Annotated in this window: 119 protein-coding genes, 3 tRNA genes and 4 pseudogenes (1 of these 126 running past the window's edge); 17 read left to right on the top strand and 109 right to left on the bottom strand. The window is 46.4% G+C overall.

Translation table 11 applies throughout. The features are described from left to right. The 9 genes and pseudogenes from DHU66_RS12635 to DHU66_RS05750 form a co-directional block, all read right to left on the bottom strand. Positions 1-127 (bottom strand): annotated as a pseudogene (locus DHU66_RS12635) (pyruvate,phosphate dikinase); the annotation flags it as partial. A 12-nt stretch (positions 128-139) separates the two neighbouring features. Then, positions 140-1,573 carry an FGGY family carbohydrate kinase gene (locus DHU66_RS05715; RefSeq protein WP_108774946.1) on the bottom strand — a complete coding sequence of 478 codons (1,434 nt, stop codon included), beginning with the start codon at positions 1,571-1,573 and terminating at the stop codon, positions 140-142. A 1-nt stretch (position 1,574) separates the two neighbouring features. Continuing rightward, entirely contained in the window at positions 1,575-2,555 is a 981-nt protein-coding gene (locus DHU66_RS05720; protein WP_108774947.1) for a 2-hydroxyacid dehydrogenase, read from the bottom strand. Between the two features lie 118 nt (positions 2,556-2,673). Further along, a complete protein-coding gene (locus tag DHU66_RS05725; protein WP_108774948.1) occupies positions 2,674-3,840 on the bottom strand; it encodes an iron-containing alcohol dehydrogenase in 1,167 nt (388 codons plus the stop codon). 20 nt (positions 3,841-3,860) lie between these two features. After that, positions 3,861-4,517: an L-fuculose-phosphate aldolase gene (locus tag DHU66_RS05730; RefSeq protein WP_108774949.1), complete on the bottom strand. Its 657-nt coding sequence runs from the start codon at positions 4,515-4,517 to the stop codon at positions 3,861-3,863. 30 nt (positions 4,518-4,547) lie between these two features. Then, the gene (locus DHU66_RS05735; protein WP_108774950.1) at positions 4,548-4,985 is read right to left on the bottom strand and encodes an RbsD/FucU family protein; all 438 of its coding nucleotides are present in this window, start codon (positions 4,983-4,985) and stop codon (positions 4,548-4,550) included. Between the two features lie 2 nt (positions 4,986-4,987). Then, complete coding sequence (locus tag DHU66_RS05740; protein ID WP_108774951.1) at positions 4,988-6,049, bottom strand: S-methyl-5-thioribose-1-phosphate isomerase; 1,062 nt, start codon at positions 6,047-6,049, stop codon at positions 4,988-4,990. Continuing rightward, entirely contained in the window at positions 6,046-7,260 is a 1,215-nt protein-coding gene (gene mtnK / locus DHU66_RS05745; protein WP_108774952.1) for an S-methyl-5-thioribose kinase, read from the bottom strand. The genes DHU66_RS05740 and mtnK overlap by 4 nt, the downstream gene beginning before the upstream one ends. A 96-nt stretch (positions 7,261-7,356) precedes the next feature. Continuing rightward, on the bottom strand, positions 7,357-8,700 hold the full coding sequence (locus DHU66_RS05750) for a Na+/H+ antiporter NhaC family protein (RefSeq protein WP_108774953.1): 1,344 nt from the start codon (positions 8,698-8,700) through the stop codon (positions 7,357-7,359). Positions 8,701-9,078: 378 nt separating this feature from the next. Between DHU66_RS05750 and DHU66_RS05755 the strand changes: the two genes are divergently transcribed. Then, the gene (locus DHU66_RS05755) at positions 9,079-9,846 is read left to right on the top strand and encodes a DeoR/GlpR family DNA-binding transcription regulator (protein ID WP_108774954.1); all 768 of its coding nucleotides are present in this window, start codon (positions 9,079-9,081) and stop codon (positions 9,844-9,846) included. 414 nt (positions 9,847-10,260) lie between these two features. Then, a pseudogene (locus DHU66_RS12640) lies at positions 10,261-10,455 on the top strand (transposase); the annotation flags it as partial. A 328-nt stretch (positions 10,456-10,783) separates the two neighbouring features. Here the strand turns inward: DHU66_RS12640 and DHU66_RS05765 are convergent. From DHU66_RS05765 to DHU66_RS05865, 22 genes are all read right to left on the bottom strand, one after another. Further along, positions 10,784-11,257 (bottom strand): hypothetical protein, encoded by a 474-nt coding sequence (locus tag DHU66_RS05765; RefSeq protein WP_108774955.1) that lies wholly within the window; start codon positions 11,255-11,257, stop codon positions 10,784-10,786. A 70-nt stretch (positions 11,258-11,327) separates the two neighbouring features. Continuing rightward, on the bottom strand, positions 11,328-11,453 hold the full coding sequence (locus tag DHU66_RS12520; protein ID WP_280952622.1) for a hypothetical protein: 126 nt from the start codon (positions 11,451-11,453) through the stop codon (positions 11,328-11,330). Between the two features lie 220 nt (positions 11,454-11,673). Beyond that, positions 11,674-12,525 (bottom strand): nucleotidyl transferase AbiEii/AbiGii toxin family protein, encoded by an 852-nt coding sequence (locus DHU66_RS05770; RefSeq protein ID WP_108774956.1) that lies wholly within the window; start codon positions 12,523-12,525, stop codon positions 11,674-11,676. After that, entirely contained in the window at positions 12,525-13,106 is a 582-nt protein-coding gene (locus tag DHU66_RS05775; RefSeq protein ID WP_245309415.1) for a type IV toxin-antitoxin system AbiEi family antitoxin domain-containing protein, read from the bottom strand. Before DHU66_RS05775 ends, DHU66_RS05770 begins: the two co-directional genes overlap by 1 nt. A 309-nt stretch (positions 13,107-13,415) precedes the next feature. Next, entirely contained in the window at positions 13,416-13,568 is a 153-nt protein-coding gene (locus DHU66_RS12155) for a hypothetical protein (protein WP_167836285.1), read from the bottom strand. Positions 13,569-13,582: 14 nt separating this feature from the next. After that, positions 13,583-13,705 (bottom strand): hypothetical protein, encoded by a 123-nt coding sequence (locus DHU66_RS12525; RefSeq protein ID WP_280952623.1) that lies wholly within the window; start codon positions 13,703-13,705, stop codon positions 13,583-13,585. A 15-nt stretch (positions 13,706-13,720) separates the two neighbouring features. After that, positions 13,721-14,668, bottom strand: a complete 948-nt coding sequence (locus tag DHU66_RS05780) for an ArdC-like ssDNA-binding domain-containing protein (protein ID WP_108774957.1) — start codon at positions 14,666-14,668, stop codon at positions 13,721-13,723. Continuing rightward, positions 14,607-15,020, bottom strand: a complete 414-nt coding sequence (locus tag DHU66_RS05785; protein ID WP_167836286.1) for a JAB domain-containing protein — start codon at positions 15,018-15,020, stop codon at positions 14,607-14,609. The genes DHU66_RS05780 and DHU66_RS05785 overlap by 62 nt, the downstream gene beginning before the upstream one ends. Beyond that, positions 15,007-15,144 carry a hypothetical protein gene (locus DHU66_RS12160; RefSeq protein ID WP_167836287.1) on the bottom strand — a complete coding sequence of 46 codons (138 nt, stop codon included), beginning with the start codon at positions 15,142-15,144 and terminating at the stop codon, positions 15,007-15,009. Before DHU66_RS12160 ends, DHU66_RS05785 begins: the two co-directional genes overlap by 14 nt. A gap of 84 nt (positions 15,145-15,228) precedes the next feature. Continuing rightward, positions 15,229-16,125, bottom strand: a complete 897-nt coding sequence (locus DHU66_RS05790) for a nucleotidyl transferase AbiEii/AbiGii toxin family protein (RefSeq protein ID WP_108774959.1) — start codon at positions 16,123-16,125, stop codon at positions 15,229-15,231. Next, on the bottom strand, positions 16,122-16,691 hold the full coding sequence (locus tag DHU66_RS05795) for a type IV toxin-antitoxin system AbiEi family antitoxin domain-containing protein (RefSeq protein ID WP_209451753.1): 570 nt from the start codon (positions 16,689-16,691) through the stop codon (positions 16,122-16,124). The genes DHU66_RS05790 and DHU66_RS05795 overlap by 4 nt, the downstream gene beginning before the upstream one ends. A 115-nt stretch (positions 16,692-16,806) precedes the next feature. Further along, complete coding sequence (locus DHU66_RS05800) at positions 16,807-17,631, bottom strand: CD1107 family mobile element protein (protein WP_108774961.1); 825 nt, start codon at positions 17,629-17,631, stop codon at positions 16,807-16,809. 1,095 nt (positions 17,632-18,726) lie between these two features. Next, a complete protein-coding gene (locus DHU66_RS05815; RefSeq protein WP_167836288.1) occupies positions 18,727-19,500 on the bottom strand; it encodes an EFR1 family ferrodoxin in 774 nt (257 codons plus the stop codon). 14 nt (positions 19,501-19,514) lie between these two features. Next, positions 19,515-20,672: an iron-containing alcohol dehydrogenase gene (locus DHU66_RS05820; protein WP_108774965.1), complete on the bottom strand. Its 1,158-nt coding sequence runs from the start codon at positions 20,670-20,672 to the stop codon at positions 19,515-19,517. Between the two features lie 268 nt (positions 20,673-20,940). Further along, positions 20,941-21,849 (bottom strand): spore germination YkwD domain-containing protein, encoded by a 909-nt coding sequence (locus tag DHU66_RS05825; protein ID WP_135358315.1) that lies wholly within the window; start codon positions 21,847-21,849, stop codon positions 20,941-20,943. 57 nt (positions 21,850-21,906) lie between these two features. Continuing rightward, entirely contained in the window at positions 21,907-22,398 is a 492-nt protein-coding gene (locus DHU66_RS05830; protein ID WP_108774967.1) for a DUF6935 domain-containing protein, read from the bottom strand. Between the two features lie 62 nt (positions 22,399-22,460). Next, entirely contained in the window at positions 22,461-22,709 is a 249-nt protein-coding gene (locus tag DHU66_RS05835; protein WP_108774968.1) for a hypothetical protein, read from the bottom strand. A 338-nt stretch (positions 22,710-23,047) separates the two neighbouring features. After that, positions 23,048-23,482 (bottom strand): helix-turn-helix domain-containing protein, encoded by a 435-nt coding sequence (locus tag DHU66_RS05845; protein WP_205839854.1) that lies wholly within the window; start codon positions 23,480-23,482, stop codon positions 23,048-23,050. Between the two features lie 13 nt (positions 23,483-23,495). Continuing rightward, a complete protein-coding gene (locus tag DHU66_RS05850; protein WP_108774970.1) occupies positions 23,496-24,149 on the bottom strand; it encodes an ABC-2 transporter permease in 654 nt (217 codons plus the stop codon). Beyond that, on the bottom strand, positions 24,146-24,865 hold the full coding sequence (locus DHU66_RS05855; protein ID WP_108774971.1) for an ABC transporter ATP-binding protein: 720 nt from the start codon (positions 24,863-24,865) through the stop codon (positions 24,146-24,148). The genes DHU66_RS05850 and DHU66_RS05855 overlap by 4 nt, the downstream gene beginning before the upstream one ends. Before the next feature lie 161 nt (positions 24,866-25,026). Beyond that, positions 25,027-25,854 (bottom strand): YhfC family glutamic-type intramembrane protease, encoded by an 828-nt coding sequence (locus DHU66_RS05860; protein WP_108774972.1) that lies wholly within the window; start codon positions 25,852-25,854, stop codon positions 25,027-25,029. Further along, positions 25,851-26,576, bottom strand: a complete 726-nt coding sequence (locus DHU66_RS05865; RefSeq protein WP_108774973.1) for a MerR family transcriptional regulator — start codon at positions 26,574-26,576, stop codon at positions 25,851-25,853. The genes DHU66_RS05860 and DHU66_RS05865 overlap by 4 nt, the downstream gene beginning before the upstream one ends. A gap of 873 nt (positions 26,577-27,449) precedes the next feature. Between DHU66_RS05865 and DHU66_RS05875 the strand changes: the two genes are divergently transcribed. The 4 genes from DHU66_RS05875 to DHU66_RS05890 all read left to right on the top strand — a co-directional run bounded on the left by DHU66_RS05875 (position 27,450) and on the right by DHU66_RS05890 (position 29,172). Further along, entirely contained in the window at positions 27,450-27,722 is a 273-nt protein-coding gene (locus DHU66_RS05875) for a type II toxin-antitoxin system RelB/DinJ family antitoxin (protein WP_108774975.1), read from the top strand. Between the two features lie 115 nt (positions 27,723-27,837). Then, on the top strand, positions 27,838-27,999 hold the full coding sequence (locus tag DHU66_RS12440; protein WP_245309463.1) for a type II toxin-antitoxin system YafQ family toxin: 162 nt from the start codon (positions 27,838-27,840) through the stop codon (positions 27,997-27,999). A 27-nt stretch (positions 28,000-28,026) separates the two neighbouring features. After that, positions 28,027-28,593, top strand: a complete 567-nt coding sequence (locus tag DHU66_RS05885) for an RpiB/LacA/LacB family sugar-phosphate isomerase (RefSeq protein ID WP_108774976.1) — start codon at positions 28,027-28,029, stop codon at positions 28,591-28,593. A 129-nt stretch (positions 28,594-28,722) separates the two neighbouring features. Further along, positions 28,723-29,172, top strand: a complete 450-nt coding sequence (locus tag DHU66_RS05890) for a GNAT family N-acetyltransferase (protein WP_245309416.1) — start codon at positions 28,723-28,725, stop codon at positions 29,170-29,172. Positions 29,173-29,367: 195 nt separating this feature from the next. Here DHU66_RS05890 and mobQ read toward each other — a convergent pair whose 3' ends face one another. The 10 genes and pseudogenes from mobQ to DHU66_RS05935 form a co-directional block, all read right to left on the bottom strand. Further along, the gene (gene mobQ, locus DHU66_RS05895; protein ID WP_108774977.1) at positions 29,368-30,093 is read right to left on the bottom strand and encodes a MobQ family relaxase; all 726 of its coding nucleotides are present in this window, start codon (positions 30,091-30,093) and stop codon (positions 29,368-29,370) included. A gap of 147 nt (positions 30,094-30,240) precedes the next feature. Next, positions 30,241-30,717: a hypothetical protein gene (locus tag DHU66_RS05900; RefSeq protein ID WP_108774978.1), complete on the bottom strand. Its 477-nt coding sequence runs from the start codon at positions 30,715-30,717 to the stop codon at positions 30,241-30,243. 254 nt (positions 30,718-30,971) lie between these two features. After that, positions 30,972-31,325, bottom strand: coding sequence for a hypothetical protein (locus DHU66_RS05905; protein WP_108774979.1), 354 nt, complete (start codon positions 31,323-31,325; stop codon positions 30,972-30,974). Between the two features lie 297 nt (positions 31,326-31,622). After that, positions 31,623-31,763 (bottom strand): hypothetical protein, encoded by a 141-nt coding sequence (locus DHU66_RS12165; RefSeq protein WP_167836289.1) that lies wholly within the window; start codon positions 31,761-31,763, stop codon positions 31,623-31,625. Positions 31,764-31,847: 84 nt separating this feature from the next. Then, the gene (locus tag DHU66_RS05910) at positions 31,848-32,744 is read right to left on the bottom strand and encodes a nucleotidyl transferase AbiEii/AbiGii toxin family protein (RefSeq protein WP_108774980.1); all 897 of its coding nucleotides are present in this window, start codon (positions 32,742-32,744) and stop codon (positions 31,848-31,850) included. Then, the gene (locus DHU66_RS05915; RefSeq protein ID WP_209451754.1) at positions 32,741-33,310 is read right to left on the bottom strand and encodes a type IV toxin-antitoxin system AbiEi family antitoxin domain-containing protein; all 570 of its coding nucleotides are present in this window, start codon (positions 33,308-33,310) and stop codon (positions 32,741-32,743) included. The genes DHU66_RS05910 and DHU66_RS05915 overlap by 4 nt, the downstream gene beginning before the upstream one ends. Before the next feature lie 236 nt (positions 33,311-33,546). After that, on the bottom strand, positions 33,547-34,122 hold the full coding sequence (locus tag DHU66_RS05920; protein WP_245309418.1) for a DUF4366 domain-containing protein: 576 nt from the start codon (positions 34,120-34,122) through the stop codon (positions 33,547-33,549). Beyond that, positions 34,109-34,267 (bottom strand): annotated as a pseudogene (locus DHU66_RS12645) (hypothetical protein); the annotation flags it as partial. The pseudogene DHU66_RS12645 and the gene DHU66_RS05920, both read right to left, overlap by 14 nt. Continuing rightward, positions 34,234-34,371: pseudogene (locus DHU66_RS12650) on the bottom strand (Maff2 family mobile element protein); the annotation flags it as partial. The pseudogenes DHU66_RS12645 and DHU66_RS12650, both read right to left, overlap by 34 nt. Positions 34,372-34,470: 99 nt before the next feature. Next, the gene (locus DHU66_RS05935) at positions 34,471-36,087 is read right to left on the bottom strand and encodes a recombinase family protein (RefSeq protein ID WP_002596236.1); all 1,617 of its coding nucleotides are present in this window, start codon (positions 36,085-36,087) and stop codon (positions 34,471-34,473) included. A 225-nt stretch (positions 36,088-36,312) separates the two neighbouring features. On the opposite strand from DHU66_RS05935, the gene DHU66_RS05940 reads away from it, so the two are divergent. Continuing rightward, a complete protein-coding gene (locus DHU66_RS05940) occupies positions 36,313-36,513 on the top strand; it encodes a hypothetical protein (protein ID WP_002596235.1) in 201 nt (66 codons plus the stop codon). Positions 36,514-36,577: 64 nt separating this feature from the next. On the opposite strand, the gene DHU66_RS05945 is transcribed toward DHU66_RS05940, so the two are convergent. From DHU66_RS05945 to DHU66_RS06045, 19 genes are all read right to left on the bottom strand, one after another. After that, the gene (locus DHU66_RS05945; protein WP_002596234.1) at positions 36,578-36,772 is read right to left on the bottom strand and encodes a transposon-encoded TnpW family protein; all 195 of its coding nucleotides are present in this window, start codon (positions 36,770-36,772) and stop codon (positions 36,578-36,580) included. Positions 36,773-36,786: 14 nt separating this feature from the next. Beyond that, positions 36,787-37,629, bottom strand: coding sequence for an ATP-binding protein (locus DHU66_RS05950; protein WP_002596233.1), 843 nt, complete (start codon positions 37,627-37,629; stop codon positions 36,787-36,789). Beyond that, entirely contained in the window at positions 37,626-38,420 is a 795-nt protein-coding gene (locus DHU66_RS05955) for a replication initiator protein A (RefSeq protein WP_006356266.1), read from the bottom strand. Before DHU66_RS05955 ends, DHU66_RS05950 begins: the two co-directional genes overlap by 4 nt. A 72-nt stretch (positions 38,421-38,492) precedes the next feature. After that, the gene (locus DHU66_RS05960; protein ID WP_002596231.1) at positions 38,493-38,879 is read right to left on the bottom strand and encodes a cysteine-rich VLP domain-containing protein; all 387 of its coding nucleotides are present in this window, start codon (positions 38,877-38,879) and stop codon (positions 38,493-38,495) included. After that, positions 38,869-40,494 (bottom strand): relaxase/mobilization nuclease domain-containing protein, encoded by a 1,626-nt coding sequence (locus DHU66_RS05965; RefSeq protein ID WP_002596230.1) that lies wholly within the window; start codon positions 40,492-40,494, stop codon positions 38,869-38,871. The genes DHU66_RS05960 and DHU66_RS05965 overlap by 11 nt, the downstream gene beginning before the upstream one ends. After that, a complete protein-coding gene (locus DHU66_RS05970) occupies positions 40,466-40,864 on the bottom strand; it encodes a plasmid mobilization protein (protein WP_002596229.1) in 399 nt (132 codons plus the stop codon). Before DHU66_RS05970 ends, DHU66_RS05965 begins: the two co-directional genes overlap by 29 nt. Before the next feature lie 497 nt (positions 40,865-41,361). Then, a complete protein-coding gene (locus tag DHU66_RS05980; RefSeq protein ID WP_002586615.1) occupies positions 41,362-41,574 on the bottom strand; it encodes a helix-turn-helix domain-containing protein in 213 nt (70 codons plus the stop codon). Continuing rightward, positions 41,567-41,989: a sigma-70 RNA polymerase sigma factor region 4 domain-containing protein gene (locus DHU66_RS05985; protein WP_002586616.1), complete on the bottom strand. Its 423-nt coding sequence runs from the start codon at positions 41,987-41,989 to the stop codon at positions 41,567-41,569. Before DHU66_RS05985 ends, DHU66_RS05980 begins: the two co-directional genes overlap by 8 nt. A gap of 171 nt (positions 41,990-42,160) precedes the next feature. Then, entirely contained in the window at positions 42,161-42,928 is a 768-nt protein-coding gene (locus DHU66_RS05995; protein ID WP_002586626.1) for a class I SAM-dependent methyltransferase, read from the bottom strand. A gap of 50 nt (positions 42,929-42,978) precedes the next feature. Then, the gene (gene tet(W) / locus DHU66_RS06000) at positions 42,979-44,898 is read right to left on the bottom strand and encodes a tetracycline resistance ribosomal protection protein Tet(W) (protein WP_108774983.1); all 1,920 of its coding nucleotides are present in this window, start codon (positions 44,896-44,898) and stop codon (positions 42,979-42,981) included. Between the two features lie 640 nt (positions 44,899-45,538). Then, entirely contained in the window at positions 45,539-45,679 is a 141-nt protein-coding gene (locus DHU66_RS06005) for a Maff2 family mobile element protein (RefSeq protein ID WP_102343534.1), read from the bottom strand. A gap of 310 nt (positions 45,680-45,989) precedes the next feature. Then, the gene (locus tag DHU66_RS06010; RefSeq protein WP_167836291.1) at positions 45,990-46,844 is read right to left on the bottom strand and encodes a MerR family transcriptional regulator; all 855 of its coding nucleotides are present in this window, start codon (positions 46,842-46,844) and stop codon (positions 45,990-45,992) included. A gap of 354 nt (positions 46,845-47,198) precedes the next feature. Then, a complete protein-coding gene (locus tag DHU66_RS06015) occupies positions 47,199-48,653 on the bottom strand; it encodes a hypothetical protein (protein ID WP_108774985.1) in 1,455 nt (484 codons plus the stop codon). A gap of 10 nt (positions 48,654-48,663) precedes the next feature. Further along, positions 48,664-49,851, bottom strand: a complete 1,188-nt coding sequence (locus DHU66_RS06020; protein WP_108774986.1) for a hypothetical protein — start codon at positions 49,849-49,851, stop codon at positions 48,664-48,666. A 682-nt stretch (positions 49,852-50,533) separates the two neighbouring features. Next, positions 50,534-51,442, bottom strand: coding sequence for a radical SAM mobile pair protein B (locus tag DHU66_RS06025; protein ID WP_108774987.1), 909 nt, complete (start codon positions 51,440-51,442; stop codon positions 50,534-50,536). After that, a complete protein-coding gene (locus DHU66_RS06030) occupies positions 51,430-52,119 on the bottom strand; it encodes a radical SAM mobile pair protein A (protein ID WP_108774988.1) in 690 nt (229 codons plus the stop codon). Before DHU66_RS06030 ends, DHU66_RS06025 begins: the two co-directional genes overlap by 13 nt. Beyond that, entirely contained in the window at positions 52,116-52,553 is a 438-nt protein-coding gene (locus DHU66_RS06035; protein ID WP_108774989.1) for a radical SAM mobile pair system MarR family transcriptional regulator, read from the bottom strand. The genes DHU66_RS06030 and DHU66_RS06035 overlap by 4 nt, the downstream gene beginning before the upstream one ends. 367 nt (positions 52,554-52,920) lie before the next feature. Beyond that, positions 52,921-53,613 carry a hypothetical protein gene (locus tag DHU66_RS06040; RefSeq protein ID WP_209451755.1) on the bottom strand — a complete coding sequence of 231 codons (693 nt, stop codon included), beginning with the start codon at positions 53,611-53,613 and terminating at the stop codon, positions 52,921-52,923. 16 nt (positions 53,614-53,629) lie between these two features. Beyond that, positions 53,630-54,613, bottom strand: a complete 984-nt coding sequence (locus DHU66_RS06045; RefSeq protein WP_209451756.1) for an SIR2 family NAD-dependent protein deacylase — start codon at positions 54,611-54,613, stop codon at positions 53,630-53,632. Positions 54,614-54,819: 206 nt separating this feature from the next. On the opposite strand from DHU66_RS06045, the gene DHU66_RS06050 reads away from it, so the two are divergent. Then, positions 54,820-55,425, top strand: a complete 606-nt coding sequence (locus tag DHU66_RS06050) for a TetR/AcrR family transcriptional regulator (RefSeq protein ID WP_209451757.1) — start codon at positions 54,820-54,822, stop codon at positions 55,423-55,425. A 383-nt stretch (positions 55,426-55,808) separates the two neighbouring features. Here DHU66_RS06050 and DHU66_RS06055 read toward each other — a convergent pair whose 3' ends face one another. The 6 genes from DHU66_RS06055 to DHU66_RS06080 form a co-directional block, all read right to left on the bottom strand. Beyond that, positions 55,809-56,246 carry a hypothetical protein gene (locus DHU66_RS06055; RefSeq protein ID WP_209451758.1) on the bottom strand — a complete coding sequence of 146 codons (438 nt, stop codon included), beginning with the start codon at positions 56,244-56,246 and terminating at the stop codon, positions 55,809-55,811. A gap of 116 nt (positions 56,247-56,362) precedes the next feature. Next, on the bottom strand, positions 56,363-56,899 hold the full coding sequence (locus tag DHU66_RS06060) for a hypothetical protein (RefSeq protein WP_108774992.1): 537 nt from the start codon (positions 56,897-56,899) through the stop codon (positions 56,363-56,365). Between the two features lie 221 nt (positions 56,900-57,120). Next, positions 57,121-57,939, bottom strand: coding sequence for an ATP-binding protein (locus DHU66_RS06065; protein ID WP_167836257.1), 819 nt, complete (start codon positions 57,937-57,939; stop codon positions 57,121-57,123). After that, positions 57,914-59,500, bottom strand: a complete 1,587-nt coding sequence (gene istA / locus DHU66_RS06070; RefSeq protein WP_167836256.1) for an IS21 family transposase — start codon at positions 59,498-59,500, stop codon at positions 57,914-57,916. Before istA ends, DHU66_RS06065 begins: the two co-directional genes overlap by 26 nt. 88 nt (positions 59,501-59,588) lie before the next feature. Then, a complete protein-coding gene (locus DHU66_RS06075; protein ID WP_108774993.1) occupies positions 59,589-60,203 on the bottom strand; it encodes a hypothetical protein in 615 nt (204 codons plus the stop codon). After that, positions 60,178-60,762 (bottom strand): DUF5677 domain-containing protein, encoded by a 585-nt coding sequence (locus DHU66_RS06080; protein ID WP_280952625.1) that lies wholly within the window; start codon positions 60,760-60,762, stop codon positions 60,178-60,180. The genes DHU66_RS06075 and DHU66_RS06080 overlap by 26 nt, the downstream gene beginning before the upstream one ends. 140 nt (positions 60,763-60,902) lie before the next feature. On the opposite strand from DHU66_RS06080, the gene DHU66_RS06085 reads away from it, so the two are divergent. Continuing rightward, positions 60,903-62,030, top strand: a complete 1,128-nt coding sequence (locus DHU66_RS06085) for an IS110 family RNA-guided transposase (RefSeq protein ID WP_108774994.1) — start codon at positions 60,903-60,905, stop codon at positions 62,028-62,030. A 354-nt stretch (positions 62,031-62,384) separates the two neighbouring features. On the opposite strand, the gene DHU66_RS06090 is transcribed toward DHU66_RS06085, so the two are convergent. From DHU66_RS06090 to DHU66_RS06140, 12 genes are all read right to left on the bottom strand, one after another. Beyond that, the gene (locus DHU66_RS06090; RefSeq protein ID WP_209451760.1) at positions 62,385-63,293 is read right to left on the bottom strand and encodes a hypothetical protein; all 909 of its coding nucleotides are present in this window, start codon (positions 63,291-63,293) and stop codon (positions 62,385-62,387) included. 6 nt (positions 63,294-63,299) lie between these two features. Beyond that, positions 63,300-63,620: a DNA/RNA nuclease SfsA gene (locus tag DHU66_RS06095; protein ID WP_135358316.1), complete on the bottom strand. Its 321-nt coding sequence runs from the start codon at positions 63,618-63,620 to the stop codon at positions 63,300-63,302. A 70-nt stretch (positions 63,621-63,690) separates the two neighbouring features. Further along, the gene (locus DHU66_RS06100) at positions 63,691-64,122 is read right to left on the bottom strand and encodes a helix-turn-helix domain-containing protein (RefSeq protein WP_108774996.1); all 432 of its coding nucleotides are present in this window, start codon (positions 64,120-64,122) and stop codon (positions 63,691-63,693) included. Beyond that, entirely contained in the window at positions 64,112-65,200 is a 1,089-nt protein-coding gene (locus DHU66_RS06105) for an acyltransferase family protein (protein ID WP_108774997.1), read from the bottom strand. Before DHU66_RS06105 ends, DHU66_RS06100 begins: the two co-directional genes overlap by 11 nt. Positions 65,201-65,427: 227 nt before the next feature. Beyond that, positions 65,428-65,589: a hypothetical protein gene (locus DHU66_RS12170; protein ID WP_167836292.1), complete on the bottom strand. Its 162-nt coding sequence runs from the start codon at positions 65,587-65,589 to the stop codon at positions 65,428-65,430. 84 nt (positions 65,590-65,673) lie between these two features. After that, the gene (gene rlmD / locus DHU66_RS06110; RefSeq protein WP_108774998.1) at positions 65,674-66,999 is read right to left on the bottom strand and encodes a 23S rRNA (uracil(1939)-C(5))-methyltransferase RlmD; all 1,326 of its coding nucleotides are present in this window, start codon (positions 66,997-66,999) and stop codon (positions 65,674-65,676) included. A gap of 34 nt (positions 67,000-67,033) precedes the next feature. Next, positions 67,034-67,726 (bottom strand): hypothetical protein, encoded by a 693-nt coding sequence (locus DHU66_RS06115; protein WP_108774999.1) that lies wholly within the window; start codon positions 67,724-67,726, stop codon positions 67,034-67,036. Positions 67,727-67,776: 50 nt separating this feature from the next. Further along, the gene (gene gatB, locus DHU66_RS06120; RefSeq protein ID WP_108775000.1) at positions 67,777-69,204 is read right to left on the bottom strand and encodes an Asp-tRNA(Asn)/Glu-tRNA(Gln) amidotransferase subunit GatB; all 1,428 of its coding nucleotides are present in this window, start codon (positions 69,202-69,204) and stop codon (positions 67,777-67,779) included. Next, positions 69,204-70,619 carry an amidase family protein gene (locus tag DHU66_RS06125; RefSeq protein WP_108775001.1) on the bottom strand — a complete coding sequence of 472 codons (1,416 nt, stop codon included), beginning with the start codon at positions 70,617-70,619 and terminating at the stop codon, positions 69,204-69,206. Before DHU66_RS06125 ends, gatB begins: the two co-directional genes overlap by 1 nt. Beyond that, a complete protein-coding gene (gatC, locus tag DHU66_RS06130) occupies positions 70,619-70,915 on the bottom strand; it encodes an Asp-tRNA(Asn)/Glu-tRNA(Gln) amidotransferase subunit GatC (protein ID WP_108775002.1) in 297 nt (98 codons plus the stop codon). The genes DHU66_RS06125 and gatC overlap by 1 nt, the downstream gene beginning before the upstream one ends. 57 nt (positions 70,916-70,972) lie before the next feature. Then, a complete protein-coding gene (gene ligA / locus DHU66_RS06135) occupies positions 70,973-72,964 on the bottom strand; it encodes an NAD-dependent DNA ligase LigA (RefSeq protein ID WP_108775003.1) in 1,992 nt (663 codons plus the stop codon). Positions 72,965-72,968: 4 nt separating this feature from the next. Then, positions 72,969-75,146 carry an ATP-dependent helicase gene (locus DHU66_RS06140; RefSeq protein WP_108775004.1) on the bottom strand — a complete coding sequence of 726 codons (2,178 nt, stop codon included), beginning with the start codon at positions 75,144-75,146 and terminating at the stop codon, positions 72,969-72,971. A gap of 109 nt (positions 75,147-75,255) precedes the next feature. On the opposite strand from DHU66_RS06140, the gene DHU66_RS06145 reads away from it, so the two are divergent. The 5 genes from DHU66_RS06145 (at position 75,256) to DHU66_RS06165 (ending at position 79,335) form a co-directional block, all read left to right on the top strand. Then, positions 75,256-76,137, top strand: a complete 882-nt coding sequence (locus DHU66_RS06145; RefSeq protein ID WP_108775005.1) for a class I SAM-dependent methyltransferase — start codon at positions 75,256-75,258, stop codon at positions 76,135-76,137. Further along, on the top strand, positions 76,134-76,790 hold the full coding sequence (locus tag DHU66_RS06150) for an RluA family pseudouridine synthase (protein ID WP_209451761.1): 657 nt from the start codon (positions 76,134-76,136) through the stop codon (positions 76,788-76,790). Before DHU66_RS06145 ends, DHU66_RS06150 begins: the two co-directional genes overlap by 4 nt. Continuing rightward, positions 76,787-78,067: a M15 family metallopeptidase gene (locus DHU66_RS06155; RefSeq protein WP_108775007.1), complete on the top strand. Its 1,281-nt coding sequence runs from the start codon at positions 76,787-76,789 to the stop codon at positions 78,065-78,067. Before DHU66_RS06150 ends, DHU66_RS06155 begins: the two co-directional genes overlap by 4 nt. A gap of 66 nt (positions 78,068-78,133) precedes the next feature. Continuing rightward, positions 78,134-79,120, top strand: coding sequence for an SPFH domain-containing protein (locus DHU66_RS06160; protein ID WP_108775008.1), 987 nt, complete (start codon positions 78,134-78,136; stop codon positions 79,118-79,120). Then, positions 79,120-79,335 (top strand): type II toxin-antitoxin system antitoxin, encoded by a 216-nt coding sequence (locus tag DHU66_RS06165; protein ID WP_108775009.1) that lies wholly within the window; start codon positions 79,120-79,122, stop codon positions 79,333-79,335. Before DHU66_RS06160 ends, DHU66_RS06165 begins: the two co-directional genes overlap by 1 nt. Before the next feature lie 19 nt (positions 79,336-79,354). Here DHU66_RS06165 and pepF read toward each other — a convergent pair whose 3' ends face one another. From pepF to DHU66_RS06185, 4 genes are read right to left on the bottom strand one after another with little or no spacing between them, the layout of a single operon-like run. Next, positions 79,355-81,166 carry an oligoendopeptidase F gene (pepF, locus tag DHU66_RS06170; protein WP_108775010.1) on the bottom strand — a complete coding sequence of 604 codons (1,812 nt, stop codon included), beginning with the start codon at positions 81,164-81,166 and terminating at the stop codon, positions 79,355-79,357. Further along, on the bottom strand, positions 81,159-82,028 hold the full coding sequence (locus DHU66_RS06175) for a patatin-like phospholipase family protein (protein ID WP_108775011.1): 870 nt from the start codon (positions 82,026-82,028) through the stop codon (positions 81,159-81,161). Before DHU66_RS06175 ends, pepF begins: the two co-directional genes overlap by 8 nt. Before the next feature lie 15 nt (positions 82,029-82,043). Next, positions 82,044-83,573, bottom strand: a complete 1,530-nt coding sequence (gene cls, locus DHU66_RS06180) for a cardiolipin synthase (protein WP_108775012.1) — start codon at positions 83,571-83,573, stop codon at positions 82,044-82,046. Between the two features lie 18 nt (positions 83,574-83,591). Further along, positions 83,592-84,062, bottom strand: coding sequence for a GNAT family N-acetyltransferase (locus DHU66_RS06185; RefSeq protein ID WP_108775013.1), 471 nt, complete (start codon positions 84,060-84,062; stop codon positions 83,592-83,594). 47 nt (positions 84,063-84,109) lie between these two features. On the opposite strand from DHU66_RS06185, the gene DHU66_RS06190 reads away from it, so the two are divergent. Beyond that, the gene (locus DHU66_RS06190) at positions 84,110-85,594 is read left to right on the top strand and encodes a family 1 glycosylhydrolase (RefSeq protein ID WP_108775014.1); all 1,485 of its coding nucleotides are present in this window, start codon (positions 84,110-84,112) and stop codon (positions 85,592-85,594) included. Between the two features lie 43 nt (positions 85,595-85,637). Here the strand turns inward: DHU66_RS06190 and DHU66_RS06195 are convergent, their stop codons facing one another. From DHU66_RS06195 to DHU66_RS12530, 9 genes are all read right to left on the bottom strand, one after another. Then, entirely contained in the window at positions 85,638-86,261 is a 624-nt protein-coding gene (locus DHU66_RS06195) for a hypothetical protein (protein WP_108775015.1), read from the bottom strand. 19 nt (positions 86,262-86,280) lie between these two features. Next, the gene (locus DHU66_RS06200) at positions 86,281-87,207 is read right to left on the bottom strand and encodes a 1-phosphofructokinase family hexose kinase (protein WP_108775016.1); all 927 of its coding nucleotides are present in this window, start codon (positions 87,205-87,207) and stop codon (positions 86,281-86,283) included. Then, positions 87,204-88,427, bottom strand: coding sequence for a peptidase T (gene pepT / locus DHU66_RS06205; protein ID WP_108775017.1), 1,224 nt, complete (start codon positions 88,425-88,427; stop codon positions 87,204-87,206). The genes DHU66_RS06200 and pepT overlap by 4 nt, the downstream gene beginning before the upstream one ends. Positions 88,428-88,431: 4 nt before the next feature. Beyond that, complete coding sequence (locus DHU66_RS06210; RefSeq protein ID WP_108775018.1) at positions 88,432-88,992, bottom strand: DUF1349 domain-containing protein; 561 nt, start codon at positions 88,990-88,992, stop codon at positions 88,432-88,434. A 13-nt stretch (positions 88,993-89,005) separates the two neighbouring features. Then, positions 89,006-90,478 carry a monomeric [FeFe] hydrogenase gene (locus DHU66_RS06215; protein ID WP_245309420.1) on the bottom strand — a complete coding sequence of 491 codons (1,473 nt, stop codon included), beginning with the start codon at positions 90,476-90,478 and terminating at the stop codon, positions 89,006-89,008. Positions 90,479-90,529: 51 nt separating this feature from the next. Further along, complete coding sequence (locus DHU66_RS06220) at positions 90,530-91,078, bottom strand: DJ-1 family glyoxalase III (RefSeq protein WP_108775019.1); 549 nt, start codon at positions 91,076-91,078, stop codon at positions 90,530-90,532. Positions 91,079-91,740: 662 nt separating this feature from the next. Further along, positions 91,741-92,643 (bottom strand): ROK family protein, encoded by a 903-nt coding sequence (locus DHU66_RS06225; protein WP_108775020.1) that lies wholly within the window; start codon positions 92,641-92,643, stop codon positions 91,741-91,743. A gap of 123 nt (positions 92,644-92,766) precedes the next feature. Next, entirely contained in the window at positions 92,767-94,614 is a 1,848-nt protein-coding gene (typA, locus tag DHU66_RS06230) for a translational GTPase TypA (RefSeq protein WP_108775021.1), read from the bottom strand. A 121-nt stretch (positions 94,615-94,735) separates the two neighbouring features. Next, positions 94,736-97,321, bottom strand: a complete 2,586-nt coding sequence (locus tag DHU66_RS12530) for an FAD-dependent oxidoreductase (RefSeq protein WP_108775022.1) — start codon at positions 97,319-97,321, stop codon at positions 94,736-94,738. A gap of 117 nt (positions 97,322-97,438) precedes the next feature. Here DHU66_RS12530 and DHU66_RS06240 point away from each other — a divergent pair, with 117 nt between their 5' ends. Beyond that, positions 97,439-98,263, top strand: coding sequence for a MerR family transcriptional regulator (locus DHU66_RS06240; protein WP_108775023.1), 825 nt, complete (start codon positions 97,439-97,441; stop codon positions 98,261-98,263). On the opposite strand, the gene DHU66_RS06245 is transcribed toward DHU66_RS06240, so the two are convergent. The 4 genes from DHU66_RS06245 to DHU66_RS06260 form a co-directional block, all read right to left on the bottom strand. Next, on the bottom strand, positions 98,254-98,880 hold the full coding sequence (locus tag DHU66_RS06245; RefSeq protein ID WP_135358317.1) for a YczE/YyaS/YitT family protein: 627 nt from the start codon (positions 98,878-98,880) through the stop codon (positions 98,254-98,256). The genes DHU66_RS06240 and DHU66_RS06245 overlap by 10 nt on opposite strands. Before the next feature lie 86 nt (positions 98,881-98,966). Beyond that, positions 98,967-99,040, bottom strand: a tRNA-Gly gene (locus DHU66_RS06250). A 10-nt stretch (positions 99,041-99,050) separates the two neighbouring features. After that, positions 99,051-99,124: transfer RNA gene (locus tag DHU66_RS06255), tRNA-Asp, on the bottom strand. 4 nt (positions 99,125-99,128) lie between these two features. Beyond that, positions 99,129-99,219 (bottom strand) — tRNA-Ser (locus DHU66_RS06260). Positions 99,220-99,439: 220 nt separating this feature from the next. Here DHU66_RS06260 and DHU66_RS12175 point away from each other — a divergent pair. After that, positions 99,440-99,577, top strand: a complete 138-nt coding sequence (locus tag DHU66_RS12175) for a hypothetical protein (RefSeq protein ID WP_167836293.1) — start codon at positions 99,440-99,442, stop codon at positions 99,575-99,577. A gap of 21 nt (positions 99,578-99,598) precedes the next feature. Here the strand turns inward: DHU66_RS12175 and DHU66_RS06265 are convergent, their stop codons facing one another. The 14 genes from DHU66_RS06265 to glgB form a co-directional block, all read right to left on the bottom strand. Further along, complete coding sequence (locus DHU66_RS06265) at positions 99,599-100,555, bottom strand: alpha/beta fold hydrolase (RefSeq protein WP_108775025.1); 957 nt, start codon at positions 100,553-100,555, stop codon at positions 99,599-99,601. Next, the gene (locus tag DHU66_RS06270) at positions 100,552-101,283 is read right to left on the bottom strand and encodes a glycerophosphodiester phosphodiesterase (RefSeq protein WP_108775026.1); all 732 of its coding nucleotides are present in this window, start codon (positions 101,281-101,283) and stop codon (positions 100,552-100,554) included. Before DHU66_RS06270 ends, DHU66_RS06265 begins: the two co-directional genes overlap by 4 nt. A 34-nt stretch (positions 101,284-101,317) precedes the next feature. After that, positions 101,318-102,205 (bottom strand): isoaspartyl peptidase/L-asparaginase, encoded by an 888-nt coding sequence (locus tag DHU66_RS06275; RefSeq protein ID WP_108775027.1) that lies wholly within the window; start codon positions 102,203-102,205, stop codon positions 101,318-101,320. A 6-nt stretch (positions 102,206-102,211) separates the two neighbouring features. Continuing rightward, a complete protein-coding gene (locus DHU66_RS06280) occupies positions 102,212-103,786 on the bottom strand; it encodes a UDP-N-acetylmuramoyl-tripeptide--D-alanyl-D-alanine ligase (RefSeq protein WP_108775028.1) in 1,575 nt (524 codons plus the stop codon). After that, positions 103,783-104,553 (bottom strand): alpha/beta fold hydrolase, encoded by a 771-nt coding sequence (locus DHU66_RS06285; RefSeq protein WP_108775029.1) that lies wholly within the window; start codon positions 104,551-104,553, stop codon positions 103,783-103,785. Before DHU66_RS06285 ends, DHU66_RS06280 begins: the two co-directional genes overlap by 4 nt. After that, a complete protein-coding gene (locus tag DHU66_RS06290) occupies positions 104,550-105,953 on the bottom strand; it encodes a HAMP domain-containing sensor histidine kinase (protein WP_108775030.1) in 1,404 nt (467 codons plus the stop codon). The genes DHU66_RS06285 and DHU66_RS06290 overlap by 4 nt, the downstream gene beginning before the upstream one ends. Next, a complete protein-coding gene (locus DHU66_RS06295; protein ID WP_108775307.1) occupies positions 105,950-106,609 on the bottom strand; it encodes a response regulator transcription factor in 660 nt (219 codons plus the stop codon). The genes DHU66_RS06290 and DHU66_RS06295 overlap by 4 nt, the downstream gene beginning before the upstream one ends. A 69-nt stretch (positions 106,610-106,678) precedes the next feature. Further along, on the bottom strand, positions 106,679-108,016 hold the full coding sequence (glmM, locus tag DHU66_RS06300; RefSeq protein WP_108775031.1) for a phosphoglucosamine mutase: 1,338 nt from the start codon (positions 108,014-108,016) through the stop codon (positions 106,679-106,681). Beyond that, entirely contained in the window at positions 108,009-109,415 is a 1,407-nt protein-coding gene (locus tag DHU66_RS06305) for a CdaR family protein (protein ID WP_167836294.1), read from the bottom strand. Before DHU66_RS06305 ends, glmM begins: the two co-directional genes overlap by 8 nt. Further along, a complete protein-coding gene (gene cdaA, locus DHU66_RS06310) occupies positions 109,408-110,568 on the bottom strand; it encodes a diadenylate cyclase CdaA (RefSeq protein WP_108775033.1) in 1,161 nt (386 codons plus the stop codon). Before cdaA ends, DHU66_RS06305 begins: the two co-directional genes overlap by 8 nt. A gap of 147 nt (positions 110,569-110,715) precedes the next feature. Further along, positions 110,716-111,135, bottom strand: a complete 420-nt coding sequence (locus tag DHU66_RS06315) for a hypothetical protein (RefSeq protein WP_108775034.1) — start codon at positions 111,133-111,135, stop codon at positions 110,716-110,718. Between the two features lie 178 nt (positions 111,136-111,313). Continuing rightward, entirely contained in the window at positions 111,314-111,907 is a 594-nt protein-coding gene (locus DHU66_RS06320; protein WP_108775035.1) for a histidine phosphatase family protein, read from the bottom strand. A 10-nt stretch (positions 111,908-111,917) separates the two neighbouring features. Beyond that, positions 111,918-113,756 (bottom strand): glycoside hydrolase family 13 protein, encoded by a 1,839-nt coding sequence (locus DHU66_RS06325; protein WP_108775036.1) that lies wholly within the window; start codon positions 113,754-113,756, stop codon positions 111,918-111,920. A gap of 288 nt (positions 113,757-114,044) precedes the next feature. Further along, a protein-coding gene (glgB, locus tag DHU66_RS06330; protein WP_108775037.1) for a 1,4-alpha-glucan branching protein GlgB crosses the window boundary here: on the bottom strand, positions 114,045-115,343 show its 3' portion. Its footprint extends 702 nt past the window's final position; 1,299 of the gene's 2,001 nt are visible here — the last part of the coding sequence; the start codon falls outside the window, past its right edge; it ends in the stop codon at positions 114,045-114,047.

Below are 115,343 nucleotides of genomic sequence, written 5' to 3' on the forward strand. Positions count from 1 at the left end.
TGTAGCCCTCCGGCACCGGAAGGTGCAGTGACTTCATTTCAGCAAGGTTTGCGCCCTTGCCGCCAAGAAGCTCACGCATGTTTGCATTTCCTTCAGCAAACTTATAGACATATTTCTTTTCTGTCATTAATTTCTCCTATTATCCTTGTATAATCCTTTTTCTGTTTTCCAACCATTTCTTGTAATAACTATGAATTAGATTATTGGGATCAGGTTCATATTCAACTATCTCAGGGTTATTACCTGATTCTTCACAGAGTGTACTGTTTGCAACGTTCACAAGTCCCAAAACTGTTGCCTGGTTATAGCCATGTTTCAAAACAAGTTTCTTATTCGCCAGGCTTGCAATCATATTACATAATGTTTTTGACTGGAATCCGCCTCCGCATCCATAGATACGCTCAGTATCATTACCTGTGATTTTGATGTTGCGCCATAACTCCTCATAAATTCCACAGGCGATATCACCAAGTACCGCATACATCATTTCCTGACGATTAACATTTAGCTGCAATGGTGATCTCATAAAGAAGCCACCATATTTCAATCCGTGTTTTTCATAAAAAAGCAAACTGTTAAATGAAGCAGTACAGGCAAAGTCTCTCATGCCATCGTAGTAATTTTCAAGCTGATCATAGGAAATATCTGGGCAAAAAGCATCTTTCATCCGTTGATAATTCATCCCTGTTACACCGGGATTCATTTCCATCAAGAATCCATTCCCTCCGAGATCTGCATCCATCCATAACCGCTCGTCAGGATCATTGATATAATTATCAGTCAAGCTGACAATAGGTGATGTTGTTCCTGACACGATAGCAATATCCCCTTTAGATACATCTGTCTGACGGATTGCTGTCTGAGTATCAGCTCCACCAACGATAAATACAGCATTATCACTCAGATTTAAAGCCGATTGATACTTCTTATGAATTTTTCCAAGAATTGTTCCTCCAGCTTTCAGTTCAGGAACAATCTTTATATCAAATCCATAATAACCGCACAGTTTCTCCGACCAATCTTTTTTCTGAATATCATACAGCTGACTTTCAGATGCATGGGAATATTCCATGCAAATATATCCAGTAAACAAATATCCAATCCATTCACTTAAACTGGTAATCTTTGCAATGCGAGCATACTGATCAGGGTAAACTTTTCTAAACCCAAGCAACTTTCCAGCTCCAAAATCTTCCGTAATCCACTTTCCAGAAATTGAATATATATCTGGATGCTGTTTTAATGGTTTCATGTACGCTCTGCCACGATTATCAATGTTTGGGAGTCCAATAAAAGCATTGCCATCACGATCAATCAGGACAAAACTTTGTCTAGCTCCAGCAGCAGAAATACCATCAATACGTATATCACGAAACTGTCGGCAGAGGTCTATGCAACCACCCATCAACTTTTCAGCCCACTCATCCGGAATAAAATATTGCCCATCTTCATAGTTATTATCACGATAATAGGTATTAGAAAAATTGCGTAAGCCAAGAATCTTTCCGTCTGATGAGACCAGAGATACTCGGCTGTTGCCTGTCCCCATATCAAACATCAGATAATATTTCATATTACAGCACTTCCTTGTTAAACACGACCTTATCTAAGTCTTTTTTGCTCATCAATTTTTCAATTCGATCATTCAAAATTTCAGATTGATGATCCGTCACTTCATATGTCGCCCCACAGATATGTGGTGTAAGCAAAACATTTGGACATTTTAAGATTTCCAAATCTTTCTTTTCTGGCGGTTCTTGATCAAGAACATCCAGAATTGCACCGCCAATTCTTTTTTCATTTAAAACCTTCATTAATGCATCACTATCGACTAATGCAGATCTTGCTGCATTTACAAAGAGAGCATTAGGCTTCATTAAGGAGAGCAGATATTCATTTACCATTCCTTTTGTATCATCTGTCACTGCTGCGTGAAGAGTAACAACATCACTGGTGCTGAAAATGTTTTCCAACGTTACGTTATGATAATGTCCCTGATCACCTTTAATAAAAGGATCATAGAAAGAAATATCACATTCAAAAGCATCCAAAAGCTTTGCGACTGCACGACCGACAGCTCCAAAGCCTACAATTCCAACCTTTTTATGTTGCAGTTCATGCCCCATCCAAAGATAATAAGGAGTTGTTCCTTTTACCCATCCACCATCTTTTATCCATTGAGTAGATGGGATTGTATTCCTCCAGAAGGTCAGAATAAGGCCGACCACCATTTCAGCAACTGCCTGGCGGTTTCTTCCAGGTGTGCAAAGTACGGGAACTTTATGTCTGGTGCACGCTTCAACATCAATATTTGCAGGATTGCCACGGCAATCACCAATAAACTTCAGATCAGGATATCCAGTCAACACTTTCTCCGTTACTCTGTCAAGCTCTGTAATAAGTGCATCCGGCTTAACATCCTTCAGATGTTCAAGCATTTCATCCTCATAATAACGCTCACCATTTGTTGTCCAAGGCTCATAAACTATTTCAAAATGTTCTTTCAATTCTTCCAAGCATTCTTTCTTGTATGGTGCTCTGACATAAATTTTCATATTATTTTTTCTCCAATTTATATAATATTTTCCAATTGAATAAAGGCTCTTACATGAATATGATGCAGCTGCCTGCTATTCACATAAGAGCCTGATAGAAAGGGGCTATTTTTATGATTTACAAGGCAAGCTTCAAGACTTCAATAAACCTGTCTTTATCCAGAGGGTAATAATGTCCTACTGGTTGTGTATTATTGTTAGTTGCGTTATTTGCCATGAGTTCAAATTTGGAATCATCAATTCCCAGCTCAGTTAAAGTAGTCTTCAATCCAAGCATCCTGTAGAACTCCTCCAGTTTTTCAACAAGCTTCAATGTCATTTCTGTTTCAGTATAATTGGCATAATCAACATTAAATACACGGTTGGCAAACTGTGCAGTCTTATGAGGATGATGTACCGCAACATATTTCAAATATGCAAGCATTACCACAGCCATTCCTTCACCATGAGTAATACCATACTCTGCGGACAGTTCATGTTCTACACGATGCGAAGCCCAGTCATCCTGACGACCAGTGTTCAACAAATTGTTATGAGAAATAGAAGCCAACCATTGAACCTCTGCTCTTGCCTGGTAATCATCTTGGTTCTTCATGATTCTTTCACCATTCAGCATTAAAGCCTTGGCAGCACCTTCCAATAAATAATCTGTTGTATCAACATGCTCTGTATTAGTCCAATATCTTTCCATCTGATGAGAAAGGATGTCAGAAATGCCACACGCCCACTGATATCTAGGAAGTTTTGCAGTATAATCAGGATCCATTACTGCAAAACGAGGAATCAGCATTTCATTTTCATAGCCGATTTTATGGTCACCATTTGTAATAATTGCCGCATTTGACGTTTCTGATCCACTCGCAGCAATTGTTGAAATTGCTCCAATAGGCAAACATGTTTCAGGGACTGCCTTTCCTTCAAAGAAATCCCAAACATCACCATCATATGGAATACCTAAGGCAATGGTTTTAGCGGTATCAACAGATGAACCTCCACCAACTGCCATCACGAAATCAGTATTATTTGCTTTGCCAACTTTAATCATTTCACGGCATAATTCAATTTTCGGATTAGGAACAACATTGCCATTTGTAATAAACTTGATTCCAAGATCCTTACAAATATTGCCAAGAGTATCATAAATCCCCAGTGTTTTTACAAATTCTCCACTGTAAACCATGATCATTGACTTTACGTCAAGCTTCTTTAAGACATTTTTTACTGGTTCAGCCCACTGCTGCCCAAAGATAATTCTGGCTGGATTAATATATTCAAAATCAATCATAGACCATTTTTAACTCCAACTTATTTCTTCTCCTTAACTTGGCCATATGTTCCAAATCTCTTCATGACGACTTTCATCTGGCCATCTGTGAGAATATTAGGCTGACCAACGCACAGGCATCTCCACTGAATTTCAGCAATAAATTCACATTCTCTTGCAAGAGAGAATGCTGAGTCGAGATTTTTACCCACAGTAATCAGTCCATGGTTCTCCAGCAGACATGCGTTGCAATCACCAATTGTTTCAGCTACAACACTAGCCAATTCCGGAGTACCAAATGTCGCGTATGGAGCAACAGGAACTTCACTTGCTCCTGTATCTGCCAAAATATAGTTTACAGACTTGATTGGCATATTCAGTGTGGCAAGTACTGTAGCAAACATTGAATGTGTATGTACACACGCTCTTGCCTCAGGCTTCTTTAAATACAAAGCCCTATGCATTCCATTTTCACTGGATGGCTTACGGTTTCCTTCAACAATTGTGCCATCAAGTTTCATAATCACAACATCTTCAGGCTTTGTCTTAAAATAGTCGATTCCGGAAGGACTAATTGCCATATTTCCTGTTTCAGGATCATAGATGGAAATATTTCCACCAGTACCTGTGGTCAGGTGCTCATTAATCATTTTCTTACCATACTCAACAACAAGTTCACGTTCTTTTTCCATTAACATAGTTTTTATCTCCTTTTCTCTTTTGAAGATTCAATTTTTATCAAACCACGGACCCTTTCGAAGAATGATACATCCAAAGTATTGCTGTTCAGAAGTCTGAACAGAGACAAACGCATCTTTTGCTTTTGAATAGAATCCGAAGCGACCAGTATGATCAAATGTTGCCTTTGGTTCGTACTTCAATACAATATTGCGGAATTCTTTCCAAACGGTCGGAATCATATCTGGATGATCGGTTGAGCCCATTAATATCACAGGTGCGCCAGGCTCATCTACATCAAGAGGAAGTAACTGTAAAATAGCATCCAGCAGATCTGTTGCCCTCACACCGTCAGCTCTGACAAATCGTTTTCCTGTAGAAACTGCAGGATAATTACAATCACCTAAAACAATTGTGTCACCATGACCCATTTCAGCTAAATCTTTCAATAGTTCTGGTGAAATTAATGGTGATATTCCCTTCAGCATAATTATTCTCCATCTAAATATTTATGTACATCTTCCGGTGCATAAATACCTTTATCTGTAACAATACCTGTAACCAATTCAGGCGGGGTTACATCAAATGCTGGATAATATCCTTTTACACCATTCATTGTAATCTTTTGGCCAAGAGACTCTGTTACCAGTTCTGGATCTCTTTCTTCAATAACTACATTTGACATTGTAGGATGCTTTGGATCTGGTGTTCCAGTACAATAGTATGGTATTCCCTGAAAACGTGCAGCAAGAGCAATCTGAAAGGTTCCAATCTTATTGACAACATGACCGTCCATTGTAATTACATCAGAAGCTGATGTAAATAAATCAATATGTTTTTTCTTCATTACATATCCTGGCATATTATCAGTGATTACTGTTACATCAAATCCCATATCACATGCAACACTTGCCGTTAATCGTGCTCCTTGATAATAAGGACGAGTTTCAGCACAGAATACTTTTACATCCTTCCCCATTCTGCGGCATTCTCTTAACATTGTGCCAACTACTGTTCCAGCAAAACATTGAGTGAGAATGGTTCCATTGTCAGGAATTTTCTCAGCGATATTGTGTCCAATGATGGTATATCTTCTATAATTATTATTCTCATAATTATAGGCATACTCAAACATTGCATCAACAAGATCCTGACCAGTGATTCCTTTGTCCACAATTTCTTTGGCAACTGCCACTGCTCCGTTTACAATACCTTCCATCTGAGCAGCCGTTGTAGGTCTTGCGTGAGATAATTCATAAGCAGCCTTAGAAAGATAATCAATTATCTTTTTAGGATCATGCTCATCTTTAATTTCATAGGCTGATAAAGCCATCCCCATCGCTGCTGCAGTATACGGTCCTTCAGACTGCGTAATCATATCTTTAATCGCTTTTGCAACTTCTTGATGTGTATGGCAAGTTACAAATTCAGTGCGGATAGGATAAATAGTACGATTCAAAATTCTTACAGTTCCGTTTTCATACCACGCCACATTTTCAAATCTAAGCATGAACGCAAGATCGGCATCTTGTCTGTCTTTGAGTTCAATCATTTGATCAGTTCCTCTTCAAATACTTTTGTGATATCGGAGCCATTGCGAAACTCTCCACGGTTTTCAATAAATATCATGCCCGTTTTAATCAAAGTTTCATCAACTTTAACACGCTGATCATGATCAGTTACACTTGTCACCTCAGCAACCTTTGAATCACCTACAGTCCTCCGTATCATTTCAGTGCCTGCGTATCCCATAGAATCAGCCATAACAGAGGCAAGATAATTCTTCTTGAATTCAGTATTATACAGAGGGAATTTCACCTGTTCGTCATACTTCTTACTGAGCTTTTCATATGTCAGATCATACATTTCTTCAATCTGTTCCTTTACCCATGTAAGGAACTGAGAATTGTCTGAATCTGTAACTGCTTTATTAGCCCAGGCGAAGAACATATTGCCAATTACATTGCCGATGTCATATCCCATAGGCCCATAGAATGCAAATTCAGGGTCAAGCACTTTAATGCCACTGTTATTTACGAAAATGGAACCACTGTGAAGATCACCATGAAGAAGTGCCTGCGCATTATTCATAAAGTTATTTCTTAGATAACCAACTTCTGCATGAAGATGTTCATTATCATAAAGGTTTTCTTTTACAAAATCTTCTTCACCCTTAGTAATTGTGTTCTGATTTTTATAATTATAATATGGTTCAGTTAAGACAAGATCTTCCGTAATATCGCAACATTCAATATTTGTGAATAACTGGACCTTCTTTTTCTTCTCATGTCTGTCCAAGATAAGATCGGTGGTTGGCAGCAGTGTATCAGCCATAAATGTCGTAATATCATCCGCAAGTTTTTCAAATGTCTTTCCAGTCATCATTTCCTTACGAAGATTTTTATATTCAGATACATCCTCCATTGTTAAAGCACACATTGCCTCATTATAATTATAAATTTCTGGAACATAGCCAGGAGCAAGTCGACCTTCCGTTGCCAGGATTTCATATTCGATCTTGTTATGATGTGTATCAAATGGTCTACCTGAAGAGCGAAGATAAATATCTGCCTGTTTAACAACTAATGACTTTCCATTTTTCTTATCTACAACTTTGAACACATAATTGATATTTCCATCACCAATTTCAGAAGCTTCAAGATCAGCATCTTCTGCGAAGAAATCAGGAAGATTATCTTTCACAAAATCAATTACCGATTTGGTATCCATCAGAAAATGCTTAGAATACTTTGTTTCAGTCATTTTACACCTCCAAAAATTCAATAAATATTAAGAAGCTGCAGTTAATAATATATTTCCAGCTCTCTGCAGCTTCTTTAAGAAATAGCTATTTATTACTCAGGCAGCTGTTTTATCTTTAGTCTTTATCTTGCCGTTAACAACGCCCTTAGGGAATCCAATGAGAATGAAGATGATTCCAAATGCAAACATCAGCCAAGAATAGAACACATATGGCATAATTGTTACTGGCGGAATGCTTGCCAATCCACCAGCCACAAGCAATTGTCCTGCATAAGGAGTAATGCCATTACCAGCAGAGCTGAACAAGTCGAGAATCGATGCTGTCCGGGCAGGTGCAATGCCAAACTTTTCAGAAATATCCTTTGCAATCGGTCCACAAGCAATAATAGAAAGTGTATTGTTTGTTGTAGCAATATCTACCAATGTGACAAGCAGAGCAATAGAAAGTTCTGCACCAACTCTTCCCTTTGTATGCTTACCGATTGTATTTAATAGCCAATCAATACCTCCAAGGTATTTCATGAATGCAATTACACCACCAACGAAGATTGTAATCACAGCCATGTCCTCCATTCCAGTCATTCCGTCATGAATAACATTGAAGCACTGAATGAAGGTGAAATCACCATGAGCAATACCAATAATAACTCCTGCAACAATTGACAGTCCCATTGCCGGCACAACGTTTAGTCCAGCAAGAGATAATGCAATGATCATGATATATGGAATCAGATTCACAAAACTCCAAGCACCACCCATGTTGATGGATTCAGCGTTAATAGGCCAGAATGCCAGAATAATGCAATTGATAATAACTGCTGGAAGAACCATGAGAAAGTTAGCCTTAAACTTATCTTTCATTCCAACACCCTGAGTTGTAGTAGCAGCGATTGTTGTGTCTGAAATGAATGAAAGGTTATCGCCAAACATTGCTCCACCTACAACAATTCCACAAATCAACGGAATACTAGCACCAGTCGCTTTTCCGATTTCAATACCAATTGGAAGAAGTGCTGTAACAGTTCCCATTGAGGTGCCCATTGCAAACGACAGTACACAGCCGATCAGGAATAATCCTGGAAGGATTGCTCTTGCTGGAAGAATGCTCAGCATCAAGTTTGTTACACTCGTTGTTGCATGCATTGCGCCAGCTACACCATAGAATCCTCCTGCGAGCATGTAGATGATAACAACGAGAATCAGCGTTTTATCGCCGCCTCCCTCGCAGAACATGTCAACCTTTTGTCCGAATGTTAATTTTTCGCCAGGTTTTTTTATCATGAATGACACAACCATGGCGACAAACATACCGATCATGAGAGGGAAATTATCGAAGCTGCCGGATCCTACTCCCATTAAAAAGTAAATGGCAAGGAAAACCAGTAATGGAACGAGACCCATAAAACTTCCCTTTTTCTGTTCATTATTTTTGGTACTCATATTTTCTCCTTTTTGTTGCACTTTGATTTTTGTTGGTATGCTTAGCTAAGTTCCACGTATATATTTGCTCTTAATTCAACATTTGTCAACAGAAACCGCTTACAAAATCATTTTATTTTTTGAAATGCTTTGATTTATGATAACAGCCAACAGATTCCAACATGTATAAGATCTGCCAATACAAGATAAACAAGAAGCAGTCGGAAAGAGCCTGATATTATCCGGACGCAAAAAATCATAAATTACAATTTTCAAAGCAATTCAACATTTGTATAATTTTATTATGTATTAATCAAGATAAATATATTGACGTTTATTCTTTGAATACATTGAATATTCTAGAGCCTTTTGAGACTTAACATTAGGAAGGAATTTATCATGCTAAAAATCGATAGACAAAACGCAATAATGAAAATGCTTAATGAGCAAGGAAGTATTCTTGTTGCAGATGCATGTGAAAAGCTGAATTGCTCAGATCAAACCATTAGACGGGACCTATCAGAACTTGAAAAAGAGGGAAAGCTGATAAAAGCTTTTGGTGGGGCATATCTCCCTTCAGACGAAGATAAGGGAATTCCAATCCAATTAAGGTCCAAAATGATTCCGGAAGAAAAGCAGCATATTGGATATACAGCTGCACAGCAATTCATTCAACCTAACGATTATATTTCGATTGACTCTAGTACTACATGCCTCACTCTTGCTCACTATGTTCTGGATCATAAAATGCAGGTTACCATTTTAACGAATTCTTTGAATATTATTACTCTTTTTAGTGAGCCGCAGCCCAACACAAAGTTAATTTGTGTTGGAGGAAAATATAACAGTCGTTCCGGTTCATTTGTAGGTGAAAATGCCATTAATACCTATTCGCAATACCTTACTAACAGCACATTTATCAGTTGTAACGCTTTAGATAAACAGTTTGGTATGTTAGATAACTATGAAAAGCAAAAATATATTCGTCAGGAAATGCTAAAACATGCACGTCATAAATATCTGTTAGTTGATCATACAAAATTCGATGATGAAGGTGCCTTTCTAATTAGCTCGATTTCAGTTTTAGACGCAATTATTACAGATCAACAGCCAAACAAAACTTGGATGGATTATTTTCAAGAGAATGAAATCAAGGTGATATGGTAAATTGAAAATTTCATATTAAGCGTACATTTGCAGATCACATTAGGTCGGCCACCCCTTGATCTGCTGTTTTGAAAATGTACCATCACAGACATATGAATGTATACAAGATAAAAATAACCTGTCAGCTTCAAAGAATGGAACTTTAAAATACCGTCGGGTTAGGGTGCCCCTATAAAATCACGTAGTGCCGAATTTTCGGCCTTTTTTTGTTGCGTAGGGGGCTCTTCTAAAATTGCGTAGGGATGGGTATTGATACAAAAAAGCCTCCAGTGTTAATACAGGCTTACCACAGACCATATTTAACAAGGAGGTGCGTCACACTGTGACCAATAACGATTTTATCATATCAGCTTTGAACATAAAGCCTGAGCGGATTAAGAGCCTGGAAACCAAGAAAGCAGATGGCAGGCTTCAGATCTTCATTGCTATGATGAATTCATCGCTCTGTTAAAACACTGGAAGCCAGTAATCATCAATAGTTTTGAGAGATCTTGTGATGGTTACCGCCAAAGCAATGCCCTTGCTGAAAGCATCAATCATAAGCTTCGCATGTTAATCAATGTCTCGAATGGATTTGCCAATTTTGAGCGTTTCCGCGCAAGAGCCTAATACTGCCTGAATAATAACCTATTCTGTGGGCCGACCAGTCACTTAAAGTCTCAATAGCGTGAAGGCAAGACAAGAGGCAGCTATACTGTTAACAAGCCACTTATATAAAACGGCAATAAGCCCTATGACTCAGACGGCCCAGATGAAGATGATGAATAAATCCATCACCTGATCCGTAAACATTGTTAAAAAACTACAGATGGTCTATGAGAAAAAGATTCTAAGGTCGAGGAGATTGTGTCCTCCTATACCTCAGAACCTTTCGATTTTTGACTATCTAAAACCCTATAGGACTTTAAAGCTCATTTTTCCAAAACCCTACAGGATTTCAAATTGTCTTTTCTTCTAAGGGGATAATCTCGTAAACGGCAATCACGCCATTACTAATATCACTATCTTCTTTCAAATAGCAAACTTTGATTGTATCTCCGATTTGCGCTCTTTTTACATACTCAACTGTATTACATTCTCCTAAATCCTCTGTGTCAATGGCAATACTTTCCGTTAGCTCACGCTCTGGTGTTCCCTCTATTGGCTCTACTATCAAAGCGCCGTTCTGAACTTCCAACACTTTAGCTTCAAATGCCATTTTAGTTGCAATAACATTTGTGGTCGTATCGTCTTGTACGGAATTTAGGATATGCGAAACACCAATCGCTGCAGCCACAAGGCACAAACCAGCTGCAACAGCTCCCCACTTTCCCCAATTGGGCTTTTTAGATTTCTTCTTGTAATTGAGAGCTTTATCAACATATTTTGTATCAAGTTCGCTCATAGCGTCAGAAAGCTTTTTTGAGTTCATATGAATACCTCTCTTTCAGTCAAGATAGTCACATATTTCATAATAAGCATTTTCCTGTTCTTGGGTCTCGTTAGGATCCAATAAGAATTCCCGAAAATGAAGAGACAGATACTTTCCCCGGAATTCCGGATCCGGCAATAATACCGATTGCCTTTTTCGTTGTTCCAAATAATTTTGCAGCTTCATTAATATACATAAGTATCACCTCCAGCCTAACCATAAGTTACCCCCAAAGGTTGCGGTCAAGAGGCTTTTTGAAAACGCAATATTGCTTGAAAATTGCACTGGCAAATTTAATCCCCACTCTTACTCGTAATAGATGTTTGCCGGAGTTAGTTTGATGTAATTTCTGTTTTTCTCTCTTTTGAGGTCACAATCTGTGACCTCATCGCAATCCCGATTTACCGCCAATACAATTACTCATCGTCACCAGCAAGCATATGCACCAGCTGTTTGATACTCTTTACTGTCTCCTCAAATGTAATGTCTGCCGAATAGGAATATTTTTTTCGATATGATTCCCATAGTTTCCTGAGAGCAATGCTGCCTTCAACATTCTCAAGGATCTTATCTGCATCCGCATACAGCAGTTCTGTTTCCCTCTTTCGACAGGTCGCTGTAAATGCCGCTATTAAAGTCTCACGATCAATTCTATTTCCATAAAGCTGGAGCAGCGTCCTGACGTCATAAAAATCTCTCATTCTGGTGTTCAAAACACCTCGAGCAAGAATCGTCTGTAGCTTCTCAGCAAGAATCGTCTCCAGATTGTAACTCCAAAGAGAAATGCTGCGATTTTCCAGCATCAGACAATAGGTGAATTCCATCGCGTGCGGAGTAATCACGTCTCCCGTAGAGATATCGATTTTGAGAGGAATCATCATTTTCTCCATTTGCGAATCCAACAGAACTCTGATCCCGGGATATTCCATTTCATCCATGATATTTTCAACAGCTTTGATTGAAAATGTCATCTCATCGCCAAGGTCAATATCTATGATTTCAGATATGATCTTTCTGGCATCCTCTGCAGACAGGTTTTCGTTCCTGATTGATGTGTCAATATCCATTGTAGAGCGCTGAGAAATACCAACCATAGCCGTCACAAGAATTCCGCCCTTAATGACAAAATTGTCATGATACTTCGATGCGGAAAGCCTTTCCAAAAATCGTTCCATTGCGTAAATTCTCAAAAGATTTCTGGCATCCGCGTTATTCTTGGATGCCAGGCTTTTGATTCTGCCTTTTAATTGTGCTGACGTAAGTGGCATTACAGCAGTACCTCCATATATTGCATGATTATCTTGTCCACATGGAATAATTGTGCATAAGACATCAGCTTATTTAAATCCTTATCTTTTCTTTGAACATACGCCTTTAATGCTGTATTGAACTCCTGAATCTCAATATTCCTGCGGCTTCGCACAATATCGCAGACCGTCCGCTCCACATCATAAACCGGAATGTCATTTCCATAATTATTCTTTACAATGACCTTTCCTACATCCAGCAGATCTTTTTTCACCGTATACACTTTGCATCCGCTATCAACCAGTCGTTTTGTGTTATACCCCGTATAAATGGTCAGTGTATGCCGTATTGGTTCGCGGTCTGTAAGATTGTGATAATACAGTGCTTCTTCATGCGAAAAAACTGCTGCGGGGCAGCGCTTATGAAGAACAAAAAGGTCATCGGGCCACGCATCTTCCCTGATGTAGATTCCATGACCAATCCGTTCCAGATTATTCTCTTTTACATATTGATAAAAAGCATCTTTTTCAAAGCCGTTCTTTGCTGCATCTGATGCCGTAATGATCCCCGTTTCAGTAAAAAGGTCTTCAATTGCGTTCACAAGTATCACCACCTTTGTGCTAATATCTATTATGATATTAGCACGTTAGATATGATTATTCAATTACTCATTTCCAAAGGAATAATCTCATGCCAACACCGCTGAATTCGTTGGCAACGAAAACCGTCCTCATGCATTTTGTATCGCTGTCTTAAGTTCCACTTTCTTCTGGCTTGCCGCGTCCTCCATCGAGGAAATCCAGAGGCGATCAAATGGCTTCCGGCATCCACTCTGCAGGTAGACGACCCGGAAGATCTGCAATGCTCTGGGCAACAGATGACATTTCCGCTATAACCAGTTGGAATCCCATCACAGCACCTCTTCCCGATTCCTCGGCATCGGCTTCTTTGCCGGTACCTTCAGCTCTGCGCAGATAGACTTTTTCGGATGATCTGCATTTACACCGACATTTAGACCGACATTTCTTCCGACATTTGTACCGACATCCGTCCGCATTTTCATTTCTCCCGGCGCTTCTATGACGGATCCCTGACCCTGGTTTTCTCCTTTCGAAGATCGAGCAGATGCCCGTCAATCTTTTCGATCAGGCCGCTTGCTGCAGAGCGGATCATCTCAAGCGATACCTTCAGCTCTGCCATTTCACGTCCTGTGGATCAGCCGGCGATATACCCGAAGGAGTAATCAGAGGTTTCAATGCCGTAATGCTGGCAGACGGTATAGGCGACACTCTTTGCCTGTACCTCTTTCGTCCTGGCATCCACACCTTCCTTATCATTCCCGGTATGGAGCGTTGTATGGGCGATCTCGTGAATCAGTATCTTCACGGTCTGGATTTCGCTCATGCCGTTCTGAATGGCAATCCGATTGTCTGTCGTATGGAAATACCCTTTGGTCCCTCCCCGGATCTCTTCAAAGCCAACCGAAACCAGCGATGTCTTCTCCAGCGCGGTGAGCAGAATGCTGTCCCCATCGACGGATCCGATCAGTTCTTCAGTGCCCAGCGTCGGCAGCTCTTTGCCTTCGGTCTGGCTGACATCAAAGACGGTAGCGATCCGGAACAATGGACGTTCTATCTCAACGGTTTCCTTCTTCGGCTTGCCGTCTGTATCCAGCACCGGCTGCCTTGTTTTTGGATCAATTACATCCTGTTCTGTCTTGATCTTATACAGTGCCGGTGCAATAATCCTGATTCCCTTTTCGCCGCGTTTCACCTGCCTGCCATGATTCTTTTTCCATGATTGGTATCCGGCAACAAGCGTGGCGTCCGGTTTCTGCATGCTGATGAGGATCGTATTGTTCAGAGAGTAGTTATAGAACTTCGCCATGGTGGAGAGATATTCCCGGTATCGCTCGCTGTTAAACAGTTCATGAACGCCTTGCTCCAGCTTGTCCGTGATCTCCGCGATGGTCTGTTGCGGCTTCTTCGCTGCAGGTTCCGATACCGTCTCTGCGCCAATATGAAGATCCGACACATCTCTGGCATATTCCAGAGAAGGAACCTTTAAGATCTTGTTTTCCTGAAATGAGTAGTAATGATCGTCATTGCCGATGATGATATGGTCCACAATCGGTGTTCCAAGCAGTTCGCAGATTTTTGCCAAGCGGGCACTTCAGGAAAATATCATCCGGAGACGGCGTAAGGTTTCCACTCGGGTGGTTATGAAACAGCACGACCGATCCCGCGTTAGAGAGAATGATGCTCTTTAGGATCTCCCGCGGATGCGCAAGTGACTGGTTCAGTGTCCCGATGGAGACAATATTCATGTTGATTGGCTTCAGATCATTCCGGAGATTCACAACCGCCAGCACTTCGCGGTCATATCCCTTCAGTGTCTGTGACATCAGCCGGACGGCCGCCTGTGGAGAGTTGACAGGTTCCGCGCTATAGAGCGGTGGTTCCTTGACTATCCGGATTCCTACCTGATCCAGCTTATAGGGTTTACTGGAACTCATCTGCATCACCTCCGATCGGGATCACGAGGATCACATTCGTTTCTACCAGCTCTTGCATCTGGTCACGGATTTTCCCAGTTGTAGAGAAAATCTCTTCCTCCCGTTTCTTTTTCTCTTCGCTCATAGCGGCCTCCTTTCCGTTCTATCGGGCATAAAGAAAGACCGTCTGCGATAAGACAGGCGGTCTGCATAGCTTGTTATGATTTGTTCATTCCCATTCTCTGGAAATGTGATTCCAATGTTTAAAAAATGGTTTGTCATCCCGGATTGCAGTGATTACCGGAAGAATAAAGTGTTTCACTTCATTCATGGTTTCTTCAAATGATAGCGGCGAAGCAACCCTTTTGTTTTTTAAGAAGCCTTTCCATCGCTGCTGATGGCTGTGATCTTCGATAAAATCATCTTCAAATGCAGCAATATCGTCAAATGTGGTGTGTCGATTATCGAATGTTTCAATCAAAGACTCCTGTAATATGCTGCCATCGAAATCCTCCCGTTCGGAAATGGTCATGAGATCGTAGAAATCTTTATATCGACTGTTCACCACGCCAAGGGAAACGATTGCCTCCATTTTTTCAGAAACGATCGTATAAACAGAATATGCATACAGTTCTACTGGATCATCATCCAGCAGTGTTGGATAATTCATTTTCTGCCGTTTCGGATAAACGACATCACCGAATCCGATATCAATGCCAACGTGAATTCTTGTCCGGTCAAGATAAGCAGTTACTGAAATCCTTGCACCATGATACTTTTTAAATTCCGTAATATTGACTGCCTCAAGGGTATTCATATCAAAGCGGATTGGGTCATCTGCCTCTGTATTCAGTATTTCTCCAAAAACTGCCTTCAATGTCTCAAGATCATTTGAAATGTGTTGTCCAAGCAGGTCGATGTCCGTTGTAGCCCTCGTAAAGTCATCTGTATACAAACCATAGAGAAGGATGCCGCCTTTCAGCGTAAAATCATCTGCGTATCTGGAAACAGAAATCCGGTAGAGAACTCGTTCGAGAATATAAACAGTTAATGCATCCTGAACGGTTCTTCCGCTCTTTTTCGCATAGTTCTTCAGCCTGTCTTTCACTGAGGAAGCATTTCTCATACAAGCACCTCCAGAAACTGCCGCATGGCAGTCTCCACGCGCAGTTTTTCCGCATATTTCATCAGACGATTGATATCCCTGTCGCTACGGTTCAGATATTTTTTTACGATCTTAACAGCGGGCTCAAACCCGATCTTATTTCGATAGAATACAATGTCGCATACTGTCTTTTCCATGTCGTAGATGCGATACAGATTCCCGTCTTCATTCACCGTTCTGATCCCTGTTTCATATCGTTCCTCAGAAAAAAGGAAAAATTTCATGGCAGGCCAGTCCGGCTGTGAAGGCATTCTGGTACCTCTGGGAAGTGCGGCCTCCACTGCCGACGGCCTTTCTTCAGACAGGTCGTAATATACCGCTGCGCTGATCAGGCAGACCACAGCCTTATCTGAGACAGCGGAAACAGCATAAAAGTCATTTGGCTCACCGCTGAAATCAAGATTCTCATAATACTTTTTATTCACTCTGGCAAGCCTGCCGGAATCTTCCAGCTTGTTGATATCGTAGTAAGAATATCCTTCCCTCTTCAGTTCCTGCATGGAAATGAATTGCTGTGTTGGCTTCATATACATCATTCACCTCCTGCAGATATTTTAACAAATGTTTGCAGTTTATTCAATCTGCTTACATTCATTTAATTCTCGTATTCAACAGTCTCAAACAGAAACTGCCTGCACAGTTTTATTCGTCTTCAGATTCAGGGTCTTCTCCTGAATCCTCCTCTTCGGGAAAATCGTAGCCATCCTCATACTCACGGTAATCCGCATCCGGATCTGGGCGTTCTATAGATTCAGCCTGGCTTTTTTTGTTCTTCAGGTAGAAGAACGATCCACCCGCACCGCATGCACCGATCAGAATGATTAGCCCGATTGCATAAGGCAGCTTTGACGGTTTCTGCTCCGCTTCCTGTTCTGCCAATTCTGTCGGCTGAGGTTCCGTCTCCTCTGTCTTTGCCTTCTCCGCGGCCTCCGCTGCAGCTTTTGCAGCTTCTTCCGCTGCGATCTGCTCCTTCATGGCTCCCGCTTGATCCTCATCCATCAGTGCAAAGAGATCTGTTTCATCCACCCGATTCAGGAAATGCGCATTATCGATGCCCTTCTCATCACGATCGATGATCAGATAAAAGTAGTTGCCTGCCTTCGTCACCAATGTTACGAACTGTTTTCCTGTCCCGATGATGCTTCCGAAATCATCTACCAGAGTCAGATTCCCGTCCGGCGTCAGGGGAGTGGTTCCAAATCCCTGCCCCAACATCTGCAGGAATGACTGCAGGTTCTCCTCAGTAGGTTCAAATGTCTCTGATCCGGAAGTCGCTTCCGTATGGATGTTGAGACAGTTCTTATGGACATAGCCTGTCAGCTCCGGAATGATAACCTTTACCCAGTCGCCTTCAACGCCAAGCACCTTCACGGTATCTCCGGGACGAAGCCGGTCGATCACCTGATAATCCATTCCGCCGCCGCATCTGACATTCAGTCTGGATCCGTTGGCCTGGATAGTGCCCACCTGGTTAGTGGATTCCTCTCCATCCTTTGAAATCGTGATCCGGAGGCCGGTTCCTTAGCCTTCTTCCGGTTCTCCTGTATCAGGACCGGTGTGTTTACAGAAGCCGGTATTCCCATCAACTGTCTTGATCTGAAGAAGCAGGTGAGAAGAGTCCCCTTCAAAAAGAGGCAGTTTAAGCCTCGCAAAGACCTTTCCTATACGAAAGGCCGGACCAGCAAGGAATCCGACGAATACATGTACGCAAATCCGTATGCCCGGGTTGGATACCGTATATAACGATCCAACCAATGGTCCATGCACTCAAACCTTCAAGTTTCTCCGTTACAATCTGCCGCTCTGCCTGCATCATGAAACGAAAACATCGCTCAATATGCTTGCAGGTATTAATCTTCTTGATGAAATCCTTGGACATGATTTGTTCAACAAGGAAGCTGAAGTTCTTAAGACAGACCGAGGCACAGAATTTACATGCGCGAACCAGGCTGAAATCAGATCCGACAGAATCCGAAGGGCAAGGATGTTCTTCTGCGACCCGATGGCTTCATGGCAGAAAGGTTCTCTTGAGAACGTGCACCTGCTTCTTTGGAAAATCTGTCCCAAGGAATGCGATCTGAAAGCAATTAGTGTTGTCGATCAGTATGCATGCAATATCATTTCATCAAATATCGATTCTTACCCAAAAGAAAAGCTGAATGGAAAATCATCCTTTCAGCTCTTTGAATTTCTTAGCCCCGACACGGCAAAGAAATTCTATGAATTCGTTCAAATCCAGATGAAGTGATTCTGAAGCCATACGTTCTAAAGATACGATAATTGAACCAAAGCCGTCGATCTGCCAGTGGATATTACGCTTTCACGACAATGAACTGCTAAAAGTTCACTGGTTTTCAATGCGTCTCTTTAGATCTATTTACACTTATATCCTGGGGTCAAATCTGCTGTTGACATGACATGTCTGCTAAAAACAGTGGAGGAAATCAAAGTCAATATGAAGCCGAAACTATAATATTCCGCTATTGTCTTCACTTTGGTGAAGAGCTGGACCAATATTGCAAAAGAGACAAATGATATTGTCAGGCGAAGAGCTTTTTAAGTTCAGTTCTGATGATTTGAGCTGATAATTTCGCTCAGTTGAATATCCGGATGGCGATAGCGTGAATTGGGATTTTTTTCGTTCAGTGCCGCATAGCCGATTGCTTTGCGGGGGCAGGCATGTATACATGACATACAGCCGAAGCATCTGCTGTAATCATATACAGGTCTTCCATCCTCTATGCGGATACATCCTTTCGGACAGACTCTGGTACAGATCCCGCATCCGATGCACTGGTCTGATACTTTGTACAGGGGATTTTCATTGGAAGGACTGTATTCAATCGCATGTGCCTTATAGCCTTCATAAAAGTCAGTTTCTTCCTTTGAAGCAGGCTGTATATGGTGCTTTTTCGCTTGAAGATCCGCTTTGATCGCATCGAGATGTTCATCCACCTTTTTCTCTGGATTGATGCGTCTCTGTTCATCCATGTCGAAGACCGGCAGCGCATTATCATGCATTTTGACCGTATTGAAGTAATCGATATGCCTGCCTGATTCTTCAAAGACTTCCGCATTGCGTGCGGCACAGCCGCCATGGTGCATGCCGTATGTCATGACAATGTAGAAATACTCCGTTTCAAATTCTGAATTCATTATGAAGTCCCTGACAATCACCGGCAGATCAAATTCGAACAGAGGACAGACGATCCCAATCTGTTCTGCTTTGTAGATTCTTTTTTCCTTTTTCATTTCCTGTGGAATGCTGTGAAGATCGTTGTCAAACTTCTTCGCTGCATAAAGGCTGTTGCCGGTTGATGTAAAGTAGAAAATCATAGTGCTTCCTTCCCCTATCTGCAGGCAAGGATAATCTCTTTGATTTCCTTCCTGGTCAGCTGACGCACATTTGTATTGGAAACATTGCATGTATCCGCGACAGCAGAAGCAGTCTCTTCACTGACTTCGATTCCTGCTTCGCTGAATGTTTCCGGAAGTTTCAGACAGCGGATGAATTCACGCAGCTGCGCGATTCCTTCCCTGGCCGTTTCAATGTCTGTTTTCCCGGCGTGATCAACACCCATGACATTTACTGCGAACCGGGCGAATACTTCAGCGCCGTCTTCGACAATATGGTCATAGTAGACCGGCTGCAGGATGGCCAGCTGCACGCCATGGGTCGCGTGTGTATATGCCGCCAGCATATTTTCTATGCCATGTGCCTGGAAATCTCCCGGACATCCGGTATAAAAGCTGAAAGACTGGATCAGGGAGGAATCCCACATCAGATTGGAGCGGATCTCCATACTGTCCGGGTTTTCCATCAAAGCCCTGCCGTTGCGGATGATGTTTCTCATCAGGCTCTCATTGATTTCATCCCATACATTGGTTCCCCTGCCGAAATATGTTTCCATGCAGTGGCTCAGAGAATCATATACACCGGGTGTGAAAACATGCAGAGGAACAGTCATCAGATAGGACGGATCCTCAATGACAAAATCTGCGTAAGGTCCCATGAGTGTTTTCTTTTCATGTGTCAGTTCATTGGTGCAGGCTCCAAGATTGTCCATCTCGGCACCGGCACCGGAAATTGTGAGAACAACTGCATATTTGCCCATCTTCTGCGGAACATGCTGATTGACAACTTCCTCTTCCCAGATGTCTTCCTCAATCTCAGCGCCGGCTGCGATGATCTTTGTGCTGTCAACAACAGACCCGCCGCCAAGAGCAATCATCAGATCGATCTTCTCTTTTTTATACAGTGCAATGCCTTCCTGGATTTTTGCGTAGGACGGGCTTGAAGTGACACCTCCGAATTCAATGACTTTTTTGCCGCATTCTTCGAGCGTGCTTTTCACTTCATCCAGAATACCGTTTCTTCTGACGGAACCGCCGCCGTAGACGATCATGATGTTCCTGCCGTAATGATTCATTTCCTGGGGGAAGTATTTTCTGACGCCGCCCTGTTCAAAGTAGACTTTCACAGGCATGTGATAAATAAAGTTCTGCATCGCTGTTCACCTCTTTACAGATACAGTATGCAGAACTTTATTTGAATTGTAAAATACCTATATAAAATCATTTGTTATTCATATTCTGTATTGCAAGAAATGTCAGGAATTCCTGCATGATCCAATCAGGGCATTTACCACAGGCGTTTTCGTCTTTTTGTGCCAGAAGATTAAAAGCCCTGCCGGCATCAAAATACAAAACAGCCCGACAATGACAAGCGTCACAATTACATTGACAGGTACCATACTTTCACTCTTTCTTAGACACTCACTTCACGATTTCAAATTCACAGGCAAGATTCTCCACTCGTAACTCGTAATGTCCAGGTTCCAACCAGCTTTCCGGCGTCACATAGCCTTCTCCAATATTCTCCCCGGCACAGGCTCCACCATATCCGTAACGTGGAGACAGAAGCGGCAGTTCCTCCTGACTTTGCAAATCGATGATCTTCACCTCAGAAACATTCGCATTCAAGCCATTCTCGCCAATTCCTGGAAACGCCTCTTTACGCCCGTTTCGAATCACAAAATGTAATTCATTCTGCTCGTAAGATTCAAGATAAAGCCCTAAATATCCATCCGTCGGATAAATTTCCGCTGACGGGCTCACCTGATCCTCTGACTCACCCACTGGAAGCTTCAGTGCAGGAAGCTGTTCTGCCTCCTTCTTTCTTGATTCAATCACCTCATGAATCTTAGCCAGTTTTTCACTGTATTTTTTTGGGTAATACTGCGAAGAAAAGTACACATCAGTATCTGTAAAAGAAAAGCGATAACTCTCAGACGCTCCATCTGCTACAAAAATACCCCTCAGGTCCTTTTCGCTCCATTTCTGCATTTTATTTTCGCGGAAAATGTCCTCGATTTCCCCAAGCAGATCCTCTTCCGTCCGGTATTCGTGCACAACCTTCCTTGCAGCATAATACTCCTTATCAGTCTCCGAAATCAGGCAGGAGTTCTCATCCGCAACACTGACGGTGACAGTGCTCGATTCTCCGCGCATTCCACCGCCAACCGAATATTCAAATTTTGTCATCTTGCTCTCCTTAACTTTTTTGCTGTTGTCTATTCGTTCTTTTAAACTACTGTTCTGATAGACTGTTACACCAATCACAACTGCAAAAAGGGCAAGAATTACACCACCGACGCGTAAAACAATTTTTAATATATTACCCATACGCGACCCACAATCTTCCCCCGTCACCTCCGTAGAAACTTACTTGTCAGCTTCCCGTTACCTCCACGGATCCTTACTTGCCGGCTCCCTGATTCCTGCAAGCAACAGCTGTTCCCATAAAAACCACTCCCCTGTAGATGGTTTATTTCTGAACTTAATCGGGCGAGGGGAATCCGCTCCTCCACTTCTTAAGTAGCGCGTCTCATATCCGTCCTCTTCTGGCAGCTCCTGATCAATCACTTCCAGTTCATATGGAAGATCCGGCGTGTAGTCATTGTCCGGAGTTGCGCCCTTAAAATAAGAGCGCGGCACATAGTCCTTATCCATAAATCGATCCCGGATGAATTGCTTCTCCGCGATACTTAACGGTCTCGGACCTCTTAAATAATCGAGCATCGCAAGCGACTCATCACGATTTTCCGGATACAGGCAGAGTGCTGCAATGGTAAGAATCGCTGTTCCTTCCGGTGAGTGCATCTTCTCTGCTTCACTTTTCAGCTCCAGCACGCTCTTTGGCAGTTTGTCCATGGTTACCGTTACTCTTTTCATAACAACTCCTTCCCGAAATCAGCTTCAAAAAGCCGACTTCATAAGCAACCAACATGAAACCTCTACTTAATTATCACACAAAATCCAATCGTTTTTAAAAGCCCGTTCACACAGATATATATAATTACAACCGCAGCAAGCATCACAAATCCAGTCATAACATCTGCTCCTGTACCGTCGCTTTCAAAGCAGTCAATCATCAGAAACAGTGCAATAATCTTTTCAGAAATCATAAGCCGAACCGCATTTTTGTCTGAAAGAGCCGGTATTGCTAAGATTATTCCCGTCACGAGCAATATTTCCAAAGCCAAAAACTGTTTTCCTCTTTTTCACGACTGTGCACACAACTCATACACATACTATATATATGTTTTATCTTACTCCTGTTTTTTACAATAAACAAATGAGGATATGTCATATGTTCAATGTTCCAAAGGAGATTAGTTTCGGTATTTATGCGTGTAGTGCTGAGGATTCATCTTTTTTGGCAACCTTTACAAATATGGAAATCACAGACTGTGCATGGAAGGCTCATGACGGTCAGCAACCAGATTAGAAGTATTACCGTATAAATAACTTCAAGTTTGTGCATGTAGAAACACTTTTGTAAAAAGTGAGTTCATTTTTTAATGATTCGTATCAACCTTCCTTAATCCTGCTTTTCAAGACTCCGCTCCATTGCGTTTCTCATATTCGACATGAACACTTCCTCCGGAATCAGGGCAATTCCATTTTCGTCACTGAGAACGACCATGCGCTGTCCTCCCGTCAGTCCAAACAGATCTCTTGCCCCTTTCGGAATGACGATCTGACCTCTTTCGCCTACGGCAACAGAACCCCAGATATTTTTTCCTCTGGGAGCGGGTGGAATGATCCCCAGTCCTTCCACGGATTCCGTCCTGATCAGGCTGTCAATGGTCGTCCCGTATACTTCTGCCAGTGATAAACACTTTTCAATATCGGGGACCGTCGCACCGGTTTCCCACTTAGCATACGCCTGTCTGGAGATCCCTATTTTTTCAGCGATCGCTTCCTGTGAAAACCCATGGAGATTTCGAAGCATCACCAGATTGTCTTTCAGCATGCGTTCCTCCTTACTACAGATCGATCTTCTCAAAATCCGCGCAGGCCTTTTGATACGACAGATATGTTATTCCCGCATAAAACAGGACTCCGCCAAGAAGCAATGATATTTGTAAAATGATATGGTCAAAGCCGAAAGCATTGACAGCCGCAAGTCCCGGGAAATGATGCAGCGCTTCAAAGACTGTGATCATCAGAAATGCGGCAATGATATATATGACAAAGGGCTTCCCAAGCTTATGGGCTGTCCTGAAAAAACCGCCCACAAAGATTGCATTGAATAATCCGAAAACAAACAGGGCTGCGCCCAGGTAAAACAGATTCGCATTCATCAGCGCATTCTGCCTGTAAATAGATGCATCCTTAAGGACCGTCATTCGCAGCAGGGTAAGAACAGTTATCAGAGCGAACCCGCAGAGCTCGACCGTCATAACAAACTGATATTTTCCCTTGACTACATCATTCTTTGCCACCGGCAATAGTGACGAATACAGAATATCGTTTGCTTCCCTGGCACTCTGGAAGCTTTGATAAATCCCCAGCGTGATGAAAAATACGCTGCAGAGGATCGGATAGCCCGGGATCAGTGTCATGACGCCAAAGCTGATGAACAGCCAGGTCAGCGGCAACGAGGAGAGCCGTATTTCCTTCCGCAATAAAGCACTCATGACCTCGCCTCCCTCTCCAGCCTCAGAATACTCTCTTCCAGGGTCTCCTCATGCCGCCCATTCCTCTGCATGAACTCCATCATGGAGCAGTCCGCTTTTATCTCACCATTGCTGATATAAATGATATGATCTGCACACCGTTCCAGATCTGAGATGATATGTGTTGAAAAGAAGATCGTCACCCCATGTTCTTTCAATATCTGAAACACTTCCATGAGCTCATCCCGGGAAAATGGGTCCAGCCCGCTGGTCGGCTCATCTAAAATCAGCACCTTTGCCCGATGGGAAAGTGCCAGAAGAAGATTGAACTTCACCTTCATTCCCTCTGAAAGCTCCATGGGCTTCTTTCCTTCATCCAGACCAAACATCGCCATATAGTGGTGATAAGCATCCTCATCCCAGTTTGAATAAAAGGATTTAGTAGTGCTGACGATTTCTTTTATCGTCTTTCTCGGAAACCAGCTGACTGCTCCGGTGGAATACCCGATCCGCTGCTTGATCTTTGCTTCATTTCCGGCAAACGGCATTCCAAAGTAAAAGATCTTACCGCTGTCAATATGGATCAGATTCAGCATGGCTTTGATCGTGGTGCTTTTCCCGGCACCGTTTCGCCCGATGAATCCGGTGATCCTGCTTTCTTCCAGCGAAAAAGACACGTCTTTCATCTGAAAAGACTGATAGGTCTTACAGATATTTTTTACTTCTACAATATCCATGTGGTCCTCCGGAAATATGACTTTCATGAATATTGTAAAGTCTGATTGCGTCGGGTTCCACTAACCGTACATGACAATTTATCACGTATTTTGTTTCATCTGGTTGCATTACCCGTCTGCAATCCCCCCTGTTTCCCTGCCTGCATGAAGTGTTTGAATTGCTAATGAACAATTTCCGACATTCTTTTGTATAGCTTAGCCGCAATAAGCATCATCATCAGTGTCCAGAAGGCAATCCATATTTCAACTGCCCACAGAGGCAGAATGCCTCTCTGATACAGCGCCGGAAAGGTATCTGCCAGCATATGCAGCAGAATGGCCGCGGGCAGGCAGAGCTTCTTTGCATTGACAACACCGTAATATACGATGACCGTAAGTCCGATCTGTATGAACATCGCCAGCAGCCGCTCCATGACATTCATGGCCATCATGGCGTAGTCAAACGCAGCAGCTGCCTGTACGGAAGGAAGCGCTGCGGCTGCGGTCTCTTCCGTAATATTCAGGGTCTTAAGCGCGGTCTCCGTATCTCCCTGAGAAAACATTACTGCGATGGCAAGATAGAGGATCATAGCAGGCAGAAAGACGGTCAGGATCTCGGCCCCACCGTGGCCGATTCCGTATATCACCGCATTTTCACGGGTACGGTCCTTTTTCAGAATGTATTTCAGAATGATATGCCGTCCGCATTCTTCGAAAATTCCTGCCATCGTGATCCCATAAAGGACGAAGGCGGCTGTGTTTCCGTTAATGAAGCGCGAAACAGGATTGTCTGCCACGATGCAGAAATAGTGTACGCCCACTTCCAGCATCCGGGCAGAAATGACAAAACCCGCAGCACCGGCAATGAGCCAGCTAATCTTTGTCTGTTCTTGATGCTTCCTGCGCCAGCAGATGAAGAAGCATACAGCGATCGCGATCATCAGAATAACGGTGATGGTCAGAGACGGAACGGCACTTTTACCGATAACAATATTCTCAAATACGCTCATTCGCCATCACCTCCCCAGACTTCCACACAGAAGCCTTTGTGACCGCAGGAAGTGCAGGTAAGTTTTCGGGCTGTGGGGGTATGATTTGCCCAGAAGGCTTCCTTCAGTGTGGGTTTAAATACCTCATGGCATTCCGGACAGATGTATTTCACATGTGCGAAATAGTATCGGCTGATCAGGATCCCCCAGGGGATCGCCGCCAGGAGCCAGATCATGAACGGCCACCAGGTACCTTTGACGATCCAGAAGATGATGGAAAAACACTGCAGCGCCGTGACCGGGAGCCCGGTCAGGAGCATCATCAGATGCAGTTTCTTCAGTTTTTTCTTACCTTCCATAATGACGGCTATGTCACCGATCGTTTCAAGGGAGAATTCTGTTTTGCCTTTCAGTCCGTTTTTCAGCTCACGAAGCTTCAGAAGCTTTTCCTCTTTGTCAGTGATTTCATCTGAAAGAGCCTTCTCCTGCTGTTCGATCAGCAGGGAGATCACCTTTTCAGGATGCTCTTCCTTCAGGATCTGAGCAATCGCGCCGATAGGAAGATCCAGTTCACGCAGAAAGCAGATAATCTTCATGCGCTTCAGATCGTCTTCCGAGTAGAGACGTCTCCCGCCTTCGGAAAGTTCACTGGGAATCAGGATCCCTCTTGTATCATAGTACTGGACTGTCCGGACAGTGACGCTACAGAGTTTTGCAACCTCTCCTGTCGAGTATTTTGACATAGCCTTTGCCTCCTTTCGCCATGTATTATGCAACATGACGCTGCGTAACAAGCAACACCTTACACAGGGGGATTTTTCAAGAAAAGACAGAGAACCATCAGATCATTTGAAAATGCCTGAATGCCTCTATGATCGCGTCTTCCTTTTCCTTCGGCGTCTCCGGCGACCGACTGTCCTCACTCTCCGCCGCCACATCCACCTCGTCCATATCGACCTTCAATCCGATGTGATTCTTTGTCTCAGATAGTTTGGACAAAAGACATACCGTCTCGACAGTTAAAAATTCATCTAAATAGCCCTCCCACAGTCACGTCAGAACAACTTTCACATTTTTTCTAAAAGAAAACGCGGCAGCAGCCTCTCTTCTCAGAAAGACGGATGCCACAGAAATGGCTTAAACACGGGCTTTTTCGGTCCTCTTTCAATTTGTTCTTTTTAGCAGAGCCACGGTCTCAACATGCGTTGAGACGTCTGAACTGCTCTCTTTTTTACCTCATCGGTTTGCGGAAACTTATCAATAGTTACCGCCTCTGCTCTGCATCAACAAACTACGATTTGCTCTGTGCCTTAATGATACTGCAAATCATAGCTTTCCTATATAGAAAAAGATCGTTCGACAATTAATGCGATAGTCGGTAAAAAGTAGCCGCCATAATTTATGTATCTCCATCCGAGACCTTGACCTTCTCACGATTGGTATGGTGAATGACATGTACGCAGATAGCAGCAATGATGAGTACAAAGGCCATGCGCAGATCGCTATAAAGAGGGATTTTGATATATTTTAGCAAAATTTATGTATCTTATATAATGACAATGTGTTGATATTAGACGCATATTTAAGTTTACTATACTTGAATGGAGGTGTTCTGTATGGCAACAACTAATTCAAATATTCGTACAGACAAGGCAATCAAGAACCAGGCGGAGGAGATCTTCAATGTGCTTGGTCTGAATATGACAACTGCTGTAAATATGTTCCTGAGAGCCGCTATCCGTGAGCATGGTATTCCTTTTGAATTAAAACTGGAAGTACCGAATGATACGACAGCCGCTGCCATTGAGGATGGCAGAAAAATGATGAAGGATCCTTCTGCTCCGCGTTATTCCAGTATGGATGCGCTCAAGGCAGCACTCGACGTATGAAATACGATATTCAGTTTACTAATTAGTTTAAAAAGGATTTGAAGCTTGCCAAAAAGCAAAATAAAATCTTGATAAGCTGTTTGAGGTAATCGATATTCTGGCGAATGGCGGTACGCTGGATGCAAAATACAGGGATCATGACCTTACAGGAAACTATAAAGGCACGCGTGAGTGTCACATCGAACCGGATTGGCTGCTAATTTATGAGATTTGTAGAGATGTTCTTGTTTTGATGCTTTATCGCCTTGGTTCATATTCTGAGCTGTTTAAGAAATAAGTACAAATCGAGATTTGTGGGGGAAGAATGAGAATCGGAATTATTCAGGCAAGTTCACAAGCAACTAAAAATAAAATGCTTTTTAATGCAGTAACAAAATTTGCACCAAAAGATTCTGAAGTAATCAATTTTGGTTGCACGTTGGAAGAAAAAGAAAATTACTCTTATATAGAAATTTCTATTCTTGTAGGTGTGTTATTAGCGAATAGGACGGTGGACTTTATAGTTACGGGTTGTTCTTCTGGACAGGGAATGATGTTGGCTTGTAACAGTATGCCAGGCGTCATTTGTGGGTATGCACCGACACCGAAGGATGCTTATTTATTTGCACAGATAAATAATGGAAACGCGATATCTTTACCCCTAGGTGAAGAATATACTTGGTCTGGTATTGATAATCTAGAACGAACAGTTGAAGCTCTATTCTCAGAGCCTTTTGGGCAAGGATATCCTAAAAGTGAAGCTGATAGAAAAATAAAGGATTCTGAACAACTTAAGGAAATAAGAAAGTCTGGCCAAATTTCGATGCAGGAGCTTCTAAACAAATTAGATGCATCTCTGGTAAATAAGTTGAAGAATAAGATGGATTTTTAGGATAAATTCCAGTTTGTCGGGATGACGCACAATCGGGAGTTAAAGGTGTGATTAATAAAAATTGTTGAAGTTAAAGAGAATAAAAAACAATATCTGGATTTGCTCCTATTAGCAGATGAGCAGGAAGATATGGTTGACCGTTATCTTGATAAAGGCAAGATGTATGTACTTGATGACATTGGGGCAAAGTGCGAGTGTGTCATAACCGATGAAGGAAATGGCATACTTGAAATCAAGAATATTGCTACAGTTCCAGAATATCAAGGCAAAGGCTATGCAAGAGCCTTAATTGAGTTTGTTATTAATAATTACAGGGAAAATACTCAATTCTGCAAGTGGGAACATGAGATAGTCCGCTTTCAATCCGGTTTTATGAAAAGTGTGGTTTTGTTCGCTCACACAGCATGCGCAATTTTTTTACAGATAATTACGACCACCCAATCTATGAAAGTGGAATACAGTTGGTGGATTGGTGTATTTGCTAAGACCTTTATAATCCAACTTCCAGTTTACCGGGAAGTCGCCAAATCGGCATTCATCAGCATCTCTATCTTGCTTTTCAGTTCCATGCGGTTATAGCCTTTTCACAGTCACAACCTCCGAAAATAGCAAAGCTACAGTCTCGCCAGTTAAAAATTCATCCAAATAGCCCTCCCACAGCCACGCCAGACCAACTTTCACATTTTTCTATAAGAATAAAGCGGCACCCGCCTCTCTTCTCAGAAAGACGGATGCCGCAGAAATGGCTTAAACACGGGCTTTTTCGGTCCTCTTTTAATTTGTTCTTGTTAGCAGAGACACGGTCTCAACATGGGTGATGGCTTCACCCATGTGGACGGTGGGGGCGAAGTCAGAGCCTTGCCGCTCAAAGGAGCGCAGGTCAACCCGTTCCTCCCGTTCGGCGGATTCCAGATAGCGGTTTTGCAGCAGCTCCCATTCGTGCCGACAGACCTCACAATACTTCTGGTCATTCCAGTCAACTGTGTTGACCTTCCTGCATTTCCAGCGACCGTTTTTCTGATGAATGCGCTGTCCATTTTCGTCCAGTTCAAACTCGGATTTGCTCTTGGGGAGCCATTTTCCTTGCTCATCCAGACCACGCATGGTGAGCAGCACATGGGCGTGCGGATTGCTGTCCCCTTCATCGTGGACAGCGAAATCACAGCACATTCCTTTGCTCACAAACTGCTCCCGGCAATACTGGCGAACCAGAGCGATGTTGTCCTCGTGAGACAACTCTTTGGGGAGGGCGATAATGATTCGCCGGGCAAGCTGGCTGTCATAGCGCTTTTCTGCGTTCTCCACACTGTTCCAGAGCGCAGCTCTGTCGGCAAATACAGGCGGCGCACGTTCCGGAAGCAGCACTTCTGAGTGAATGACACCCAGCTTGTGGGAGTAGTCCCGGAATCGGTGGTCGTACTCGCAGTAGAGCCGTGTGCCGCTGAGGTAGGCAGAGGCGGCAACAGCAGAGCGTCCTTCGCTGCGCTTGATGATGGCTATGTTGAAGTGGGGACAGGGGTTTTTGCATCACCTCCGTTTAGGGTAGAATAATCCTGCCTGCTTTGCAGCGGGCGGGATAGTATGAGTGTACGACTGTTCTAAGAATGCAAGAGACATAATTCTTTTCTATTTTGTTCAAACTGAATGCTATTTGTTCTTAGGTTGCTTGAGACATAAAACTATAGCCCAAAATAAGAATGTTAGCCACGCCAAATTACGTGATGTTATAGATAATTCCGTTCTTACAGCACTCGTTATCTTTCCGTTATTAATCTTTAACCCAACAACAATGCTGTCCCCGACATTTTCATAACAATTAATAGTTACACTATCTACTCTTGCTTTTTCTCCCTCAAACTCTACTGAAATACTTCCACGGCTAAGAATATCTTTCCTTGTATGATGCTTTTGGGTAATTATCGCTTGTGCTGGAATGTAATCTGATTTATTTGGAAGATATTCAAACAAGTAACCAAAATTTGAAATAAGAAAACTAATTAATACAAGGATTGCAATCAAGAGAATATCTCTGACTGGCTTCTTAATGTGTGTGACCTTAATAAAAAGGAAAATACAAGGTATTGAAAATAACAGAATTTGCAATAACACTTTTTCTCCTCCCATTGTGCATATATCTCTGCCTATTTATCCGAACCATCATCGTAAAATGATGGCCTTTTTAATCTGAACACAGCGAGACAAATCCTGATTTATATCTTGAAATACGTATCTTGTCTTCTTCCAAGTGGCTTTGAAATCAGTGGCAATTATATTCATTTCTCGTTAGCACAATTTCGTTACTTAGTATATCATGTTTGGAATTCGTGAAAAACAGAAAAGCCGTCTCGATAGTCCGAGACGGCAAAATACTGTCAACATTAAATTATGATGTTTTCATGTGCACCGCCTATCACCGTGATGGTAAGCTTATCGGGAAAGATCTTGATCTCCTTGATAACGTTTCGGACCAGCAGCTCATCATAAGCGAGCACCTTATCCTTTGATTTCTCGATGGATTCACGGAGGTTATTGATTCGTTCTTTATTCCGTATCTCTGCTGTCCGCCCAGCTTCGATCTCTGTCTTTCTGCTTCTTAGCTCCTGCAACCTTTCAGCAAGCTCTGTGACATCCCAATGAGCTTTCACTCCGGCAAGAATATCCTTCTGCAGGTCAGCGATCTCTTGGTTGATATCCTCTAATTCAGTAGCTGGATTTTCTCCGAGCAGATTCATCACTTCATTGCTGATAGCCCTCCCACAGTCACGCCAGACCAACTTTCACATTTTTTCTAAAAGAAAATGCGGCATCCGCCTCTCTTCTCAGAAAGACGGATGCCGCAGAAACGGCTTAAACACGGACTTTTTCGGCCCTCTTTTAATTTGTTCTTGTTAGCAGAGCCACTGTCTCAACATGCCCCGTCATCATTAAGTTGCACCTTTTCGGAGGCCTCGTTGTCAGTTTCTTGCGATAATTTTCCGGGCTTCGGTCCGCCGATGTGCCGACGCGAATGCTTGAAGTCCCTGCCGTCCTTATCGTCCGTAAAACCAGTCTTGTAGACAAATCAGGATCACGCGGATCACATTCGTTTCTACCAGCTCTTGCATCTGGTCACGGATTGTCCCGGTTGTAGAGAAAATCTCTTCCTCCCGTTTCTTTTTCTCTTCGCTCATAGCGGCCTTCTTTCCGTTCTATCGGGCATAAAGAAAGACCGTCTGCGATAAGACAGGCGGTCTGCATAGCTTGTTATGATTTGTTCATTCCCATTCTCTGGAAATGTGATTCCAATGTTCGAAAAATGGTTTGTCATCCCGGATTGCAGTGATTACCGGAAGAATAAAGTGTTTCACTTCATTCATGGTTTCTTCAAATGATAGCGGCGAAGCAACCCTTTTGTTTTTTAAGAAGCCTTTCCATCGCTGCTGATGGCTGTGATCTTCGATAAAATCATCTTCAAATGCAGCAATATCGTCAAATGTGGTGTGTCGATTATCGAATGTTTCAATCAAAGACTCCTGTAATATGCTGCCATCGAAATCCTCCCGTTCGGAAATGGTCATGAGATCGTAGAAATCTTTATATCGACTGTTCACCACGCCAAGGGAAACGATTGCCTCCATTTTTTCAGAAACGATCGTATAAACAGAATATGCATACAGTTCTACTGGATCATCATCCAGCAGTGTTGGATAATTCATTTTCTGCCGTTTCGGATAAACGACATCACCGAATCCGATATCAATGCCAACGTGAATTCTTGTCCGGTCAAGATAAGCAGTTACTGAAATCCTTGCACCATGATACTTTTTAAATTCCGTAATATTGACTGCCTCAAGGGTATTCATATCAAAGCGGATTGGGTCATCTGCCTCTGTATTCAGTATTTCTCCAAAAACTGCCTTCAATGTCTCAAGATCATTTGAAATGTGTTGTCCAAGCAGGTCGATGTCCGTTGTAGCCCTCGTAAAGTCATCTGTATACAAACCATAGAGAAGGATGCCGCCTTTCAGCGTAAAATCATCTGCGAATCTGGAAACAGAAATCCGGTAGAGAACTCGTTCGAGAATATAAACAGTTAATGCATCCTGAACGGTTCTTCCGCTCTTTATCGCATAGTTCTTCAGCCTGTCTTTCACTGAGGAAGCATTTCTCATACAAGCACCTCCAGAAACTGCCGCATGGCAGTCTCCACGCGCAGTTTTTCCGCATATTTCATCAGACGATTGATATCCCTGTCGCTACGGTTCAGATATTTTTTTACGATCTTAACAGCGGGCTCAAACCCGATCTTATTTCGATAGAATACAATGTCGCATACTGTCTTTTCCATGTCGTAGATGCGATACAGATTCCCGTCTTCATTCACCGTTCTGATCCCTGTTTCATATCGTTTCTCAGAAAAAAGGAAGAATTTCATGGCAGGCCAGTCCGGCTGCGAAGGCATTCTGGTGCCTCTGGGAAGTGCGGCCTCCACTGCCGACGGCCTTTCTTCAGACAGGTCGTAATATACCGCTGCGCTGATCAGGCAGACCACAGCCTTATCTGAGACAGCGGAAACAGCATAAAAGTCATTTGGTTCACCGCTGAAATCAAGATTCTCATAATACTTTTTATTCACTCTGGCAAGCCTGCCGGAATCTTCCAGCTTGTTGATATCGTAGTAAGAATATCCTTCCCTCTTCAGTTCCTGCATGGAAATGAATTGCTGTGTTGGCTTCATATACATCATTCACCTCCTGCAGAAATTTTAATAAATGTTTGCAGTTTATTCAATCTGCTTACATTCATTTAATTTTCGTATTCAGCCAGTCTCAAACAAAAACTGCTTGTACGGTTTTATTCGTCTTCAGATTCAGGGTCTTCTCCTGAATCCTCCTCTTCGGGAAAATCGTAGCCATCCTCATACTCACAGTAATCCGCATCCGGATCCGGCTGGTTCGCCGGCTTCTTTTTCTTCTAGACCCAGATCCCTGTGCCGCCAATGACAATGATCAGCACTCCGGCCGCCGCAAACAGACTCCCGGTCTGCTTCTTTTTCGAAGCCTCCACTTCTTGATCTGCAGCCTCTTTCTCCGGTTCCTTCTCCGGTTTTACCGTCTCTTCTGCCTGTGTCGTCTGCACTTTCTGCTCATTCATGGCTTCCTGAATCGCCTGGGCATCCTCCTCGTCCATCAGATGGAAAAGATCTTCCTCATCAACCTGATTCAGGAAATGAACGGTCTGATTGCCGTCGTCATCGCGGTTGATGATGAGATAGAAATAGTTGTTATTCCTGGTGACCACGGTGATAAACTGCTTTCCGCTCTCTGTCGAGATATCATCCACCAACGTCAAATTTCCTTCTAGTGTAAGCGGTGGAAGCTCTTCCGGCTCCTCTGCCTCTTCCTTGGTAACCAGTTCTTCTGCCGGCGCTGCTTCCGCAGATGCAGCAGCTGCTTCCGGTTCATTTGTCTGCGCAAATGCAGTTGTACAACAGAGTCCGCAGCAGAGCATCGCTGCCAGCAGTGCTGCAAGTAAATTAAGCTTCCCCATAATCTGCCTCCTGTTCCGTCGCTGTGCTTTTCTCTGATGGTTCCGGCTCCGAAAGTTTTGCCGGAGCATTGCTCCTGCGGCTCTGCAGAAATTCCCGCAGTTCCTCCGGCGTCAGGTTGAAGGAGCGCACGACCTCATGGATCTCTGTGGTCTCCTCCCTCCTGTTTCAGTCAAACAGCCGATAAGAAGCGGGACAAGAATCGTTCCGATCAGAGCGACACCGCCGCCGGCCATCAGCTGTTTCATGCCCTGAGACTTTGCTTATGTGTGATAAAGAAGCAATAGAAGTGCAAAAAATTTTGCCGTTCCTATCCGACACTTGGCCATTGTGTCGGATAGGTCGGGCGGTTATTCGGGCAAGTCAATCTTGCCGACAAAGCTGTAATAAATCTCAATGTCCTGCCTGCGGGTGCCGTTCTCATCATAGCTGCACTCATGCACCACAATTTTCTCGATCATTTCCCGCAAGAGAGTGGGGGTCAGTTCTTCAAAGGCAAGGTGCTTGCGGACAATGCCCATAAATTTCTCGGCGTTGACGGTAGCTGCCTGTGACTTGTCCAGTTCGGCTTGCAGGGCGGCGGCTCTCTTTTTCAGCTCCGCTTGCTCGGCTTCGTAGTCAGCCGACAGTTCCATGAAACGCTCATCGCTGATTTTGCCGTTTACATTGTCCTCATACAGCCGCTTGATAATGCGGCTGATTTCAGAAATGCGTTCCTGCGCCTGTTCAAGCTGCTTGATGGCTGCGGCGGTCTTTCGCTTGCCGCCGATCTCGTTCTGCTGGACAAGTAGTTTCACAAACCGGCTCTCATGCTTGGCTGCGTATTCGGTCACTTGCCGGAGATTTGCCAGGACACCAGCGGTCAACAGATCGGTGCGGATAAAGTGCGCCGTACAGTTGCGGGTGCGCTTCTTGTAGCTGCCGCAGATGTAGCAGTCCTGTTTGCGGTCTTTGTTCTGATACCGCTGCTGATACAGCACATGGCCGCAGTCGGCGCAGAACAAAATCCCGGAGAACAGCCCCACTTCATCGTAGCGGTTCGGGCGTTTGCGCTGTTTGCGTAACTCCTGCACCCGTTCCCATGTTTCCTTGTCGATGATCGGCTCATGGTGGTTCTCGAAAATGGCCTGCTTCTCGACGGGGTTCTCTATGCTGTGCTTGACCTTATAAGAAGGCTTTTCCGTTTTGAAGTTCACCAGACATCCGGTGTACTCTCGGTTTTCGAGGATATGAACGACGGTGTTGGTCGCCCATTTGCACTCATAGCCTGGGTGATAACGGCGGGTGCTGCCTGTCCGCTGATATTCCAGCGTCCCCGGCGTGGGGATTTGCTGCTCCGTCAGCATACGGGCAATCTTGGTCGGGCCGTTCCCGGCAAGGCAAAGCTGGTAAATCTGCTGCACCACCGGGGCGGCTTCCTCGTCTATAATAAAATTCTCGTCCTCGTCCATCACATAGCCGTAAACCGGCTTGCTGGTAACAGGCTTGCCGCTCATGCCTTTTGACTTTTTCACTGCCTTGATTTTCTTGCTCGTATCTCTCACCAGCCATTCATTGAACAGATTTCGCAGCGGGGTAAAATCGTTGTCCATGCCCTCGCTGGCACTGTCCACATTATCGTTGACAGCGATAAAACGCACACCCTTTTGAGGGAACAGCATTTCCGTGTAAAACCCTACCTGCAAGTAGTTTCGCCCTAACCGGCTCATGTCCTTGACGATGACCGTACCCACTTTCCCGGCTTCAATGTCCGCAAGCATGGCTTGAAATCCGGGCCGCTGGAAGTTCGCGCCGGAAAAACCGTCGTCGGTGTACCAGCGCAGATTGGTAAAGCCGTTCTGTTTTGCGTAGGTTTCGAGTATCCTTTTTTGGTTCGATATGGAATTACTCTCGCCTTGCAATTCATCCTCGTGGGACAATCTCGGATAAAGGGCGGTAATGAGGTTTTGGGTGGCTTGTCTTAACATAAAATCCTCCGTTTCCGACAGCCAGCCCCACTATTCCGTGGTTTCATTGTACCACGGAACGGCGGGGGCTGTACAGCGGCAAAAGCGTTAAATTTGCTTCTTTACAGCTTTTCAATTTTCCGATTTTTATGGTATGGGTTGTCGTCCCATATTTGCAGTAGAAAAGTTCATAACTCCGTGGTATACTCTGATTTAACAAAAAAATCAGAAGTTAAAGGAGAAAACATGAAGTATACAATAGATGAATTAACCGCGGCCAAAAGGCAAATTGATTCAACTCTGCACAAGCTAAGAGAAACAGTAAAAACATTTGAATCAAAGGATAATTCCGAGCGTTATAAATCACAAATCACATTGGCAAAGAGAAGAATAAAAGCCTTTGAAATTGCAAATTATTTTATAGAGAATGAGATTAAGAATTGCTAAAGCACTTCCGATTTTCGTTCCAGCGGTCATGCTCCCTGGCATGGCCGCTTTTCCATGCCCCGGTTCACGCCGGATAAGTCGGCTCCTGTGTAGCAGCGGCTTCCGCTTCCAGTACCCGCGCCATTTTGTCGGCGGCTGTGGTTGTGGTGTCTTTCTTGAAATAGCCGGACACGACAAGGACGGAATTGCCCATGCGGATTTCCGTCACACAGTCAGGGCGGCGGGTGGTGCGGGTGTCGTGCTGCTTGTTATCTGCCATAGGCAATACTCCTTTCAGTCGGTAATCAGTTTCTTCATGCTCTCCATTTTCCGCTTGGCGGTTTCCTGCCGGAAGTTGTCGCCGGTAAAGCGTACCGGGACGCACATGGAAAGCAGGCGGTCATAAATCCGGGAATGGGCGGTGTCCTCCGGGTTGTGCAGGTCGTCCAGCGTAAGGTTGGTCGTGACGATCAGCGGCTTGCCGCTGCGGTAACGGCTGTCAATCACATTGAACACCTGTTCCAGCCCGTATTCCGTCCCGCGTTCCATGCCGAAGTCGTCAAGGATCAGCAGCGGATAACGACAAAGGCGGGAAATGTACTCGTTGCGCCCCTCAAAGCTGGCGGCAAGGTCATTGAGGATAAGAGCAAAGTTCGTCATGCGGACGGGGATTTCTTTCTCCATGAGGGCGTTTGCGATACAGCCTGCAAGGTAGCTTTTGCCGGTGCCTACGCCGCCCCAGAACAGGCAGCCGATATTGTCTGTCCGCATATCTTCCCAATGCTCCACATACCGGCGGGCAAGCCCGGTCTGCGGGTTCCTGCCGTTGTCGTTCTCGAAAGTCCAGTCCCGCATGGTGGGGTCGGTAAAGCCCCGGCGTTTCAGTTCTTCCACGGTGTCAAGGTGTCTGCGCCGCTTTTCGGCGGCTTCCCGTTCCTCGCGGGCGGTTCTCTGGCAGTCGCACTCTGCCGGGTGGCGGTCGCGCCCGAAGATAGCGGCCTTATCCGGCGCAAAATAGGCTTCTTTCGGCTTGCGGCACTTGCCGCAGTACAGTAAACCGTCCTCGCCGGTGTAGTCCTCCGGCTCCGGGATGGTGGTCGTCATATTCTCCAAAACCGCGTTGATTTCATTCTTCATAAACTCTCGCCCTCCTTGCATGAGTAGTCTGGTATGCCCTTTTTAGGGGCTTCCTTTTTGTCGTTCCCCGCCCATATCCGCAGGGCGGCGGCATAGTTCTGGTAGCTTTTCCCGTTGGCGGCAAGGTAGCGGCTCATTTCCTCGATGAACCGTTCCAGCCTGTCAGGGTACTCTGCCTGCAACTCGTCGTATTCGGTCTGTGACAGAAAAATATTTCCATATCGGCCATAGGGCGCGGACGGCCCCCCACTCACTCCCTTTGTTTGGCTCTCTGTAAGGTTGTTTATAGTAGTTTGGTTAGGGGACGGTTTTCCGACCATCATAAGGTCGGTTTTCTGACCATCAGTAGGACGGTTTTCCGGCTCTATGAGGGGCGGACTTCCGGCCATCAGTTGGTCTGAAAACTGTACCTGTGGCACTGGCGGTACTTTGACATAAAGCCGGTTCGGTGCGGAGAAGCCGCCCCGTTCCCGTTCCAACAGCCCCGCCGTGTCCAGTTCATTAAGCGCCCCCTTGATGGTGGTGCTGCCTTTATCCAGTATTTCTGCTATCTCCGCGATGGGATAGATAATATAAATCCTGCCCTCGTCGTCCAGCCACTTGTTTTTCTGGGAGAGGGTGGAACGGTCTAACAGCAGCGAATACAGCAGCTTGGCGGTCTGTGAAATCTCCATTTTCAGCAGGAAACGGGGATACGGCAGATAGGCGGGCAGCCGCGTGTCTGCCCTGATATAATCAGCGATAGGATCACCTCCCTGTGTTCGGGTTGATTTTGGCGTATTGTCACGCATTAAAACGCCGTTTCCGGGGGAAAAGGATAAATGTATCGCGTACCCTTTGACACCCACGAAAAAAGCCTTGATTTATGCGGGTTTGAAAGGCTCTAAAGCGTGACATCTCTGCCTTTGTTTCCGCTTTCTCTCGGCGGCTTTGATTTTCTTCATGCGCCCGGCGCAGTCGGGGCAGTATTTTCCCCGGTTGGATTTGGGGACAAAGGCCGCCCCGCAGACGGCACACCGTTTCCGGCTTCCCCGGCACAAGAGGGCTGCGGCCAGCTCCCCGTCAAGGGGCAGGACAGCCACACGGAACCAGTGGCACATGAGGGAAAAGGAAATGCTCTGGACGCACACGCAAGGCTCCCCGTCGTCCAATAGCAGGCAGTTCCCCTCATCGTAGTTACAGCACTCATGTACCAGCCGCCGCGCCCGCCGGTGCTGGCGGTAGTCCATGTGGGGCAGGTTATCGCTCATGGCTCTGCTCCTTTCTGCGGTGCGGCTCGTCCCGGCGCAAAATCTGGTCGATGTTCCGCTTGACGGTCTGCAACTCCTTGAACCGCTGTTTCTGTTCGTGATAGGTGTTATACAGGCCGTCTTTCTCGGAGATAAGCTGCTCGATCTCGGCCTGCAACGCTTTCCGGGCGGGCAGCTTGGTAATGCCATGCGCCTTGAAATACCGGGCTGCTGCGTCGGCTATGATAAAATCGCTCTCATGGGCCTGCCGGTATGCGGCGCGGGCTTTCTCGGATTTCTGTGCCCGCAGCCCGTCGCGGGCGGCCTTGGTCTGGGCGTAGGCCAACACCTGCCGCTGCAACTTCTTTTTCCCTTGCAGCTTCGTTTCCAGTGCTTTCAGTTCGCCGCTGGTCTGGCGCATTTTCTGATAGGCGGTGTCAACGGCGGCTTCTAACTGCTCCGGGGAAGTAAAGCCGTATTGCTGGTAGACGGACAGCGTTTTGGCGGCCTGCTTCAGATTGTGTATCTTCGCCCAGCGTTCATAGCCCCGGCCTTTGCCCTCGGCCATTTTCTGCTCAATGTCCACAAGCCGCTGCACTCCGTCCTGTTTCGGGGCGGCTATCTCGGCTCTGGCAACCTGCAAGCGGTCTTTTATGGTGCGTGGGGGATCGGGGGATCTGGCTGGCGCTTCGGCTGCTCTGGCGGCGTTTTGCTCTAAAACGGCAAAGACAGCGGCGCGGTCAAAATCGTCGCCCAGCTTCCGGGCGGTAATTGGCTTTGTCCTGTCCGGCGTGAGGTAGGAAAGCCGCCCCCGGCTCTCCTTGACGGTCACACCCTCCTGCAGCAACAGAGAGGAAAACTCGTCAAAGCTGGCGGCGGTGGCAAGGGCTTTCCGTAGGGTCTGCCGCAGCTTCTCCTTGTTCGTTTCAAACTTGGTCTGCCGGGGCGTGATACTATCGGCAATCATGGGGGCGTTCTGCTTGTCCAGCGCGGCCTGTCCCTTTTTCTGCGCCCAATACTCCCGGTCGGTGACGCGGTTCTTGCTGCCGTTCAAGAGGTCGATTTGATAAAGCCCCTCCCGGTGGCACATCTCCATGACTTCGGATTTGAAGTAGCGCAGGGCAGCGTCGGTACATCGGTGCTTGCAGCCGACTTTCGTATCGGCCGGCCTGTCCATGTAGGGCAGGAACGGCACTTCCTCAATCCGCAGGCTGTTTATGACGATATGCACATGAATGTTGCCGCTGTGGTTATGCCCGTCCGGGTGGGTGCAGACAAGGGCCTGGTGGCCGGGAAAATGCTCTTTACAGAATTGTTCCCCCAACGCCTGCGCCCGGTCTACGGTCAGGCCGTTGTCCGGCCCGTCCCGCGGGTCAAAGCTGATGATGTAGTGGTGGCTTTTCACATCTTCCCGCCGCTGGTTTTTCTGATAGCGGAGATTGGCCCGCATACACGCAACGGCAAAATCCTCCCCGTCGCAGTTCAGCGTGGACAGCCGGTAGTCCTCGCGGGGGATAAGCCTGCCGGTTTCATCAAGGACGGGCTTCATGGTAAACTCGTCATGCTCAAAGAGAAGATATTGCTCGGCGGCTCCGTAGTCGGCGTTTTTAGAGTTGATATGCTTGAGTGTTGCCAACCGCGTCACCTACTTTCTTGAGGACTTCATACTTGAGGACGGCAAGGTCGGATATGGCGGCGCGTACCTCGCCGGAAAGGGTGTTGTAGGGTACGCCGTATTCGTTCAGATACCGGGCAATCTGATTGAGGTTGCCGCCGATCCTGCCGTACTCGGCTGTCAGCTTCCCGACAGCGGAAAGCAACTCGTCATTGACCGACGACACATGGACAACCGGGCGTATGGTCGCCCGCCGTATCGCCTGCCGGAGAAATTCGGACTGGCTGATACCATAGGGCGCAAGCCGCGCTGTGAAGTCGGCATACTCATCTTCGGACAGCCGGGTTTTCACAACGCGGCTGCGGTGGGGCGTGTTGTATTTCTTTCGCATGGTGTGACCTCCTTTCTCGCCCGTAAGGGCGCATGAGCAGGGTTTGGGGAAGGCACTCCCCAACAAGTTTCCCGCGAGGGGCAAAACTGCAGAATTGCGGATTTTGGCACCGTGGTAGAAACTTGCTCTCCGTGACTGCAAACTTTCTCTCACTTCCGTCCGCCACTTTTTTGGAAAACTGCAACCACAAAAGTTTGTTTCTCTTTTTCTGCTACTACTAATCCTGTAAAGGGCATTCCTGCCCGCTTTCGCTAAAATGACACCGGACGCAGTGGTTTCTACCCGGTGTTGGAGAAATCCTTTCTCTTTGCCCTCTACTACGGGTAAATGCTCCAAATGCCAAACACCAGGGCAGAAAAATTCCCTCCTCGCTTACTACTACAACCGGCAGGGGGCAAAATGGCCGGGAGCGGAGCCGGACAACAAAAAAAGCAGTAAATCTTTTTCAAGACTTACTGCTTTCGCTGGCCGCGTCGGTGGCGGCTGGTATTCAGTTTTTATGACTTGTCCGGTGGTTCGTCAAGCCGGAACTTGAATTGACAGTCAATTAACCGCTGCTTTACATAGTCCTCCACCTCGGCGTTGACCTGCCCGTTCACTTTTGAGAAATAGCGGATATATCCGGCGTAGTGGAGCAGGACAGCGTTCACGGCTTCTGGGTCGCCCTCACGGGCTTTGAGGATTGTTTCATAGGGGAGAAGTCTACTCATACCGGCTCACCCCCATTTCTTCGCGTAGCCGCTGCAAGGCAAGCTGGATATGCCGCCCCGCTGTGCTGCGTGACCGGCCAATACACGCGCCGATCACGCGCTGCGGCTGGCGCAGAAAGTAATAGCGCAGGATTTCTTCCCGCGTCTGCTCCGGCAAAACAGAGATCGCGTCGGCAAGGGCGGCGTTGCAGAGCAGGACGGTCTGACCGCAGACGGTAAATGGGTATTCCTCGTCCGGCTCCGACGCGGCAAACTGGACAAACTTCTCGTTCATCAGATAGTCAAGGGAAACTTGCCGTTCCCATTGCCGTTTAAGCTTCAAAATCTTGTCCAAGGCGGCACAGCGGATAACAGTCTTGCAAAAGGCGTTGTACCTGCGCTGGATATATTCTTGATAGGCTATCTGGTCGGTCATGGAAATTCCCCTTTCTGAATAATAGTGCGGGGCGGTGGCACTTCTTGCTGTCGCCCCTTGATTGCCTACCAGCAAAGGCGGGCGGGGCTGTCAACGGCTGCGCATATGCGCCGTTCATCTTGACCGTTGACTGGCTCGGCTGGGTTTGCTATTTACCCGACAAACTTGAATTTATTTTAAGCTATCACGTTTTACCTTCTTAAGCCTTACTATCATTACCATAGGAATTTCTTTGTTGGTTTTAAAACATTCTTCATAAAATCCATCAATGACAAATCCAGCTCTAAAACAAAGGTTAAAAATATCTTGTATGGAACGATGATAATAAATCTGCTCTTTCGGTTGCCCTTCAATCGCTATATCATAGTAACTGTGCGGTGTCATATATTTTTCAGTCAACGTGACAAAACAAGGGTGTTGCGTTGCAAAGACAAAAATTCCGCTTTCCTGCAACAGTTCATAAACAGCCATAAGAAGTGGTTCAATATCCGTAATATCCATAATTGCCATATTAGAAACTGCTTTCGTAAAGGCTCGATTTCTTTTTAATTCTAATATACTTTTTCTATCGGTCGCATCCGCCACACAAAATTCAATTTGTTTTGCATATTGTGATTGCCGTCTTTTAGCCAATTCTATCATTTTTTTGCTGTAATCAAAAGCGACAACCGAAGCGCCTCTTTGTGCAAGATACGAAGAATAATTTCCATTGCCACACGCAATATCCAAAATGTAATCCGCAGGATTAGGAGATAGAAGTTCCGTTACTTTGGGACGCACTACCTCTCTGTGAAATTCATTAGATTCGTCACCCATTGCATTATCCCAAAATTGTGCGTTCTCCTCCCAGATTTTTTTACTTTCCTCTGTTCCCATGTTCTCTCCCACTCCCCAAATTTGCTTTTTTGCTTCCATTAAATCTTCCTTACTATATTCCATTGTTACCCTCCATAACTTCTGATTGTTGCCGTCTTGACGATTATGTATCTTTACATTACCTTCTGAAACATATGGCGCACCTTGTCCAGGCGGCTGTTTGGACGGCGGGGCTGGATGACTGGCTTGCCGACAGCGGCCTGATACCCTTTCAGTTCTGTAAGGCATACGCTCTGCCCGTTGGTGTAAGAGGCCAGATCAGTACGGTATGCCTGTATACAGCGGGCGGGAATCTCGCCAGTAAAGACAACTTCATCCTTTTTTACCTGGGCCGTTTCGATGGTGGCACAGTATTTCGGTGCATCATGATAAGCCCTGGAAAGGTATTCCTGGGGCGCATAGAGGGTGAAGGAGAGATAAGGTTCCAGCAGTTGCGTCCCTGATTCCTTCAATGCCTGTTCCAATACAATCGGGGCCAATGAGCGGAAGTCCGCCGGCGTGCTGACCGGACTGTAATAAAGCCCGTATTCAAAGCAAATCTTACAGTCCGTTACGTTCCAGCCGAACAAGCCCTGCTCCAGCCCGTAACGGATACCATCCCTGACAGCGTTTTGAAAACTCTGGTTCAAGTATCCCAGCGAAACCCGGCTCTCGTATTGTACACCGGAGCCAAGCGGGAGTGGTGTAACAGACAGTCCGATGGATGCCCAAAACGGGTTGGGCGGCACCTCGATATGGATGGTGTGGCTGGCTGCTTTGAGCGGCCGCTCCATATAAATGACGGTGGGTTCCTTTACCACTGTTTCAAGCTTGTATTTTTCCGACAGCAAAGCGGAAACAACCTCCAACTGCACCCGGCCCAAAAAAGAAAGAATGATCTCATGGGTGATGGAATCCACCTCGCAGCGCAAAAGCGGGTCAGTATCCGCAAGTTGCGTAAGAGCGTCCAGCAGCCGTTCTCTTTGCGCTGCCGTTTTCGGCGCAATCGACGTCCGCAGCATGGGGAGGGGGTCCTCACGCCACCTTTTACGAGGGAGCCGGGTTGGGTCCCCTAATACATCGTTTAACCTCACGCTGTTGCTGGGAAGGATAACAATTTCACCCGGATAAGCGGTGTCTGTCCGAACAATTTCCCCTTTGGATGGAATACGCATCTCTGTGATTTTCAGCTTTTCTCTCCCGGCCAGGGCCACCGTATCCCGCAGGCGCAGCGTTCCGCTGTATAGCCGTAGATAGACACGCCGCTGGCCGCAATCTGTATACTCCACCTTGAAAACGCTGCCGCATAGGGCGGCGCTCCCCTGTTCCCCAATCGGTTGGAACAGCCCTGTCACCGCATCCATCAACGGTTGAATGCCAAGGCCCTTTTTGGCGCTGCCATAATAGACCGGGAACAGGGAGGCGTCTTGAACCCGCCGCTGTTCCTCCCGCACAAGTTTTTCCCGGCTGATTGGTTCTCCTGCGATATACTTTTCCAATAATTTATCGTTATTTTCGATGACCGCATCCCATGCTTCTATGTCGGTATTTTCCTCCAGGACTATTTCCGGGGACAGCGACACCGTCTGCTTGATGATAATATCGGCGGAGAGCTTATCCCGAACAGACTGAACCACGCTCTGCAAATCAACGCCAGCCTGGTCGATCTTGTTGATAAAGATAACGGTGGGAATGTTCATTTTCCGCAGGGCATGGAACAGAATACGGGTCTGGGCCTGCACGCCATCTTTAGCGGAGATCACCAAGATGGCCCCATCTAAAACAGCCAAAGAGCGGTACACCTCCGCCAAAAAATCCATGTGGCCGGGCGTATCCACAATGTTAACTTTACATCTGTGCCACTGGAAGGAAGTGACTGCCGCTTGAATGGTAATCCCACGCTGCCGCTCCAAAAACATGGTGTCCGTCCTCGTTGTCCCTTTTTCGACGCTCCCCGGTTCTGAAATGGCTCCGCTGGCATATAGCAGGCTCTCCGTCAAGGTCGTCTTTCCAGCGTCTACATGGGCAAGAATTCCAATATTGATTATTTTCATGTGATTGTCCTCCCTTTACAGCCCCAAAGGGCATAAAAATCCCCAGCAGTAAAATACTTTTACCACTGGGGATTATAAGTTGCGGACATACACATATACAGCATACACCTGTTTGTGATTGCTGTTTTTGGGGATATGTCAAAATTGATAAGGCAAAAGTATTCTTAAATTTGGTACAAAAAACTAAGCCCCTACAAAAGGAGCTATCATAATCCTTTGTTCCCACTATTTGATTATAGTTTTATTTAAGAATACCTTGCCGCATATTTTTTACTCCTTTTCTGGATTAAATCATTGTATCACATCAGTTTTAGGAAAGCAAGTACCTAAAAGAAATTTTTCTTCCCCTTATATGTAACAATCATACCGGCTTCCTAGCGTTCAGAATGTTTTCTGCTGTCTGCTGTGGTGTTTGGTTGGAATTGTCCAACCAAAAGCCGATCCGTGGTGTTGTCTGCATTTTACTAAATACAAATTCAATGTATACAGAAAGATATAAGGAGTGGGAGGGATTCCGCCGTAGTTGGCATTGTAGGAAAATCCAAAAGTTTAGATTTTCTCAAAATGCTTATCTTTTGGTCTTTGGTTCGGAATAGTGTAGTGCTGGCGGTCTATCTCTTGTTTTCGGTTGCTTGCTTCCTTACCGTACATGAGCATTTGCGCCGGGGTTATCATTTCCGTATCCTTCCATGAGATTGATGACACCCCAGATACCAAGACCTGCACCAAGAGCAATCACGAGTGTCTGAAGTACGCCTACTGCTGAGTTGAAAAATTCCATAAGTTCCTCCTTTGATCTGTGCCTTTTTTGGCAATGCATATGGATGTGATTCTCTGTTTTCTGTCTCTGGTGATGCAAAGGACTTCTATCCTCTCGTGCGTCTGCACCATTCCTGATCAACCAGATCCTGAAAACAAAACAAGCAGCCAGATGCCTTCACAGGTGACGTCTGACCGCCATGTATTCCGCATCTGATGATGCGGTATCGATATGAGCCCGATATTTCCGGGGAATAAGAAACCGGAGAGCTCTGCAATGAGTGTCTCCGGCTAAAGCAGGTATCCATTTGTATACGGCATGATAAACCTGTTTATTGCTGATAACGTTGTGAAAAGGCTTGATCCGCTTTCTGCAGCTTTAAAACATATTCATCATAAGCAGGACTAAGTTTTCTCATTGCAGGAATGAAAACGCTGTCATATCCCTGCTCTCGATTGAACCTCTTTAACACTTCCTTAAGCTTAGCTCCATCTGAATTTCGGTATTCTTCAGTATTCTGAAACTTAAGATACCGCTCGATGATTTCTTTATGATTTACCAGCCAGTTTTCTGGATCATCTATGACATCTGATAGAGCATCCCTTGTATTCAAGAAGATTTCCTGACTGTCCAGAGTATTCAGGGAATCCAGATAGTCTTCTAATTCATCGGGGATTTCCATGTGTATGCTATCAAGATAATCACAGATTTCATGATAGGCATTCTCCTGTTCTTCGGTTTCGATCGGATTCATTAAAAATTCGCGGAAATGGAGCGATAAATAATTTCCCCAGAACCCCGGAAAGGCGATCATCAAGCGGTCTATTACAGATTCCCGGCATTCCGCCGCGGCTGCTTTAAGCTTCACAGCATTCCAGTCCAAAGATGACGCCAGCTCTTTCAGAAGATCGTTCTGTTCTTTTCTTCTCTGCAGGTCACGCCGCTGCGTATCAATGATTTTCCAAAAAGCCAAACTGTCACCTTTATTAACCAGTTCCGCGATATTAGCAACAGATACGCCAAGACTTCGCAGAAGCGAAATCTTTTTCAGTTTTTCAACATCTTCCGCAGAGAAGGATTTGTACCCATTCTCTGATATTGCAGGATCAAGCAATCCTTTCTGACAATAGTATTCAATCGCTTTTTTCGTTGTTCCAGATAATTTTGCGGCTTCATTGATATACATAAGCATCACCTCCAGCTAAACCATAAGCCACCCCCTGAGGGAGCAGTCAAGAGGTTTTTTGAAAGCAGCGTATTGCTTCAAAACTGCACTGGTAAGATCAACTTCCTATCCTTCTTGTAATTGATGTTTGCTAAAGTAGCGGCACCCGACTCTCTTCTCAGGAAGACGGATGCCGCAGAAATGGCTTAAACACAGGCTTTTCCAGCCCTCTGTCAATTTGTTCTTGTTAGCAGAGCCACTGTCTCCACGTGCGTTGAGACGTCTGAACTGCTCTCTTTTTTACCTCATCGGTTTGTGGAAACATGTCCAGGGTCTTATGGGTTTGTGGAAACATGTCCACGTGACATCAAATATTTATCCTAGGAAATAATCATCAACTTCGGAAATTGACTTCAATAATTCTTCGCTAGGAACACCAAAACTCATCGCCAATGCCACTGAGCCCTCAAGTGCCTCAGCATAATTAGGTGAAAAAGCTTTTTCAAGCATTTCATAATATATGGTCAAGCCTTTATTTAGCTCATTGATATACTTCTTGTATTTATTATCAAGTGCAATTTCCAATTCATAAAGATATTTCAAATACCCATTGATGAGCTGTTGTTCTTTCTTTGTAAGATTGTCCTTTGCAATCTGATACATAAGTGTTCCTACAGTATTACCAATTACCGCTCCCAGTACCGGTACTGGAATTAATGCTTGTCCTATAAAGGATGACAATGCACTAACCGATGTATCTAGACATAATATTTCAGAGTTCATAATGAACTGCTCTTGCGTGATTTTTCCATTTCTAAGCAAATGAGCCTGTTCTGCTATTCCGAAGGATGCTGTGCATAAAGCACTCGCAACTGCAGCGGGTGTTGCAGTGTAATTGGTAAGAGCATAAATGCTAATGCCCCTTACGCCACCCTTGGCAATCCCTATTCCAGATTCTTTGAATACTTCTTCCCAATCTTTTGAATCAAACTCTCCTAATCTCTTTCCGGCCTTACGTTTTTTTGCGACAGCCGTTACAAAAGCGGTTCCACCTTCTATTGCAGCTGATAATGCCGCAACCTTAGCACCCTGTTCCCATGATGGCTTACTTGCATAATAAGCATCATCTCTTATTTTTTTGTCAGTCTCTTTTAATGATTTCTTCTCGCTCTGAATAGTATCGTTAATCCTATTCATCTGAACCTGATCATATTTCAGTTTTGATGGTTCTATATCTTGAAGCTTAATTGGTCCTTTATCAAAAAAGTCATGTACTTCCTTCCATTGTTTCAGTGAGAACTCACCTGTACTCGTAGGAATTTTGTTAGCTTGCTCTTTTGGGATCGACAAAAGCCGCTTGATCTGTTCATAGTGATCTTCAGGTATTTGATATTTTCCGCCTTGGTTCAGAAAATCAGGATATTTTTCAAAATGTTGAGTGATCGCCTGCAATGACAAATGATTACCCGATGCTACGAACTTCTGTTGTATTTGCACTCCATCACGCAACAAATCTGCTGGGCCGTTATCATTAATCCATTCATATATTGGCAGCCGGCCTTGCACTTGTTCTCTGGCGTTTCCTACACCACATTCAGCAACTTCGGCAATGAAACCGTGCATCCCCTTTATTCCGCCTCGGTTACGTTCAATAATTTCCTTGTTTATTGTAGAAAGTGTATTATTTACGGTTTCAACCGCTTGATCCCAGTTTTGATTTTGCTGTTGCAGAGCTTCCATCAATCGATCCAATCGAACCTGATTCAGATAATTAACCCATGACGCAACAGCCTGTTCTTGATTACTTTTCGCTACTCTACCAAAATTCATTCTTCATTCCTTATTCAGTTACCGTCTCATTTAACAATGCCGATAAAGCTTTCGTATTATTCACCATAGAACCTAAGGCCTGTTTTTGACCATCTGTAAATGTCGTATAATCATTTCCTCTAAGATTGGAACACGATGAAAGCAAGTTACTAAGGTTATCATAAAGGCTTGAAGTTTGAATCGAAATTGCCTCGATTTTTCCTTTTATCTCTTTAAGGGCCTCCACACAGTTTTTCAACCTTGCAATTTCATCCTTCTTGCTTTCTTGAATCTTATGTTTCTTTCTCCATGCAAACCATACACTAGCGGCCAAAGAAGTTCCTGCAACTCCCCAGCCTATTGGACCCGCCAAAGCCAACAATGCGTGGCCGGCCGCCATACCTCCACCGCTAGCAGCAAGAGCACCACCGCCCAGCCAAGCTAGAGCAGCATTTGTAGCCGCGGCACCACTAAGTGCTGATATAGCCGTTCCTGTAGAAGCAGTCCCAAAAGTTGTTGCAATCCACATCGCAGCTGTAGGAGCCATACTTGCAACCGCAGCACCTGCTGCTACGCCTGCCCCAGCACTCTTAGCAGATGTTTCTAATGCTTTTCTCTGCTCCATTCCATATTCTATAGTGTCCTTAAACTGCTCCTTATGAATATTAATCTCTTGAATCTCTGTTTCAAATGATTTCGGATGTCTAGCAATGCTGTTCACTAACCCTTCTATCTTCTCTATTACACGTACAGCTTCCTGTCTTTGAGCCAATAAGCCTTCACCAGCCTCACTTACCAACTTATAGGCTTCATCATACCGCTTGCCAGTACGCTCCAATTCCTTATCAAGTGCCTCACCTGGATTAAGCAACGCATCTTCGGTTGTATCAATCAGTTCTTCCAGTTCATACTGATTTTCTGGAAGCTCTAAGTGCTTACTATTGCAAAAGTCAATATACTCAACATACGCATGCTTACTTGCATCAAAGCTCTTTTTCACTGATTTTGTAACATTCTTCTCAATCCAGTTAATCTTCTTACCGGTGCCTGCTGTCCGATCATGAATTTCCCGTATATTTTGTAACTGTGGTTGCAATTCACGCCATTTAGTTCTGCCCACCATTTTCCAATAAAAATTAGTCTTGTATTGCAGACAAGCTATTCCACCTATTATGGCTGCAAAAAGAGCCAAGCCCATTGCTCCTAAAATAGTATCCATTATGTATCATCCCCTTATAGTCGATCAGTTTGATATTGTAAATGCAAAACCGGCGCAGAGAACATCCTCTGCGCCTAACCCTTAATTATTAAACGAAGCGATGATTTGCTCTGTGCCTTAATTATACTGCAAATCATAGCTTTCCCGTATAGTAAAAGATCGCCACAAAGGACGATTCTTCTTACATTTTTATTGACGTTGTGACACCGGCTTTCAATAGCAATATTATATTCCATTTCAGGATTGCAGATAGTCTGTTTAATAGCCTGAACTACTTTTGTCCTCTTTCAGCAGTTTGGCAGTCTCAACCTTAAAATCTGAGTAGTTTAGCAGTCTCGCGACCACCCAAAAATACCAAAATAGCAGTTTACCAGTCTCAAGGACTGAATTGTATCTCCGTCAAACAAAAAACAGCCTTCACCATACTCCATTAAGGAACAAGGCAAAGGTTGCAAAAGCGCCGTATTTATGCGGTTTCTAACCGTCTTTCTATGCTTTCTTAGTGAGCAGTACTACCGTCTCAACGTGCCCCGAGACAGTAGAAAAAATAATCATACTGCTTCATGCTGTCTAGGAATTGGTCAAGGTAGAACCATGCTGTTCGGAAATTGATCGAAAATATGATGTTGCTCCATTACCTTCAATGATATCAGCGACATTGCAAAACACATTGAACTGGAAGTTAGCGATTTCTTTTTCCGGTATTCTCTGTCCCACGGATTTCCTCATGATAGAAATAATCTACGATCACCGGATGCCCCTGCGGGACTCTGCCATAAGGCATTTCATTATCCACAAAGGCACAATCATACTTCTTAGCCATTTTCTCAGCTTTTACTTCAAGTGCTTCAAAGTAGCTGCGTTTATGCTTGTTATAGATCTCATCGTAAAGCGGTACAAGGTCAGGATATTTTCCAGCGATATAATCCATAATCGTCTTCTTGAAGCCGCCCCGAAGATTGAGGTTTTCGAGCCAGAACAGATCACACTGATCCTTTACCCGCTCAAAGATTGCTTCAAAATCCGTGATACCGGGGAATACCGGGGATACGAAACAGACTGTACGGATACCTGCTTCATATACCTGCTTCATAGCAGAGATACGGCGCTCAATGCTCGAAGCAGAGTCCATATCATTCTTGAAATTTTCATCCAGTGTGTTGATCGACCATGAAACGGTTACACGTCCAAGCTTCTTCAGCAGATCAATATCCCGTACCACAAGATCCGACTTTGTGCAGATCAGAATATCTGCGTCACTGCCGATCAGCTGCTCCAGAAGTTTTCTGGTATTCCCGAATTGCTCCTCCTGTGGATTGTAGCCATCTGTCACAGAACCGATGACTACCCGCTGTCCGGCATATTTCTTCGGATTTTTAATTTCCGGCCAATGCTTCACATCAAGGAAAGTGCCCCATTCCTCCTTGTGCCCGGTAAAGCGCTTCATAAAAGAAGCATAGCAATACTTGCAGGCATGTGTACAGCCCACATAGGGATTGACCGAGTAACCGCCTACCGGCAGACTGGACTTAGTCATGATGTTCTTTGTTTCCACCTCACGAATGAGGATTCCATTTATTACTTCTTCCATGATTTCTGTACCTCTAACACTTTATTAAATTCTTCCGGCATTTCCTGAATCATATTTTCATCCCCTATGATAGGGACAAGGTCTTCCTTCATAAACACCGGAATGCCGAGCTTATGTGCCTGGTCCGCCAGAGACCATGCCCATTCCGGCTCCGTATGAATCTTCCTGCTCTGAGCTCCGGTCATGGTGCCCACAACGATCCAATTGATTCTGGAAAGGTCAACTGTGCCGGGATCGTCGAATAACGGCTCAAAGGAAACATGGTAATGTTTTGCTCTGACGTTTTTACGAAGTGCGTCGATACGCCACAGTTCTGCTTTCCTCGTCACCGTAACGCCAAACCATGCGTTTTCCAGATCGGTATCAAAATCCAGCAAATCAGGTCGCTTGGTAAGGAACAGGAACTGATGCTGTGGATTTTCACGGATCTTTGCAAATACCTCGTCTCTCCATTCCGGCTTCCATCCGGAGAGATCGCTCATGCCGGTAAGAAGAAAATTCTGCGGACGTTTCTTTTCCATCATCTTGAGCTTGCCTGGAAAGAACTCAGGATCAGAGAAGTCATCAATCATATGCCAGCGTTTCACGTTGTTGCGGGCATAGCAATATGTACACCCCACTGTGCAGCCAATGACGATATTCATGTTCTGAATCTGATCTTTGATACAAATACTCATGACTTCTGCCACTCCTCAAGATTCTTTCTGATGCGGTCGAGGTATTCCTCAAACTGGGTAATTTCTTCCTCAGAAAAACCTTTGTAGTAAATACTGCCCATCTCATCAGATACAGAATCGTACTCGCCCTTTAAGGCATGTGCTTTCTCAGTTAGAAACAGGAGTGTTTTTCTTTTGTCCGTTTCAGATTGAACACGGCTTATCAGCCCTTGATTTTCCATTCTTTCCAGCATCGTAGTAAGAGATGTTATCGCTAATCCGCATTTAGTCGAGAGTGACCTGATTGAGATACCATCCTCCTGCCACAGCACATAAAGAATACGTCCCTGGGCTCCATTAAACGCATCAATATTCTTTTCACTAAGAATCTTCTCGAAAATCCGGTCTCCAAGCCGCTTTATTTTGGTGACAAGAAATCCTCCATTCATTTCCATACAAAAGCTCCTATATAGTAGTTTATTAAAAACATACTATATAGGAGCTTTATTTTCAACAATTTATATGTCTTAATAGGTAAATTACGATTTCATGGCCAGTTCGACCGCGCTGTTTTCTTCCTCGGCAGACTCTCCTCCGCCTCCCTTTTCACATAAGTCAATCCTGATTTATATCTTGGAATACGTATCTTGTCTTCTTCCAAGTGGCTTTGAAATCCTTACCATTTCATCTGTATATTATATCCGAATATCCTGCAGGTCCGCCGGGGCAAAAGAAGAAAATGCCAATTGCCACGAAAGATTCTCCCTGATTTTTCCGGATCGTCCAATTGATTTCATAGTCTGTAACCTCATGTTCAGGCTCTCATTCAGTCAAAAGATTCCTTAAGTTTTCTCCGATATCACCTGTCAGGGCTACTGTCCTGTCTGCCAGCGCATCCGGAACGTTGATTTCTCCCGGCATATTCATCGTAATGAACTTCCAGGAAGTATATTCCGCTGCCATTCCCATCGTCGGGGCTTTGATCAGCTGGTTCCGGCTCCCAATGCCAAGCTCAAAGAGCAGAGCATTCTGCCCGGAATACTCCTGAAGGAATGCGTAAAATCTCTGCCGCTGGCCGTTCCAATCCTCAGACCCCTCCGTAAGGCCTTCGAAGTTACCTTCCACTTCGAAGATTCTGTCCCGGTCAAAACCATTCATCTGAAAATGCGCGTCGCCGTTACTGGTCACGATAAAATATGGTTTATTCCTGACAATTGAAAGCAGGTTTTTCATTACCTCACTGCCATGGTAGTCGTCAATTAAATACTGATGAACCGTCTGCATATATTCCTCATGATCGGCCGCCGTCATCGGCGTGAACACACCGCGGATCAGGCTGTCTGCGCCGTACTTCTGACGGAACTTCCCAAAGTACCTTCTGAATGACCCATTATCCGCAAAAATATGATACCCCTCCGCGATGGAAAGCCCGTTGCTCGCCGTAATCAGAATGGCGTCCGTGTTTTTCAGCCAGTCTTTTGCCTCTTTATAATCGTTTACTTTATATTCCATCATTTTTCACCCTCTACGATCATACAGCTGTGACTTTCTTCTCCATTTCACTTCTTACATTCTCCAGCACTTTCCCAATATCGGCCTGGATAGCCAGTCCCCTGTCTTCAATTGCCTCCGGCAGGAACGCATAATCCTTGTTCACAGAAATATACGTCGTCTGCGGCAAACTGTTCACCAGTTCCCAGAACGGCTCCTGGATGAACATCGGTGTGAGTCTTCCGACTCCGAGTTCCAGGAAAAGAATCTTCTCGTCCTTATGCGCGAGAATGTAATCTGATATCTTCTGATATTCCTCTTCGTATTTCTTACCGGTCAGGAAATTTCCATAACCCCGGACCCACGGAAACGCCTCAGCGCCGCAATGCGGACAGCGCGGGATCAGTTCCTTCGGCACTTCCGTGCCCTCACCCATGGCATCGATCATCTCCTGCACCGGTTTCACGGCATCCCATACCTCATCCGTGCAGCACCTGGAGCACTGGAAGAAGCGATGGTCGCCCTGAATCTGGGCGACTTTAGACTCCGGATACAGCTTTACGAACTGGGTGTCCTGATTTGTGGTCAGTACAAAGAATTCTTTATCCGCGAGGACCGCATCCAAATCCAGGTACGGCTTCCGAACCTCCGCATGCTGGGTGGTATGCAGGAATGTTGCCATATATCCCCAGAACTCCTCACGGGAATCCCAGTGGGCAAACGCACCGGCAAAAGCACCTTTGAATCCGTATTTCTCCGCATACTTTCCGAAATATTTCCGGTAGGAGGCGTTGTCTTCATAATAGAAATCCCCGCCGCCTGCCGCGGAAAGGCCGGATGCCCCTCCAACGATCACGCAGTCCGCGTCCTTCACTTTCTGAACAAAATCCTGAATCTGTTCTTCATAAGGGAGCGGCTCTTTCCTTGTCAGCGGAACCACAGTCCTGCCGGATGCATATACGTTGTAATATCTGGAATAATTGCTCATCTGTACTTCATTTACAATCTGCTCATAAAAGGTCATAATTTTCATTCCTCTCTCATTTTTGATTCAGCGATACAAGGTTAGCGACAGTTTATTGACACCCTGTCTATAAACTAATATACTTAAATTTGGAAAAATGAGAAAAACACATTCTCTCAAAAGAATAACTCCCGTACAGAATTGCAAAACTGTACAGGAGTTTCTCATGATCTGGAACATTCGATTGCAGATATCAGAGAAAGACGGTGAATAAAATGAAGTCACCAAATCAGAAAAAGACTGACCGAAGAACGTTATACACACAGATGGTCATCAAAGACGCGCTTCTGGAACTGAATAAAGAAACCGCCTATGACAAGATCAATGTCACTATGGTCTGCAGGCAGGCTGAGATTGCCCGTGCTACCTTTTACCTGCATTTTGACAGCCTGGATGAAGTACTGGACAGTGTCATCGATGACGCCCTCCTCTTTTCAGAGAGCGGCTCCGGAACGGTTGTTGATGTACTCGATATTATCCGCAGCGGCAGGTCAGATGTGCTCCGTGAGAGCGAAACCGTCCTGCCCGCCTGCCAGCGGATCGCTGATTCTGATAAATATCATCACTTGTTTATGGACGTATCTGTCAGCGACCATATCATCCAGAGGATTGCCGCTCATGAGCATGACAAAGTTGTCCCGGATCTTATGGCACATACCGGCCTCGCCACAGATGAAGCCGAGATGCTTTTTAAGTTCATCCTTAACGGATCTTTCGCTGTAAACAGGAGCCTTAGCTGGGAGAAAAATGAACGATGGTACCGGTACCAGCAGATCCTTGGCAGATTTATTAATGCCGGGATAGAGAGATAATCACATCGCCACTTCTGTTACCATCTCCGCCTTCATGGTAAAGCGCATTCTGTCCGGGAAGACTTCGATCTTTTCAACGAAGTCCCGGACAGAAAACGCGGCACCCGCCTCTCTTCTCAGAAAGACGGATGCCGCAGAAATGGCTTAAACACAGGCTTTTCCAGTCCTCTTTCAATTTGTTCTTGTTAGCAGAGCCACTGTCTCCACGTGCAACGAGACAGTGAGGAACATAATCACGTAGGTTCTTGCTGTCTGGGAATTGGTCAAGGTAGAACCATACTGTTCGGAAATTGATCGGAAATATGATGTTGCTCCATTACTTTCAATTATATCAGCGACATTGCAAAACACATTGAACTGGAATTTGTGTGGGGCACAATATCCTATCGACCTGCCTTAGCTTGCTTATATAGCAAAACGCCTTTGATAAGCAATAACAGGAACGTTACTGTTATCGCATACGGCTCTCTCGTCATCGTCAAAAACAAAACAGAAATTATACTGAGTCCTACAGAGATGAATGTAACCGCTTTTTTGTCCTTTTCAAATTTGAAATAGACCATTAGTATTTTCACAATTCCGGTAATCGTCAAGCCGATAAACAATGCCCAAATGATTCTGATTATGAAAGCATTGCCATCTACATACCCAAAGAGATTTACCGAATAAATATGTCCATTGACCGGTTTGGGATACAGCGGAAGAAATATCAGCATCAGCGAAAACAAGTCAACAAACCCCAATAACAAATCACATACACGATTGAGATTTGATTTGTTTTCTTTTTCTGCTATGAAAATCAATTGTTCTCCGAATAACAAATCATCAATTGATACAGAAAAATAGCTGGATATTAGCTTTAAGCTGGATGCCAGGATGATGTTAGAGGTTATGGAAGAATAACAAAATATAGGGTACACGATCAGCCGAGCAGTTGTTAATTGCTCAGCTGATTTTCTGCCAAAACAACACTATCTTCTTTACTCAGAAAGTCATAGAATTTTTCCAACTCATCAATTACCAATTGGCCAATTGAATGTTCTAAGAAATTGCTCTCATTAATATTATGTGCGGTTAGAGTACTGATCAGCTTTTCATTAAAGTTATACATCCGGTTCTTTTTTAAAAACTCTTCTAAGCAAACCTTTCCAAGCCTATCCTTATCACAAAGATGATGAACAGTAAAAGCCACACTCATTTTGAATCGAAGTAATGTTATTTGCTCTATATCTGACATACTTTCCGACAACAAAGAAATATAATGAAGCGAAACAGGATATCTAATATATGGAATACACCCATATTCTACGCATGACACAATAACATCTATCGCTTGTTGTATACATCCAAATACAAGTATAAAGAAATTATACGAGTCTGATTTATTCGCATCAATCATGTATTGTGTCTGTGATGATGCTATTCTAAATCGCTCTTCCAACGGAAGTGTGGAATCATCATCTTCGGAAAACATTATCAATCTTCCAATGTCTTCACGAGCAAAGCGAACAATATCTTCGATGCTGTTACACTTTACAAAATAGTCATTTAGTGCAGACGCCGGGACTTTGGACGCATAGATCCGGCATGAGATGGTACCGGCAGTGCGGAAATTGATGGACTCACTGAACCGGTTGTCATGGTACCGCCATAAAAGGGTGATCCCTTGTCGGTATTGGACAGGGGATCATTTGATTACTGTGTATTACTTCGTGAAGCTTGCTGCTGTGCAAGGGCGGCAGCTATATCGATATTTCTCATGCTGTCACCTTCGAGTGTTATTGTGTATGCCTTGGCAGTCAGACGGTTCATGATCGTATCTGCGATTGCGCCTCCTGCCTGTGAAAGCCGGTTATACATTTCTTCAGGCATTAGCTGTGAGCAGATCAGGAAAGAACGATGAATACTGGATCTGGGTTTCGATGAGATCAGTCGGTACAGGAAATCCGCATCTTCACTGGTTATCCTGGTAAGCATAAAGTCGTCAATGATCACCAGGTTCGTATTAACCAGCTTCCTGAGGAATTTCTCTCCTTTACCTTTGCTTTCCTGATTGTGGTAGGTGCTCATAAGGTCAGGCATGATGAAGTATCTGACTGTATACCCATGCTCACATGCTTCGTTGCCATAAGCACAGGCAAGGAACGTCTTTCCGCCTCCTGTTGCCGATTGAATCATGATGTTCAGCTCACTGTCTATGAATTCACACGTTTTCAGCTGATCGATCAGAGGAATATTCAAATGTCTCTGAGGCAGATAGAGAAGGTTGTTAAAATCTGCAGATGGGAAAAACAGTTTAGCTGCTTTCTTATAACGGTCTGCTGTGCGATTGCCGTTCCCAATCAGCTGACAACTGATGAGCTGGTCAACTACCTGCAGTGCCGATTGATCAGCCAGTTCACCGCTTTCTGCCATTGCGTCAAAGAGATCAGCCATTTCTTTCATGCCAAGCTGCCTTATTTCTTTACTGACGGTTTTCGGCGTGATTTCATTTCTTCTTGTTCTTCTTGGCATAATACTCTGCTCCTCTGACAAATGACTTTTCCTGGGTGCCATCTGATTCAACTTCACCTGTATCAGGCTGTATTACAGCCATATCTTGTCCGGCATAAAGAATCGCTTTAATATTCTTGTAGACTGGTCTTTTGTAATGGTCCAGTGCTATCTGACAGGCATGTTCTACTCTTGGCCGAGGATATGTGTCTGTCAGTTTTAGTATTGAAAGTACGGTATTGTAATAACGCTGCTCTGCACCGCCGTTTCTGAAGAAGCGGTCAACGACTTCATAAGTGTATGGACCGATCTCCTTTGCCCATTTCAGGAATCTGTTACTGTTCCACTTGCCGAAGCTTGCACTGTTTGGCGGGCGGTGTTCGTCCCAGATGTCATACTTGCCAATACCAGCCTTAATCTTGTGCGTGCAGATAAAATCACCTTTCATAGTCCAGCATTCAATACGGTCACTGAAGATCCTGAGCCAAACTTCTTCACCAATGTGCTGATACGGAACAGAGTAAAAATTCTTGTTGTATTGGAAACAGATATTTGGATATATCTTTGCTTTTTTCCTGGTGAAATATTCGTATTGAATTGATGGTAATGGAGAGAGCCGATCCTTTTCGTAGTCGGTGTACAGGCTGAGTCTGCTGCCTTCCTTCTTCTGAAACGGCTTTGCATTGAATTCATCCAGTTCCTTACGAACATACTTGTTGTATTCCTCAATTGAGAAGCACTGGATGTTGCGCAGCCGACCAAGGATGGCGGATTCAAACTTGCCAACGACATTCTCTACATGCGCTTTATATCGTGGCGCCCGCACCTTGGCAGCTTCAAGAATGATGCCGTAATAGTTGGCAAACGCTTCATAATCAGCCTGATAGATAACATCACCGTTCTTTGGATGCCTGATAACACCAGTCTTGAGGTTGTCACAGATGATGACATGCGGACTGCCATGAAAGTATTCCAGCATATGCACATTTGCTTTAATCCAGTTTGGCAGCTTCATATCCGGGAAGACTTCAGCGTATGCATAGCCGCTGAATGGCAGAATTGCAGCGAACAGCCACGCTTTCTGAATTTCTCCCGTGTACGGATCTTTCCAGTATGCTGGATCTCCGGTCCAGTCAACTTCGATTTCTCTTCCAGGCTCATGCCTGATTACCTCAGAATAAGATTTCTTGGTCAAATGTTCTTCAAGATGAAGCTGGAACTGGGTTTTCTGCAAATGGGGCAGATTGGCTCTTTCACATGACTCTGCATATTCATCAAACAAGAGTTTCTTAGTGACACCAGGCTTGAGAAGCTCCTTACAAAGCTGGTCATAGTCTGGCTCAACATAGAGAACCTGCTTTGGTCCATCCGATTGAGGAATGTCACTTCTTCTGAAGATCTTATCAAGCTGACTCGAATCAAACTGATCAAGATCTTCCGGTATCCATTTGTTCTTTTCCATCACCTCCTTGATGATGGATACCTTGTTTTTTGATGTGTGGGTCATTCCCGCAATATCCCGCTGTGAGAATGATCCCGAAGATAGATACCGTGCGATGTCAATGTACTTTGACTTTTCCATGCTTAAAGCACCTCCTTTGACGTACGAAAAAGCTGCACGTTGCTTTCCGTACAGCTTCATCTTAGTCAGAAAAGAGACGCTTCGAAGTTTACGCTTCTTCGCCACAAAAAAAGGCGGTACCGATAGATCCGGAAGACCGGGTCCAAAATTTCCGGTTCACTGGGTCCAACGTACCGCCGTTTGCATTTAGACTATTGATTCCATTAAAAAGACTTATGAATGCTTGTTCACCAGCCTTATAGAGTGAATTATGGTCATTTGACTGGTTAAGAAGCCTCAATGGCAATATGAGAATTTCTTCACGAACATTTTCTAACAGCTTCAGATCATCTTCCGCCGTCACTCCAATTTGCTTATACAGAAATTCTGCATCTTTTCCTTCTGGCATTTTGGTTTGCATTGTTGAATATCTGATCAATGGATCATCAAGAACATGCTTTTCTCCAATTATCAAAAAGGGTAAATGCTCATTATCATCAAAATCCATATAGGTTGCGGCCGTAAATACATAACTGTTTTTACCCGGAAACCAAGACTTTAGATATAGTTGTACTTCCTCAATATGACGAAGCCAAAACAGATTGATTTCATCTAACGCTTCCGGAGCATAGTGGCTTTTTAATTTCGGCAGCAAAGCTGCGAGTAGTGTCTTATATTCAGATTGGATCAATTGAATTTTATTCAATAATAGGTTCGATTTCAAAATTTACTACCTCATTTAACAACTGTTCTGGGATACCATAAAGCTCGTTCAAAAAAGATATGGTTTTGTTCATAACCATAACACAATCTGGTAAAACTGTTTTCAACCTTGTTTTATCATCAATATCCGGGACACAATGATATTTGTGCGCCGGATTGTTACATTTCAACATGGAAGATTCACGAATGGCTCCCCACAATCCATGTTCAAAAGAAGAATCGTAGTCATAATATAGGCCATAAAGATTTTTTTCATCAACACTTTCTGCCTTGATCCTTATGTTTTGCTTATCGAAGTATTTGGTGTCCATATCAATGAATTCTTCACCTTTGAATTCATTAACTAACGCTTCGACAAATTTTTCATCAAAGTGCGATTCGTCTGAAACGCCACTTTCTCTATGCCTTGCTAAAACCAACTTATACAAGCCAATGCCGTACAGCTGGTAATCATGCCATATATTATCGTGAGACGTTTCGTTTTTAACGAGATATTTCATCATAATATAGTCTTCTATCAGGACACGTACACAACTTCTACCCGAGATAGAATTAAACAATTGATGCTCATAAATCTCTTTTAGACAATATGTAAAAGCCCTCCATTAACTTGTGTGTTCGAGGATCATCCCGCATACTTGTTATTGGCTTAAAAAAGAGATGGGGGAAGTTGCCTCATCCAAGAAAGGAAGGCCTTTACATGATAGCATACGTTGGGATTGATGCACACACTACAAACTACACTCTTTCGACTTATCTTGAAGGATCAGCAGCACCTGTGAACACAAATACCTATTCCCCTGCTGTTGCTAACATCATCAGCTACTGCAAGGGAATCAGAAAAAAGGTTGGAAATGATACAGAGATCGTTGTTGGATATGAAGCTGGCTGCCTTGGATTTAAACTGAAGCGTGATCTTGAGAGGAATGGTCTTACCGCAAAAATCCTTGCCCCTGCTTCGATTACCGGAACAGAAATAAACAGACGGCGCAGGAAGAAAACAGACAAGCGGGATGCTGAAGCGATTGCCAGATCGCTGAAGAATCATGAATACAGCGAAGTCTATACCCCCGATGAAGAAGATGAATCAGTACGTGATTTCATCCGTATGCAGCAGGATCACAAGAAGCAGCTCAGAGTGATCAAACAGCAGATCTGTGCCTTTACTACCAGGCATGGGTATCAGTATACCGATGGCAAAAGCTACTGGACAAAGAAGCACTTGAAGTGGCTTAAAGAACTTCCGTTGGAGGAGATTAATAAGGAAACACTGGATTCTTACCTGCTGTCATATGAAACAGTTTCTGATCGTCTGGAACAGATGAATAGACGCATTGAAGAGATCGCTGAAAAGGATAAATACCGTGAGGCAGTGCACAAACTGATCTGTTTTAAGTCAGTGAAAGTACTTACCGCTCTGGCTTTGATTGTGGAGATTGGGGATTTCACCAGATTCGTTAAAGCAAAGAACTTTGCGGCATTTCTGGGCCTGGTTGCAGGGGAACTCAGCAGCAGCGATGATCAGAATCAGACGGGAATAACAAAACAGGGAAACACCTTTTTGAGAAAACTCCTTGTGGAATGCGCACAATCATTCTCACGGGCATCATCTGGCAAAAGTGAAGCACTGAAGAAGCGGCAGGAAGGCAACGCTCCTGAAGTCATTGCATATGCGGACAGAGCGAATGAACGCCTCCGGAAGAGATACATGCGTCTTGTGCTGCACAATCGAAAGAACCATAACAAAGCAACGGTAGCCATAGCACGTGAGCTGGCATGCTTTATATGGGGAATGATGACAGGCAATATTCATACTGTTCTTGCGTAAGATGATTTTATCGATTGCAGGGTATCAGCCAGGACATACGTTGAACAATGCAGAAGAAATCAGTGAATGACAGAAACATAGAAACAGGAGGGATATGAATTAGACTGAAGGCATCAGGAAGGAGCAGCCCGGATTTGAACTGGATGGTTCAGCTATCTGCGGTTCAGCTATGATGGCACGTTTCCATGGTGATCCACGATTTTAGACAGCAGAGCTGGCGGCGAAACCATTGGCCTGTGGGGTGGGAGAGCATTTGTCCCTGATACACGTATAACAGAATGGCTAAATACCGCGAACTGTTGAAAATCCGAGACTCTTTCCTCATGCCTTCAACAGCAGAGAAAAGATATTGAATCAATCCGAAACTGGCACTTGACATTGGCTTTTACATAACAGCCGCTTATACGAATATGTAGCAATGCCAAGTAAAACACTCATTTTTTCGTCAAGCGGATTAGTTGTTATAAATAATTCTGAAAGATACGCAAAAACTTCATACAGTTTTTCCATATATGCAGTAATATTTCTTTTTTCCTCTGGAAATTCAATAGCAAATACACTGCAATCTGTCATTTCGCTTACACACCTCCAAAATTCCTTTAAATATATAGAGTCAACTTTCTCAAAAGTCAAAATCATCATCTCAAGAGAACGTACCGAAGGACGAGCCATTCGCATTATTTCATCAGTGTGTTGAGATGTTGGATAAACAGCCAACAAATCCACCTGCTCTTTTAGAAGATGCACTTTTCCCGAAAGCAAATTGAAACAGAGGGCCACAAACCTAATATCAGTTGATTCATCGGATTGATGATCCATTATGTCACGCATTGTTTGAATTAGCGATTCGCACCTATCCTCAACGCTCTGATCGGAACAGTAAAAACACTCAGCAAAAATAGGTGCCTTGCTTGCCGTAAGGAAAATAGTTAATGGTACAAGTGCTTCTTTAGCCCCGATGTCAATGATGTAATCAAAAAATCTCTTTTGAATATCTATGTTAAGTTTTAGTATCTGAGACAATCGTGCGGTATATAGATCAGGAGCCAATTTATGTAATGTAGAAATAATTCCATAAGACTTTTTCAGTCCTTCATCTCGTCCGTAATATTTCAAAATTAAGCCAATCCAAAGATACTCTGGCATACGACCATAGGTCCATGACTTCTCGTCTTCAAGTTCATGCATCAATGGCAATGTATTTATTGGAGCTATAAATTTTCCCTTTTTAAAGGTATGCTCAGATAATTTGCTATGTCTCATTGCCTTTTACCTTTCATCTTGACTGCTACCGATTTTTACATCTATTGTCCTAAAAATTAGCGGAAGCACTTCAAAGAAAAGCACTACCCCTTCCGGTCTGAAATCCAGCTGAATCTCCCAGAATTCAACGCCTGCCTTCGCAGCATTCCTGAAGGTTTGTGACACCTCCTCATAGTGCGTTGACCTCAGACGTTCCTTCTTTTCTGTTATACGATACTGGAAAACCTGCAGAAAAACAGCCTTTTCATGATCCTTAAGTGATCCAGCAAGCTCGTTAAGGTGCTTTACCATCCTGTCAGTTGATGAAAACGGCTTGGCACGAGTCAACGAAATAGATAATCATTCCCTGCGCCTGTTCACATAAACGCGGTCAGGAACATATCCATTGCCTCGTTATCTATTCCTGTACTACCGTTCCGTTCCTGACTGCATTGGCAAAGGCTAAGATGCTTTCTGATTTCATGATAGCAAGTCCTTGTCTTTCATCGCCAAGTACCACCAACTGATCTCCAGGTGAAATCTCAAATATCTTTCTTGCTTTAGCAGGAATCACAATCTGCCCTTTATCACCTACAGTTACCATTCCGAAGAGATGTTTTCCTTTTGGTGGAAGCGGCATACCCATGCTATCCTCCGATTTATAATTGGCCAGATCATCAAGCGACACTTCAAATATTTCCGCAAGTTTTTTACACTTGTCCAAATCAGGAACAGTTTCTCCGGTTTCCCACTTTGCTACAGACTGCCGGGAAACGCCAACTATATCAGCTATATCTTCCTGCGTCATGTTTTTCATTTTTCTAAGTGTTATCAGATTGTCATGAAACATCGTTTTTTCTTTCTTTCTTTATTCCGAGCACCGCCCATCTGAAGAATGGTATTCTGGAGATTACGGCATTCAAGGCATATGCCACCGCAAAGCCTGCAATCAAGCTGATAATATAAATCATAGTTGTCGGAAGATTACCTGGTTTTCCAAGGAGCAGGGCTGCTGTTGATATCCCAAGGTAATGAAATACATATAACCCAAAATTGTTTTTACTCATCCATATCGTAAAAGCGTTTTGCTTATCCGCATACTTTGCTGCACCGCTAAGAATCGCCATGCTTGCCAACCATCCGAAAACTGTAAACAGGATCGATCTGTTGATAGGGGCTTCCGCATAGTTGTCACCAAAGTACATGATGCAGAAGGCTGTTCCAACACCTACACCAAGAACAAGCAGCAATACAAAATAATTTTTCAGTGTCGCAATTACCTCATCATGTGAAAACACAAAGTAGCCAAGCAAGAAAGCAGCTCCGTAATATCCAAACCGATAAACCACAACAACCGGCGTGTTAAGAATCTGCGCTGCTCCCCATATTACAAGAGCCATCAAAAGTATCGCTATGAGGTTAGCCTTTCCACCCAATTTCCACAGCCTGTCCTTATCTATTTTTCTGACGAGAAGAAGAACCATCGAAAATAGCCAAAGCAGCTGTATGTACCACAGAACTCCCGTTCCGCTTAACACCATAATGAAATACTTGATTACGGCAGGTACTTCGTGCATGGAATCAAAAGCGTCGCTTATTGACATGCTGACATATCCCTGGATGAACTGAAACGCAAATAGTCCTACGGTAGAGGGAATAAGCAGCTTCCTTGTCCTGTTTTTCGCAAATTCCTTTGCGGTGTGACTGTCCAGATAATATCTGGAGCATATTCCCGATACAAGGAATAACAGAAGCATAAACCATGGATAGACCGCATATAGGAAAATGTCATAATACTGCATATCAAGAGAAGTAATCTTTCCAACTCCTCCGAGAATGCCTTCGCCATTATACATGTAAATCACATGATAAATGACAACCAAAACTACAGTTACCCATCTGATATTGTCTAAGTAGTATTTTCTCATGTATTTCTCACCTTTGCAATTTATTTTAACGTTATTATTAATTGCAAGGCATACCCATGTCTACCAACCAAACCGAACATTTATATCTCTGAAATGTTAAAGCTGGTTGCGGAATCTAAAATTTCTTCAGCACAAAGCTCACCTCCCACAAACTCCCTTAACTTGTATCACTGACCAGCTTCACTTGATATCCGTCAATATATTTCCGCAGATATTCTTGATGCCGTTCAACATGGCATTGAACGCATCACTCCGCTGCCGCCGCTTTCTTTCTCTTCATCAATAAACTCATAGTCTCGACCAACCCCAAATAGTAAAATCGTTGACTCGTTTTCTGAAATAGTAAAATCGTAGCCACGCCACTGCTCCTGACCAGTTCCCTCAGACATAAAAAGAGGGCTTCCATCACACCGAGCACGCTCTGCTCCCGGTGACGGAACCCCAGTAAATCAGGCTTTTTCAGCCCTTTTTCTTCAAGAATGTGTTAGTAGACAGACGGTCTCGATGTGAAGTGTATTGGGGAACATATCGGCGGGCTGAATCTTCTGTGCCACATAGCCGCACTTGGTCAGATACGCCACATCCCTTGCCAGTGTTGCCGGATCACAGGACACATAGACCAGCTTCTTTGGTGCGATCTTCACCATGGCATCCAATGTATCCTTTGCGCATCCCTTACGGGGCGGGTCCACAATCATGGCATCCACTTTCAGTTTGGAGCGGATAATCCGCTGGGCACCCTGACCGGCATCGGCGTTGAGAAACTCAATGTTCTCCACGTGGTTGATCTCAGCATTCTTTCTGGCATCTTTCACGGCATCCGGGACAATCTCAATGCCGAATACCTTTTTGCAGTATTTTGAAGCAATGATGCCCATCGTACCTGTACCGCAGTACATATCGACCAGCACATCGTTCTTTGTCAAACCGGCAAAGTCGATGGCAGTCTGGTACAGAAGCGGTGTTGTGTAGGGATTGATCTGATAGAAGGAACGGGCTGAGATCCGGAACCTGCAGCCAAGCAGCTCTTCTTCAATCCACGGTCTGCCTGCGATCAGGATTTCCTTTCCATCCAGAATGACATTATCGGTGCGCTTGTTTACGATGACAGACAAGCTCTTGATCTGCGGATACTGCTGCAGAAGATACTGACATAATTGATCTTTGCCGTCAAAGGGATATTCTCTGACAATGAATACCACCATGACTTCTCCCGTCACGTGGGCATGTTTGATCAGTACATGCCGCATGGCACTGGCACAGTGATACTTTGCAAACAGTGTCTGCAGGGTATTGACGATCTGGTTAGACAGTTCGCTTTCAGCGTAACATGTTGTGAACGGAATGATTTTGTTGGTATGAGACTGATAAAAGCCCATCTCGATCTTGCCCTGATTCACCTGCACCGGGATCTGTACTTTGTTGCGGTAATTGAAGTAAGGCTCAGCTGTCATGATCGGACTTGGTTCAATCTCCATATCCGCGTTCTGCCGGAAGCACATCTTCAGTTTTTCTTCCTTGAAACGGCACTGTTCTTCATGATCCATGTGCATCAGCTGACAGCCGCCGCAAAGGCGGTACACATCACAGAGGGGGGTTACCCGGTGAATGGATGGCTTGATCAGTCTGACAATGCGGCCAAAACCATAGTTCTTCTTCAGTGCGGTGATGCCGATTTCAGCTTCCTCGTTTTCCAGTAAACCAGGCACAAAGAAGACAAAGCCGTCATTGCGCACAACCCCTGCGCCGTCACCGTTATAGCCGCTGCACACTGCAGTAAAAGTATCATTCTTTTTCATATGTTATGAAGAAAAAAGAGGCTGTGCCTCTTTCTTACTGTCCCTCCGTACTGTCCGTTGTACCGGCGTCTGCAGAAGAAGCTGCCGTAGCCTGCGGTGAAGCAGAAGCCGCTGCCTCTGCTGCCTTTCTGTTTTCAACATCCTGTCTTAACTGTTCAGCCAGTTCAGGATATCTTGCCTCAGAAACCGTCTGGCATTCCGGATCTGTCATGGAAGATGTCTTGGTATCAATGACATAGACAAAGGCATCAGATGTGCGGTCCTGGCTGGAATCCATGTTATAGACATGAATTTCAAGATCATACATCTTCTTGCCATCTGCCTGGGTAAAGTAGACGGACGGATCCAGCACTTCACTGATCGTGGAATAGATTTCCTGGGCTTTTGCAGTAGCGTCATCTGCCGTCGCATCCTGTGAGATCTGGGCATAGACGCGCAGTGTTGCCGAAGCCAGATTGCTGAACTCAGCCTGTACGCCATCCAATCCCGCTACCTTTTCATCTACTGTCTTGAGATCACTCTTGGTAATCGAAGGATCCAGATCCCCTTCATACCGATTGCCAAAGACTGGTGAACCTGTATCCATAGCAGATGAGAACAGAACCCAGCCCAGCACCACAATTGGTGCCAGCACCAGGATCAGACAGATCCAGAAGACAGCGACGGTACGTCTGCTTCTGTGGCTTTTCTTGATATTACGATTTGCTTTGTTGTTCGTTTGCTTCATATTCCTTCTCGTTGTGAATTGCTGTATTTGTTTTTACAACCAGTATCTTATCAGATTCGGCTCTTCAGTGCATCCCTGACCATCTTGTTTACCATGCCAGGGTTTGCCTGACCGCGTGATTTTTTCATCACCTGGCCGACCAGGAAGCCAACAGCACGATCCTTGCCATTCTTGAAATCCTCAATGGCCTGCGGATTGGCATCCAGCACTTCTGTAACCATCTTCTCAATGGCACCGGTATCAGATACCTGACGAAGGCCCTTCTCCTCAGCACTCTTCTGAGGATCCTTGCCTGCCATCAGATCATCGACAAGCTTCTTTGCCTGGGCATTGGAAACCTCTCCTGCATCTATTAAGGATACCAGCTTTGCAAGATTCTGCGGCTTAAGATCACAGTTGTCAATGGTCTTTTCATGCTTGTTCAGCCATGCACTGATATCAGACAGCAGCCAGTTGCACACCGCCTTGGCATTCCTGGCATACTTCATTGTCTCTTCAAAGAACTCAGACATTTCCTTGTTGGCAATGAGAATATCAATATCATGGTCGCTCAGACCATACTCTTTCTGATATCTGGCACGTCTGGCCTCCGGCAGTTCCGGCATATGGGCCTGAATATCCGCAATCCACTTTGGATCCAGACGGATCGGGAAAATATTCGGTTCCGGGAAGAACTTGTAGTCCACATTGCCTTCCTTGCGGCGCATCAGAATCGTTGTGCCGGTCTTGTCATCAAAACGTCTTGTTTCCTGATGCACAACATCACCAGCTTCCAGCAGCTTCTTCTGGCGTTCTACTTCATAATCCACTGCCTTGCCGATATTGGAAATCGAGTTAATGTTCTTGATTTCATTCTTGGTTCCCAGATGGTCAGCACCTTTTGGCGCAATGGAGACGTTGACATCGCAGCGCATGGAGCCTTCCTCCATCTTGCAGTCAGAAACACCAATGTAATACAGCGTCTGCCGCAGTGCTTCCACGTATGCCTCTGCCTCCTGGCCATTGGTCATATCCGGCTTGGAAACAATCTCAATCAATGGTGTATCTGCACGGTTGAAGTCGAGCAGTGAGACCTTGGAAAGATGATACTGCTTGGCAGTATCCTCCTCCATGTGAATTCTCTCAATCCGGATCTTCTTCTCACCCTGCGGTGTATTGATCACAACATAGCCGTTTCTGCCGATCGGGTGAAACTGCTGGGTAATCTGGAAACCCTTGGCCAGATCACTGTAGTAATAGTTCTTACGGTCGAATTTAACGAGTGGATCAATGGTCATATGGAAGGCTGTGCAGGCCATGATTGCCTTCTTCACAGCTTCCTTGTTTACTTCCGGCAGCGTACCCGGCATACCCAGGTCAATTTCATTGACGCAGGTATTCGCCTTACGGCCAAAAGATGTCGGCGCACCGGAGAACATCTTGGTATCTGTCTTGAGCTGGCAGTGGATCTCAATGCCTATGGTTACGTTGTACTCCATCATTTCACCTCCGCATGCAGATCATAATAGCCTGTAATCTCTTCGATTGCCTTGCCAAGATCAAACATCGTCTCTTCATCCCATGCCCGGCATGTCAGGTTGACCCCCAGCGGGCAGCCATCCTCAAAGCCCATCGGCACAGTCATGCTCGGATAGCCGGAAAAATTGGCAATGGCCATATAGTTCTCGGCCACCATATATGTATCTGACAGCTGATCCTGATCCTTGCTTTCATCAATCAGCGGCGCAATATCACCGCTTGCCGGCGCAATCACACAGTCATATTCCTTCAGACAATCATGCAGCGCATTGACAATCAGTCTTCTGACCTTCTGTGCCTTGCGGAACAATCGTTCCTGATTTTCTTCAAACAGACCATAGGAACCAATGACAAACCGTCTGCGGATCAGCGGTCCGAATCCCTTCGTTCTGGAATTCGTCATGATCTCCTTCATATCCGCACCACCTTCACGCACGCCGAAACGGATGCCGTCAAGATTGGAATGGTTGGAAGTTGCCTCACAGTTGGCAATGATGAAGTAGGTTGGCAGAATTGCCTTCATCAGGGCATCATCAAAGTGGTATACATCCACCTGGGCTCCCTTTGCCTTCATCTTGTCCATCAGGTCATTGAAAACCCCGACGGTATGCTTGTTGGCAATGCTTTCTACCACATTTCCAATAATGGCAATTTTGCGGCCATGCAGGTCACTGTTCAGCAGCCTGCTGTAATCCGGTACCGGACGGTCAGAACTTGTCATATCACGCTCATCCCTGCCTGCCAGAACCTGCAGGGAAATGCAGGCATCCTCGATGGATCTTGTAAAGTAGCCGACATGATCAAGAGAGCTTGCATACGGAATGATGCCATAGCGGCTGATGCGGCCATAGGTAGGCTTGACACCCACGATGCCATTGTAGGCAGCTGGTTTGCGGATAGAGTCGCCGGTATCTGAACCAATTGCCATCGGCACAACATTGCTTGCCACAAGGGCAGCTGAGCCGCCGGAAGATCCACCCGTCATTCTTCTGGGATCCCATGGATTGTGGGCAGGACCGGTAAAGCATGTCAGGTTTGTACCGCCCATAGCCAGCTCATCCATGCTTGCCTTGGCGATGGTCACTGCACCTGCCGCATTGAGCTTATCTACGATCGTGGCATTGTAGATCGGGACATAATTGCTCAGAATCCGGGATCCTGCAGTTGTACGGATTCCCTTTGTATTCACATTATCCTTCAGGGCAATCGGCACACCGCGCATCAGGCCATCTTCAGGCAGATGGGCAAGCTGATCAGCAGGATCCACAAATGTAATCACATCATTCAGTACCGGCTGCAGTTTCTGCGCCTTCTCATAGGCTTCGTTGCAGCGCTTTTCTGCCCCGGCTTTATCCTTTGCCATTTCACGGATCATTATTTCACCACCTTCGGCAGGACAAAATGTCCTTCCAGCTTCTTGTCCACATTTGCCATCGCATCATCCTGACTGATGACATTGGATACAACATCATCACGCAGAAAATGCGTATCATCCTCAAACGGATAGATCATTTCCTCTACCCCATCCGTATTTACTGCATCCAGCAGCTTCATCTGCTTCTCCAATGTTGAAAACTCCTGCACGATGGCATCGGCTTCCTCATCGGACAGATCAAACATCAGCTGGTTTGCCAGTTTCTTGAAATATGTTCTGTCTTTTTTCTCTTCCATTGTTAAATCCTCTGTAATACGCGTCCAATTTTAGCCTTATTTCCGCATCAAATCAATTTATCCAGATATTCCAGTTGTTCCAAAGCGGGCAATAAAGTCGTCTTCGGAAAGAATCAGAATTCCCAGCTGCTTTGCCTTCTGATTTTTACTTGACGTACTGTTGACATCATTGTTGATCAGATAGTTTGTCGATTTGGAAACGGATCCTGTCACTTTGCCGCCCTGTGAGGCAATATAAGCCTTGAGCTCATTGCGGTTTTTATAGTGATGCACATCACCAGTTACCACAAATGTCAGGCCCTGGCAAAGTGAGCCGCTGGCTGTATGAGATGTATCTTCCACGGTAACCATGGATAACAGATCCTGCAGATCCTGCACATTTCTTTCCTGATGGAACCAGTTGACAAAGGCGGCGGATTTCTCCGGCCCGATGCCATCCACCTGTGAAAACACAGCCGGATCATTGCTTGTTTCAGCCGTCTTGATCAATTGCTGGAAAGGCTGATACTGCAGCAGGCGGTTGGCAACATCCGGTCCAGTCAGCGGAATGCTCAAGGCATAGATCAGCCGGCTGTCTGTCACCGTCTTTGCCTTTTCGATCGCAGCACGGATATTGTCCGCACTCTTTTCGCCGAAACCATCCAGCTGGGCAATCTCATCATGATGTACGCCAAGACGGTAAATATCACCATTGCAGTGAATCCAGCCTTCATTGATGAAGCGGTTCAGTGTCGCCTCAGAGATGCCATCAATATCCATGCCGGCTTTGGACACAAAGCGGGCATACTTGCGCAGCTTCTTGGCATCGCAGTCCGGATTGGTGCAGCGCAGCGTCTTGGTGCCGCTGATCTCAGACACATGGATTTCCGTCGGTGCACCGCAGACCGGGCACACCTGCGGCAGATCCAGCTTTCCTTCAATCTTACGGACATGAATGACTTTTGGAATGATCTTGTTGGCTTTGATCACTTCCAGCACGGTGCCTTTACTGCCGATGCCAAGCCGCTCACATTCGGAAATATTGCATAACGATGCCCGGCGCACAACGGTACCTTCCAGGTCTACAGGCTCAAATACTGCCACAGGCGTAATCGTACTGGCAGCACAGGACCACTCTACATGATCCAGCTTTGTTTCTGCAGATTCATCTGCCCATTTGAACGCATAGCCTGCCCTGGTCGCATGATGTCCTGTCACAGAGCCGGTTGCGGCATAAGCCGTATCATCATAGCCGATCACAAGGCCATCCACCGGATATGGATTTTCCTGATCCGTAACCTTCTTTGTCCAGCGGCCGATGACAGCCTGCATCGCAGCCAGATCCGGATGTTCAATATATTCGTGATCAACACACGCGAATCCGTTTTCTTTCAGGAAATCCATCCTGTCTCCCCAGGAGACAATCTCATGTTCTGTATAAACAAGTGTAAAGGGAATCCAGTGCAGATGGCGCCGGCGCACTTCATCCACATCCTTCAGCGTCAATGAGCCGGATGCCAGGTTGCGGGGATTGGCATAATCTTCACCGGACTCCATGATGAACTGATTGAAGTCGGCATAGGAGATCACACACTCACCGCGGATCACCAGGTGCCCCTTCTCTTTGATGCGCAGGGCAATACCCTGAATGGCACCGGCAAGATGCGTGATGTTGGTGCCGATGTGGCCATCACCGCGGGTAACCACCTTTGTCAGTCTGCCATTGTCATACGTCACCACCAGTGTCAGACCATCCAGTTTCCATGACAGCCAGATCGGTCTGCCATCGGCCCATTTCACCAGATCTTCAATCTTTTTGGTCTTGGCAAGAGACAAAGCCGGGAATTCATGTGCTTCCTTTTCACCCGGAGTGCTGTCAGCCGATACTCTGTGGGTTGGCGAATCCGGCAGTACAGTGCCTGTTTCATTCTCCAAAGCACGCAGTTTATCAAACAGAGCATCCCATTCATAGTCGCTCATCACTTCGCCCTGGCCGTTGTAATACGCATTGGCCGCATCATTCAGGCGGGTGATCATTTCCTGCATCTGTGCAATTTTATTCTCTTCCATGATATTAGCTCTTCAGACTGCTCACTTTCTTTAATCCCGGGAAACCAGCCGCAATTTTTTTAACACCCCAGGGATACGCAAAGGCAATCTGCACAAGACCGCCTTCTGTTTTCACGACAAAGCCCTCACCAAACTTAGGATGCAGAACGCGCTCTCCCTTTTTCCAGTGCGGAACATTTGCACGCTGCATCTGTTCTTCAAATGTCTCATCATGATCGCTTTCCTGCATCTGCAGATGTCTGCGGTCATTGGAAAGCACCGTATGGGCATGCGAGGCACCAAGATGCTCAATCCATTGCGAATCAATCTCACGAATAAAGCGGGATGGTGTCCGCACCATCTGCAGCATGAACGAGAAACCGCCGGCATCGGTGAGATACAGCTTGTTTTTTGCTCTGGTAAAGGCAACATAGGCAAGCCGGCGTTCTTCTTCAATACCGCGCACACTGTCTGTCATGGCTCTTTCATTAGGGAAAATGCCTTCGTTAAGATCACTGACAAACACGGTGTCAAACTCCAGTCCCTTTGCCGCATGGACTGTCATCAGCTGCACAAAGTCAGACTGGTTTGTCTGCTCATGATCACCATACAGCGATACCATCTGCAGATATTCATCCAGCGAGCTCTCCGGATAGTTCACCGTAAACTCACGGGCATCATCAATCAGTTCCTTGAGGTTCTCCAGACGGTCGGTTTCCTTGCTTTCCTCTAAAGCTGTCCGATAGCCGGACTGATCCAGAATCCGTTCCAGCAGCTTGGTCAGCTGATACTCCGGACTGACAGCCCACTTTTTCCAGCTTTCCACCATTGCCACAAATGAATCAATCGTATTCTTTGTCTTGCCCTTGAACAGATCCGGATGGTTTCTGACAGCTTCATACATGGATGTGCCGTCTTGTTCAGCTCGTGCCCGGATGGTATCCAGTGTCTTATTGCCAATGCCTCTTTTCGGCTTATTGATCACACGCGTAAAAGCAAGATCATCCGCACCGGCACAAAGACGCAGATAACTCAGTGCATCCTTGACTTCCTGGCGGTCATAGAACCGGATGCCGCCATAGATGATGTACGGAATCCGCTCATCCAGAAAGCCTTTTTCCAATGAGCGGGACAGATAGTTGGAACGGTACAGCACTGCCATATCATGGTATGGTTTTCCTTTGTCATGCAGTTCCTTGACCTTTGATGCAATCCACATGGCCTGGTATTCATCGCTGGGCGCACTGTAATGGGTGATCTTCTGATCGCTGTGATGCTGGGTAAACAATTGTTTCTCAACCCGGTGGCGGTTGTGCCGGATGACATCATTGGCACCATTCAGAATCATATCTGTAGAACGGTAGTTCTCATTGAGAATGATCGTTTCCGCATCAGGAAAATCCTTTTCAAAATTCATGATGATATTCACATCTGCTCCGCGCCACGTATAGATGGTCTGGTCTGGATCGCCAACGACAAGCAGACTGTTGTCATCCCCGGCCAGCTGACGGATCAGCGTGTACTGCATGCGGTCAATGTCCTGAAACTCATCGACCAGGATATAGCGGAAACGGCGCTGCCACTTGGCCGCGACATCCGGATAGCGCCGGAACAGCCGGACCGTTTCGACAATCAGATCATCAAAGTCCAGGGCATACATCTTTTTCTGTTCTTCCACATAGTACTCATACACAAGTGCCTTGTTCTTCTCATCCGGATCGCTGCCAGCCATCTCCTTTGCCCTGTCCACAGATATTTCTTCGGTCTTATTGGCAGAAATATATGCAAGCATGGTACCGGTGGCATACTTTGTGCCATCCAGTCCATATTTTTTGTAAGCATCCTTGACGATGGACTTCTGGTCTTCTGCATCGACAATCGTGAAATTGCGCGGCCAGCCGATGACGGCAATATCCTCACGCAGGATCCGCACACAGAGGGCATGGATGGTAGAAATAAAAGGATTGGCATGTCCTTCGCCAAGCATCTTTGCGACTCTGTCTTTCATCTCATTGGCCGCCTTGTTGGTAAAGGTAATGGCCAGAATATGCTGGGGAAATACGTCCTCATCCTCAATCAGATGGACAATATGCATGGTCAGCACCCGGGTCTTGCCAGACCCTGCCCCGGCGATAATCCGCAGATGTTTCGCATTGGAAAGCACTGCCTTTTTCTGGTTTTCATTCAGACTCTCTGTATTCATTGATCAATAGCTCCCGTGATTGTTGCTGGTCAATTATACCATTGGCAGACCGCAATCACACAAGCATGCCTGGCTCATGCTATAATTCACGCAAAAGGAAGAGGATAACATGCTGTATTTAGCGGATCAATGGAAAGATTTTCAGTGCCTGGATGCCGGGGACGGAGAAAAATTAGAGACATGGAAAGGCATCACGTTGCGCCGGCCTGATCCCCAGGCCATCTGGCCAAAGGATGCCCAGGATCCTTCCTGGAATCAGGCAGATGCCATCTATCACCGTTCTCAAAGAGGCGGCGGAAACTGGGAATACCGGAAACATCTTCCCCAGGAATGGACGATCGGCTATCATGGCCTGACCTTCAAGGTCTCACCAACTGGCTTCAAGCACACCGGCATCTTTCCGGAACAGGCTGTCAACTGGGACTGGATGAGCTCTCTCATTCAGGCTCACAAAGAAGAAAATATCCGGGTATTGAACCTGTTTGCGTATACAGGCTGTGCCACTATGGCCTGTGCCAAAGCAGGTGCTGCTGAGGTTGTACATGTGGATGCTGCGAAAGGCATGGTGCAGTGGGCAATGGAAAACCGTGATCTCTGCCGCCTGCAGGATCATAAGATCCGTTTCATCGTCGATGACTGCCTGAAGTTTGTCGAACGGGAAAAAAGACGAGGCAGAACATACCATGGCATTCTGATGGATCCGCCCAGCTATGGCCGCGGTCCCAATGGTGAAATGTGGAAGTTTGACAAGGAAGTCACTGCTTTGCTCAAAGCATGCCTGGACATTCTGGATGACCATGCTCTGTTCTTCCTGATCAATTCCTATACAACCGGTTTTTCCTCTCTGGTGCTGAAAGACATGTTTCAGACCATGGTGCTGCCAAAGCATCCTGATGGCACCATTGATACCGGTGAGATCGGCATTCCCCTGCAGCACAGGCCGGACCTTGTACTGCCCTGCGGTATCTATGCCAGATGGGAGAGAAAATGAAAGTCCTATACGAAGACAATCATGTCCTGTGCGTAGAAAAGCCTGTCAATGTACCTGTCAATGCGGATGAAAGCAAAGATATGGATATGGTGTCTCTGTGCAAAGCATATATCAAAGAGAAGTATCATAAACCGGGCAATGTATGGCTTGGTTTGGTTCACAGACTGGACCGGCCGGTGGGCGGCTGTATGGTTTTTGCTAAAACTTCCAAAGCAGCTTCCAGATTGTCAGAAGCCGTACGGACCCATCAGCTGGACAAACAGTATCTGGCTGTTCTGGATGGCACGCCAAAGCAGGACAGTGGAAAGCTGGAAGATTATCTGCAGAAAAACAGCCGTACAAACATGGTTGCTGTGACTGACAAGGCACATGGCAGATACTGTGCTCTGGAATATGAAGTCCTGCAGAAGAAAAATGGCAGGACACTTGTATTGATTCATCTTTTAACCGGACGGCCGCATCAGATCAGGGTGCAGTTTGCAAGCAGAGGCATGCCTCTGCTGTATGATCAGCGCTACAATCCGCATCCCGGCCGCGGTCAGATTGCCCTGTGGGCCGTGCAGCTTTCTTTCCCTCATCCCATTACAAAACAGAGTATCACCGTCAGGGATGTGCCCGGAAATGGAAACTGGCACGGATTTGACATTGCATGATGAAAAAGAAAAGAAGAAGATACCGGATCAACTGGGATGCGTTAAAACCAGATCCCAGACCAAAAAAGAAAAGAAGAAGACATATCCGCAAATCGGTGCTGATTGGCTTTCTTGCCATTGTCATTGGTATTTCGGCCATTGTGTTTATGCCGAATTATCTGCAGGAAAAAAGGCTGAAAGAACTTGGCTACAACCAGACAGAAATTTCCCACATCCGCTCTTCGGGTCTGACCAGCTATATCCTGCAGAACAAGTATTATTCTCCATGCCTGGCAAAGGCGATCCTGAATAACAGCTTCAACCAGAAATATGTGGCTTTGTACCTGGTGATGTCTGAGGACAATATGCCCGATGAGGAAGATTTCCTTCTGTACAGCAGATTGGAAGACAAGGGTTATGAAACCGATCAGCTGCAGAATCTGTTCCAGAACCTTTCTGCCTGGGAGATCACACCGCTTCTTGTATTTGATTACCAGTACAATGAGCAGCCCTATATTGATGACTGTGCCGCAAACCGTGATCAAAACAGCACATCCAGTTTCACGCTGAGCAATTCCTATGTCGCCAACTATGCCAAGACCGCCGAAATTGCCAGTCCGGATGAGATTACGGTCCTTGTCAACAAGAAGAATCTGCTTGCGGCGGATTATGTGCCTTCTGATCTTGTCACTGTGGATGAAAGCTATGCTATAGCGGATGTACAGATGCGTTCTGAAGCAGCCAGTGCCTTTCAGGAAATGTGTGCGGCTGCGGCCAGTGATGGTGCCTACTTCTATGGTGTACTGGGCTATCGGTCCTATGAGGATCAGAAAAGTGCCTGGGAGACCATCGCTTTATACAATGGGGAAAACTATGCCGAAGCCAATGCGGCAAAGGAAGGTGCTTCCGAACATCAAAGCGGTCTTGCCGTCAATATTGCCTCTACCTATGAAAGCGACAAGGAATTCACGGATACCGAAGCTTACCAATGGTGCAAAGAGAATGCGGCATCCTATGGCTTTATTGAGCGCTACCCTTCCGGCAAAGAAAGCATCACCGGTTTTACCGCAGAACCGGATCATTACCGTTATGTTGGCAAAGACATCGCCCAGGCAGTTGCGGCATCTGGCTTAACCTATGATGAATACTATGCACTGTATCTGGCCCCGTGGAATGATGAAACACTGAAACCAGACGGCATCACTTCAAATCATGCATCAGCCAGTGCCAGCCCCATCAGTACTGCGCAGGCTGCTGCTGCAGCCGCGCCAAGTGCATCTTCCGGATCTCCACAATAGGAGATCTCTTTTATTGACAGGAACGTTTCATGATGATATCTTTTTGATATCAAAAGGAGAAATCTTATGGAAGAGAAGATTTACACGACAAGAAAGACCGGCATGCCTGTTATGCTTGCGATTATTGCCGGCCTGACTCTGTTTACCATCCTGTTTGTACTTGGCATCCAGCAGAACAACATTGTGTTTGGCATCATTGCTGTGATCGGCTGGGTCCTCTGTCTGATCCTGATTCCAGGACTGTGTGTACTCAAGCCGCAGGAAGCACTTGTGCTTACCCTGTTCGGTGACTACATCGGCACGATCCGGGAGCCAGGCTTCTATTTTGTCAATCCATTCTGCCAGTCTGTCAATCCGGCTGCCCGCACCCATCTTGCCCAGAGCGGTGATGTCAGTGAAAAAGCAGCAACCGCACAGGGAAAGGCAGAAGTGGGAAGCAGCCGCAAGATTTCTTTGAAACGGATGACGCTGAGCAATGGCCGGCAGAAAATCAATGACTGTCTTGGCACGCCGGTGGAAATTTCCATTGCCGTGATCTGGCAGGTAAAAGATACAGCCAAGGCTGTCTTCAATGTCGATAACTACAAGGAATATCTTTCTCTGCAGTGTGATGCAGCGCTGCGTGATATTGTGCGTATTTATCCGTATGATGTTGCCGAGAACGTGGATACTACCGGAGATGGTATTCCGGATGAAGGAAGTCTTCGAGGTTCTGCCGAAGTTGTGGCAGAGCGTATCCGCAACGAAATTCAGAAGAAAGTCAATACTGCCGGCCTTCAAGTGCTGGAAGCACGTATTACGTATCTTGCCTATGCGCCGGAGATTGCCTCAGTGATGCTGCAGAGACAGCAGGCTTCTGCCATTATTGATGCCCGCAAGATGATTGTGGATGGTGCTGTTGGCATGGTGGAGCTGGCCCTGCAGAAACTGAATGACAACAAGCTCGTTGAACTGGATGATGAACGGAAAGCAGCCATGGTTTCCAACCTGCTCGTTGTACTCTGCGGCAATCATGATGCCCAGCCGATTGTGAATACAGGCAGTCTGTATTGATGCAGAAGAAGCAGATACCGCTGCGGCTTTCCGAGCAGCTGTATGATGCCATTGCCGCATGGGCAGAAGATGACTTCCGTTCTGTAAATGGTCAGATCGAATACCTGCTTACAGAGTGTGTGCGCCAGCGCCGCAAGAACGGGAAATATGTCAGTGAGCACCTTGATGAACCATTAGATATCCAGATTCCAGAGAAAAAGCCATCAGATCATTGATGGCTTTTTGCATGTACAATCACTTGTTCTGCAGCTGTGCGTAGGTTTCTTCAGCATCATCCAGAACTCTTCTGAACTTATCCAGCGCTTTCTGGATCGGTGCTGGCGTTGTCAGATCTACGCCGCCATGACGCAGTTCATCCAGCGGATCAGCACTGCCGCCCATGGATAAGAATTCCAGATACTTCTTCACTGCCGGCTCTCCTTCTTTCAGAATGCCTTCCGAAAGAGCCACAGCACTTGTATAGCCTGTTGCATAGACATACACATAGAATGGAGAGTAGAAATGAGGGATTCTTGCCCATTCATAGGCAACTTCATCATCCATAACCAGATCTTTGCCAAAGTACTGTGCCACCAGGTTCTGATACAGATGGTCAAGTGCATCCGCATCCAGGGATTCTCCCCTTTCCTGCATAGCATGTGCTTCCTTTTCAAACTCAGCAAACATCGTCTGGCGGTACACCGTACCCTTGAAGCCTTCCAGATACTGGTTCAGCAGAGCAAGTCTTCTGGCTGGCTCATGGCAGTTCTGCAGCAGCTGTTCAATCAGCAGATTTTCATTCACTGTAGAAGCAACCTCTGCCACAAACAGACTGTAGCCGGAATACTGAGCTGGCTGATGGTGCTGGGTCAGCCATGTATGCTGAGAATGGCCCATCTCATGGGCAAGTGTAGAAACGGAATCCAAAGATCCGGTGAAGTTCAGCAGAATGAACGGATTGGAATCATAGGTGCCGGAAGAATAGGCACCGCCGGATTTCCCAACATTTGGATACACATCAATCCAGCCGTCTTTATACGCTGCCCTGACCCGGTTGACATAGTCTTTGCCAAGAGGTGCCACCGCATCCAGCACCATCTGCTGTGCCTGCTGATAGGTATAGCTTGCATGATCACCGGCAGACAGCGGTGCATAGACATCATAGTAATGCAGCTCATCCAGGCCGAGAATCTTCTTGCGCAGTGCGACATAGCGGTACATCGCATCCATGTTGTCATGCACAGTCTGAATCAGATTGTCATAGACAGATACCGGAATGTTATTGGCAGCCATGGATGCCTGACGGGAACTTTCATAACCGCGCAGCTTTGCCTCGGCAGTGGCAGCTTTTACGCAGCCTGCATAGGTAGAGGCAAATGTATGAATGTGCTGGCGGTAGGAATTGTAATAGGACATAAAGCTGTTTTTACGAAGGGTGCGGTCTGTACTCATCTGCAGCGGAATGTATGAGGATCCAGTAACCTCATGCATATTTCCTTCCGAGTCCGCAGCTGCCTCAAAACGAAGATCCGCATCCTGCAATGTACTGGCAGTTTCTCCAGAAGCACGGAGTGCATCACTCAATGAAGAAAGTACTTTTTCTTCAGGTGCAGACAGTGTATGCGGCTTTTCACGGATCAGCTTCTGCATCGTATAGGCATAGCCCGCAAGCAGAGGATCCTTTGCCAGAGCATTCAGCTGGTCTTCAGGCAGGGAAAGGATTTCCGGCTGGATGAAACTGACAGCACCTGCCAGCTGGGCATACTTGCCAAACGCACGTGAATACATGGACTGGGCAGTGTGGTCACGGGAATCCTCCGAATGACGCAGTGATGCATAGCAGATCACATCATCCAGACGGCGGCTCACCTCTGTTTCCCATGCAAAGCATGCCTTGATATGGCTGGCATCCTTCAAAGTACCGGCAAAAGAAGAAGCTTTGGCAATATCATCATCCAATGCCGAAAAAGCCTTCTCCCATGCCGCATCATCCGCAAACAATGTTGTCAGATCCCACTCATATCTGGGATCCATGTCTTTTCTTTCTTTCAATACATTCTCACTCATCCTGATCCTCCTGCAGAAGTTTATACACTTCTTCCTTTCTTGTTTCCATATCCTGATAGCCAAGATCATACAGCTTTACACAGTTGTCATGATCGCCCTTCCAGCGTGATACCTTGATATCCACTGAAGGCAGAATATTCACGGCATTGCCCTGCGCAATCATATCATCTATGATTTTGCGCTGTTTATAGTAATTTTCCTTGCGCACCTTGTAATCCTTCGCAACCTGCGGGCATTCCTTATAGATATGCTTCATCAGCCAGATGACAATTTTGCTGGAATCCGGACGGACATAATCAGCCGGCTTGGTTGTGATCACCAGGCACTTCGTACATTCCTTTTCAATGGCACGCTCAATCGGAATCATCTTGGTTATGCCGCCATCGAGCAGCCGGTATCCATGCCAGTCGACAATCTCAGATGCCACCGGCAAAGAGCAGGCACCGCGGATCACATTCAGCTGATCATCGAGATCTTCCGGCCCGAAGTAAATCGTTTTACCCTGATTCAGGTCATAGGCACCGATTTCCATATCTGGCTTTTCTTCACGGATCTTTGCAATGGACATATGTTCCTTTCCCAGAAGATATGTTTCAAAAATCTTGCGGTAATCCACGTAATAACCGCAGTGAAACAGTGCATACACGCCAACCAGATGGGGATCTGCTGCATAGATCGTTGCCATGTTCTTCGGCGTATGTTCATCATTGCACAGATAGCAGCAAAGATACGCTGCCCCTGAAGAAATCCCGACACTGTAATCAAAATGAATCTGATGATCCTGCAGCCAGGCAAGAGCACCTGCTGTATAGGCACCGCGGACACCGCCGCCTTCCAGAACCAGACCAATACGTTGTTTCATCTAATCTTCTCCTTGTTATGCCAGCGGCATCAGCATATGCAGAATACCACGGAATATACGGATAAACACATTCGTATGGGCAAGCACATAAGTGGATGTGATTTCCTGTGACTGGCCAATCGCTTCCATAAAGTCTTTGCGCACATTCCTGACTGCATCTGTATGCCACATCAGCACGCCATCCTCAAAATGCAGGAAATAACTGCGGAAATCTGTATTTACCGAACCGACAATTGCCATTTCATCATCGGCTACAATCGCCTTGGAATGATTGAATCCAGGTGTAAATTCGTAAATCTTCACACCGCTCTGCAATAGTTCCAGATAATTGGAACGGGTTGCCTGGAAGACCAGCCATTTATCCGGCTTATGAGGCGTCAGGATGCGCACATCCACACCATTTTTCGCCGCTGTCTGCAAAGCTCTTGATATCGCATCATTCAACAGCAGATACGGCGTATTCAGATATACATAGCGGCGGGCATGATTGATCAGGTTCAGATGCTCTGTCATGCCCACATCCTCTCCATCCGTCGGCGAGTCTGCATACGGCTGTACAAAGCCAGTCACCTGGAAATGCGGTGCTTCCAGGTGATAGCTGCTGTAATCCGCATCTTCGCCGCCATGGGACAGATAGTGATACATGCCAAGAAACTGAGAAGTCATGGACCATACCGCCGGTCCTTCCACCCGGATGGCGCTGTCGCGCCAGTAGCCAAAGCGCACAATCCGATTGACATATTCATCCGATAGATTGACACCGCCGGTGAATGCCACCCGGTTGTCAATGATGGTCAGCTTACGGTGGTCACGGTTGTTCATCTGCACGATCAGTGTCGGCCGCAGGCGGTTGAACGGATATGCCTCAATGCCATACTTTCCAAGCTTCTTGTACATATTCGGCGGCATGGTGACACAGCCAAAATCATCATAGATCAATTTCACTTTCACACCGGCAGCGGCCTTCTCCTTCAGGATCGAAAGAATTTCATCCCATACGGATCCCCTGTCAATGATAAACATCTCAATGAAGATAAAATGCTTTGCACTGCGCAGTGCTTCCAGATAATCCGGGAACCACTCTTCACCAGACTTATAGTACGTTGTCTTTGTACTGTCATAGATAGGAAAGCCGCATGTCTGCCAGCCATAGTGAAACAGGCGGGATACCGGTGTGTTCTCCATCTGTTTCAATACAGCCGGATCCTGATCTTCCTTCAGGGCAGCCTTGAGCTTTGTGCTGGCATTCAATGTGCCATCATACAATTTGCGGGACAGCTTCTTATTGCCGCACAGCAGATACATCGGCACGCCGATGACCGGAACTGCCAGCAGCACAACCACCCAGGCAATCTTATACGCCGGATCTGTCTTGCGGTTAACCTGCCATACCGCCAGCAGCAGACCGATCAGCGTAAACAGCGGCGTCAGATTATTGACATAAGAAAACTGGCAGATATAAGCCAGCAGAAAGTAAATCTGGGCAATAACCAGGGCAATGACCAGAAATAATCTTGAAGATAGTACCCGTATCAGCTTATGCATGGCTCTATTATACCATTCTCAATTCCTGCTCAACGGATACAGATAGATGATCTTGACGGTTTCCCCGCGCTGATACAGCCAGTGATCATGGGGAACCGGCACGGTTTCCACCTTTGTGCCGCCGAGCTTTTCCAGTGTCATGCGGCTGGCAATATTCTCTGGTGAGCAGGTGATGATCACTTCCTGCATATGAAAGCGGTCACGGGCCAGCACCAGCAGCAGCTGACAGGCGTCATATGCATAGCCATGACCGCGGTACTGGGCATAGATCCGATAGCCGATATTACCGGCATAATATAATTCTCTGTTCATGCCGATCCGCAGATCACACTGGCCGATCCGGATCGCCGTATGATGAAAATAGATGCCGAAATCATAGGATTCATACGCGTTGCCATGGCCGGGCAGATGATGTTCTTCCTGGATCAGATCGACGATATGGCCGCTGATTTTCTGACGCGGCTGGAAAAAAGAAAAGAAACCTGGCATATCAACTCCAGTCCCATTATAAAATGAAGTTAGAAAAAGGAGAAATTATGACACATACATTTCCGAAAGATTTCTTATGGGGCGGTGCCACCGCTGCCAACCAGTTTGAGGGCGGCTTCAACCAGGGCGGCAAAGGATGGAGTGTTGCGGACTGTGCACGCAGCCATCTGGATACCGATGTCAAAGACTACAAGAAACAGAATGAAGTACTGATGAAGGATGTTGAAGAGGCCCTGGCCAATCCGGATGACATGGATCATTATCCCAAGCGCCATGGGTCCGAATTTTATTCCCACTACAAGGAAGATATTGCCCTGCTTGGTGAGATGGGCTTCAAGGTTTTCCGCATGTCTATTGCCTGGAGCCGCATTTACCCTCAGGGTGATGAGGATCAGCCAAATGAGGAAGGCCTGCAGTTCTATGATGCCGTGTTCCAGGAACTGCAGAAATATGGCATCCAGCCGCTGGTAACAATTTCCCACTATGAACCGCCGCTGCATCTTGCCCTGGAATACAACTGCTGGTATGACCGCAGAACCATCGGCTTCTTCATGAACTTTGTCCGCACGATCGTTGACCGCTATGGCAGATACGTCAAATACTGGCTGACCTTCAATGAAGTGGATTCCATGATCCGCCATCCGTTCACAACCGGCGGCCTGATCAAAGACCGTTTCGCACCCGAGAAATTTGAAGAAGTGATCTTTCAGTCCATGCACCACCAGTTTGTGGCAAGTGCCCTGGCAACAAAGTATATTCATGAAAAAGATCCGGATGCCAAAGTCGGCTGTATGCTTACCAAGCTGACCTATTATCCTTATTCTCCGAACCCCCTGGATGTGCTGGAAGCACAGCAGAGAATGCGTTCTACGTATTGTTACAGTGATACGCAGGTATTCGGTGAATACCCAGCTTATCTGCTTGCCAGATTCAAAAATCATGGCATCCGCATCCAGATGGAGCCGGATGATCTGAAGATCATGAAGGCATACCCGGTTGACTTCATCTCCTTCTCCTACTATTCCTCCAGCTGTGTTGCTCATCATACTGACAATCTTGAAACAACCGCCGGCAACACGATCACTGCTGTGAAAAATCCATATCTGCCAACGAGTGAATGGGGCTGGCAGAGTGACCCAACCGGCCTGAGGATTTCGCTTGTCGATCTGTATGACCGCTACCGCAAACCGCTGTTCATCGTGGAAAACGGCCTTGGTGAAAAAGAAACACTCGTCAAAGACGGCGATACCTATACCGTCAATGATGATGCTCACATTGCCTATTACAGAGATCACTTCAAAGCCATGTATGATGCCATTTATGAAGATGGCGTGCAGCTGCTGGGCTATACGTCCTGGGCATGCATTGATCTTGTCTCAGAAAGCACGAAGCAGATGTCAAAACGCTATGGCTTTGTATATGTGGACTGTGATGACCATGGCAAAGGAACGTTCAACCGCTACCGCAAGAAGTCATTTTACTGGTACAAACATATCATTGAAACAAACGGTGCTGCCCTGTTTGAAGAATGACATAAAAAGCTGGAAATGCAACTCCAGCTTCTTTTCATGTTGATTATTGGGCTGCGGAACTCGGCACTGCATTGTCGGCAGCGGACTGAATGACACTGACATAATCGTTATACAGCTCATTCTTCTGATCACTGCTCAGCTGCACACTGCCGGCGGCGGCACTGATGCCATCAAGCAGGGAAACATGATAGCCGCTGAGAGCACCATCTTTCACTGCCACAACATCCGGTACAAAGAACGACTTGCTGCCGGAATCATCTGTGACAAAGGTTTCTGAGATCAGGGATGTCAGGGCATTGTAATCATCCTGCGTGTAGTCCGAATTGGTATCTACATAATAGACTGTCACAGAAAGGTTCATTGCGGCTTCATTAAGAACCGGTGCCGCGGTGACGCATTCTGTGCCGTCCGGCTTGGCAAAAAACAGAATGGCAGAACCGCCCTGCTGGAAAATCTGCAGGGCCTGCGACATGGAAATTTCCCGGAAGGCATGGGCAGATGGATCACTCAGGCCATACGCTGTCATATCTGCTGCACTGCTGTCAATTGATACATTCTCGGTAATGGTAATAGGATTGGTTGATACAGTAGTGACGGCATCGGGATCCGTGTTGACAAACATGAACGCATAAACAAGCAGCGCTCCCGCTATCAGCATTTTCTTCATTTATCACATCTCCAGAAATTCAGTCAGAAATCTTTCTGACTTTGGTTGTCTCATAGAAACTGTCAATCTTCTCACGGGTAGCCAGGCCGCGTGAATAGACATTCGCACTGCCGCAGGATGCGCCAAACCGGAAAGAATCCACCGGTTCCCTAGAGCGCAGATAGTCCATCAGGAAGCCAGCCACCAGGGCATCACCTGTGCCCACTGTATTGACTGCTTTGCTTTCTCTCTGCAGGGCTGCTCCATAGACGCCTTTATCACAGACAAGCAGGGCATCTCTGTTTTCAGAAAGAATCAGCACATTCTGCACACCATCGTCATGGAGCTGACGGCCTGCTTTGATTAATGCCGCTTCATCATCCAAAGGAAAATCCACCATGCTGGAAAGCTCCGCCGGGGTTGTCTTGATCATAAACAGGCCAGCGCCGAGCATATCCTTCATCAGGCGCGGATCCGTATCCATGCATACTCTGACCTTCTCCCTGACGGCATCCTGCAGCATTTTCTTGACATCTTCCACAAGATAATCCTGCGTATTGCCAGCCAGAACAAGATAATCTCCCTCACTCAGGCGGGATACCTTCCCCATCAGATTCTGCATGTCCACATCCGTGATGTAAGGACCCGTCGCATTGATATCCGTGCTTTCATCCTGATTGCGCAGCTTGACGTTGATGCGTGTATGACCTTCCGTATAGGTGAAATTCGGACGGATGAATTCATACTTGGCAAGCAGATCGATGTAGAAGTCCTTGGTGAAACCGCCGATGAAACCAAAGGCACGGGTTGGAATGCCAAGGTTATTGAGGACAATGGACACATTGATGCCCTTGCCGCCGGCTTCATAATATTCCAGCTGCGAACGGTTGAGCTTTCCTGGCTGCAGCTGACGGTCACCTTCCATGAAATAATCCAAAGATGGATTCAGTGTACATGTACAGATCATTTTCTCATCTCCCCAGTCCGCCTGACAATCTGTTCAATCAGCTGGCTGGACTGTTCCAACTGCTCCACAACACAGTATTCATAACGGCCATGGCAGTTGCCGCCGCCATTGCCAAGATTCGGACACGGCACACCCATGAAGGTCAGATTGGAACCATCTGTGCCGCCGCGGATACTCTCATTGACCGGTGTCAGGCCAAGATCTTTCAATGAAGCAACAGCAATTTCTGAAACCTCAGGATGCTTGACAAGCACTTCCTTCATATTGTGATAGGTATCGCTGATCTCCACTGTAATCACCTGCCGCTTATATGCATCATTGATATAGTCAGCTGCCTGCTGCATCAGCTTCTTCATCTGCTCAAAATCACTTGTTTCATGAGCACGGATCAGATATTCTGCCTCAGCAGAATCCACGTCACCATGCATTCTGTGCAGATGGAAGAACGGTTCGCGTCCTTCCGTGTGCTCTGGTCTTTCATATGCCGGCAGAAGATTGTGATAATCAACGCACACATTCAGGGCATTCACCATCTTGTTTTTGGCAGAACCCGGATGAATGGAAACGCCTGTGCATTTGACAACAGCAGATGCTGCATTGAAGGTCTCATCCGAATAGACGCTGATATCGCCGCCATCCATGGTGTAGGCAAAATCAGCACCGAATTTCTTCACATCAAAATGCTCCGTGCCCCTGCCCACTTCTTCATCCGGTGTAAAGGCAACAGCAATGCGGCCATGCTTTACTTCAGGATGAGAAACAAGATACTGCAGTGCTTCCATAATAGAGACAATGCCTGCTTTGTCATCTGCGCCAAGCAGGGTCGTGCCATCTGTCACCACCAGTGTCTTTCCCTTCAGTGATGCCATCTCCGGGAAGTCAGCAATGTGTGTGATGACGCCATTGCCAAGATCAATATCATTTCCATCATAGTTTTCAATCACATGCGGATTGACGCCAGTGCCGCTGTAATCCGGTGCTGTATCCATATGGGCAATGAAGCCGACACATGGACTTTCATGGTCCAGATTGCTTTCCAGATGTGCATAGATATAGCACGCATCATCCAGACTGGCATCCTGAATCCCCATGTCCTGCAATTCTTTCAGCAATACCTTTGCCAGATCAAACTGCTTCTTTGTGGAAGGAGATGTCTGACTGTCTGGATCAGACTGTGTATCAATTCTGCAATAGCGGATCAATCTTTCTAGTGCGCTCATCTGTTTACCTCTTTTCTTTCAGTTCCATTTGTGAAAATGTACAGTCGAAATGGGAATCCTGCGGGCTGCAGGCATAGATGCCAATGCGGATCGGACCATTGCGTTCTTCCATTCTGAACTGTCTGACATCCGAATATACCCTGCCATTGAAGCTGTACTGAATCCGTACCGCCCCGGCCCTGTACCATACACGATAATACATCCAGCGGATCGCTGTGCCAATCTCACGGCAGGAACGGTCGCCATATTTGCCATGAAATACGATCACATCCAGCTCATCGAGCTCTTCATTGCGCCGCTTCGTGCAGCAGACCGCTTTCCGTCTGGAACCGTTGTACAGCAGAATGCCGCACTGGTCAAACTTGCCCTGATACGAAAAATCGACGCGGACAGTAAACATGAAATAGCCATCCGGTTTCAAAGACAGCTCTACTGCCTCTGCCCCGTGCCGGTGCCCCCGCAGGTCTGTATACGGTTCTGTTTCCAGAATCACACAGTCCCTTCTGACAATATAGCGTTCCGGCTTCCGGATCCATTTCAACTGATTCGCGTCAATTTTCGTCATGTATCTATTCTACTCAGATTTTGTGTCTGACATCCATATCAACATTCTCATAACTTGTTGCAGTCAGAGAATCATGGATCGTTGTTGCTTTGTTAGCCATGTTCTCACGCAGCATTCTGCCCTTGACCTGAGCAGGCTGAGAAATGACGGCCGGGCCGGCAATACAGCCGCCCACACATGCCATGCCTTCCAGAATATCTGCCTTGAAGCGCTTGAACTTGATCAGGTTCAGCTGCTGTTTGCACTCCATGCCGCCATTAGCCAGCACGGAAGTAACAGGCTTATCATACCCCATTTCCTTCAAAGCTTCTACAACCGCAGCCGCAACGCCGCCGCTGGCAGCGAAGTTTCTGCCATAGTTGGATGCTGTCAGCTTCTCATCACCCTGAATCTCATCCAGGTCTACACCCTTGGCCGCAAACATTGCCATCAGCTCTTCAAAGGTCAATACATAGTCAACTGCACTGACTTCCTGCATTGCTTCCTGCTTCTTGGCAACACACGGACCGATAAAGACGACCTGACAGCCAGGATGATCCTTCTTCAGTTTACGTGCCGTAGCCATCATCGGTGTAACTGTCGTACTCTTGTTTTCCTTGTACTGCTCCGGGAAGTGAATCATCAACATATTGACAAAGCCAGGGCAGCAGGATGTTGTCAGAGGAAGACCGGCTTCCTTGTGCTTGATCAGCTCCTCAGCTTCATTATGTGCAACCGCATCAGCACCACTCGCAACTTCCACGCACTTGGTAAAGCCAAGCATCTCAATACCCTTGAAGATCACTGGCAGGCTGGCTGCTTCAAACTGACCCTGGATGGAAGGTGCCACAATCGCATACGTCTCTACTTTCTCATTCAGCAGATGAATGACCTGTGATACCCAGCTCATATCCGAGATCGCACCAAACGGGCATGCCTTCAGGCAGGCACCACAGTTGATGCAGCGGTCCTCGTCAATCTGACAGATCTTGGCATCATTCCAGGAAATTGCCTGTACCGGGCAGTGCGCATAGCATGGACGTTCCGTAACAACAATCGCATTGTACGGGCAGGCACGTGCACAGGCACCGCACTCCTTGCACTTGGCATGGTCAATCACCGAGCGGTGGGCACCCATGGAAATGGCACCGAAGTTGCAGGCAGCCAGGCATGCCTTCTTCATACATTTACGGCAGTTATCTGTTACCTGAATCTTCTGAATGGTGCAGCCGTCACATGCCGCATCAATGACCTGCACGATCTGTTTCGGCTTGTAGATTTCAGAATCATTTGCCATCTTGCCAAGGGCCAGACGCACTCTCTGCCGCAGAACTTCTCTTTCCTTATACACACAGCAGCGGAACCGCTCTCCCCCAAGCGAGACAAGCTGACGTGCAAAGGCATTCACCTTTTCCTCTGCCAGTTCTCCCTCAAAAGATTCTCTTGCCACCTCTGTCAAGACATCAAACTTGAACAGATTGGCATCACTTGTCAGCATACTGAACATAATCCGTTGTTCTCCTTTTTCTCAATCCCTTAAATATAACAATATGATATCTCAGCGATAATACTGAACGCCATACTCTACTTTGGCAAGATCACTGTCCGGAATCAGCTTCTTCAGAATCTCACGGGCAAACTCCAGCGAGGCACTCATGCCGCGGCCGGTCACAACATTGCCGTCCGCAACAGCCGGCACCATCATGAACTTGCCGCCAAAGCTCTCATCATGAAAGCTCGGGAAGCATGTATAGTATTTATCCTTCAGAATACCCAGGTGTCCCAGCACGGAAGGCGCTGCACAGATTGCACAGGTCAGCTTTCCTGCCTTGTAATGGGCAAGCACCGCCGCTTTAACGGTATCACTCTTGTCAAGATTGGCTGTGCCAACCTTGCCGCCGGGCAAAACTACGACATCATATGTACTGACATCCACATCTTTCAGCAGAAGATCCGCACTGACATCCACGCCATGAGAACCATGCACCGTTAAACGATCACTGATTGAAACCATATCTGTATGGATTCCTGCTCTTCTCAGCAGATCCACTGTTACCAGAGCTTCACACTCTTCAAAACCATCAGCCAGAAATACAAGACTCTTCATTTCAGCCTCCTTGTGAAAATTATACCATGTTAGTATACACTCCACCACTCATAAAAAGAAGAGTCGGGGCTGTCCGACTCTCCTTCTCTTCATTCCGCTTCACAATATCCTGTCAGTTTCTATTTCAGCTTCTTTGCATTTCATGCTTATGATGGCACAACCGATTCTCTTTCATCTTGCCCATCTGCTTACATATACAGGATTCCTGATGTGTTTTGTTTTCCTTTTCGCTTTTGTTCAGCCATTGCTGACCACTGAAAGGCAGATCATGTCATGTTTTACCTACTGCCGCTGCTGTTACAATTGCGGCGCTCATGAACTTTTCCTTTTTCCTCACTGCCAGCTCATGTTCCAAGAGACTTACCCTATACACAGGGCACCATGAACAGCTTTTTCATGTCTGCGGATTGTTTCCAGTGGCTTCGCTCTGCGCTTCCATCAGGCTTTGACAGAAATATCAGAAGTCAGAATTGAATGCTTTGTTATTTGCAGGTTTCTATGACCTGCCTCCATAAATTCCTGGTTTCATTGGATACCTCCCGGCTCTCATTCGGTTGGCTCTTTCTCTTTGCACTTATATAATAGCTTTCCGCGGTATCATTACCAGTCTTGTATTTCAAATTTATTTCAGCTATATTGTTTATGTTAGGGCTTACATAAACTTAATCTGCATTTTCAATTAACTGACGATAATTATAAACGGCACCAAACATTCTGGCATTGGAATGAAAGTCTGATTCTACAACCTCCGGCTCCCAGATGTTATGATACGGCACGTTTTCAAAGCGTCTGTGTACAGCTTCCTGGATTAATTTCAGAAAGACAGGCTCAGAAATATTGCCGCCGATGACGATCCTGGAGGAATCGATGACACACTGGATGTTATACAAATAGGAGGCCAGCCCGTCGCAATACGTATTTACTCCACGCAGGACATCCGGGTCGTTCTGCTGCAGCCGCATCATGATCCGGATCACATTCATATCATCACGTCCGGTTGCCTCATTAACACACTGCGCCAGGGAATCCACACCGCTTGTCTGTGAAAAAATACCATTTTTGCCATAGCGGTCCTGGTAGTCTGCACGCATATAGGAAAATTCGCCGGCTGCGTAATGGGCGCCATCACACAGTTTGCCATCCATAATCACCGCACCGCCAATGCCGCCGCCAAGAATCATGACCATCATGCCATTGCGGATTCCCTTGAGGGCACCATAGCCGATTTCAGCCATGGCTGCTGCCTTGGCATCGTTGGCAATGACAGTCTTCAAGCCAGTCAGTTCCTTTACTTCTTCCGCATAGTCCATATTATGAACCCAGCGGAAAACGCCGCCAGAGTAGGCAATGCCTTTTTTACGGTCAATGACACCAGGCATCGTGATGGAGATTCCATCCACCTGATCTTTATATCTGGCTGCCACATCACAAAGAGGTTCAAACAACTCTTCTTTGCATGACATGCCAAAGGTCATGCGGCCGCTGTCCATCAGATCCAGGCACTGCGAGACAATGCCATAGCGGAACGTGCCATTGTCAATATCAAAACATAAATAATTCTTCACGAAGCTTCCTCCGTTGGCTCCCTGCCGTATCACAAAATGCCAAATGCTCTGTTTCTTATTATATGCCTGCAGACTGTCTTTGCAAAATAACAGAAAAACAGGACATCTCTGCCCTGTGATCTGTTACTTGGAATTTTCTTCCTGTGCATCGAGCTTGCCAAGTGCACGATAGTGACGGCGTCTGTCAATCTCCGTCAGATACTTCTTGCGGACACGGATATCTGTCGGTGTGACTTCGACAAGTTCATCATCATTGATGAACTCAACCGCACCTTCCAATGTCAGAATGCGCGGCGGAACAAGCTTCATGGCTTCATCATTTCCGGTAGAACGCACAGCTGTCATCTTCTTATTCTTGATCGGATTGACGCCCATATCCATATTCTTGCTGGAAACACCGATGATCATGCCTTCATAGACCGGTGTCTGAGCACCAATGAACAACTGGCCTCTTTCCTGAATATTCCAGAGTGCATAGGTCATGGCATTTCCGGTTTCCGTTGAAATCAGAGCACCGTTTTCACGCTGCGGAATTTCACCCTTCCATGGCTCATAGTCCGCAAGACGCTGCACAATCGTACCTTCGCCATGCGTCATATTAATGAAGTCACTGCGGAAACCAATCAGGCCTCTGGTAGGAACCATGTACGTAATACGTGTATACGTACCGATCTCTTCCATGTCATTCAGAACACCTTTACGCACATTCAAGGCGGAGATGACAGCACCGGAATATTCTGTCGGTACATCAATGACAACTTCCTCAACCGGCTCGCACTGTACGCCATCAATTTTCTTGAGAATAACCTGCGGACGGGATACTGCAACTTCATATCCCTCACGGCGCATCTGTTCCAACAGAACCGTCAGATGCAGCTCACCACGGCCGGATACCTTGAAGGTATCTGTGGAGTCGGTGTCTTCCACTTTCAGGCCGACATTGACTTCCAGTTCCTTTTCCAGTCTTTCACGGATATTGCGGGAAGTCACATACTTACCGGACTGACCTGCAAACGGTGAATCATTGACCATAAAGTTCATGGACAGAGTCGGCTCTTCAATCTTGATGGCAGGCATTGGATCAGGCGCGCCAACCGGGCACAGCGTATCACCGATGTTGATATCAGGAATACCGGAGATCATGCAGATTTCACCGCACTGGATCTCATCAACAGAAATACGGCTCAGTCCCTTATAGACAAAGATCTGGTTTGTCTTGCCCTGATGAATCGTACCATTGGCATTGCACACTTCATATGGTGTGGCAGCCTTCAGAGTACCCTTGTAAATACGGCCGATGCCAAGTCTGCCAATATAGTCATCATAAGCCAGTGCACAGATCTGCATCTGTACCGGTTCATCCATCAGGTTCGGATACGGCTGGGTATGATGAATGATCGTCTCAAACAGCGGCACGATATCGTTGTTGGTATCCTTGTCCCAGTCATAGCGGACAATACCTTCTCTTGCCACGCCATACAGGATCGGGAAGTCCAGCTGATCATCCGTCGCATTCAGCTCCAGGAACAGATCATAAACTTCATCAATAACCTCGGTTGCACGCTGGTCTGCTTTATCCATCTTATTGATCAGCAGAATCGGACGCAGGCCGATCTCCAGAGACTTGCTCAGAACGAAACGGGTCTGCGGCATCGGTCCTTCGGCACTGTCAACCAGCAGGATGACCGTATCCACGGTACGCATGATACGCTCAACTTCGGAAGAGAAATCCGCATGACCTGGTGTATCGACAATGTTGATCTTATAGTCCTTATACGTAACCGAGCAGTTTTTGGAATAAATCGTGATGCCGCGCTCACGCTCCAGATCATTGGAGTCCATGATGCAGTCCACAACCTTCTCGTTGTCCTTGAAGACATGGCTCTGCTTGAGGAACGCATTGACAAGCGTACTCTTGCCTGCGTCGACGTGGGCAATCACTGCAATATTGATAATCTTCTGATAATCCATATGCTCACCTCATTCTTAATCTCGAAACGTGTCTATTATATTGAGTTGGTCTGCATAAATCAACTGCACTGCCAGCAGATGCGCGCACATAAAAAGCACCGGATTTCCGGTGCTTTGCGCCTTATTTCTGATCAGCGTCAATTGCATTGGCAGCTGTGCGTCCAGAGACAAAGATCTCAACAATCGCATTGCCGCCCAGACGGTTGCCGCCATGGATGCCGCCCGTGACCTCACCAGCCGCATACAGACCCTTGATGACATTGCCCTTTTCATCCAGGACATGGCGTTCATCGTCAATTGTCAAGCCACCCATTGTATGGTGTGTGCTCGGTGCCAGCAGGCGGACCTTGAGCTGTACGCCATCCAGTGTATAAGTATCTTCCTTGTAGTTGCCGTTTTCATCTTTTTCGGCATTGCCGATCAGTGCTGTCCAGCCGGTCTTTTCCGGATCCAGGTCTTCACCCTTGTTCTCCATCAGTGCCTTGTCATAAGCCAGAATGGTTTCCTTGACCTGCTCACCAGTGCAGTCAAAGCCAAGCTGTTTGAACAGATCGTCAAGCTGATCAACGGTGCGGGTGTACTGACGGTTTTCCACGTCACTGTTCCACAGCGTCAGGTCACTGTCCTTCGGTGTGCCATATGGATACGGGCCAGGAATTGCCTGCGATGCATTGGCAATTTCAATGACAGTGCCCTGAGCGCCATCATAGCTGACACCATTTTCAAACTCGCCAAGAGACAATACATCACGTTCACTTGTCTCATTGACATAGCGGGTGCCATCCTTCGGATTCAGATAGATCGCATAGTTGCCGCCGCCAAAGGCCAGGTTGCCATTGTCAACCCAGGAGATCGGCATCATCTGTGTCCAGCCCATGCCGGTAGTGCCGGCACCAACTTCTGTACCCATGTCAATGCCATCACCAACCAGTGAAGAACGGTTGGTTGTCTTTGTGGAAGAAGTAATATCGCCATCAGCCCAGTATTCGTTGGTATCCATGACACGCTGGATATTGGCTGCATAGCCGCCGGTTGCCAGAACAACGCCCTTGTTGGCATGCAGGGTGACTTCCGTACCGTCATACATCTTTGCCTTGACGCCTGTGACAGCACCATCATCTGTCAGCAGAGATTCCGCTTTGGTTCGCGTCATGATTGCATTGTCAGCCGCATTGGCCACCGTGTTGAGAAGTGTATTCTTCGTGGTTGCAATGTACGTGTTGAAGACGCTCTTGCCCTTGGTGTTGCTGCCATCAGGATCCGCCGTACCATCGCCATCCAGGTCACAGCCAAGGAAGTCGTTTTCACGGTTCCACAGTGCGCCGACAATGGTTGGCTGCACAGATTCATCAAACAGAGCTCCCTGGTCTTCCAGCCAGCCCTTGAGATCCTGGCCGCCTTCAATGAACTGAGAAACCAGCTTGTAGTCGCCATAGATCCACTTTGTGTGGTCAGCATTCGGACGCAAACCGCCATAGTAAGTCTGGAAGATATGCAGATTGACTGTGGAGAACAGTGTCAGATCGCCTTCATTAACCCCGGCATCCAGCTTGGGCTGTGCCCAGTCAAGATATGCCTGAATCTCTTTCTTCAGTGCCTTGAGTGTATCCAGATATTCCGCATGGACACCTGCCTGGCTGAGGCTGTCAATATCACCAGCCACAAAGTCATGGTCCTTGAAGTAGCTTTCATCAAACGGTTCCTCACTCCAGTTCAGAATGGTCTTGAGAACCTTGATGTTGCCATTGGCCATCTTGACCTTGTCATAGGTCTGGCCCTTGTACTCACCGGTTGTGGCATCCGGATTGCTTTCATCCCAGCACAGATACTTCTGCACAGACTGGAACTGGCCGCCGGATGCGATGGTGTTGCCGCCGATTTCGGCATTTTCTTCGATCACGGCAACAGAATCACCATTCTGGGCTGCCTGCACCGCTGCGGCCATACCGGCACCGCCGGCACCAACGACAACGACATCGTATGTCTTTTCAATCGGATCCTGTGCCTCATGCACAACCGTATTGCTTTCAAAGCCATCCTGGTCCGATGCCTTTGCCTGCTTTGCTGCATCTGCCAGTGCTTCCTTGACACCCTTGGAAGTAAAAGTGGCACCAGACACACTGTCAATACCGGAGCCATTGGCTTCCTTTGCATCCGCAAACAGAATGTCATATGCAGGTGTACCAATATGATTTGTCTCCTTGGAACTCTTGATCGCAATATCTGTAATGCCATCTTCACTGAACGTGACATCCAGCTGGATTGGTCCATTATAACCGGTGCCTTCACCAGTATAGGTGCCGGCAGTATACGTAACCGGTACATTTTCATGCTTTGCGGCAGCTGCATAGTCATCCGGATTCAAGCCTGCATTCTTCAATGCATCCTTGACCGCATTCATGATTGCATTGGATGTAACGGTGGCACCAGACACTGCGTCCACATTCGGAGTCCCGGCATCCACAATCTCCTGCGGCACCTTTTCCAGAGCCGGATCGGCAATACCTTTGGTCTCCTGCTGATCCGTCACTTCAACATTGGTAATCTCCCCGTTTTTCAGTGTGACTTCAACCGTCACATCCCCATTTTTACCTTCGGCAGTCCCCTTGAACGTGCCGCTCTTTTTTCCACATCCGGTCAAAGACCCTAACAGAAGTGCTGTGCACAGCAGCATTGTGCCACTGCGAAAACATCTTTTTGTGTTCATCTTTCCTCCCATAACTTGAACATTTCCGGATTTGTTCACTATGATTATTAAAAACCCTGTACCTGATACAGAGTCAATCATTTTTGTGAATTATTTCGTAAGTGGGGGTGTATTTCTATGTATATTCATGAACTGGCAGAACTGACCAATACCAATCCCGAAACGATCCGGATGTACCGTAAGAAAGGCCTGCTGCATCCATCCAGACAGAAAAACGGTTATTACGATTATTCCATGGCAGACTTTGCGTCTCTCATACACCTGCGCAAACTGCGTGAATATACAATGTCGCTCAATGATATCGACCATGCTCTCTCTGCATCCAATCCCATGAAGCTGCTGGACAGTTTCAGCCAGAAGGAGCAGGCAATCAAAGAACAGATTGCGGGGCTGCAGGAAAAAATACGTTTTCTGGAACTGGAAAAGCGGCATATCTGCGAAACCATGAGTGAAGGCTTTGACAGCGTACAGATCATGCAGTCCGTTGACACCAAGATTGACTTCTATCCGCCCTTCCAGGAAGCTGCCTCAACTCTGCTGTCACTGCACTATCTGACCACAACGATCTGCCTGTATATACCAAAAGAGATTCTGAATGGCCCCATCATAGACAAAGAGATTCCCCTGCAGGCAGGTATCGGCACCTACAAATACATGCTTAAAGATGATGCAGACATACCGGAAAAGGCCGTGGTGATTCCCAACGGCAGGTGCATTTCCCAGTTGATTTCCCTGCAGGATCTGACCCGCATCAATATTCTTTCCCTGGCACCGATGATGGCCTATGCCAGAACAAACAAAACACCTTTTCTGTCTGATACCACAGCCTATCTTGCTGCAGTCAATTACCAGCAGGATAAACCGGTCTATACATTCCGGCTGCGTGCCTGCATAGAAAAAAATGATATCCGTGATCCGGATACCAGGATTTCTCAGAACTGATTTTCAACGCCAAGCAGTTTTGCATTGACAAGACGTGTAAACAAAGAGACAAGCGGGCCCAGCAGGAAGGTACATACAAGTGTGCCGATGCCGATCAGGCCGCCGGAAAGCCATGCCACAAGTGCACACATGGCATCTGTGAATACCCGGCAGCCAAAATATGGCAGATGCAGATGATCGCGCAGACTGATTGCTGCATAGTCATACGGAGCAATACCTTCGTTGGATGCCTGGTATAAAGAAGAACCGTAGCAGGTAACCACCACCGCCGCAAGCATGATCACAATCTTTACCGAAAATGTCTGCGGCAAAGAGAAAGCAGCTGTCAGCATATTGTAAAAGAAGGTCACCATATAGCCAAGCAGGCCGCCATTGACCAGAGTTCCCCAGCCAATGTACTGTTTTCCAGCCAGGAACTCTACCACCAGCAGCACAATATTTACCAGTAACTGCCAGTTGCCAAGCTGCCAGCCGATCTTGTTTGAAATGGCAATGTTCATCGCAGTATACGCATCATTGCCTGTCAGCGAAAAACGGAATACAGCAATGCCCAGTGCCAGAATCACATTGCCTGCAACCATACCGGTAATTCTCCGGCCGCGATTTTCTTTGTTCATTTTGAATCACTCACAAACTTTCTATCTCTATGATATCTCAGTTCATGACAAAACGAAAAAATCCGGAATGAATTCCGGATCGATCATGGAGCGCGTGAGCAGAATTGAACTGCCGTGTCCACCTTGGCAAGGTGGCGTTCTACCATTGAACTACACGCGCACAATAGAGGCGGTTCTGACGAGATTCGAACTCGCGATCTTCTCCGTGACAGGGAGACGAGATAAGCCACTACTCCACAGAACCAGTATGGCGAGGAAAGAGGGATTTGAACCCTCGCGCCGGTTTCCCGACCTATGCCCTTAGCAGGGGCACCTCTTCGGCCTCTTGAGTATTTCCTCAATATCTGCCAAGCGCATATTGTGTTGCTCTTTTTTAGCGCTCATTCATATTACCATGGGGTATAATTGAAAGCAACTCTTTTTTTCTTTTTTGCAGAATTTTCTGCATTTTCATCTCTGACCACCTGATATCATACAACAGAAAGCATTACTGCATAAGCCTGTTTTCAGCTGCCTGCATCCAATATAATCAAGCCAGAAGACACAGAAAGGATTCCTCATGTCAAAAAAGAAATTCATTGTCTGTATCATTGCGTTTGTGATCTGTTATTTCCTGCTCAATGGCGTCCTGCTTGTTGCAACCGGCAAAGCAGGACCAGAGTGGATTGCGTATGCGATTAACAGTTTCATGAAATAAAAAGCTGGAGATTGCCAGGCTTCAATCAGCCCTGGCTGTCTCCAGCTTCTTTGTCTGTACATCATAGAAAGTCACAAGATCTTTGACATATCTGTTAAAGACTTCATCATTTGCCGCAAAGATTTCATGACGTGAATCATACTGCACAAGGGATGTGTTGGCAGAACGCATCTTGAAGATCTGCTCACCTTCATTCAGCACCATCGTATCCCGGCTTGCCTGACAGATCAGTACCGGAATCCGCACCTTTCCGGCATTCTGCAGTGCCTTCTCAGAGCCCTGCTTGGCAGCTCTTGCCCAGCCATAGGTACCGCCCCAGGTCTGATAATCCGGATCTGCCTGGCGCTGATGGAACTGATAGGCATAGCGCTTTTCACTGTCACAGGAAGAATTGGCAGGATCATACTTGCCCGTCCAGGCATGCTGGCCAGGTGCGTAGTCATCATCCAGATGCTTGACTTTGGCATAAACGGATAAAGCATCTACAGCCGGTTCCGGCAGCTTGCCAAAGTTCATTTCCAGCATAGGTGAAGAAAGAATGGCACAGGCAAAATCATCCGGATGTTCTTCCAGTTCCAGGGCTCCGGCAGCACCGCCCATGGAATGGGCAAACAGAAATCTCGGCAGGGCAGGATACTGCTTCCTGATCCAGTTGACATAGGCGTGGATGTCGCCGGCATACTCTTCAAAGGAGCCTACTGTAACTCTTTTATCCGCGAAGCAGCGGCGGTTGGATGATTTGCCATGTCCGCGCAGTTCCAGAAAGAACGGTGCATATCCCGCTTCATAGAAGTGCTGAAACAGTTCATGGTATTTGCCAAAGAAACCGCAGAAACCATGTACCATGACAATCACAACTTTGGCACGGTCTGGAATGGCATGATACGTATTCAGACTGGTTCCATCAAAAGAGGAAATCTCCTGTTGGATGGCATGCCGGGCAATCCAGGGGGCAGTCTTCTCTTCCAGCTCGCTCATGCATGTTCCTCAAAGAAGATTCTGGCTTTGTCAGGATAATTGGTAATGACGGCATCTGCCTTCATCTTGTCACAATATGCCCACAGCGTTTCATCATTGACGGTCCAGACATTGACAGCCATGCCAAACTTGTGGGCCTTTTCCACTACATCCTGATAGCGCAGATTGTAAACAGCCGGATGAATGGCATTCATGCCATACTTGTGAGCATATTCCGGCATATCAATCGGGCCATCCTCATACAGGAAGGCTACTTTTGCATTGGGATCCAGCTGTCTGACTTTCAAGGCAGAATAGTGATTGAAGGAAGAATAGATGACACGGTCCTGGAACCCATTGGCCCTGACCATTTCAATGATTTCTTCTTCAATGCCCTCATAATCAAAGATGCCGGTCTTGAGTTCAATATTGATCATCAGATTTGTCGGTTTCAGCAGATCAAACACTTCCTGCATCAGGGGAATATCCGCATGGCCCGCCTCAGGATGGGTCTTGTTGAAATTGAAGGTGCGCAGCTGCTCAAAGGTATAATCTTTCACCCAGCCAGTACCATTGGAAGTTCTGTCTATGTTTTCATCATGGATGACAACGATCTTCTTGTCCTTTGTATACTGGATATCCAGCTCCACGCCATCGGCGTGCTGCTTTGCGGCAAGGTCAAATGACAGTAATGTGTTCTCCGGCATATAGCCGCTGGCACCGCGGTGCGCCCAGATCTGATGTTTCATTGTTTATCCTTCTTTCTTTTTAAAAAGAGAAACGTCACTTCTGACGAATCTCCAGTCCAGCTTCCTGTGGGATCACTTCATACACACACATTGCATGTTTGTCATCTGCCACAGCAAACGTAAATTCACAATTGGTGCCAACACCCCAGCTGCCATGTGCATCTATGGCAATCAAAGACATCGGCTGGGCATAGCCATTGCGTCTGATCAAAGAATCATGAAGCTCTCTGACAGCCTGCTCCGCAGCACTCTGCACCGGCAGGCCAGCCTTCATAGCTGCCACTGCTGCATAGCTCAACGCACCCTTGGCAATCTCTTCACCCATGCCGGTAGCCGCAGCTGCACCAACTTCACTGTCCGCATAATAGCCAACACCTGGCATCGGCGTATCACCAACACGGCCCGGTTCCTTCATGAAAAGACCGGATGTTGAAGTCGTCGCACAGATCGTACCCTTCTGGTCCAGGGCCAGGAAGCAGACCGTATCGTGGCCGTCATAGGCTTTTAATGCTTCCACTTTCTTCTTCTCGAAGATTTCCTGTGCCTCCGGGGTAAGATTGTTGCGCTTTTCAAAACCATGTTCTTCTGCATACAGTGCTGCCCCTGCTCCGGTACGGAAATTATTGGCATCTCCATCCGCAAGCGACTGGGCAACAGCAGCCGGAGAACGAAACCCCTCCAGTGCCGATACAGCACCAAAATGCAGCGTGTCGCCATCCATATAGCCGGCATCCATGGCAATATGTCCATCTTTGCCAGGCAGTCCGCCATAGCCGACGGAATGAAATTCCGGATTATCCTCAACATCCTGCACACCGGCAAGTGTTGCCTGCTTTGCCGTACCGTTTTTTGCAAGAAGATCAGCAGCTTTGACTGCACCCTGTGCCGCCATTTCCCAGGTACCAATCACACACCAAGTCATATTCGTTCACCGGTTGAAAGCATCGGGCAGATCGTTCTCGAGAAGAATCGTATCCTCTCTTGAAGCATTTGCCCACACCCAGTTAAATGCCTCCTTTTCCCTTGCCAATACTACCACATGGCTCATATCAAAATCCACATCCTGCAGGCCAGCCAGAATCGGTTTTGTCTGGGCTTCACCTACCAGTACAACCCAGTCCGCCTTGCCCTTCATCTTCTGGCCAAAGCTGCGGTTGATTTCATCCTGCTTTGCGCCCAGATCAATCATGCCAGGGGTCACAATGATCCGCCTGCCCGGCATCATGCCAAGTACTTCCAGCGCCATAGCACTGCCGCTTGGATTGGCATTGAACGCATCATCGATGAAGCGGAAGCCATTGATCCGCTTCAGTTCCAGGCGGTGTTCCACCTGCTTCATATTCTTACAGCCTGCGGCAATGGCCTCCCACGATACATTGAGATACCGTGCACATGCCGCTGCCGCCAGAATATTCAGAATATTCAGCTCACCCAGCAGTTTTGTCTGCACAGGAATGCGCTCATTCCCATGCACAATCACAAACGAAGAACCCCAGGCGGAATAGGAAATATCTTCGGCATGATAATCTGCCTGCTGGCAGGCAATGCCATAGCTGATGACTTTGACCGGATTTACAATGTGATAATTCCGGATGAATTCATTGTCATAGTTCAGGATTGCCACGCCATCAGCTGGCAGTTTTTCAGCCATCTGCATCTTTTCTTTGATGATGTTTTCCTGGCTGCCAAATGTATTGAGATGCTGCGGCCCAATGGATGTCACAACACCGATGGAAGGATGGACAAAATTCATCAGTTCGGTAATGTCACCAACATGGTCTGCACCCATTTCGCACACAAATACCTGATGGATCGGTTTGAGCATTTCCCGGATCGTGCGGGTGATGCCCATCGGCGTATTGTAGGAAGCCGGCGTCATCAGTGTGTTGTACTTCTCAGACAGCACTGCCTGCATGATATTCTTGGTGGTTGTCTTACCGTAAGAACCGGTAATGCCGATCTTGATCAGACCGGTATGGCTGTTGAGAATCTTTTTTGCATCATTGAGATAGGACTGCTGTACGCCATGTTCAATCGGTGCAGTTATCCATCCCACTGCAAACAGCAGAATCCAGGGCAGGAAATAGCCAGCCGCTATCATCAGTCCATAGCTGAAACATGCCGGTACAAAAGCCAGAATCAGCCAGAGGGCAAGTATTTCCAGGATCACCAGCACAGCGATCTGCCGTTTTACTCTTGCCGTGACGACAAGCGGCTTGATGTACTGTTTTCCCTTTTCCATTGCCCGATGGTACAGTGCCATGACAATCTGCACGCATACAAATGGCCAGATCGTCACTTGAAACAGTGAAACCACAATAGAAATCAATACGATGGCAAGCGGAATAATACAGGATGAGACCTGATCATTCACAGATGTACGGATCCATTTGGCAAATCTTCCATTTTCATAGCGATTCTGCTGATACATATGCAGGGCATGCCTGGAAGGAATCCAGAGTGCCCACATGGTCAAAGCAAACAAAAGCAGTTTCGTGATCATGCATTTTCCTCTTTCAAAAAGATATCCAGTACGGCATTGAAGCGCTGCGGCTGATGCCAGTAAGCCCAATGGTCATCATGTTCAAAGACAGCCAGGCCGGCATCCGGCATCTTCTTTGCCATTTCCTGTCCCATCCATAACGGCACAGCTGTGTCATTTTCACCCCATACAAGCAGCACCGGGCATGTCACATCTTTCAATACCGGTGTGACATCATCATTGACGACTTTCACAAACGTGGGTTTCATGATGCCCTTGGCATTGCGGTAATCCTCAGAACCGGCTGATGCCTGCAGCTGGCGCAGCTTTTCTTCATTGTGGGTTGCCTTAAGAAACCATTTGCCTGCTTTATAAGCAGATACACGGATCTTTGCGTCCAAAGACTGCCTGGGACGGATGCCGGCAGCCCCGGTCAGACACATCTTTTTGACATCGTGGTGCTTTGCCGCATACCGGATCGCCACCCGGCAGCCAAAGGAATGGGCAATAATCACCGGATTTGCAATGTGATTCTGCTCCACAAAATCTTCAAAGAATTCCGTATATTCCGGTACACCCCAGGCGCGATCAGGCAGATCAGACTGGCCGTGTCCCGGGAAATCCAGACTGTAGACATGATAGCGGTCCTTGAAGTGCTCCATGATCTGCCCCATCATTTCCTTGTTCTGTCCCCAGCCATGCAGCAGAACCATATCCGGTCCTTCTCCAGCTTCTATATATGCCGTTTTCACATTGCGGCATGTACACCACTTCACCTCAGTGCTCATGGCTTTTCCTCCTGTCCCCCGCTGTTATGCGTTTCTTTCTTCTTTCTTCTGGATGGCTTTCTGCCTTCCCGCCATACCCGGAAGCACACGCCGCCCGGCAGGTTTTCTGCATCCACATGATAGCCATAGGTTGTGACCACCTTATAGACGATGGAAAGGCCAAGACCGAAGCGGCCATTGGTACCCTTCTCATACGGCCTAAAGATTCTCTCCAGATCCTCATCCGGAATCGGACTGCCATCATTGATGACACTCAGTTCATTTTCCTTCAGCACAATCCTGATATGGGATACCGCATACCGCAGGCCATTGTCAACCAGGTTTTCCACAACAATCCGCCATGGATCCTGGGCACCATGGAACAAGACATTTTCCTCGGTATCCTTTTCCAGTGAAATCTCCGGACGAATGACTTTCAAAGACAGAATGACCTGATCAATGACCTCATTCATGTCCACCGTATCACCATCCGGTGTTTCATCCTGCAGATAGTCCATCTTGTTTAGCACAATCAGGGACTGGACTTTCTTTTCCAGACGGTCCGCATGTTCAATGATGACATCAACACTCTTTTCCAATGTATCATATGGATAAATCCCATCCTTGATGCTCTCACCATACGACTTGATTGTGGCAATCGGTGTCTTGAGATCATGCGAAATATTCTGAATCATTTCCTGCTTCTGCTGGTTCTGTTTCTGCAGCTCACCTTCCATATCGCGCAATGCATCAGCGACCTGGCCGATGGCATCACGGCGGTGCACATTCAGCTGCGCCGGTTCATCATTCTTGACCTTTTCAATATAGGTGCGGATCTGTGACAAAGGCACGATCAAAGTGGATACCCACGCCATCAGAATGATGAACAGGACTAATACAACCAGTACATTCATCGTCACCACTTCATTGACAAGCGACGTCTTGAACTGCGTCTGGTAGGCATTGTCCATCACAGATATCAGCCAGCTACCATTTTTCATCAGTGTCATGGAATACAGATACGTAATCACACGGTCATCCACTTCTGAAGTGCACTTGTAATCCTGGGTACCGGAAACATCCTGCTCTGTATGGGACACGATGTCTTTCTGCAGATCCGACGGCAGTGATCTGGTGCCAAGCACGGTAATGGTACCGTCCTGGCAGACAGCATCCACGATTTCTGCATCTTCATTAGGCACAATCTCATCCAGATCACCATCATAGTTATCCAGATAGGACAGCAGGCTTTCCTGGGAATTGTGCAGCAGCCGGTACATTTCATTCTGGGAAAACTGGTCCAGTGCCGGTGAGAGAAAAGTGGAAATAAAGATGGCAAAGACGGAGATAAACAGGATGATGATCGCCAGCAGCTGCTGGTTCAGTGACAGCTCGCGCAGCCACAGATTGAGGCGCTTCATCCAAGCCGGTATCCGAATCCATAAATTGTGCGGATGCTCAGATTCGGCATCTTCTTTCTCAGCCTGCGCAGCGTATCATCCACCACCCGGTCACTGCCGTAATAATTTGTCTCCCACACCTTGGAAAGAATCTCATCACGCGGGAAGGCAGTGCCCTTATTGTTTACAAAAAGCATCAGAAGTTCAAATTCCTTGGTTGTCAGTTCAATCTGATTGTTTCCTTCAAAGACCATGCGCTGATTCTCATCGATCTCATAGCCATCGACTTCAATGCGTGCTCCTTCGTCTTTATACGTACGACGCATGACATTGTTCACCCGCAATACAAGTTCCTTGGGTGAAAACGGCTTGGTAATGTAGTCATCGCTGCCTTTTTCCAGGCCGATAATACGGTCAAACTCCTTGTCACGGGCAGACATGAAAATGACCGGTACATCCGGAGAATGGGCACGGATCTCATCAATCAGATCAAAGCCGGACTTGTCACCCAGCATGATGTCCAGAATCCACAGATGCACATCGTCATCATTTGTATGGGCACTGGCTTCATCAAAAGTCAGATAGGAGCGTACCTCATAGCCTTCCTTTTCCAGATACCGCTTGACCAGCTCATTCAGGTCTTTTTCATCTTCAACAATACAAATCACTTTTTTCATTGCAATCACCAGAATCATTTTAACACGTGCACATAAAAAAGCCGCCCGAATCAGGACGGCATCCATACATCATGCGCCAAATTTAGCCTTGATCACATCTGCAACCTGGCCGCATACCTGCTGGCAGATCTCATCCGTTTCCGCCTCTGCCATGACGCGCAGCAGCGGTTCCGTACCGGAAGGTCTCACCAGAATGCGTCCATTGCCATTCAGATCCTTGTTCACCCTGGCAATGGCTTCCTGGACTTCCGGATCATCCATGACCTTTGTCTTGTCATTGACTTTGACATTGACAAGCAGCTGTGGATAAATGCGCAGACCCTCACACAGCTCGGAAATACTCTTGCCCGTGTTCTTCATGACCTTGAGAATCGCAAGGGCTGTCACCAGGCCGTCACCGGTTGTCTCATGGCGCGAGAAGATGATATGGCCGCTCTGCTCACCGCCCAGGATATAGTCATTCTTGATCATGCAGTCATAGACATACTTATCACCAACATCCGTCTTGGCAACGTTGATATGTTCTCTCTCCATTGCTTTCCAAAGACCAAGGTTGGCCATAACGGTTGTCACAATCGTATTATTGGTCAGCACCCCTTTATCACGGTAATACTTGCCGCAGATATACAGGACATAGTCGCCATTGACCAGCTCACCATCCGGTCTGACCAGAATCTGTCTGTCTGCATCGCCATCAAATGTCAGGCCAAGATCATAGGAGCCAAGCTTCATATATTCCTGGAAGCGCTCCGGATGGGTGCTGCCGCACTTGCGGTTGATATTGGTGCCATTGGGATCATTGCAGAAGATCGTGCATTCTGCGCCAAGCCGGCGCAGTGCCTTCTCGGCAGTATAGGTTGCTGAGCCATTGGCGCAGTCCATCGCAATCTTAGTACCGTGCAGATCAAGCGGGAATTCGGAAACCACAAAGTTCAGATAGTGATCCAGACCCTCCGGATAATTCACAATCCGGCCGATCTCGCCTTCTGTCTTATATGGAATCTCAATCTTGCCATCAATATAATCCTCAATCAGTGCTTCCACTTCCCCCTGCAGCTTGACGCCCTGCTTGGAGAACACTTTGATGCCATTGTCATAGAATGGATTATGAGAGGCCGAGATCATGGCGCCAACCGCAAAATCCTCATGGACGGTCAGATAGCAGATCATCGGCGTCGGGCAGTATCCGGCAAGATACGCATCGCAGCCCTCTGATGTAATGCCGGCCGCAAGTGCCGACTCCAGCATATCACTGGAAAGACGGGTATCCTTGCCAATGACAATATTCTTCTTACCCTTCTGGCTGTAATACCAGCCAAGATATCTGCCAACCACAAAGGCGCGTTCTGCTGTCAGTCCTTCATTGGCCTTGCCGCGAATTCCATCTGTCCCAAAATACTTACCCATTGTTTGTATCTCCTTCTGTCTGAGTATCCTGTGTTGTATCCCCGATCACGTTCAGTTCATACGTATCTTCCAAAAGCTCATAGCGCACCAGGCCATTCTCCGGCTGGTCGATCTGCAGATCAAATGTCTGCAGGCCCGGCTGCGCATCAGACATGTCTATATATACCATAATATCATCTGCACTGACCGCTTTTATATTGTCGGCGGTACCATAGACCGTTACGCTCGTTGTCGTCTTGCCGTCCGGCTGGGTCGCTGTGTAATTGCCTGTATTGTTCTTGTAGTTGATCTTGACATTGTCAATCGTACGGCTTGTCTCATCGCCCAGCTTGACCGTCATGGTCACCTGTGAAATCGAGGCACTGGATACACCGGAAGGCAGGGTGATCGGCCGCAGTACCGTCGCATCTTTGGTCAATGTGCTGGCATCCAGAGTCACAGTCACCTTGTCTATGCCATCCAGCACAGACTGCGAGCCATAGATTGTCACAGTCTGCTGATCCAGGCCGATGCTGGCAATGGCTTTGCCATCCGGCACCTCACCGCTGACCTGCACCTGAATGCCCACCGTCTTACTGATCGAAGAAACCGGTACATGTACATGAACAGTGTCCGGCACAATATCCGCATTGACCACCTGGCCATCCGCATCATATGCCACAAGCCTGGCATCCTGATCAAAGTCGCTTGTCTGTCCTGACACATCAATCAGCGCCCGTATAAAGGCAATAGTATTCAAGGTATCACGGGATGCGCGCACATTGACCTTGGTATACTCAAACTCTGGTGTTCCTACGGAATATTTGCTGTCCATCTTATCCTGATTGACCAGATCATAAGACAGATCAAACTGTTCGGTTGTCTTTTTCTTCAGCGTTACCGTAACATTGGAAGGATCAATCTTGACATTGACCGAATCGCCAAACCCTTCTGCTTTCAGCTTGACATTGTGTGTGCCTTCTGACAGTCCTTCCAGATCGGCTGTGATGGTACCGTCACTGTTGAAGGCTGTGGTGACGCTGGTCGCATCACCGGTGATGGTGATATCACATGTGGAAGGCAGTCCGGAAAGCTCAAAGGCATCACTGTTATACTGGGCGGAAACAGTGACGTTGCTGCGGGAGCGGCTGCTGGTCATGCCGGTTGTCATGCTGCGCCAGGAATTGGCATTCACGGCCATATACATGATCACTGCCAATGCCAGAGCAACCCAGCGGGAATACTTCCGATTAAACAGAATCTTGTCCAGTGCGGTGGAAAACCAGCGCAGCAGTTTCAGCAGGAATTCTTCAAAGCGCTGGGATGTGCGTGCCATGCGGCGGGACTGCTCCGCAATTCTGCGGGCCAGATCGGTCTTGGCTGCCGAGCTTCTGCGGCGGTCTTTCTTGTCCTCAGGCATGCGGCTCATCTCCCTTCCCGTCATCATCTTCATCACTGCGTTTCAATCCGCTGACAGACTCAGGTTCAATCCTGGCATGTTCATGTGCCTTCTTTTCTTCGATTTCTGCCATCTGCTTCTCAGCTTCCGTAAAGGAAGGGATCTTTCGATCCTGCTGAGGATAGGAAGGTATTGGACGGTCATGCTTATGATTCTGCGGCAGTTTGATGCGGGCAGCCTCATCATGAAGCTCCTCCATCTTCTCCTCCTCTTTTTCCTGCTCACTCTCCGCATGGAAAAACGGAAAACGGCGGCTGGACGGTTCCTCCTGATCATTTCCGCTGCCAGTTTCTGTTTCATCATTGCCTGATTCACTGGCATCCACAGGTGTGCTCTGACCGCAGATCGTCCGCAGCAGATAGTCACGCAGCTGTCTCTCATTCACACTCATCATGCGGCCGCCCTCTGTTACGGATACATTGCCTGTCTCTTCGGAAACAACAACAGTCACTGCATCCGTAATCTCAGAAATGCCAACGGCGGCACGGTGGCGGGCACCATAGCGGCCGGGCAAGTCCAGATTGGTCGGCGGGAAATACGCACTTGCACACGCAATCTTATCTCCCTGGATAATAACAGCACCATCATGCAGCGGGGTGGTCGTCACAAAGATGGATGTCAGAATTTCCGCCGTCACATCACTGTTCAGCTTTGTGCCGGTCGCGACATAGTCATCCAGCGACTGGGAACGCTCAATCGAGATCAGTGCACCCGTCTTGTCCTTGCTCAACAGCATGACAGCAGTCACAATCTGATCCACCAGATGTTCTTTTTCATTGCCGCTGAGACTGGAAATCCGGCTGAACACGTTCGTTTTGCCAAGTTTTTCCAGCATGGAGCGCAGTTCCGGCTGAAAGATGATGATCAGAGCCAGAAAGCCCCAGTTGATGAACATATCCGCAAAGTATTTTACGGTTTTCAAGCCAAGCAGATTGGACAATGCATCGACGATGATGACAAGCAGAATCCCTTTAAAAATCTGCGTTGTCCGCGAATTGGAACGGGCCAGGCGCAGCACATAGTACAGAATCAGCCAGACAATGAAAATATCAGCCAGCGAGCGGATCACGCTGCCAAAACTATCCAGACTCCAGTTAAGAAACAGGCCAGACATGGAATCTCCTTTCCGAAAAGATGGTAACACTCTCTCCACCTTCCATTTTATTTGCATTCGGTAAGTTATGCCACCCTTACCTTCAGCACGCTAATGTACACTCTTAAAAAAAACAGTGCCAGAAGGCGCTGATGCAGCATTTCAAATTTATCTTTCGACGGTCAGATAAGCCAGATCTTCCTTGCTGAGATAACCAGTATCTTCCAGAAGATCCTTCAGAACATCCTTTTGATAATTGGAAAAATCGTAAGACAAAGCATGCAGCAGACCGCTCAGATTCACTTTATCACCTGTACTGCGGGCAGTCGCAAGGAAAGCATTGGCAGCTTCCTTCGGGGTCAGATTGCGCTTGTCAATCGAATAGCCAGGATGATCGGCTGTATAGCCGGTCACAACCCATCCATGCATCTTGAGAATTTCGATATCAGAATACAAAGTGCGTCTTTCAATTTCATAATCGAACTCTTTCTTGATGTAGTTTGAAATCTGGCTCAGGGTGACAAAATGATCACGATCAGTCAGCCTCAGCAATGCCTCCAGTACCGACAGCTCCGATCCTTTTTTCATATGATTTCCTCTTTTCTAAATGCTGTAAAGTGGCACAAACTTATGGCTATATTATATCGGCATTTATCAATGAATAGAATAAATAATTCAGGTTTCACCTGCTTTTTTGTCAAATGTGACAAGACTTTTCAGGCATCGGGGGATTCTTTCATGCACACGTCAGGGAAGAATAGAATTTTCAGCTGGCAGCTTCTGGAATATACAGCATTTTCTGCAGATGGAACATCCTTTCAGAATATAACAATATAGTCATACTGCAGTTTTTAATGCGGTGTTCTTTCAGAAATACATCTGCCTGTTCTTTCAGCACCATCTCAATCATGCAGGCAATTGACTCACCATGGCTGACAGCCAGAACTGTATGATGATCTTCTTTCTGCATGATCTGTTCCAGCTGATGATAAACACGCTGCTGTACCTGGGCACGGGATTCGCCGCCCATGGCAGTATAGAAGGCATCCCGCATCTCAGCAGGAATGCAATGAGAAATCCGGCGGCTTTCTCCTTCCATTCTGCCATAGCATCTTTCCCGCAGATCCTTGCAGCGCACATAGGGCATGCCACCGACAATTTCAGCCGTATCACAGGCCCGCTCTGCCGTTGAACAATAGACGTGATCAAATACATAGCCCGCTTCATGCAGCGTCTTCCCGGCCAATGCAGCCTGCGCTCTGCCTGTTTCAGTCAGCGGAGAATCACACCATCCCTGCACACGGTTTTCCATATTGAACAGCGTCTGGCCATGGCGTACCAGTACAAGTGTCTTATCCATCTGTATTTCCTCACTTTATCTTTCTGTCATCTATCCGTTTCCAGATTCTTGCCCCATACGGTCCCAGCTTGTGGTCATACAGGCAGGAAGGCCATACAAGAGTCCAGTTATAGTGGATGGGATATGGTTCCTGTTTTTCTGCAGAGAAGCTGCAGTCAATCAGATATGTCTCCTCATCATCCCGGCGCAGATAAACAAACCTGTCATGACGTCTGTCCAGCACATGAAAGGAACCATAGACAAGTGCATCACAGGAATGCCGCAGCCTGATCAGATCCTGATATGCCTTGCATACAACCGGATCTTCCTTCTGGACAGGATTTTCTTCATTCCATGGCAGCATCACTCTGGCGTGATCTCTCGTGCCTGCCTTGACACGCTTCCATACATCATCCGGATCTTCTCCAAGCGAGACATGTTCTTTGTAATACCGCAATGATTCAATATCATGCAGATCATGGATCGAATGAAAATCATAATTGGCCAGACCCATTTCATCCCCCTGATAGACAAACGGCGTGCCTGGCAGCGTCATCTGCATCACCGCCAGCAGCAGGCAGATTTCACGGCGGTATTTCCCACTGGGATCAATCTTGGATACCATGCGGGGATTATCATGGTTGTTATAGAACAGTGACATCCAGCAGTGGCTGCCATAATGTGCTGACCAGTCAATCAGATAATCACGCAGATAGTTCAGATCATAGCGGTAATCTTCAAAGCGCACATGTCCTGGTGTTTCCAGATGATCAAACGAGAAGATCATGTCCAGTTCTTTGCGCCGCTCATCGGTAACCAGTTTTGCCATCTGCATGCCCAGACCCGGCGTCTCACCAATCGCAAAGGCATCATGCGGACCAAAGGCATTTTCATGCAGCTCATGGAGGTAGTCATGCAAGTGAGGGCCATAGTAGTAGTGCTCAATGCCGGTATAGCCCATCAGCTTTCCAACCGACACATCGCCATCCGGCAGGCCGGCATCCTTACTGATGTAATTGATCACATCCAGACGGAATCCATCCACGCCTTTGTCAAGCCACCAGTTCACCATCGTGCATACATCATGGCGCACAGCCGGATTGTCCCAGTTAAGATCGACTTGTTTCTTTGCAAACAGATGCAATGCCCATTCTCTGCGGTCACCATACTGGTCCCAGGCGCTGCCTGAGAAGAACGATGTCCAGTTGTTGGGCACGCTCTTTGATGAAGAAAAGAAATAGTAGTCATGATACGGACTATGCTCATCCGCCAGTGCTTTCTGGAAGAATGGGTGTTCATCGCTTGTATGGTTGACGACCAGGTCCATGATCAGCCGCATGCCGCGCTGATGTGCTTCTTTGAGCAGCGCATCAAACTGTGCCATTGTGCCAAAGCGCGGATTGATGGCATGATAATCACGGATGTCATAGCCATTGTCATCCATAGGTGAATCATAAATCGGGCATAGCCACAGTGCATCCACGCCAAGATCCTGCAGATAGTCCAGCTTTGATATGATGCCGGCCAGATCACCAATGCCATCATGATTGCCATCACAGAAGGAAGAAGGATAAATCTGATAAAAGACAGCCGACTTCCACCAGCGCCTGTCACCCGGCTGGCCGTCTTCCTGCATAGCCTCTTCTTCCTGATTGACCAGTTTGAGAAAGGCCGGCCAGAAATCCGCATCCAGCAGATGGGACAAAGGCTTGACAAGCCATTTCAGTTTCAGATGAGATGCGGCAGGATTTTCCACCAGAAAAGAAGGCAGGCCTGCCTGCAGAAGAATCTTGGCAATGATGTCGTGGCCGATTGGGTTGGCATATACATCCCGGATGGTACTGTCCATCGTCAGTTTCCTGTTTTTCATAGCCACAGTGTAGCACAGAAAAAGAGCAGAATTTCTCCTGTTCCTGTGATCTTAAGATCATGGCATGGCCATCACGGTGCAAAGAAAGGATGCGGCTGCACCTGCTGCTGACACAGATGAATGACACGGCAGTCATACCAGCACCGTAATGATAATCATGGAGATGTGAACCTCCCCGCCTAAGCGCTAATGTACTATAGCTTCCAGGGGCTTGTGTTCCCTCAGACTTATGTCAGGTGTACGCAAAAACACAGATGCCGTTTTTCCTGCATCTGTGTCATGAACGCATTACTTTGTCTTGGCTTTGGTTCCTGCTTTTTTCTTTGCCGTGCTTCTTTTCTTTGCCGGTTTTGCATCATTATAGCGGAATACCGCACAGCCATAGCCTGGCAGCGGATAATTCACATGATACTGCCTGCCGTCACATTCACCCTTGCGGGCATTGTACAGCTTTTTAACCTTGTCATCCTTCACGGCACCGTTCTCATTGAGAATCAGCGTATAGCGGCCAGGGCATGGCACACCGACCATGTAGTCCTTTCTTTCCACCGGCGTAAAGTTGATCACAAACAGCAGATTATGCCTGCCGGTACCGTCCTTGCGCACAAAGGAGAAGATGGAGCGGTCCGCATCATCCGCATTGATCCATTCAAAGCCATCCCAGGAATCATCCAGTGTATACATTGCCGGATATTCTCTGTACATGGCAAGCAGATCTTTGACAAACAGCAGCAGTTCCCGGTTGTATGGCTGATCGCACAGTTCCCAGTTCAGCTGCACTTTCTCATCCCATTCATGGTACTGGCCGAAATCCTGGCCCATGAACAGCAGTTTCTTGCCGGCATGACCGAACATGAACAGATACCCTGCCTTCAGATTGGCAAACTTGTCATGGCCAAGACCCGGCATCTTTTCAATCATGGAACACTTCAGATGCACAACCTCATCATGTGACAGTACCAGAATAAATTTCTCACTGGTGGCATAGGACATGCCAAAGGTCATCTTGTTGTGGGCATTCTTACGGAATAACGGATCAAGCTTCATGTAATCCAGGAAGTCATGCATCCAGCCCATATTCCACTTGTACGTAAAGCCAAGGCCTTCATCTTCCGGTGCAGCTGTGATCTTAGGCCATGCGGTCGATTCCTCGGCAATGATGATCGTGCCATCATGGCGGCCGCGGATCACAGAATTGAGATGCTTGAAGAACTCAATCGCATCCAGGTTGCCATTGCCGCCATACTTATTTGGAATCCATTCACCATCCTTGCGGCCATAATCCAGATACAGCATCGAAGCTACTGCATCTACACGCAGTCCGTCGATATGATACATTTCATACCAGTACAGGGCATTTCCAATCAGGAAGTTCTTCACCTCATTCTTGCCATAGTTGAAGATCTTCGTGCCCCAGTCCGGATGTTCACCCATACGGGGATCCGGATATTCATACAGCGGCTGACCATCAAAATCCGCAAGGGCAAAGGCATCCTTCGGGAAATGGGCAGGCACCCAGTCCAGAATCACGCCGATGCCATTTTCATGCAGATAATCCACCATCCACTGGAAGTCCTGCGGAGAGCC

Origin of the sequence: Lactimicrobium massiliense, assembly GCF_900343155.1 — a bacterium.
Lineage (GTDB): Bacteria > Bacillota_I > Bacilli_A > Erysipelotrichales > Erysipelotrichaceae > Bulleidia > Bulleidia massiliensis.

Coding starts and splice junctions, on each gene's coding strand:
- DHU66_RS05715 (WP_108774946.1), bottom strand. CDS start 1,573: ATGAAATATTATCTGATGTTTGATATGGGGACAGGCAACAGCCGAGTA.
- DHU66_RS05720 (WP_108774947.1), bottom strand. CDS start 2,555: ATGAAAATTTATGTCAGAGCACCATACAAGAAAGAATGCTTGGAAGAA.
- DHU66_RS05725 (WP_108774948.1), bottom strand. CDS start 3,840: ATGATTGATTTTGAATATATTAATCCAGCCAGAATTATCTTTGGGCAG.
- DHU66_RS05730 (WP_108774949.1), bottom strand. CDS start 4,517: ATGTTAATGGAAAAAGAACGTGAACTTGTTGTTGAGTATGGTAAGAAA.
- DHU66_RS05735 (WP_108774950.1), bottom strand. CDS start 4,985: ATGCTGAAGGGAATATCACCATTAATTTCACCAGAACTATTGAAAGAT.
- DHU66_RS05740 (WP_108774951.1), bottom strand. CDS start 6,049: ATGATTGAACTCAAAGACAGACAAGATGCCGATCTTGCGTTCATGCTT.
- mtnK (WP_108774952.1), bottom strand. CDS start 7,260: ATGACTGAAACAAAGTATTCTAAGCATTTTCTGATGGATACCAAATCG.
- DHU66_RS05750 (WP_108774953.1), bottom strand. CDS start 8,700: ATGAGTACCAAAAATAATGAACAGAAAAAGGGAAGTTTTATGGGTCTC.
- DHU66_RS05755 (WP_108774954.1), top strand. CDS start 9,079: ATGCTAAAAATCGATAGACAAAACGCAATAATGAAAATGCTTAATGAG.
- DHU66_RS05765 (WP_108774955.1), bottom strand. CDS start 11,257: ATGAACTCAAAAAAGCTTTCTGACGCTATGAGCGAACTTGATACAAAA.
- DHU66_RS12520 (WP_280952622.1), bottom strand. CDS start 11,453: ATGTATATTAATGAAGCTGCAAAATTATTTGGAACAACGAAAAAGGCA.
- DHU66_RS05770 (WP_108774956.1), bottom strand. CDS start 12,525: ATGCCACTTACGTCAGCACAATTAAAAGGCAGAATCAAAAGCCTGGCA.
- DHU66_RS12155 (WP_167836285.1), bottom strand. CDS start 13,568: ATGAAAATGCGGACGGATGTCGGTACAAATGTCGGAAGAAATGTCGGT.
- DHU66_RS12525 (WP_280952623.1), bottom strand. CDS start 13,705: ATGGCAGAGCTGAAGGTATCGCTTGAGATGATCCGCTCTGCAGCAAGC.
- DHU66_RS05785 (WP_167836286.1), bottom strand. CDS start 15,020: ATGAGTTCCAGTAAACCCTATAAGCTGGATCAGGTAGGAATCCGGATA.
- DHU66_RS12160 (WP_167836287.1), bottom strand. CDS start 15,144: ATGAGCGAAGAGAAAAAGAAACGGGAGGAAGAGATTTTCTCTACAACT.
- DHU66_RS05790 (WP_108774959.1), bottom strand. CDS start 16,125: ATGAGAAATGCTTCCTCAGTGAAAGACAGGCTGAAGAACTATGCGAAA.
- DHU66_RS05795 (WP_209451753.1), bottom strand. CDS start 16,691: ATGAAGCCAACACAGCAATTCATTTCCATGCAGGAACTGAAGAGGGAA.
- DHU66_RS05815 (WP_167836288.1), bottom strand. CDS start 19,500: ATGATTTTCTACTTTACATCAACCGGCAACAGCCTTTATGCAGCGAAG.
- DHU66_RS05820 (WP_108774965.1), bottom strand. CDS start 20,672: ATGCAGAACTTTATTTATCACATGCCTGTGAAAGTCTACTTTGAACAG.
- DHU66_RS05825 (WP_135358315.1), bottom strand. CDS start 21,849: ATGGGTAATATATTAAAAATTGTTTTACGCGTCGGTGGTGTAATTCTT.
- DHU66_RS05830 (WP_108774967.1), bottom strand. CDS start 22,398: ATGAAAAGAGTAACGGTAACCATGGACAAACTGCCAAAGAGCGTGCTG.
- DHU66_RS05845 (WP_205839854.1), bottom strand. CDS start 23,482: ATGCTGAAAGACAATCTGGTGATGCTTCGAAATCTCCATGGGTTTTCA.
- DHU66_RS05850 (WP_108774970.1), bottom strand. CDS start 24,149: ATGAGTGCTTTATTGCGGAAGGAAATACGGCTCTCCTCGTTGCCGCTG.
- DHU66_RS05855 (WP_108774971.1), bottom strand. CDS start 24,865: ATGGATATTGTAGAAGTAAAAAATATCTGTAAGACCTATCAGTCTTTT.
- DHU66_RS05860 (WP_108774972.1), bottom strand. CDS start 25,854: ATGAGCGTATTTGAGAATATTGTTATCGGTAAAAGTGCCGTTCCGTCT.
- DHU66_RS05865 (WP_108774973.1), bottom strand. CDS start 26,576: ATGTCAAAATACTCGACAGGAGAGGTTGCAAAACTCTGTAGCGTCACT.
- DHU66_RS05875 (WP_108774975.1), top strand. CDS start 27,450: ATGGCAACAACTAATTCAAATATTCGTACAGACAAGGCAATCAAGAAC.
- DHU66_RS05885 (WP_108774976.1), top strand. CDS start 28,027: ATGAGAATCGGAATTATTCAGGCAAGTTCACAAGCAACTAAAAATAAA.
- DHU66_RS05890 (WP_245309416.1), top strand. CDS start 28,723: ATGGTTGACCGTTATCTTGATAAAGGCAAGATGTATGTACTTGATGAC.
- DHU66_RS05900 (WP_108774978.1), bottom strand. CDS start 30,717: ATGGGAGGAGAAAAAGTGTTATTGCAAATTCTGTTATTTTCAATACCT.
- DHU66_RS05905 (WP_108774979.1), bottom strand. CDS start 31,325: ATGAATCTGCTCGGAGAAAATCCAGCTACTGAATTAGAGGATATCAAC.
- DHU66_RS12165 (WP_167836289.1), bottom strand. CDS start 31,763: ATGAGCGAAGAGAAAAAGAAACGGGAGGAAGAGATTTTCTCTACAACC.
- DHU66_RS05910 (WP_108774980.1), bottom strand. CDS start 32,744: ATGAGAAATGCTTCCTCAGTGAAAGACAGGCTGAAGAACTATGCGATA.
- DHU66_RS05915 (WP_209451754.1), bottom strand. CDS start 33,310: ATGAAGCCAACACAGCAATTCATTTCCATGCAGGAACTGAAGAGGGAA.
- DHU66_RS05920 (WP_245309418.1), bottom strand. CDS start 34,122: ATGGGGAAGCTTAATTTACTTGCAGCACTGCTGGCAGCGATGCTCTGC.
- DHU66_RS05935 (WP_002596236.1), bottom strand. CDS start 36,087: ATGTTAAGACAAGCCACCCAAAACCTCATTACCGCCCTTTATCCGAGA.
- DHU66_RS05940 (WP_002596235.1), top strand. CDS start 36,313: ATGAAGTATACAATAGATGAATTAACCGCGGCCAAAAGGCAAATTGAT.
- DHU66_RS05945 (WP_002596234.1), bottom strand. CDS start 36,772: ATGGCAGATAACAAGCAGCACGACACCCGCACCACCCGCCGCCCTGAC.
- DHU66_RS05950 (WP_002596233.1), bottom strand. CDS start 37,629: ATGAAGAATGAAATCAACGCGGTTTTGGAGAATATGACGACCACCATC.
- DHU66_RS05955 (WP_006356266.1), bottom strand. CDS start 38,420: ATGCGTGACAATACGCCAAAATCAACCCGAACACAGGGAGGTGATCCT.
- DHU66_RS05960 (WP_002596231.1), bottom strand. CDS start 38,879: ATGAGCGATAACCTGCCCCACATGGACTACCGCCAGCACCGGCGGGCG.
- DHU66_RS05970 (WP_002596229.1), bottom strand. CDS start 40,864: ATGCGAAAGAAATACAACACGCCCCACCGCAGCCGCGTTGTGAAAACC.
- DHU66_RS05980 (WP_002586615.1), bottom strand. CDS start 41,574: ATGAGTAGACTTCTCCCCTATGAAACAATCCTCAAAGCCCGTGAGGGC.
- DHU66_RS05985 (WP_002586616.1), bottom strand. CDS start 41,989: ATGACCGACCAGATAGCCTATCAAGAATATATCCAGCGCAGGTACAAC.
- DHU66_RS05995 (WP_002586626.1), bottom strand. CDS start 42,928: ATGGAATATAGTAAGGAAGATTTAATGGAAGCAAAAAAGCAAATTTGG.
- DHU66_RS06005 (WP_102343534.1), bottom strand. CDS start 45,679: ATGGAATTTTTCAACTCAGCAGTAGGCGTACTTCAGACACTCGTGATT.
- DHU66_RS06010 (WP_167836291.1), bottom strand. CDS start 46,844: ATGTATATCAATGAAGCCGCAAAATTATCTGGAACAACGAAAAAAGCG.
- DHU66_RS06015 (WP_108774985.1), bottom strand. CDS start 48,653: ATGAATTTTGGTAGAGTAGCGAAAAGTAATCAAGAACAGGCTGTTGCG.
- DHU66_RS06020 (WP_108774986.1), bottom strand. CDS start 49,851: ATGGATACTATTTTAGGAGCAATGGGCTTGGCTCTTTTTGCAGCCATA.
- DHU66_RS06025 (WP_108774987.1), bottom strand. CDS start 51,442: ATGGAAGAAGTAATAAATGGAATCCTCATTCGTGAGGTGGAAACAAAG.
- DHU66_RS06030 (WP_108774988.1), bottom strand. CDS start 52,119: ATGAGTATTTGTATCAAAGATCAGATTCAGAACATGAATATCGTCATT.
- DHU66_RS06035 (WP_108774989.1), bottom strand. CDS start 52,553: ATGGAAATGAATGGAGGATTTCTTGTCACCAAAATAAAGCGGCTTGGA.
- DHU66_RS06040 (WP_209451755.1), bottom strand. CDS start 53,613: ATGATGGAATATAAAGTAAACGATTATAAAGAGGCAAAAGACTGGCTG.
- DHU66_RS06045 (WP_209451756.1), bottom strand. CDS start 54,613: ATGACCTTTTATGAGCAGATTGTAAATGAAGTACAGATGAGCAATTAT.
- DHU66_RS06060 (WP_108774992.1), bottom strand. CDS start 56,899: ATGTTTTCCGAAGATGATGATTCCACACTTCCGTTGGAAGAGCGATTT.
- DHU66_RS06065 (WP_167836257.1), bottom strand. CDS start 57,939: ATGCCAAGAAGAACAAGAAGAAATGAAATCACGCCGAAAACCGTCAGT.
- istA (WP_167836256.1), bottom strand. CDS start 59,500: ATGGAAAAGTCAAAGTACATTGACATCGCACGGTATCTATCTTCGGGA.
- DHU66_RS06085 (WP_108774994.1), top strand. CDS start 60,903: ATGATAGCATACGTTGGGATTGATGCACACACTACAAACTACACTCTT.
- DHU66_RS06090 (WP_209451760.1), bottom strand. CDS start 63,293: ATGAGACATAGCAAATTATCTGAGCATACCTTTAAAAAGGGAAAATTT.
- DHU66_RS06100 (WP_108774996.1), bottom strand. CDS start 64,122: ATGTTTCATGACAATCTGATAACACTTAGAAAAATGAAAAACATGACG.
- DHU66_RS06105 (WP_108774997.1), bottom strand. CDS start 65,200: ATGAGAAAATACTACTTAGACAATATCAGATGGGTAACTGTAGTTTTG.
- DHU66_RS12170 (WP_167836292.1), bottom strand. CDS start 65,589: ATGTCTGAGGGAACTGGTCAGGAGCAGTGGCGTGGCTACGATTTTACT.
- rlmD (WP_108774998.1), bottom strand. CDS start 66,999: ATGAAAAAGAATGATACTTTTACTGCAGTGTGCAGCGGCTATAACGGT.
- DHU66_RS06115 (WP_108774999.1), bottom strand. CDS start 67,726: ATGAAGCAAACGAACAACAAAGCAAATCGTAATATCAAGAAAAGCCAC.
- gatB (WP_108775000.1), bottom strand. CDS start 69,204: ATGGAGTACAACGTAACCATAGGCATTGAGATCCACTGCCAGCTCAAG.
- DHU66_RS06125 (WP_108775001.1), bottom strand. CDS start 70,619: ATGATCCGTGAAATGGCAAAGGATAAAGCCGGGGCAGAAAAGCGCTGC.
- gatC (WP_108775002.1), bottom strand. CDS start 70,915: ATGGAAGAGAAAAAAGACAGAACATATTTCAAGAAACTGGCAAACCAG.
- ligA (WP_108775003.1), bottom strand. CDS start 72,964: ATGGAAGAGAATAAAATTGCACAGATGCAGGAAATGATCACCCGCCTG.
- DHU66_RS06140 (WP_108775004.1), bottom strand. CDS start 75,146: ATGAATACAGAGAGTCTGAATGAAAACCAGAAAAAGGCAGTGCTTTCC.
- DHU66_RS06145 (WP_108775005.1), top strand. CDS start 75,256: ATGCTGTATTTAGCGGATCAATGGAAAGATTTTCAGTGCCTGGATGCC.
- DHU66_RS06150 (WP_209451761.1), top strand. CDS start 76,134: ATGAAAGTCCTATACGAAGACAATCATGTCCTGTGCGTAGAAAAGCCT.
- DHU66_RS06155 (WP_108775007.1), top strand. CDS start 76,787: ATGATGAAAAAGAAAAGAAGAAGATACCGGATCAACTGGGATGCGTTA.
- DHU66_RS06160 (WP_108775008.1), top strand. CDS start 78,134: ATGGAAGAGAAGATTTACACGACAAGAAAGACCGGCATGCCTGTTATG.
- DHU66_RS06165 (WP_108775009.1), top strand. CDS start 79,120: ATGCAGAAGAAGCAGATACCGCTGCGGCTTTCCGAGCAGCTGTATGAT.
- pepF (WP_108775010.1), bottom strand. CDS start 81,166: ATGAGTGAGAATGTATTGAAAGAAAGAAAAGACATGGATCCCAGATAT.
- DHU66_RS06175 (WP_108775011.1), bottom strand. CDS start 82,028: ATGAAACAACGTATTGGTCTGGTTCTGGAAGGCGGCGGTGTCCGCGGT.
- cls (WP_108775012.1), bottom strand. CDS start 83,573: ATGCATAAGCTGATACGGGTACTATCTTCAAGATTATTTCTGGTCATT.
- DHU66_RS06185 (WP_108775013.1), bottom strand. CDS start 84,062: ATGCCAGGTTTCTTTTCTTTTTTCCAGCCGCGTCAGAAAATCAGCGGC.
- DHU66_RS06190 (WP_108775014.1), top strand. CDS start 84,110: ATGACACATACATTTCCGAAAGATTTCTTATGGGGCGGTGCCACCGCT.
- DHU66_RS06195 (WP_108775015.1), bottom strand. CDS start 86,261: ATGAAGAAAATGCTGATAGCGGGAGCGCTGCTTGTTTATGCGTTCATG.
- DHU66_RS06200 (WP_108775016.1), bottom strand. CDS start 87,207: ATGATCTGTACATGTACACTGAATCCATCTTTGGATTATTTCATGGAA.
- pepT (WP_108775017.1), bottom strand. CDS start 88,427: ATGAGCGCACTAGAAAGATTGATCCGCTATTGCAGAATTGATACACAG.
- DHU66_RS06210 (WP_108775018.1), bottom strand. CDS start 88,992: ATGACGAAAATTGACGCGAATCAGTTGAAATGGATCCGGAAGCCGGAA.
- DHU66_RS06215 (WP_245309420.1), bottom strand. CDS start 90,478: ATGTTCAGTATGCTGACAAGTGATGCCAATCTGTTCAAGTTTGATGTC.
- DHU66_RS06220 (WP_108775019.1), bottom strand. CDS start 91,078: ATGAAGAGTCTTGTATTTCTGGCTGATGGTTTTGAAGAGTGTGAAGCT.
- typA (WP_108775021.1), bottom strand. CDS start 94,614: ATGGATTATCAGAAGATTATCAATATTGCAGTGATTGCCCACGTCGAC.
- DHU66_RS12530 (WP_108775022.1), bottom strand. CDS start 97,321: ATGAACACAAAAAGATGTTTTCGCAGTGGCACAATGCTGCTGTGCACA.
- DHU66_RS06240 (WP_108775023.1), top strand. CDS start 97,439: ATGTATATTCATGAACTGGCAGAACTGACCAATACCAATCCCGAAACG.
- DHU66_RS06245 (WP_135358317.1), bottom strand. CDS start 98,880: ATGAACAAAGAAAATCGCGGCCGGAGAATTACCGGTATGGTTGCAGGC.
- DHU66_RS12175 (WP_167836293.1), top strand. CDS start 99,440: ATGTCAAAAAAGAAATTCATTGTCTGTATCATTGCGTTTGTGATCTGT.
- DHU66_RS06265 (WP_108775025.1), bottom strand. CDS start 100,555: ATGAGCGAGCTGGAAGAGAAGACTGCCCCCTGGATTGCCCGGCATGCC.
- DHU66_RS06270 (WP_108775026.1), bottom strand. CDS start 101,283: ATGAAACATCAGATCTGGGCGCACCGCGGTGCCAGCGGCTATATGCCG.
- DHU66_RS06275 (WP_108775027.1), bottom strand. CDS start 102,205: ATGACTTGGTGTGTGATTGGTACCTGGGAAATGGCGGCACAGGGTGCA.
- DHU66_RS06280 (WP_108775028.1), bottom strand. CDS start 103,786: ATGATCACGAAACTGCTTTTGTTTGCTTTGACCATGTGGGCACTCTGG.
- DHU66_RS06285 (WP_108775029.1), bottom strand. CDS start 104,553: ATGAGCACTGAGGTGAAGTGGTGTACATGCCGCAATGTGAAAACGGCA.
- DHU66_RS06290 (WP_108775030.1), bottom strand. CDS start 105,953: ATGAAGCGCCTCAATCTGTGGCTGCGCGAGCTGTCACTGAACCAGCAG.
- DHU66_RS06295 (WP_108775307.1), bottom strand. CDS start 106,609: ATGAAAAAAGTGATTTGTATTGTTGAAGATGAAAAAGACCTGAATGAG.
- glmM (WP_108775031.1), bottom strand. CDS start 108,016: ATGGGTAAGTATTTTGGGACAGATGGAATTCGCGGCAAGGCCAATGAA.
- DHU66_RS06305 (WP_167836294.1), bottom strand. CDS start 109,415: ATGCCTGAGGACAAGAAAGACCGCCGCAGAAGCTCGGCAGCCAAGACC.
- cdaA (WP_108775033.1), bottom strand. CDS start 110,568: ATGTCTGGCCTGTTTCTTAACTGGAGTCTGGATAGTTTTGGCAGCGTG.
- DHU66_RS06315 (WP_108775034.1), bottom strand. CDS start 111,135: ATGAAAAAAGGATCGGAGCTGTCGGTACTGGAGGCATTGCTGAGGCTG.
- DHU66_RS06320 (WP_108775035.1), bottom strand. CDS start 111,907: ATGGATAAGACACTTGTACTGGTACGCCATGGCCAGACGCTGTTCAAT.
- DHU66_RS06325 (WP_108775036.1), bottom strand. CDS start 113,756: ATGAAAAACAGGAAACTGACGATGGACAGTACCATCCGGGATGTATAT.